Annotated in this window: 102 protein-coding genes, 1 tRNA gene and 1 pseudogene; 65 read left to right on the forward strand and 39 right to left on the reverse strand. The window is 71.4% G+C overall.

What is annotated here, in order from left to right; all coding sequences use genetic code 11:
• Positions 1-124: 124 nt before the first annotated feature.
• On the forward strand, positions 125-550 hold the full coding sequence (locus ACFYL6_RS14215) for a DUF6244 family protein (protein WP_387171200.1): 426 nt from the start codon (positions 125-127) through the stop codon (positions 548-550).
• Positions 551-704: 154 nt separating this feature from the next.
• Here the strand turns inward: ACFYL6_RS14215 and ACFYL6_RS14220 are convergent, their stop codons facing one another.
• The 5 genes from ACFYL6_RS14220 to ACFYL6_RS14240 all read right to left on the reverse strand — a co-directional run bounded on the left by ACFYL6_RS14220 (position 705) and on the right by ACFYL6_RS14240 (position 5,204).
• Entirely contained in the window at positions 705-1,115 is a 411-nt protein-coding gene (locus tag ACFYL6_RS14220) for a hypothetical protein (RefSeq protein ID WP_387171202.1), read from the reverse strand.
• Between the two features lie 68 nt (positions 1,116-1,183).
• Positions 1,184-1,627 (reverse strand): nitroreductase family deazaflavin-dependent oxidoreductase, encoded by a 444-nt coding sequence (locus ACFYL6_RS14225; RefSeq protein ID WP_387171204.1) that lies wholly within the window; start codon positions 1,625-1,627, stop codon positions 1,184-1,186.
• 81 nt (positions 1,628-1,708) lie between these two features.
• Complete coding sequence (locus tag ACFYL6_RS14230; protein WP_387171206.1) at positions 1,709-2,572, reverse strand: hypothetical protein; 864 nt, start codon at positions 2,570-2,572, stop codon at positions 1,709-1,711.
• Positions 2,573-2,644: 72 nt separating this feature from the next.
• Entirely contained in the window at positions 2,645-3,631 is a 987-nt protein-coding gene (locus ACFYL6_RS14235; RefSeq protein WP_387171208.1) for an SEC-C metal-binding domain-containing protein, read from the reverse strand.
• Positions 3,632-3,737: 106 nt separating this feature from the next.
• Complete coding sequence (locus tag ACFYL6_RS14240; protein ID WP_387171210.1) at positions 3,738-5,204, reverse strand: MFS transporter; 1,467 nt, start codon at positions 5,202-5,204, stop codon at positions 3,738-3,740.
• 221 nt (positions 5,205-5,425) lie between these two features.
• On the opposite strand from ACFYL6_RS14240, the gene ACFYL6_RS14245 reads away from it, so the two are divergent.
• Positions 5,426-6,007: a TetR/AcrR family transcriptional regulator gene (locus tag ACFYL6_RS14245; protein WP_387171212.1), complete on the forward strand. Its 582-nt coding sequence runs from the start codon at positions 5,426-5,428 to the stop codon at positions 6,005-6,007.
• A gap of 98 nt (positions 6,008-6,105) precedes the next feature.
• Here the strand turns inward: ACFYL6_RS14245 and ACFYL6_RS14250 are convergent, their stop codons facing one another.
• Positions 6,106-7,464: a pentapeptide repeat-containing protein gene (locus tag ACFYL6_RS14250; RefSeq protein WP_387171214.1), complete on the reverse strand. Its 1,359-nt coding sequence runs from the start codon at positions 7,462-7,464 to the stop codon at positions 6,106-6,108.
• Positions 7,465-7,668: 204 nt separating this feature from the next.
• Between ACFYL6_RS14250 and ACFYL6_RS14255 the strand changes: the two genes are divergently transcribed.
• The 3 genes from ACFYL6_RS14255 to ACFYL6_RS14265 all read left to right on the forward strand — a co-directional run bounded on the left by ACFYL6_RS14255 (position 7,669) and on the right by ACFYL6_RS14265 (position 11,286).
• Positions 7,669-8,463, forward strand: a complete 795-nt coding sequence (locus ACFYL6_RS14255; RefSeq protein ID WP_387171216.1) for an esterase/lipase family protein — start codon at positions 7,669-7,671, stop codon at positions 8,461-8,463.
• Between the two features lie 174 nt (positions 8,464-8,637).
• Positions 8,638-10,854 (forward strand): M48 family metalloprotease, encoded by a 2,217-nt coding sequence (locus tag ACFYL6_RS14260; RefSeq protein WP_387171218.1) that lies wholly within the window; start codon positions 8,638-8,640, stop codon positions 10,852-10,854.
• Positions 10,855-10,857: 3 nt separating this feature from the next.
• A complete protein-coding gene (locus tag ACFYL6_RS14265; RefSeq protein WP_387171220.1) occupies positions 10,858-11,286 on the forward strand; it encodes a hypothetical protein in 429 nt (142 codons plus the stop codon).
• 24 nt (positions 11,287-11,310) lie between these two features.
• Here ACFYL6_RS14265 and ACFYL6_RS14270 read toward each other — a convergent pair whose 3' ends face one another.
• Positions 11,311-12,183, reverse strand: coding sequence for an aldo/keto reductase (locus ACFYL6_RS14270; RefSeq protein WP_238657033.1), 873 nt, complete (start codon positions 12,181-12,183; stop codon positions 11,311-11,313).
• A gap of 242 nt (positions 12,184-12,425) precedes the next feature.
• Here ACFYL6_RS14270 and ACFYL6_RS14275 point away from each other — a divergent pair, with 242 nt between their 5' ends.
• The 4 genes from ACFYL6_RS14275 to ACFYL6_RS14290 all read left to right on the forward strand — a co-directional run bounded on the left by ACFYL6_RS14275 (position 12,426) and on the right by ACFYL6_RS14290 (position 16,901).
• A complete protein-coding gene (locus ACFYL6_RS14275) occupies positions 12,426-12,788 on the forward strand; it encodes a YciI family protein (RefSeq protein ID WP_091407872.1) in 363 nt (120 codons plus the stop codon).
• A 132-nt stretch (positions 12,789-12,920) separates the two neighbouring features.
• Complete coding sequence (locus ACFYL6_RS14280) at positions 12,921-14,303, forward strand: FAD-binding oxidoreductase (RefSeq protein ID WP_387171222.1); 1,383 nt, start codon at positions 12,921-12,923, stop codon at positions 14,301-14,303.
• Positions 14,304-14,571: 268 nt separating this feature from the next.
• Complete coding sequence (gene pyk / locus ACFYL6_RS14285; RefSeq protein WP_387171224.1) at positions 14,572-16,020, forward strand: pyruvate kinase; 1,449 nt, start codon at positions 14,572-14,574, stop codon at positions 16,018-16,020.
• The gene (locus ACFYL6_RS14290; RefSeq protein ID WP_387171226.1) at positions 16,017-16,901 is read left to right on the forward strand and encodes an acyl-CoA thioesterase; all 885 of its coding nucleotides are present in this window, start codon (positions 16,017-16,019) and stop codon (positions 16,899-16,901) included. The genes pyk and ACFYL6_RS14290 overlap by 4 nt, the downstream gene beginning before the upstream one ends.
• Positions 16,902-16,970: 69 nt before the next feature.
• On the opposite strand, the gene ACFYL6_RS14295 is transcribed toward ACFYL6_RS14290, so the two are convergent.
• On the reverse strand, positions 16,971-17,639 hold the full coding sequence (locus ACFYL6_RS14295; protein ID WP_387171228.1) for a YceI family protein: 669 nt from the start codon (positions 17,637-17,639) through the stop codon (positions 16,971-16,973).
• 289 nt (positions 17,640-17,928) lie between these two features.
• Between ACFYL6_RS14295 and ACFYL6_RS14300 the strand changes: the two genes are divergently transcribed.
• Positions 17,929-18,393, forward strand: a complete 465-nt coding sequence (locus tag ACFYL6_RS14300; protein WP_091407884.1) for an Rrf2 family transcriptional regulator — start codon at positions 17,929-17,931, stop codon at positions 18,391-18,393.
• A 269-nt stretch (positions 18,394-18,662) separates the two neighbouring features.
• Positions 18,663-19,649 (forward strand): sulfite exporter TauE/SafE family protein, encoded by a 987-nt coding sequence (locus ACFYL6_RS14305; protein ID WP_387171763.1) that lies wholly within the window; start codon positions 18,663-18,665, stop codon positions 19,647-19,649.
• 402 nt (positions 19,650-20,051) lie between these two features.
• Here the strand turns inward: ACFYL6_RS14305 and ACFYL6_RS14310 are convergent, their stop codons facing one another.
• Complete coding sequence (locus tag ACFYL6_RS14310; protein ID WP_387171230.1) at positions 20,052-21,491, reverse strand: pyridoxal-dependent decarboxylase; 1,440 nt, start codon at positions 21,489-21,491, stop codon at positions 20,052-20,054.
• Positions 21,492-21,730: 239 nt separating this feature from the next.
• On the opposite strand from ACFYL6_RS14310, the gene ACFYL6_RS14315 reads away from it, so the two are divergent.
• Positions 21,731-23,962: a cellulose binding domain-containing protein gene (locus ACFYL6_RS14315; RefSeq protein ID WP_387171232.1), complete on the forward strand. Its 2,232-nt coding sequence runs from the start codon at positions 21,731-21,733 to the stop codon at positions 23,960-23,962.
• A 200-nt stretch (positions 23,963-24,162) separates the two neighbouring features.
• Here ACFYL6_RS14315 and ACFYL6_RS14320 read toward each other — a convergent pair whose 3' ends face one another.
• Both ACFYL6_RS14320 and ACFYL6_RS14325 read right to left on the reverse strand, forming a co-directional pair.
• Positions 24,163-25,173, reverse strand: a complete 1,011-nt coding sequence (locus ACFYL6_RS14320) for an LLM class flavin-dependent oxidoreductase (protein WP_387171234.1) — start codon at positions 25,171-25,173, stop codon at positions 24,163-24,165.
• 72 nt (positions 25,174-25,245) lie between these two features.
• On the reverse strand, positions 25,246-25,725 hold the full coding sequence (locus tag ACFYL6_RS14325; protein ID WP_030334356.1) for an Lrp/AsnC family transcriptional regulator: 480 nt from the start codon (positions 25,723-25,725) through the stop codon (positions 25,246-25,248).
• Positions 25,726-25,808: 83 nt separating this feature from the next.
• On the opposite strand from ACFYL6_RS14325, the gene ACFYL6_RS14330 reads away from it, so the two are divergent.
• Positions 25,809-26,987, forward strand: coding sequence for a trans-sulfuration enzyme family protein (locus ACFYL6_RS14330; protein WP_387171236.1), 1,179 nt, complete (start codon positions 25,809-25,811; stop codon positions 26,985-26,987).
• Between the two features lie 4 nt (positions 26,988-26,991).
• Here ACFYL6_RS14330 and ACFYL6_RS14335 read toward each other — a convergent pair whose 3' ends face one another.
• Both ACFYL6_RS14335 and ACFYL6_RS14340 read right to left on the reverse strand, forming a co-directional pair.
• Positions 26,992-27,642, reverse strand: coding sequence for an NAD-dependent epimerase/dehydratase family protein (locus ACFYL6_RS14335; RefSeq protein WP_387171238.1), 651 nt, complete (start codon positions 27,640-27,642; stop codon positions 26,992-26,994).
• Positions 27,642-28,244 (reverse strand): TetR family transcriptional regulator, encoded by a 603-nt coding sequence (locus ACFYL6_RS14340; RefSeq protein ID WP_387171240.1) that lies wholly within the window; start codon positions 28,242-28,244, stop codon positions 27,642-27,644. The genes ACFYL6_RS14335 and ACFYL6_RS14340 overlap by 1 nt, the downstream gene beginning before the upstream one ends.
• 104 nt (positions 28,245-28,348) lie before the next feature.
• Here ACFYL6_RS14340 and ACFYL6_RS14345 point away from each other — a divergent pair, with 104 nt between their 5' ends.
• Entirely contained in the window at positions 28,349-29,296 is a 948-nt protein-coding gene (locus tag ACFYL6_RS14345) for an SDR family oxidoreductase (RefSeq protein ID WP_387171242.1), read from the forward strand.
• A gap of 49 nt (positions 29,297-29,345) precedes the next feature.
• On the opposite strand, the gene ACFYL6_RS14350 is transcribed toward ACFYL6_RS14345, so the two are convergent.
• Entirely contained in the window at positions 29,346-29,609 is a 264-nt protein-coding gene (locus ACFYL6_RS14350; protein ID WP_387171244.1) for a hypothetical protein, read from the reverse strand.
• A gap of 518 nt (positions 29,610-30,127) precedes the next feature.
• A tRNA-Leu gene (locus ACFYL6_RS14355) sits at positions 30,128-30,204 on the reverse strand.
• Between the two features lie 105 nt (positions 30,205-30,309).
• Here ACFYL6_RS14355 and ACFYL6_RS14360 point away from each other — a divergent pair.
• The 8 genes from ACFYL6_RS14360 to polA all read left to right on the forward strand — a co-directional run bounded on the left by ACFYL6_RS14360 (position 30,310) and on the right by polA (position 40,367).
• A complete protein-coding gene (locus ACFYL6_RS14360; protein WP_130402813.1) occupies positions 30,310-30,933 on the forward strand; it encodes an ANTAR domain-containing response regulator in 624 nt (207 codons plus the stop codon).
• A gap of 66 nt (positions 30,934-30,999) precedes the next feature.
• Positions 31,000-32,187, forward strand: a complete 1,188-nt coding sequence (locus ACFYL6_RS14365; RefSeq protein ID WP_387171246.1) for a hypothetical protein — start codon at positions 31,000-31,002, stop codon at positions 32,185-32,187.
• Between the two features lie 366 nt (positions 32,188-32,553).
• A complete protein-coding gene (locus ACFYL6_RS14370) occupies positions 32,554-33,705 on the forward strand; it encodes a branched-chain amino acid ABC transporter substrate-binding protein (RefSeq protein WP_387171247.1) in 1,152 nt (383 codons plus the stop codon).
• 66 nt (positions 33,706-33,771) lie between these two features.
• A complete protein-coding gene (locus tag ACFYL6_RS14375; protein WP_387171249.1) occupies positions 33,772-34,755 on the forward strand; it encodes a branched-chain amino acid ABC transporter permease in 984 nt (327 codons plus the stop codon).
• Entirely contained in the window at positions 34,752-35,909 is a 1,158-nt protein-coding gene (locus ACFYL6_RS14380) for a branched-chain amino acid ABC transporter permease (protein WP_387171251.1), read from the forward strand. Before ACFYL6_RS14375 ends, ACFYL6_RS14380 begins: the two co-directional genes overlap by 4 nt.
• The gene (locus ACFYL6_RS14385; RefSeq protein WP_387171253.1) at positions 35,902-36,843 is read left to right on the forward strand and encodes an ABC transporter ATP-binding protein; all 942 of its coding nucleotides are present in this window, start codon (positions 35,902-35,904) and stop codon (positions 36,841-36,843) included. The genes ACFYL6_RS14380 and ACFYL6_RS14385 overlap by 8 nt, the downstream gene beginning before the upstream one ends.
• Complete coding sequence (locus ACFYL6_RS14390; protein WP_196924460.1) at positions 36,830-37,543, forward strand: ABC transporter ATP-binding protein; 714 nt, start codon at positions 36,830-36,832, stop codon at positions 37,541-37,543. The genes ACFYL6_RS14385 and ACFYL6_RS14390 overlap by 14 nt, the downstream gene beginning before the upstream one ends.
• 124 nt (positions 37,544-37,667) lie before the next feature.
• The gene (polA, locus tag ACFYL6_RS14395; protein ID WP_387171255.1) at positions 37,668-40,367 is read left to right on the forward strand and encodes a DNA polymerase I; all 2,700 of its coding nucleotides are present in this window, start codon (positions 37,668-37,670) and stop codon (positions 40,365-40,367) included.
• 252 nt (positions 40,368-40,619) lie between these two features.
• Here the strand turns inward: polA and ACFYL6_RS14400 are convergent.
• The 4 genes and pseudogenes from ACFYL6_RS14400 to ACFYL6_RS14415 all read right to left on the reverse strand — a co-directional run.
• Positions 40,620-40,964, reverse strand: a pseudogene (locus tag ACFYL6_RS14400) (DUF3140 domain-containing protein); the annotation flags it as partial.
• Positions 40,951-41,169, reverse strand: coding sequence for a DUF2945 domain-containing protein (locus ACFYL6_RS14405; RefSeq protein WP_387171257.1), 219 nt, complete (start codon positions 41,167-41,169; stop codon positions 40,951-40,953). The pseudogene ACFYL6_RS14400 and the gene ACFYL6_RS14405, both read right to left, overlap by 14 nt.
• A 36-nt stretch (positions 41,170-41,205) precedes the next feature.
• Positions 41,206-41,811, reverse strand: coding sequence for a Uma2 family endonuclease (locus ACFYL6_RS14410; protein WP_387171258.1), 606 nt, complete (start codon positions 41,809-41,811; stop codon positions 41,206-41,208).
• A gap of 54 nt (positions 41,812-41,865) precedes the next feature.
• Positions 41,866-42,672, reverse strand: coding sequence for a class I SAM-dependent methyltransferase (locus ACFYL6_RS14415; protein WP_387171260.1), 807 nt, complete (start codon positions 42,670-42,672; stop codon positions 41,866-41,868).
• 382 nt (positions 42,673-43,054) lie between these two features.
• Between ACFYL6_RS14415 and rpsA the strand changes: the two genes are divergently transcribed.
• Positions 43,055-44,566 (forward strand): 30S ribosomal protein S1, encoded by a 1,512-nt coding sequence (gene rpsA / locus ACFYL6_RS14420; RefSeq protein ID WP_091407939.1) that lies wholly within the window; start codon positions 43,055-43,057, stop codon positions 44,564-44,566.
• 365 nt (positions 44,567-44,931) lie between these two features.
• On the forward strand, positions 44,932-46,113 hold the full coding sequence (coaE, locus tag ACFYL6_RS14425; protein ID WP_387171261.1) for a dephospho-CoA kinase: 1,182 nt from the start codon (positions 44,932-44,934) through the stop codon (positions 46,111-46,113).
• Positions 46,114-46,122: 9 nt separating this feature from the next.
• Here coaE and ACFYL6_RS14430 read toward each other — a convergent pair whose 3' ends face one another.
• On the reverse strand, positions 46,123-48,036 hold the full coding sequence (locus tag ACFYL6_RS14430) for a hypothetical protein (RefSeq protein WP_387171263.1): 1,914 nt from the start codon (positions 48,034-48,036) through the stop codon (positions 46,123-46,125).
• 298 nt (positions 48,037-48,334) lie between these two features.
• On the opposite strand from ACFYL6_RS14430, the gene uvrB reads away from it, so the two are divergent.
• The 4 genes from uvrB to ACFYL6_RS14450 all read left to right on the forward strand — a co-directional run bounded on the left by uvrB (position 48,335) and on the right by ACFYL6_RS14450 (position 52,875).
• The gene (uvrB, locus tag ACFYL6_RS14435) at positions 48,335-50,443 is read left to right on the forward strand and encodes an excinuclease ABC subunit UvrB (RefSeq protein ID WP_387171265.1); all 2,109 of its coding nucleotides are present in this window, start codon (positions 48,335-48,337) and stop codon (positions 50,441-50,443) included.
• 82 nt (positions 50,444-50,525) lie between these two features.
• Positions 50,526-51,335: a helix-turn-helix domain-containing protein gene (locus ACFYL6_RS14440; RefSeq protein ID WP_387171764.1), complete on the forward strand. Its 810-nt coding sequence runs from the start codon at positions 50,526-50,528 to the stop codon at positions 51,333-51,335.
• Positions 51,336-51,452: 117 nt separating this feature from the next.
• Entirely contained in the window at positions 51,453-51,821 is a 369-nt protein-coding gene (locus tag ACFYL6_RS14445) for a VOC family protein (RefSeq protein WP_387171267.1), read from the forward strand.
• A gap of 196 nt (positions 51,822-52,017) precedes the next feature.
• Entirely contained in the window at positions 52,018-52,875 is an 858-nt protein-coding gene (locus tag ACFYL6_RS14450) for a helix-turn-helix domain-containing protein (protein ID WP_387171269.1), read from the forward strand.
• Positions 52,876-52,996: 121 nt separating this feature from the next.
• Here ACFYL6_RS14450 and ACFYL6_RS14455 read toward each other — a convergent pair whose 3' ends face one another.
• Complete coding sequence (locus ACFYL6_RS14455; RefSeq protein ID WP_210785904.1) at positions 52,997-53,290, reverse strand: antibiotic biosynthesis monooxygenase; 294 nt, start codon at positions 53,288-53,290, stop codon at positions 52,997-52,999.
• Between the two features lie 83 nt (positions 53,291-53,373).
• Between ACFYL6_RS14455 and pnuC the strand changes: the two genes are divergently transcribed.
• The 3 genes from pnuC (at position 53,374) to ACFYL6_RS14470 (ending at position 56,465) form a co-directional block, all read left to right on the forward strand.
• Positions 53,374-54,030, forward strand: coding sequence for a nicotinamide riboside transporter PnuC (gene pnuC / locus ACFYL6_RS14460; protein WP_387171271.1), 657 nt, complete (start codon positions 53,374-53,376; stop codon positions 54,028-54,030).
• Positions 54,027-55,151 carry an AAA family ATPase gene (locus tag ACFYL6_RS14465; RefSeq protein ID WP_387171273.1) on the forward strand — a complete coding sequence of 375 codons (1,125 nt, stop codon included), beginning with the start codon at positions 54,027-54,029 and terminating at the stop codon, positions 55,149-55,151. The genes pnuC and ACFYL6_RS14465 overlap by 4 nt, the downstream gene beginning before the upstream one ends.
• A 315-nt stretch (positions 55,152-55,466) precedes the next feature.
• The gene (locus tag ACFYL6_RS14470) at positions 55,467-56,465 is read left to right on the forward strand and encodes a TerC family protein (RefSeq protein WP_387171275.1); all 999 of its coding nucleotides are present in this window, start codon (positions 55,467-55,469) and stop codon (positions 56,463-56,465) included.
• 62 nt (positions 56,466-56,527) lie between these two features.
• Here the strand turns inward: ACFYL6_RS14470 and ACFYL6_RS14475 are convergent, their stop codons facing one another.
• Positions 56,528-57,451, reverse strand: coding sequence for an NlpC/P60 family protein (locus tag ACFYL6_RS14475; protein ID WP_387171277.1), 924 nt, complete (start codon positions 57,449-57,451; stop codon positions 56,528-56,530).
• Positions 57,452-57,509: 58 nt separating this feature from the next.
• On the reverse strand, positions 57,510-58,607 hold the full coding sequence (locus tag ACFYL6_RS14480) for a mandelate racemase/muconate lactonizing enzyme family protein (RefSeq protein ID WP_387171279.1): 1,098 nt from the start codon (positions 58,605-58,607) through the stop codon (positions 57,510-57,512).
• Positions 58,608-58,651: 44 nt separating this feature from the next.
• Between ACFYL6_RS14480 and ACFYL6_RS14485 the strand changes: the two genes are divergently transcribed.
• Entirely contained in the window at positions 58,652-59,449 is a 798-nt protein-coding gene (locus ACFYL6_RS14485) for a tyrosine-protein phosphatase (protein WP_387171281.1), read from the forward strand.
• Here ACFYL6_RS14485 and ACFYL6_RS14490 read toward each other — a convergent pair.
• From ACFYL6_RS14490 to typA, 3 genes are all read right to left on the reverse strand, one after another.
• Positions 59,418-60,119, reverse strand: a complete 702-nt coding sequence (locus ACFYL6_RS14490; protein ID WP_387171283.1) for a lysoplasmalogenase — start codon at positions 60,117-60,119, stop codon at positions 59,418-59,420. The two genes, ACFYL6_RS14485 and ACFYL6_RS14490, sit on opposite strands and share 32 nt — an antisense overlap.
• Before the next feature lie 60 nt (positions 60,120-60,179).
• Positions 60,180-61,028: a serine hydrolase gene (locus ACFYL6_RS14495; RefSeq protein ID WP_387171285.1), complete on the reverse strand. Its 849-nt coding sequence runs from the start codon at positions 61,026-61,028 to the stop codon at positions 60,180-60,182.
• 113 nt (positions 61,029-61,141) lie between these two features.
• Positions 61,142-63,010 carry a translational GTPase TypA gene (gene typA / locus ACFYL6_RS14500; protein ID WP_387171287.1) on the reverse strand — a complete coding sequence of 623 codons (1,869 nt, stop codon included), beginning with the start codon at positions 63,008-63,010 and terminating at the stop codon, positions 61,142-61,144.
• A gap of 133 nt (positions 63,011-63,143) precedes the next feature.
• On the opposite strand from typA, the gene ACFYL6_RS14505 reads away from it, so the two are divergent.
• Positions 63,144-64,559, forward strand: a complete 1,416-nt coding sequence (locus tag ACFYL6_RS14505) for a DedA family protein (protein ID WP_387171289.1) — start codon at positions 63,144-63,146, stop codon at positions 64,557-64,559.
• Here the strand turns inward: ACFYL6_RS14505 and ACFYL6_RS14510 are convergent.
• Entirely contained in the window at positions 64,556-66,679 is a 2,124-nt protein-coding gene (locus ACFYL6_RS14510; protein WP_387171291.1) for an MMPL family transporter, read from the reverse strand. The genes ACFYL6_RS14505 and ACFYL6_RS14510 overlap by 4 nt on opposite strands.
• A 123-nt stretch (positions 66,680-66,802) precedes the next feature.
• Between ACFYL6_RS14510 and ACFYL6_RS14515 the strand changes: the two genes are divergently transcribed.
• The 5 genes from ACFYL6_RS14515 (at position 66,803) to ACFYL6_RS14535 (ending at position 71,996) form a co-directional block, all read left to right on the forward strand.
• A complete protein-coding gene (locus ACFYL6_RS14515; protein ID WP_387171293.1) occupies positions 66,803-67,318 on the forward strand; it encodes a MarR family winged helix-turn-helix transcriptional regulator in 516 nt (171 codons plus the stop codon).
• Between the two features lie 3 nt (positions 67,319-67,321).
• Positions 67,322-69,001, forward strand: a complete 1,680-nt coding sequence (locus tag ACFYL6_RS14520; protein ID WP_387171295.1) for a CocE/NonD family hydrolase — start codon at positions 67,322-67,324, stop codon at positions 68,999-69,001.
• Between the two features lie 158 nt (positions 69,002-69,159).
• Positions 69,160-70,035 carry a hypothetical protein gene (locus ACFYL6_RS14525; protein ID WP_387171297.1) on the forward strand — a complete coding sequence of 292 codons (876 nt, stop codon included), beginning with the start codon at positions 69,160-69,162 and terminating at the stop codon, positions 70,033-70,035.
• Positions 70,036-70,143: 108 nt separating this feature from the next.
• Complete coding sequence (locus ACFYL6_RS14530) at positions 70,144-70,719, forward strand: ArsR/SmtB family transcription factor (protein ID WP_387171298.1); 576 nt, start codon at positions 70,144-70,146, stop codon at positions 70,717-70,719.
• Complete coding sequence (locus tag ACFYL6_RS14535; protein ID WP_387171300.1) at positions 70,716-71,996, forward strand: MFS transporter; 1,281 nt, start codon at positions 70,716-70,718, stop codon at positions 71,994-71,996. The genes ACFYL6_RS14530 and ACFYL6_RS14535 overlap by 4 nt, the downstream gene beginning before the upstream one ends.
• 48 nt (positions 71,997-72,044) lie before the next feature.
• Here the strand turns inward: ACFYL6_RS14535 and ACFYL6_RS14540 are convergent, their stop codons facing one another.
• A complete protein-coding gene (locus tag ACFYL6_RS14540; RefSeq protein ID WP_007462771.1) occupies positions 72,045-72,248 on the reverse strand; it encodes a cold-shock protein in 204 nt (67 codons plus the stop codon).
• Positions 72,249-72,441: 193 nt separating this feature from the next.
• On the opposite strand from ACFYL6_RS14540, the gene ACFYL6_RS14545 reads away from it, so the two are divergent.
• Together ACFYL6_RS14545 and ACFYL6_RS14550 are read left to right on the forward strand one after the other, a co-directional pair.
• A complete protein-coding gene (locus ACFYL6_RS14545; RefSeq protein ID WP_387171302.1) occupies positions 72,442-73,125 on the forward strand; it encodes a class I SAM-dependent methyltransferase in 684 nt (227 codons plus the stop codon).
• Between the two features lie 101 nt (positions 73,126-73,226).
• A complete protein-coding gene (locus tag ACFYL6_RS14550; protein WP_387171303.1) occupies positions 73,227-73,835 on the forward strand; it encodes a DedA family protein in 609 nt (202 codons plus the stop codon).
• 259 nt (positions 73,836-74,094) lie between these two features.
• Here ACFYL6_RS14550 and ACFYL6_RS14555 read toward each other — a convergent pair whose 3' ends face one another.
• Positions 74,095-74,748 carry an MBL fold metallo-hydrolase gene (locus ACFYL6_RS14555; protein ID WP_387171305.1) on the reverse strand — a complete coding sequence of 218 codons (654 nt, stop codon included), beginning with the start codon at positions 74,746-74,748 and terminating at the stop codon, positions 74,095-74,097.
• 7 nt (positions 74,749-74,755) lie between these two features.
• Positions 74,756-75,472 carry a maleylpyruvate isomerase family mycothiol-dependent enzyme gene (locus ACFYL6_RS14560; protein ID WP_387171307.1) on the reverse strand — a complete coding sequence of 239 codons (717 nt, stop codon included), beginning with the start codon at positions 75,470-75,472 and terminating at the stop codon, positions 74,756-74,758.
• A gap of 178 nt (positions 75,473-75,650) precedes the next feature.
• Here ACFYL6_RS14560 and rsgA point away from each other — a divergent pair, with 178 nt between their 5' ends.
• From rsgA to ACFYL6_RS14585, 5 genes are all read left to right on the forward strand, one after another.
• Complete coding sequence (rsgA, locus tag ACFYL6_RS14565) at positions 75,651-76,721, forward strand: ribosome small subunit-dependent GTPase A (protein WP_387171309.1); 1,071 nt, start codon at positions 75,651-75,653, stop codon at positions 76,719-76,721.
• Between the two features lie 276 nt (positions 76,722-76,997).
• Positions 76,998-79,943: an excinuclease ABC subunit UvrA gene (uvrA, locus tag ACFYL6_RS14570; protein ID WP_387171311.1), complete on the forward strand. Its 2,946-nt coding sequence runs from the start codon at positions 76,998-77,000 to the stop codon at positions 79,941-79,943.
• Positions 79,944-80,106: 163 nt separating this feature from the next.
• Complete coding sequence (locus tag ACFYL6_RS14575; RefSeq protein ID WP_124816434.1) at positions 80,107-80,592, forward strand: Rieske (2Fe-2S) protein; 486 nt, start codon at positions 80,107-80,109, stop codon at positions 80,590-80,592.
• Positions 80,593-80,778: 186 nt separating this feature from the next.
• Positions 80,779-82,767 carry an excinuclease ABC subunit UvrC gene (gene uvrC / locus ACFYL6_RS14580; RefSeq protein WP_387171313.1) on the forward strand — a complete coding sequence of 663 codons (1,989 nt, stop codon included), beginning with the start codon at positions 80,779-80,781 and terminating at the stop codon, positions 82,765-82,767.
• Positions 82,768-83,649: 882 nt separating this feature from the next.
• Entirely contained in the window at positions 83,650-84,312 is a 663-nt protein-coding gene (locus ACFYL6_RS14585; protein ID WP_387171315.1) for a C39 family peptidase, read from the forward strand.
• Between the two features lie 60 nt (positions 84,313-84,372).
• Here the strand turns inward: ACFYL6_RS14585 and recQ are convergent, their stop codons facing one another.
• Both recQ and ACFYL6_RS14595 read right to left on the reverse strand, forming a co-directional pair.
• On the reverse strand, positions 84,373-86,217 hold the full coding sequence (gene recQ / locus ACFYL6_RS14590) for a DNA helicase RecQ (protein ID WP_387171317.1): 1,845 nt from the start codon (positions 86,215-86,217) through the stop codon (positions 84,373-84,375).
• A 76-nt stretch (positions 86,218-86,293) separates the two neighbouring features.
• Complete coding sequence (locus ACFYL6_RS14595; RefSeq protein ID WP_238661945.1) at positions 86,294-86,638, reverse strand: hypothetical protein; 345 nt, start codon at positions 86,636-86,638, stop codon at positions 86,294-86,296.
• 252 nt (positions 86,639-86,890) lie between these two features.
• On the opposite strand from ACFYL6_RS14595, the gene rapZ reads away from it, so the two are divergent.
• The 8 genes from rapZ (at position 86,891) to ACFYL6_RS14635 (ending at position 93,966) form a co-directional block, all read left to right on the forward strand.
• The gene (gene rapZ, locus ACFYL6_RS14600) at positions 86,891-87,793 is read left to right on the forward strand and encodes an RNase adapter RapZ (protein WP_387171766.1); all 903 of its coding nucleotides are present in this window, start codon (positions 86,891-86,893) and stop codon (positions 87,791-87,793) included.
• Positions 87,790-88,833: a 2-phospho-L-lactate transferase CofD family protein gene (locus ACFYL6_RS14605; protein WP_387171319.1), complete on the forward strand. Its 1,044-nt coding sequence runs from the start codon at positions 87,790-87,792 to the stop codon at positions 88,831-88,833. The genes rapZ and ACFYL6_RS14605 overlap by 4 nt, the downstream gene beginning before the upstream one ends.
• 54 nt (positions 88,834-88,887) lie before the next feature.
• A complete protein-coding gene (gene whiA, locus ACFYL6_RS14610) occupies positions 88,888-89,868 on the forward strand; it encodes a DNA-binding protein WhiA (protein WP_053656981.1) in 981 nt (326 codons plus the stop codon).
• Between the two features lie 266 nt (positions 89,869-90,134).
• Complete coding sequence (gene gap / locus ACFYL6_RS14615) at positions 90,135-91,139, forward strand: type I glyceraldehyde-3-phosphate dehydrogenase (protein ID WP_124853956.1); 1,005 nt, start codon at positions 90,135-90,137, stop codon at positions 91,137-91,139.
• Positions 91,136-92,335, forward strand: a complete 1,200-nt coding sequence (locus tag ACFYL6_RS14620) for a phosphoglycerate kinase (RefSeq protein ID WP_091403664.1) — start codon at positions 91,136-91,138, stop codon at positions 92,333-92,335. The genes gap and ACFYL6_RS14620 overlap by 4 nt, the downstream gene beginning before the upstream one ends.
• Positions 92,336-93,127, forward strand: coding sequence for a triose-phosphate isomerase (tpiA, locus tag ACFYL6_RS14625; protein WP_366637075.1), 792 nt, complete (start codon positions 92,336-92,338; stop codon positions 93,125-93,127).
• 96 nt (positions 93,128-93,223) lie between these two features.
• Positions 93,224-93,484 (forward strand): preprotein translocase subunit SecG, encoded by a 261-nt coding sequence (secG, locus tag ACFYL6_RS14630; RefSeq protein ID WP_238661170.1) that lies wholly within the window; start codon positions 93,224-93,226, stop codon positions 93,482-93,484.
• 140 nt (positions 93,485-93,624) lie between these two features.
• Positions 93,625-93,966, forward strand: coding sequence for an RNA polymerase-binding protein RbpA (locus tag ACFYL6_RS14635; RefSeq protein ID WP_091403668.1), 342 nt, complete (start codon positions 93,625-93,627; stop codon positions 93,964-93,966).
• Between the two features lie 17 nt (positions 93,967-93,983).
• Here the strand turns inward: ACFYL6_RS14635 and pgl are convergent, their stop codons facing one another.
• From pgl to tkt, 6 genes are all read right to left on the reverse strand, one after another.
• On the reverse strand, positions 93,984-94,754 hold the full coding sequence (gene pgl / locus ACFYL6_RS14640) for a 6-phosphogluconolactonase (RefSeq protein ID WP_387171321.1): 771 nt from the start codon (positions 94,752-94,754) through the stop codon (positions 93,984-93,986).
• A gap of 143 nt (positions 94,755-94,897) precedes the next feature.
• Complete coding sequence (locus ACFYL6_RS14645) at positions 94,898-95,914, reverse strand: glucose-6-phosphate dehydrogenase assembly protein OpcA (RefSeq protein ID WP_387171322.1); 1,017 nt, start codon at positions 95,912-95,914, stop codon at positions 94,898-94,900.
• Positions 95,911-97,464: a glucose-6-phosphate dehydrogenase gene (gene zwf / locus ACFYL6_RS14650; RefSeq protein WP_387171323.1), complete on the reverse strand. Its 1,554-nt coding sequence runs from the start codon at positions 97,462-97,464 to the stop codon at positions 95,911-95,913. Before zwf ends, ACFYL6_RS14645 begins: the two co-directional genes overlap by 4 nt.
• Positions 97,465-97,466: 2 nt before the next feature.
• On the reverse strand, positions 97,467-99,116 hold the full coding sequence (locus tag ACFYL6_RS14655; RefSeq protein WP_387171325.1) for a glucose-6-phosphate isomerase: 1,650 nt from the start codon (positions 99,114-99,116) through the stop codon (positions 97,467-97,469).
• A 76-nt stretch (positions 99,117-99,192) separates the two neighbouring features.
• Positions 99,193-100,368, reverse strand: a complete 1,176-nt coding sequence (gene tal / locus ACFYL6_RS14660; RefSeq protein ID WP_387171327.1) for a transaldolase — start codon at positions 100,366-100,368, stop codon at positions 99,193-99,195.
• A gap of 15 nt (positions 100,369-100,383) precedes the next feature.
• Positions 100,384-102,522 (reverse strand): transketolase, encoded by a 2,139-nt coding sequence (gene tkt, locus ACFYL6_RS14665; RefSeq protein WP_387171329.1) that lies wholly within the window; start codon positions 102,520-102,522, stop codon positions 100,384-100,386.
• Positions 102,523-102,788: 266 nt separating this feature from the next.
• On the opposite strand from tkt, the gene ACFYL6_RS14670 reads away from it, so the two are divergent.
• From ACFYL6_RS14670 to ACFYL6_RS14680, 3 genes are all read left to right on the forward strand, one after another.
• Complete coding sequence (locus ACFYL6_RS14670; protein ID WP_238659753.1) at positions 102,789-103,742, forward strand: heme o synthase; 954 nt, start codon at positions 102,789-102,791, stop codon at positions 103,740-103,742.
• A 472-nt stretch (positions 103,743-104,214) separates the two neighbouring features.
• Complete coding sequence (locus ACFYL6_RS14675) at positions 104,215-104,550, forward strand: hypothetical protein (protein ID WP_387171331.1); 336 nt, start codon at positions 104,215-104,217, stop codon at positions 104,548-104,550.
• A gap of 13 nt (positions 104,551-104,563) precedes the next feature.
• Complete coding sequence (locus ACFYL6_RS14680) at positions 104,564-105,484, forward strand: RimK family alpha-L-glutamate ligase (protein WP_387171333.1); 921 nt, start codon at positions 104,564-104,566, stop codon at positions 105,482-105,484.
• 691 nt (positions 105,485-106,175) lie between these two features.
• On the opposite strand, the gene ACFYL6_RS14685 is transcribed toward ACFYL6_RS14680, so the two are convergent.
• On the reverse strand, positions 106,176-107,141 hold the full coding sequence (locus ACFYL6_RS14685) for a heme A synthase (RefSeq protein WP_387171335.1): 966 nt from the start codon (positions 107,139-107,141) through the stop codon (positions 106,176-106,178).
• Between the two features lie 98 nt (positions 107,142-107,239).
• Between ACFYL6_RS14685 and ACFYL6_RS14690 the strand changes: the two genes are divergently transcribed.
• From ACFYL6_RS14690 to ACFYL6_RS14730, 9 genes are all read left to right on the forward strand, one after another.
• Positions 107,240-108,040: a helix-turn-helix transcriptional regulator gene (locus tag ACFYL6_RS14690; RefSeq protein ID WP_387171337.1), complete on the forward strand. Its 801-nt coding sequence runs from the start codon at positions 107,240-107,242 to the stop codon at positions 108,038-108,040.
• A complete protein-coding gene (gene sufB, locus ACFYL6_RS14695; RefSeq protein WP_091403689.1) occupies positions 108,037-109,467 on the forward strand; it encodes a Fe-S cluster assembly protein SufB in 1,431 nt (476 codons plus the stop codon). Before ACFYL6_RS14690 ends, sufB begins: the two co-directional genes overlap by 4 nt.
• A gap of 88 nt (positions 109,468-109,555) precedes the next feature.
• Positions 109,556-110,698 carry a Fe-S cluster assembly protein SufD gene (sufD, locus tag ACFYL6_RS14700; protein ID WP_387171339.1) on the forward strand — a complete coding sequence of 381 codons (1,143 nt, stop codon included), beginning with the start codon at positions 109,556-109,558 and terminating at the stop codon, positions 110,696-110,698.
• Positions 110,698-111,024, forward strand: coding sequence for a non-heme iron oxygenase ferredoxin subunit (locus ACFYL6_RS14705; protein WP_091403693.1), 327 nt, complete (start codon positions 110,698-110,700; stop codon positions 111,022-111,024). The genes sufD and ACFYL6_RS14705 overlap by 1 nt, the downstream gene beginning before the upstream one ends.
• Positions 111,024-111,797, forward strand: a complete 774-nt coding sequence (gene sufC / locus ACFYL6_RS14710) for a Fe-S cluster assembly ATPase SufC (RefSeq protein WP_112677399.1) — start codon at positions 111,024-111,026, stop codon at positions 111,795-111,797. Before ACFYL6_RS14705 ends, sufC begins: the two co-directional genes overlap by 1 nt.
• Before the next feature lie 20 nt (positions 111,798-111,817).
• On the forward strand, positions 111,818-113,122 hold the full coding sequence (locus ACFYL6_RS14715) for a cysteine desulfurase (protein WP_387171342.1): 1,305 nt from the start codon (positions 111,818-111,820) through the stop codon (positions 113,120-113,122).
• The gene (sufU, locus tag ACFYL6_RS14720) at positions 113,122-113,595 is read left to right on the forward strand and encodes a Fe-S cluster assembly sulfur transfer protein SufU (protein WP_387171343.1); all 474 of its coding nucleotides are present in this window, start codon (positions 113,122-113,124) and stop codon (positions 113,593-113,595) included. The genes ACFYL6_RS14715 and sufU overlap by 1 nt, the downstream gene beginning before the upstream one ends.
• Before the next feature lie 64 nt (positions 113,596-113,659).
• Complete coding sequence (locus ACFYL6_RS14725) at positions 113,660-114,106, forward strand: metal-sulfur cluster assembly factor (RefSeq protein WP_387171345.1); 447 nt, start codon at positions 113,660-113,662, stop codon at positions 114,104-114,106.
• Between the two features lie 203 nt (positions 114,107-114,309).
• Positions 114,310-114,909: a TIGR03086 family metal-binding protein gene (locus ACFYL6_RS14730; protein WP_387171347.1), complete on the forward strand. Its 600-nt coding sequence runs from the start codon at positions 114,310-114,312 to the stop codon at positions 114,907-114,909.
• Positions 114,910-115,042 lie beyond the last annotated feature (133 nt).

The raw sequence follows: 115,042 nt of genomic DNA on the forward strand, positions 1-115,042 counted from the left end.
ACCTCGACGCCATAACCACCCCAACGACAATCACCAAAGGGGGTGTTGCAACCACCAGTTGAGCCCGCCCACGTAACGGAAACTGTCCAAGATCTGGTCGCCGTCCGGGCTCGGTCGAGGTCCCGTGGGCAAACTCCGTCAGACCAGCTCGCTTGCCGCATCCACCACCCACGAGGTGACGCGGGAGCTAGCAGCCGGTCGCGCCGGGTGCGCGGATCTCGTACGCTCCCATGTGGTCTCTGCCGGTGCGGTGGTGGAGGCGATGGTCGATCACGGGGAGGTGCGCGTGAGCGCAGCACAGATCATCGCGAGGTTGGCGGCGGCGTCGCAGAAGCTGGACGAGGCGAAGGCCAAGACCGCAGCGGCAGCACAGGACGCGGCCGAGGCGCGAGCACTCGTGGCTGGTGCGCTGGAAGGCGTAGCCGCTGGTCCGCTGGTCGGCATGATCGATTCGTACCGTCAGGCGCTCGCGCAGGCGTCCCAGGGTGGCGACCCCGCCAAGCAGCACGTGCAGGAGACGATCGCCAAGGTCCGAGCGCTGGGAAACTGACCACGGGTGACTGGCGCGCTTGACCTGTTCACCCGGGGCGGCGCCAGTGATCAGGTGATGAGAAGTAGGTGTCGGGAACGGTTCTGACCTATTTCTCATCACTTGATCATCGGACGCGCCGTTGGTGGCGTGCGACGACGGCTCGGCCGCTCTTTCAGCGGCTGATGCGGAACGTCTGCTCGAAGTTCGGGTAGTCGCAGACGTCCTGGTTGCACAGCTCGAAGCCACCGCTGATCAGCGCGACCCCCTTGTGGAGGACCAGGCCACCACCCTCCACCCAGGCTCTCCCGGGCACGGCTTGCGGCTCGCCAGTGCAGCTGTTGAGGGGCGCCCAGCCGGACGCGTAGGCGACCCGGTCGCCCGACCGCTGGCGGACGATCAGCTCGGTCGCGCCGGACAGGCCGGCTGGGCAGGTCACGGTGAGGGTGATGTCCACGGCGACACCGCGCGCTACCAGGGTCGCGGACGTGACTTCGACGGTGCTTGCCGCGCTCGCCGGCGTCGGCGCCAGCATGACGGAGAGCGACAGCCCGAGCAGTGCGATGGTGGTGATGATGCGGCGCACGACGGTTCTCCTTGTCGGAGTGGGTGCTTACCTGCGGTCACCCTAGCCCTCACCGGCCATGAGGGATATCAATCACGCTCGATGACGACGACCGGGATCTCGCGGTCGGTTTCCTTCTCGTAGCGGGCGTACGTCGGGAAGACCTTCGTCATCACCGGCCACAGCCGGACGCGCTCCTCGCCGGTCGCGGTCCGCGCCCGACCCGTGATCCGCTCCGCACCGACCTGGATCTCCACAACAGGGTCGGCGCTGAGGTTCAGGTACCAGGCGGGGTGCTTGGCCGCGCCGCCGTTGGACGCCACCAGCAGGTAGTTGTCGCCGTCGCGCCCGTACATCAGGGCCGTGCGGCGTAGCTTGCCCGATCGGCGTCCGCGGGTGGTGAGCAGCAGCGAGGGTACGCCGTGGAAGGTGCCCCCGTCCGCGCCGTCGGTCCGCACGTAGCGCTCGATGTGGCTGGCGACCCAGCCGACCGGGCTGTCCTCGATCGTCTCGTGCTGCTCTGCCGCGGTCACGGGCCCACCTCCTCGCTGGAGCCTAGCGACGCTGAATGCCTCCGCGCGGCCCGGCCCACATTCTGGCGGCGCAAGCAGTCGTCACGAGGCCAGCAGGTCGAGCAGGCCACCGATGGCGAAGAGGACTGCCGCCACCCACCGGAGGAGATGCAGCGGGCGGGTCTGATTGAGGAGCCTGCCGTAGCGGGACAGCCCCCAACCCCAGGCGCGATAGCCCGCCGCTGCCATCACCAGACGCGATTCGGGTAGGAGAACGATGAGGCAGGCCAAGTAGATGAGAACGATGCTGCCGAACGCCCATGGCGCCCATGGCGCCTCCCGGACCCTCTCGATGCCCACGGCAGAGAAGCCGATCAGTGGGATTCCAAGGATGAAGATCATCGGGAATTCGCTGGTCCGAGTCGCCTCCATCTCCCGAATCAGATCTCTCTCGTCCTCGGGCAACTGTTCGGCGATCAGGCTGTTGATCCGGCTGATGGCGTAGTGGATCTGCTGCGGACAGACGGAGTGACCGTGCCAGTACCGGCAGGCATGCTCGGTGGGCAGAGCTGCGACCACCGCATTGCGGAAGTCGCGGTACTGAGCCAGTTCCAGTTGGAGTCCCGCAGGGACATACGCCGGAAGTCGGGTAACCAGGGTCAGCCCACGTCTGGGACCCGCGTATGCGATGTGGTTCAGTGCGGCCTCCTGTATTCCCAGGAGCCGGCGAACCTGACGCTTACGCCCCATCCGCCCGTACTTCCAGCGAGCACGTTCTGTGGCGGCTGCGCCGTGATTCTGGAGCTTCTTCGGGTCCGGTAGGTCCAGAACGACGGTGAGTCCGGCCAGGTAGAGCATCGACTTGCCGAGACGACCCCAAAGGACCATGGCCACACCGAAAAGCTCCAGGTTTTCGGTGGGCCTACCCGCGAACCACGCGTCGACGAGGTCGATCAAGCCACCCATGCCTGAACTCCGACCGATAGGGACAGCGGCAGACAGGTCGATGGTGGCAGGTGGGGTAAAGCGAGGGAGCGGTCAGGCGCGCGAGCGCGGGAGGCAGCACTTCTTGTACTTGGCGCCGGACCCGCACCAGCAGGTGTCGTTGCGGCCGGGTGGCCAGGCCGTCACGCCGGTCTCGTCGAGGCTGTCGGCGTACTCGTCGAGGGTTTCCTCGCTGGTGGGGTCGCTTCCGGTGCGTTCGGCGAAGGCTGCCAGGTCGGTGACCGTGCCGACGACCACGCCCAGGTCGGCGCCGCCCATTCCGGAGGCGTCGACGAGGGCGCGTTCGAGCTGGGCGCGGTGCTCGTCCCAGGTGGCGGGGTAGCTGTCGGCGAGGGTGGGCCAGCGCAGCAGCAGCGCGGTGAACTCCGCCTGTGGCCAGAACAGCAGCGTCGCCGGGCCGTCGTCGAGGGCGTCGAGCGCGTGGGTGCTCGCGGCGCGCAATCGGTCGGCGAGGTTGTCGTACTCGTCGTGGGGTAGGCCCTGCTCTTCGCGCAGGTCGTGCCGCCGCTGGGCCAGGCCGTAGATCATGGCGGCGGCCTCGTCCTGGGCGTCCTCGGAGTCGTGCTGCTGGGTGCGGGTCCGTTCCAGGATGGCGTCCAGTGCCCCGGTGAGCCATTCCAGCGCCGTGTCGCTGCGGCCGGACTCGGCCAGCTCGTCGACCAGATACGTGGCCGCCGGGTCGGTCTCCAGCAGCGGACGCAGGGCGGTCAGCTCGGCCATGCCCTCGTCCGAGCGGTCGAGGCGCAGCAGCAGACCGCCGCGCACCGCTCGGGCGTACGCGTTGTCGTCCGGCTGCTCGGCGATGGCGCGGGTGGCCAGGGCGAGCGCGTCGGCTAGGTCGCCGGCCTGCTCCAGGATGTCCGCGGCGACCAGCAGGGCGTACCCGGTGTCGTCGGGGTCCGCCACCCGCCCCTCGTCGACGGCGCCCACCAGTTCCGCGACGAGCGCGGCCGGGTCCGGGCTCTCGGAGCCCAGGGCGCCGATCTCTTCGATGCGGTCGGCGGTCAGCAACTCGGACATGGGCGCATCCTGAAAGACGACGGACGGTGGGTGGGGGGAGCGGCCAGCGTACTCCTGAACAGGGAGCAGCCCGGGCGGCGAACCGCCCGGGCTGCGATACGTTCCGTCAGCGGGTCGCCGGCATGGTGGCGAACTCGCCGGCTAGCTCCGACTCGACGATCGTCGCGGCGGACGGCCGGCGACCGGCCGACGCCCGCCGGGCGGACGGGACGGCGAGGGCCGCGACCGCGGCGGCCAGGGCGATCGCCGTGAGGACGAGAAACCCCATCGTGAAGCCGGCCTCCCGGGGCAGGCCGTTGGCCTGCGGGTGCGCGGTGATCACGCCGCTGACGACGGCGGCGCCGATCGCTCCGCCGATGGTGCGGATGTTGGCGTTCATGCCGGTCGCCACGCCGGTCTGGCTGGCCGGCACGCTGCCGACGATCAGGTTGGCCATCGACGCGAAGGCCAGGCCGATGCCGAGGCCGACCAGGCCACCGGCGATGGCGACCTCCCAGCGGGTGTCGTGCGCGGTGGCGAGCATCGCGGCGGCGGCCACGTTGAGGGTGGCACCGGTGGTGAGCTGCGCCTTGGCGCTGAAGACGGCCTGGAGCCGCCCGGCGACGATGCCGGCGACGAACATCGCGACGAGCATCGGCAGCATGAGCAGACCGGCCTGGCTGATGCTCGCCCCGAAGCCGTAGCCGGCGACGGTGGGGGTCTGCACGAACTGGGGAAGGAACGCGTACACGGAGAACATCGACGCGCCGTAGAGCAGGGCGACCAGGTTGGTGGTCCAGACGCCGGGCAGGCGCATCATCCGCATGTCGATCAGCGGGTTGGGCGAGCGCACCTCGGTGACCAGCCAGCCGACCAGCAGCACCACGGCGAGCGCCAGCAGCCCGAGCACCCGCGCGGAGGTCCAGCCCCACGCCGCGCCCTGGCTGATCGGCAGCAGCAACGCGACCAGCCAGCCAGAGAGCAGCACTGTGGCGCGCCAGTCGATGCGACCGGGGGTACGGACCGGCGACTTGGGCACGAACAGGTGCGCGGCCACAGCGGTCAGCCCGACCACGACCATCGGGATCCAGAACAGCCAGCGGTAGTCAAGCGTGCTGACGATCGGACCGGCCAGCACGATGCCCAGGCCACCGCCGACGGCGACGATCGCCGAGATGGAGGCCACGGCGGTGGAGACCCGCGCGGCCGGGAACTCGTCGCGGATGATGCCGAACGACAGCGGGAAGACCGCTCCGCCGATGCCCTGGACGACCCGGGCGACGATGAGGACGCCGATGTTCGGCGCGATGGCGGCGAGCAGGCAGCCGAGGGCGAGCGCGGCGAGCGAGACGACAAGCATCCGCTCCTTGCCGACCATGTCGCCGACACGTCCGAGGATCGGCGTGAAGATCGACGCGCTGAGCAGGTAGGCGGTCAGGACCCAGGTCACGGTGTTCTGGGAGGTGTGCAGGTCCTGCTGGATGGTCGGCAGCACCGGGGTGATCAGCGACTGGAGCATCGCGAAGAACCCGGCGCCGGCCGCGAGCACGGTGAAGGTGAGCCGACGCGAGCTGCGTCGGGAGGTCACTGCCACGAGAGAAAACTCCCTGATTACGTACGGGAATGAGGCTTGTCGCCCGTCGTCTGTGACGGGGTGGTCTGTCGGGGTCCGGGCGATCGAGGTGGCCAGGCGGCGATCGGGCGGGTCCCGAGGTAAGCTAACCGGAGGCAGGCCTCCGGGATTCCGGAGGGGTGCCTCCACTAAGCTAGCGGAGGGTTCCCTCCGGATGCAACCAGGGTGAGGTGACGCACGTCATGACCAGCGCAGGGCAGGCGCCCGAGGTCTTCGCCCAGCGGCCAAAGCGGGCCGACGCGCGGCGTAACTACGACGCCCTGATCGCGGCGGCGCGCGACGCGTTCGCCGAGCACGGGGCCGCCGCCTCGCTGGAGGACGTGGCCCGGCGAGCCGGGGTGGGCATCGGTACGCTCTACCGCAACTTCCCGAGCCGCCGGCACCTGTTCGAGGCCGTCTACGTCGAGGAGGTCCGGGCGCTGTGCCACTCCGCCGAGGGTCTGGCCGAGCTGCCACCCTGGGACGCGCTCGTCGCCTGGCTGCACCGCTTCGTCGCGTACGTCGCCACCAAGCGGGCGCTCGCCGAGCAGTTGCTGCACGACTCGGAGATCTTCGCCAGCTGCCGGACGGAGATCTTCTCCGCCGGTGAGCCGCTGATGCGTCGCGCCCAGGCCGCCGGTGTGGTCCGTGACGACATCGGCTTCGACGACGTGGTGCGGCTGATCAGTGGCCTCACCATGGCCCAGTTCCCGTCGCCCGAGCAGCGTGACCGGGTGCTCGGCGTCGCCCTGGACGGCCTGCGCCCACCGGCCGCGCCGCGCTGACGCCCCGTCCGGCCGCGCTGCGGCTTGACGCCCCGTCCGGCCGCGCTGCGCTGACGCCCCGGTCGGCCGCTCCGCGGCGGTGGCGCCCGGCTGGCCGGTCAGCGGTCGACCAGTAGCAGCCACTCGTCGTCGAGGCGTTCGACGGTCGTGCCCGCCGGCCACCGGTGCCCAGGATCGGCCACCGCCCGGGCCTGCTCGACCTGCGGTGGCCGGCTGAACTGTGTGTCGCGGAAGCTGGCCATGCCGTGGAACCGGGCCCGGCCGAAGTTCGCGGCGTCGACGAAGCGGGCCCTGTCGAACAGCGCCTCCGCGCCGAACACAGTCCAGCGGAACAGCGCCATGTTCGTGAAACGGACCGAGTGGAAGTTGGTCGACCCGCCGAACTCGGTGTGCTCCATCGACAGGGCGCCGTCGAAGACGGCCTCCCGGAACGAGGTGGCGTCCTCGAAGCGGGTGGCGTCGAAGCTCGTCGGCTGACCGAAGGTCACCCGGCGAAACGAGGTCGGGCCGGTGAAGCTGGCTCGCCGGCAGGACAGGCCGCCGGGAAAGGCGGCGCCGTCGAAGCTGGCCCCGCCGCCGACGCGAACGTCGTCGAGGATGACCTCGCCCTCGGCCACGAGCCCCTCGAAGACCACGTCGTCGAAGATCGCCGTGCCGAGCAGGAGCCGCCCCCGCGCCGCCGCGCCCGCGAAGGTGGTCGTACCGGTGAACACCGCCTCGGTGAAGTTCGCGTCGACGAGCGTGCAGCCGGCGGCGTCGAAGTCGACGAGCGCGGCGCCGACCAGGTCGAGCCGCAGCTCCGGCCAGTGGGCCGCGTCGTCCGCGCGCAGGTGCCGGGTGAGCACGCGCTGCGCGCTGCGCCGGACCTCCGTCTCGCGCGGCTCGCCGTCGGGCGCCGGCATCCGCAGGTACGCGCAGAGCACCGCCGCGATCGTCGGGCGCTGCCTCGGGTTGTCCTGACCGAGGCGCTCCAGCGCGTGCAGGCCGCCGAGGCGTACCGCAGCGCTGTCGTTGCCGAGCAGCTCGACCGCGCGGGTGTAGAGCTCGGTCAGTCGACGCTCCGCCGCGTCGTGCTCGGCGGCCCCGGACTGCCGGTCCTGGTGGCGCTGCGCGGCCTCGGCCACCGCCTCGGCGTGCGCCTGCACCCGGTCCCGGTGCACCTGGTCGCGGGCGGCGACGCTCTCCTGGTGCCGCTGCGCGCGTTCGGCGATCCACTGGCGGCGGGCGGCGAGCAGCAGCGCGAGCCCACCGCCGGTGCCGGCGACCACGGTCAGGCCGGTGCGGATCGCGTCGATGCGCAGCGTGGCGCGGGTGTCGGGTTGGCTGGCCCGGTCGGCCTCGGTGAGCAGCAGGTCCAGCACCAGCCAGCCCAGGGCGACGGCGACCAGTAGGCCGACCAGGACCAGCCACCACGGCATGACCCGTAGCTCGCGCTCGGTGGGTTCGTCGACAGCCACGGCCACAGCATGCCAGCCGTCGTCGGTGTCCGATATGGAGCGTGGCGGTATGACCGTTTACGCCCCCGCCGGAACAACGGGTTACCGGCGCGTAACAAGTCATTGACGTTTCTGAATTGTTGCGGGGATGATCGTCGCACGGTCGACCGGACACCCCCACCCACCTGCCCGGTTCGCCGGGTGCCTCCCCCCGGAGGTGCAGCCATGCTGCTCCGAAAGACCGCCCTCGTCCTGGCCCTCGCCACCGCCGCGGTGCTCGCGTCCACCGCCACGGCGACCGCCGCCCCCGCCGATCCCGCCCCGGCCACCGCCGCCCCGACCACACCCTTCGCCGCCGCGGCGGCCAACCCCGTCATCGTGGTCGGCGGGCTCAGCGGCGTCGCCGTCGCGTACGAGCCGATCGCCGCCCGCCTGCGCGCCGACGGCTACCGCGCCTTCATCTACCAGCTGCCCGGGCTGGGCCTCGGTGACATCCCCACCTCGGCCCGCGCGTTCGCCGGCTACGTCGACCAGGTCCGCGCCAGCACCGGCGCGGCGACGGTGGACGTCGTCGCCCACTCCGAAGGGGGCCTGGTCAGCCGGTACTACCTCAAGCGGCTCGGCGGCACCGCCACCGTCGGCCGGTACGTCAGCCTGGGCACCCCGCAGTACGGCACGTACGTCGCCAACATCGTGGCGTTCCTGGGTCTGGGCAGCTGCGCCGGCGTCGTGGCCTGCCAACAGATGACCATCGGCTCGGCGTTCCTCGCCGACCTCAACGCCGGCGACGACACCCCGGGTGCGGTGCGCTACACCACCATCCGCACGTTGCAGGACGAGTTGGTCCGGCCGACCGGGAACGCCGCCGTCAACGACGGTGCGACGAACGTGCTGATCCAGGCGTACTGCCCGCTGCGGGTGGTGGGGCACCTCGGTCTGGTGCTCGACGGCACGGCGTACACCATCGTGCGCGGCGCCCTGGTCGACGGCCCGGTGCGACCCAACTGCCTCGCGCTCTGACCCGCTCCGGTGCGGCGGTCCCGCAGGGGCCCGCCGCACCGGAGTCGCGACGCCGAGTGTCGGGTGCGCGACGATCCCGCGAAACGGTGTGGCAGACATCAGATGTGCTCGATAGCCTGCTCCGGCTGTCCATTCCCGACAGTGGACGCCATCCTTCCAGAGGGAGCAGCGCTCATGACCGAGCCGCCCACCGTGCCGCCGGAGAACACCCCGCCGACCGTGCCGCAGCTCGACGTCCGGGCCGCCCAACCGCCGTCGGCCGACACCCCACCGCCCACCGGTGGGTTCGCCGACCGCCCACCGGGCTACCCCAGCGCGCTGGTCTGGCTGCGCGCCGGGATCCTGCGGGACTGGCGCGGCGTGCTCGGCGCGTTCCTCGCCACCTGGTTCTACCTGCCGGTCGCGCTGCTCATGGCGTTCTGGGGCGGTCTCACGTTCGCCATCGCCGGGCTCTTCGCCCTCGGGTCGGGCGCCGACGACCAGGTGCCCCAGGCGCTGCGCGACGCCCCGCTGATCGGCTCCCTGATCGAGGCGTTCCTGACCCGCTCCGGCGGGGTGCTCGGCGGTGTGGCCGGCTTCGTCATCGGCTTCCTGGTCGGCTTCCTCGTCGTGCTGGCGCTGCCCTGGTTGGGTGTCGCCGACGAGCCCTTCGCGCTGCTCACCGGCCTGATCGGCACGGTCATCGCGGCGGCGCTGATCGGAGTCCTCTACACGCTCTACCGGGTGCTGCTCGAACCACGCCTGCTTGTCGTCTCGGGTGCCCGCCAGCCCAGCCGCCGGGAGTACGCGCGGCTGCGCCCCGTGCTCGACGAGTGCGCCCGACGGCTCGGCCTGCCCAGCGTGCCGCGGCTGCTGATGGAGGACGACCCGGTCCTGAGCAACGCCCGGACGTACGCCCGGCACGTGGTGGTCACCACCGCCGTGCTGGCCGAACCGGACGATGAGGTGGCGGCGCTGCTCAGCCACGAACTGGTGCACTGGCGCACCGGGGACGAGATCACCAGTGCCTTCGTCCGCGGCGTCGGCCTGCCGCTGACCCTCGCGCACGCCCTGCCGACCTGGCTGATGCGGACGTTCCCGCACCCGGCCACCAACTTCGTGGTCTTCGTGTTCTTCTGGCCGGTGCTGCTCACCATGCGTTACGTGGTGCTGCCGCTGCACGCCCGCGACGTGCGGGCGGCCGAGTACCGGGCCGACCTCGGCGCCGTGCTCACCGGGCAGGTCGACGGGCTGCGGCGCATCCTGGAACGGCGGCTGTCCTTCGAGACCGGCCGCAGCGGCTGGGACGAGGCGGTCTGCGCCACCCACCCACCACACGAGCTCCGGCTCGACGCACTGGAGCGGGCATCGCTGGCCGGTGCGCCCGCCGGGGCGGGCCAGCCCGTCACCGTCGACCGGCTGTTCAACCACTCCGGCCCGGTCGGCACCCGCCGCACCTGGCTGCTGGTCGGCACCCTCGCCCTGGTCGCCTGCTTCGGCACCAGCGGGCTCGGCGTGGTGCAGTGGGCGTTCTTCCGACCCCAGGCGGCGATCGACGGCTACTTCTCCGCGCTCGCCGACCGGGACAGCGAGGCCGCGCTCGGCTACCTGACCGACCAGGGCAACGGCACCGACAGTGACCTTCTCGGCAAACTGCTGCGCGGCAAGGGCTACCAACCACCCACCGACGTCGAGATCAGCTCGCTGGAGCGCGACGGCGAGACCGCCACCGCCACCGTGGCGTACCGGCTGGGTGACGCGCGGCAGACCGCCACCCTCGCCCTGCGCCGCGAGGACGACACCACCGCCGGGCTGTTCCACGGCTGGCGGTTGAGCGGTGGGCCCACCCCACTCAACGCCGCGATCGCCGACCCCGGGGTACGGCTCAACGGGGTCGAACTGCCGGTCGCCACCGAGGGCCCGCCGCTGGTGCTGCTGCCCGGCGCCTACACCGCGACCGGCCCCTCCAGCGCGCTCAGCGAGACGCCGAGCGCGACCGTGCTGGTCGGCCCGGGGGAGACCGCCGCCACCCTGCAACTGGCGCCGGTGCTCAAGCCGACGGCGATCGAAGCCGTCGAGGCCCGGGTACGCGCCTGGTTGGACGAGTGCGCCAAGCAGACGGTCGCCGCCCCGCCGGGCTGCCCGTTCCGCTACTACGGCGGCTCCACCCAGAAGGTCACCTGGAAGATCCTGGAGTACCCGAAGCTCGCCGTCGAACTCACCGGCCCGGCCAGCGCCCAGGTCTCCACCCCGTACGAGACCCAGGGCAGGGTGCAGGTCAGCGGCAGCACCACCTACTTCGGCACCAGCTCGCCGTTCAAGGACGAGGACGGGTTGATCGTCGCCGGCGTCGCCACCGCCGACGGGGACAGCGTGACCTTCCGACCCGCCGCCGAGTCAGCGGGAGACTGAACAGTGACCGACAGCGATTCCGCAGCCCGGCTGCCCGTTCGGCTGACCATCAACCCCCGGCAGCGCCAGCCGTCGTCCGTCGACCTGCTGACCTGGATCCACCGCCGGCCCGAGTACCGGCCGGTGGTCCGGGCGGCCGGTGGCGGCGGGGGACGGCCGGGCTTCAGCGACGCGGTGATCATCGCGGTGCTGGCCCAGGGCCTGCTTCCGGGGCTGTTCAACCTGTTGCAGTCCTGGGTGGACCAGCAGCGCACCGAGGCCAGCATCCGGATCCAGAGCGGGGACACCGAGGTGGAGCTGCAGGTGAGCGGACGGACCGACTCCGCTCGCCTGCTGGCCCAGGCGACCGATGCGCTGCGCGCCGCCCGAGAGCCCGGTCCGGACGCCGGTGCGGAGCCCGGTCCGGAGCCCGGTCCGGACGCCGCCGGCTGATCCGACGGCGCCCGGAGCGGCGGGTCAGCTCGCCTTGGCGAGCGCCTCGAACTCGTCGTCGGTGAGCCGCACGTCGGCCGCGCCCACGTTCTCCTCCAGGTGCGCCACCGAGGACGTGCCGGGGATCGGCAGCATCACCGGCGAGCGGCGCAGCAGCCAGGCCAGCGCGAGCTGCGCGGGCGACGCGCCGTGCGCGGTGGAGATGGCGTCCAGTGGGCCGCCCGGGCGGGCCAGCTCACCGGTCGCGATCGGGAACCACGGGATGAACGCGAGGTCGTTGCGCTCGCAGTACTCCAGCACGTCCTCGGCGCTGCGGTTGGCGAGGTTGTACAGGTTCTGCACGGACGCGATCGTGGTGATCGCCCGGGACTCCTCGATCTGCGCGACGCTCACCTCGGACAGCCCGATGTGCTGGATCTTGCCTTCCTCCCGCAGCAGGGCCAGCTCACCGAGCTGATCGGCGAGCGGCACCTTCGGGTCGATCCGGTGCAACTGGTACAGCGGGATGCTGTCCAGGCCGAGGTGACGCAGGCTGAGCTCGCACTGCTGGCGCAGGTACTCCGGCCGGCCCAGCGCCCGCCAGTCGCCGGGGCCGGAGCGGCTCAGCCCGGCCTTGGTCGCGATGACCAGGTCGTCGGCGTACGGGTGCAGGGCCTCCCGGATCAACAACTCCGAGACGAACGGCCCGTACGAGTCGGCGGTGTCGATGAACGTCACGCCCAGCTCGACCGCACGGCGCAGCACCCGAACCGCCTCGGCCGGGTCCTTCGGGTCACCCCAGATGCCCGGGCCGGTGATCTGCATGGCCCCGTAGCCGAGCCGGTTGACGGTGACGTCGCCACCGATCCGGTACGTGCCGGACGCCTTCGCGGGCTGCTCACTGATATTTGTCGCCATTGCCCGATCCCCAATCGTCTTGTCGTGGCGGGCGTGGACAGCGCGGGCGCGAATAGTCCACCCGCCACCGATGGATCATCCCCCGGAACCCCGCCGCCATGCCGTCGGTCGGCCGAGTGTGGGCGCGAACACGCCGCGGGCGCGCCGAGCCGAGTTGCCGGGAAGCGCCCGGTACGACCATGGTGTCCGTGCGACGCTGGCCGGAGCCGGTGCGTTCCGGAGCGACGGCGGAGGGAGCACCCATGGGAGTGCCGCAGGTCAACTTCGCGCTCGACACGTACGAGTGCATCGTGATCTATCCCGGCGCGGCCGGGCGGGCCCTGCCCGCCGAGACCGTGCAGCGGTTGCAGGCCGAGCACGCCGAGCACATGCAGGCGTTGCAGCGACGCGGCATCGTCCTGGTCGCCGGCTCAGTGGACGGGCCGGCGCGCGAGCCGGATCCGCCGATCGGCTTCGGGCTGGCCCGCACCGGCAGCGTCGACGACGTCCGCAGCGTGCTGGAGGCCGACCCGGCGGTGCAGGCCGGGCTCTACCGGGTGGAGGTGCTGACCTTCCTCTGCCCGGCCGGTTCCCTGGAGTTCCCGCTGGTCAAGGCGGGTAGCTGAGCCGCCGGCCCATCGGTGGCTGTCGTGATGGCGACGGCGCTCGCCCGCCTGCCGGTGCTACGGTCGCGCCCAGCGCGGGCCGCCGCCGGGGCGTACCCGGTGTCGTGGGTCGGCCCCGGTCGAGGAGTCGCCATGATCTCCGCCGCCACCCCCGATGCCGCGTCGGCCGCCGCCCGACTGCGTGCCCTGCTCGGCGACCGGCTGCACGAGCCGGGCGATCCCGGTTACGCCACCACCACCCGGCTCTGGAACGGCGCGGTGGCGGGCACGCCCGTGCTGGTCGCCCGGTGCCGGGACGCCGACGAGGTGGCCGAGGTGGTCCGCGTCGCCGCCCGGTGTCACCTGCCCCTCTCGGTCCGCTCCGGAGGGCACGACTGGGCCGGCCGCGCGCTGCGCGACGGCGGTCTGGTGCTCGACCTCACCGGGCTACGCGCGGTCCAGGTCGACCCGGACTCGGCCACGGTGACCATCGGCGGCGGCACCACGGCGGCCGAGCTGCTCGCCGCGGCCCGCCCGTACGATCTGGTGGTCCCCACCGGCGTGGTCGGCGCCGTGGGGATGGCCGGGCTCACCCTCGCCGGCGGGTACGGCCCACTGTGCGGCCGGTTCGGTCTCTCCCTGGACAGCCTGCTCGGCGCCGAGGTGGTCCTCGCCGACGGCCGCCGGGTCACCGCCGACCCCCGCCACGACGCCGAGTTGTACTGGGCGCTGCGCGGCGGCGGTGGCAACCTCGGCGTCGTCACCGAGCTGCGCTTCCGCGCGCACCGGCTGCCCGGCGTACTGGCCGGCATGATCATGTTCGCGCTGTCCGAGGCACCGGCCGTGCTGCGCGGTTACGGCGCGCTGGTCGCCGAGGCCCCTGACGAGCTGACCGTGATGGCCGGTTTCCTGCCCGGCCCGGCCGGCGAGCCGGTGATCTTCGTCTGCCCGTTCTACAGCGGCCCGGACCTGGCCGCCGGGGCACCGTGGATGGACCGGCTGCGCGCGCTGGGCACGCCACTTGTCGACCAGATCGGCCCGATGCCGTACGCGGACGCCCTGCGCATGTTCGACGGCGGGATGGTCGACGGCAACCACTACCTGCTGCGGACCCGGTGGTTGCCCGCGCTCACCGACGGCGTGGTGGACACGCTCGTCGACGCGGCCCGGCAGGTCACCTCGCCGTTCTCCGCGCTGGCCGTGCACCACTTCCACGGTGCGGCCACCCGGGTCCGACCCGCCGACACGGCGTTCGGGCTCCGCGCCGACCACCTGATGACCGAGGTCATCGCGGTCTGGGCGCCCGGCGACCAGGCCGGCCCGCACCGCGAGTGGGCCGACCGGACCTCGGCGGCCCTCGCCCCGCACGCCCTGCCCGGTGGTTACCCCAACCTGCTCGCCCCGGAGGAGACCGACCGGGTCCGGCTCGCCTACGGCGCGAACTGGGCGCGGCTACGCCACGCCAAGCGCCGCTACGACCCCCGCGACCTGCTCCACGCGGTGCCCACCCTGCCGCCCCCGGGACACCCGGAATGAGCCCCGCCTGCCGCCGTCGGGGCACCCGGAGTGAGCCCCCGCCTGCCGCCGTCGGGGCACTCGCAGTGAGCCGCCGCCGGGAGCACCCCGACACCGCACGGCACCAGAGGCGTACGATTCCCGGCGCGCGGTCGCTGATGCCCGTCGCCACAACGTTCCCGGTGCGGTTCCGCCCGCCGGTCCGACGCGCACCGCGCGTCGTTGGACAACTGTTCCACTGCCTGCAAGGGGTCGGCCCCGAGTCCGACCTGAAGGAGAGACTAGCCTGATGGGCGTGACACGCCGCGCGAAGATCGTCTGCACTCTTGGTCCCGCCACCTCGTCCCCGGAGCGCATCCGGGGTCTCGTCGAGGCCGGCATGAACGTGGCGAGGCTCAACTTCAGCCACGGCAGCCACGCCGACCACGAGGCGGTCTACCGACTGGTCCGGGAGGCGTCGGAGGCAGCAGGTAAGCCGGTCGCCGTCCTCGCCGACCTGCAAGGCCCCAAGATCCGGCTCGGTCGGTTCGCCGACGGCCCGCACGAGTGGCGTACCGGTGACTCGGTCGTCATCACCGGCGACGACGTCATCGGCACCAAGGAGCGGGTCTCCTGCACCTATACCAAGCTGCCCCACGAGGTGAAGCCCGGCGACCGGCTGCTGATCGACGACGGCCGGGTCGCCGTCGAGGTCACCGACGTCACCGGCAACGACATCCGCTGCCTCGTCACCGAGGGCGGCCCGGTCTCCAACAACAAGGGCGTGTCCCTGCCCAACGTGGCGGTCAGCGTGCCCGCCATGTCGGACAAGGACGCCGAGGACCTGCGCTTCTCCCTGGGTCTCGGTGTCGACCTGGTGGCGCTGTCCTTCGTCCGCTCGGCCGAGGACATCAAGCTCGTGCACAACATCATGGCCGAGGAGGGCGTGTTCCGGCCGGTGCTCGCCAAGGTCGAGAAGCCGGAGGCGGTGGAGCACCTGGAGGCCATCGTGCTGGCCTTCGACGGTGTCATGGTCGCCCGCGGTGACCTCGGTGTCGAGATGCCGCTGGACGAGGTCCCGCTGGTGCAGAAGCGCGCCGTGCAGCTGTGCCGGGAGAACGCCAAGCCCGTCATCGTGGCCACCCAGATGCTCGACTCCATGATCGAGAATTCCCGCCCCACCCGGGCGGAGGCCTCCGACGTCGCCAACGCGGTGCTCGACGGCGCGGACGCGGTGATGCTCTCCGGCGAGACCAGCGTCGGCAAGTACCCGGTGCTCACCGTCAGCACCATGGCCAAGATCGTGACGACCACCGAGGCCGGTTCGATCGGGGTGCCGCGGTTGCAGCACGACCCGCGTACGCACGGTGGCGCGCTCACCGTCGCCGCCTCGTCGATCGCCCGGGCCATCAACGCCAAGGCGCTCGTCGCCTTCTCGCAGACCGGTGACACCGTGCGACGGCTGTCCCGCCTGCACTGCGACCTGCCGCTGCTGGCCTTCACGCCGGTCCCCGAGGTGCGCGACCAGCTCGCCCTCACCTGGGGCGTGGAGACCTTCCTGATGCCGTTCGTGCAGCACACCGACGACATGTTCCGCCAGGTCGACCAGGCGCTGCTCGGCCTCGACCGGGCCAACCCCGGTGACTACGTGGTGATCGTGGCCGGTAGCCCGCCCGGCACCCCCGGCTCGACCAACACGCTGCGCGTACACCAGCTCGGCTCGCTGGTCGACGCCGCGTCGGCGCGGGCCCTGCAGTGAGCGACGGTCGGGTCGCGGTCGGCCAGGCGGCGGTGGACCAGCTGCTGGAAGTGCTGGACCTCGACCCGACCGGGGAGATGACCTTCCGGGGGATGAGCCCCCCGGTCGGCCCACAACGGGTGTACGGCGGCCAGGTCGCCGGTCAGGCCCTGGTCGCCGCCGGCCGCACCGTCGACCCGGAGCGGTTCGTGCACTCGTTGCACGGCTACTTCGTCCGCCCCGGCGACCCGGTCGAGCCGATCGCGTACGAGGTGGAGAACATCCGCGACGGCCGGTCCTTCTCGGTCCGCCGCGCGGTCGCCCTCCAGCACGGCAAGCCGATCTTCTTCATGTCGGCGTCGTTCCAGCGGGCCGAGGAGGGGCTGGACCACCAGGCCCCGGCCCCGCTGGACGTACCCCCGCCGCAGGACGTGCCGACGATGACCGACAGGCTCTCCCGTTACCCGGAGCGGCTGGGCATCTGGGGCCAGATCCCGCGACCGATCGACGTGCGCTACGTGGGCGAGCCCGGCTGGGTCCGCCCCGGCGACCGGCCCGCCGACCCGCACCAGCGCGTCTGGATGCGCATCGACGGCAAACTGCCCGACGACCCCCTGCTGCACGCCTGCGCGCTCACCTACGCCTCGGACCTCACCCTGCTGGACTCGGTGCTCTCCGCGCACGGCGAGGTGTGGGGGCCGGGCGGGTTGGTCGGCGCGAGCCTGGACCACGCGTTGTGGTTCCACAGGCCGTTCCGGGCCGACGAGTGGTTCCTCTACGACTGCCTGAGCCCGTCGGCGTCGGGGGCGCGGGGGCTGGCCACCGGCCGGATGTTCACCACGGACGGCCAGCAGATCGCCAGCGCCGTCCAGGAGGGTCTGCTGCGCCGCGTCGGCTCCTGACGCTCTGGCTCATCCCCGCCAGGTAGTTGTCGCTCATCCCCGCCAGGCCTCTGGCGGGGATGATGTGGTTCAGGCCTGGTAGATGGCTTCCCCGGCGATCTCGATCTGCACCGTCTTGCCGACCAGCACCCCGCCGCTCTCCAGGACGACATTCCAGAGCAGGCCGTAGTCCTCACGGTTCATCTCGGCCGTCGCGCTGAATCCGAAGATGTTCTGCCCGTACGGATCCTGACGAGCGCCACCAAAATTCACCTCCAGGTCGACGGCCCGGGTGATTCCCTTCACGGTCAACTCACCGGTGAGGACGAATCGTCCGGGAATGCCGTCGGACTGCGGCGGAACAATGTGACTCCGGCCTCGTCCGGCCAACCGATGGTTGCGCAGACGCGCCCACTGGAATATGGGGTCCTCGTTGCCCTGCCATTTGATGCCGGTGCTTCGATATTCGAGGGTGGGAAAACGTTCCACGTCGAGGAAGTCGGGACTCTTCAGATGCGTGTCCCGGTCGACGCTCCCGGTGGTGATACTGGCCGACATGATGGTGGCCGTCACCGAGGAGAGCAGTGGGTCCTCCGCCACGAAGATCTGTGCCGTGGCCTCGGCGAACTCACCACGCACCGGGCTCACCATCATGTGCCGGGACAGGAAACCGATCCGCTTGTGCGCCTGATCGAGAAGATAGGTGCCGGCGACCGGGATGGTCATGCCATCCCAGGTGCGTGTGGCGACATCGGTCATCGTGTTGCCTTCCCCCCGAGTACACCCGGGTGTTTATCAATATGTTGCTGGCGGCCGGGTAAACGGCCGGACATTCGTACTCCCGCCCAGCATAGGGACGCTCCGGATCGGCATTTCCGCCGCCACCGTGTGTGGATCATGGCGTACTTCACCAGTGCCGGCGGCGGCCGTTCACCGGTCCCGGACGGCGGCCCGCACGGGCGTCGGCGGCGCTACTTTCCATCGATGCGTGGCCGATCGGCCGAGGGTCGCCCGCCCGGCCGGTTGACCAGCGACTAACCTTGCCGACATGCGCCTCTCCGCCCGGGTCGACTATGCCCTCCGCGCGGCCGCCGAGCTTGCCGCGACGGCCAGCGGCCCCGGGCGCGGCCGGCCGGTCACGGCCGACCAGATCGCCCGCGCCCAGGAGATCCCCCCGAAGTTCCTGGAGAGCATCCTTCTCCAGCTACGCCGGGGCGGCATCGTGCACGCCCAGCGCGGCCCGGAGGGCGGCTACTGGCTGGCCCGCCCCGCCGAGGAGATCTCCCTCGCCGAGGTCATCCGGGTGATCGACGGGCCCCTCGCCCACGTACGCGGGCAACGCCCCGAGCAACTCGGCTACCACGGTCCGGCCCACGCCCTCCAGGAGGTCTGGATCGCGCTGCGGGCGAGCGAGCGGGAGATCCTGGAGTTGGTCAGCGTCGCCGACGTGGCCGCGGGCACCCTGCCCGCGCGCGTCACCGAACTGGCCGCCGACCCGCGCGCCTGGATCTGAGCGCAGGCTCCGCCTTACCTGGCTGCTGACCCGGGCTTGGGTCCGTTTGCCGGCTCGGTGTCACCTGGCCGCTGACCCGCGCCTGGGTCTGTGCGCCGCCCCGCGTCACCTGGCCGCTGACCTGCGCGCTTCGGTCTGTGCGCCGCTCGGTTCCCGGCCCGGCGCACCCCGCAAAGCGTCCCATCTATCGATCGGGGCTTGACCCTGGCTGCCCCATCCCGCATTGTCGACCAAGTCGATAGGAGATGCCGAAAAGTCTGGGGGCGCTCGTGCGCAAGCTGTTGGTCCTCGCTCTGGTCGGGCTCGTCGCGCAACTGATCGATGGTTCGCTCGGCATGGCGTACGGCTTGACCTCGTCCACTCTGCTGCTGGTCGCCGGGGTCGCCCCGGCCGCCGCCTCGGCCTCGGTGCACCTGGCCGAGATCGGCACCACGTTCGCCGCCGGGGTGGCGCACTGGCGGTTCGGCAACGTCGACTGGCGGGTGGTGACCCGCATCGCCCTACCCGGAGCGATCGGTGCCTTCGCCGGCGCCACACTGCTCAGCTCGATCTCCACCGAGGCCGCCGCACCGTGGATGGCCGGCATTCTCTTCACGCTCGGCGCGTACCTCCTGGTCCGCTTCGCCCGACCGCTGCGCACCGACCGGGCCGGCGGGCGGCTACGCGGCCGTTTCCTCGGCCCCCTGGGCCTGGTCGCCGGTTTCGTCGACGCGACCGGCGGCGGCGGGTGGGGCCCGGTGGCCACCCCGGCGCTGCTGGTCTCCGGCCGCATGGAACCCCGCAAGGTGATCGGCTCGGTGGACACCGCCGAGTTCGTCGTGGCCGGCGCGGCCAGCATCGGCTTCCTGATCGGGTTGGGCGCGGAGGGATTCCTGCTCCCCACCGTCGCCGCCCTGCTCATCGGCGGGCTCATCGCCGCCCCGCTGGCCGCCTGGCTGGTGCGAATCGTGCCCGCCCAACTGCTCGGCGCGGCAATCGGCGGCGTGATCGTGCTGACCAACGCCCGCACCCTGATCCGCTCCGCCGAACTGGACGGTCCGGCCCGCCCCGCCCTGTACGCCCTGCTGGCCGCCGGCTGGCTGGCCGCCCTGGTGCTGGCCGTGCGTGCCCTACGCCGTACCCGCCGCGCCCGCGCCGAAGCCGCGAGCACTACTCCCGTCGCCGCTGCCATCGCGCCCGCCGAGGCCCCCGACGCTGCATCCGCCGGCGAGGTCCCGGCCGATCTGGCCGCAACGGGTACGCCCACCCCACGCTGAACCCCGTTCCGCCCGCCCGCTGACGCCCCGTCAACGTCGTCATCACCGAGGTTGAATCGCCAAGATCGCGCTACATCCAGGATGTAGTGGCCTCCGGGCGTTTCGTGGCCACTACATCCTGGATCGAGCGTGACCTTGACGGCGGTGGGCGCCCGAAGGCCGCTCCCGGTCGGTTGGCGCGGTGTTTGTCGTCAAGATCCGCGCAATATCAGGGATGTTGCTGTCTCTCGCGCGCCGGAGGCAGCAACATCCGGGAACTTGCGCAGATCTTGGCGCAGGGCGCAGGGCGCAGGGCGCGGGGCGCGGGGCGAGGGGCGAGGGGCGAGGGCGCGAGGGCGCGGGCGTGGGGGCGTGGGGAACGTGAGGTGCGGGGGTGCGGGGAGCGGGCGGGGCTACGGGGGGTTAGGGAGTCAGCAGGGTGTCGGCTGCCTTGGAGAGCAGGGCCCAGGCTTCGTCGATGTGCGCTTCGGTGGTCTGCGGTGAGCCGACCGCCAGCCGCAGCGTGTAGCGGCCGACGACGCGGGTGTGTGTCAGGTGCACGCGTCCGGTGGCGTTCGCCGAGGCCAGCAACGAGGCATTGGTGTCGTCGTCGGCGCGCAGTCGGAAGCACACCAGGGAGAACGGGTGCGCCGCGGCCACCTCGAACCGGTCGTCGGCGCGGACCCGTTCGGCGAACCGCTCGGCCAGCGCCACCCCGGAGCGGATGTGTGCCCGCAGCCCTTCGGCGCCGTACCAGCGCAGCACGAACCACAGCTTCAGGGACCGGAACCGCCGTCCGAGTGGCACCTGCCAGTCCCGGTAGTCGATCACCGCGCCGGACTCGGAGGCCGCGTTGCGGAGGAACTCCGGCAGGACGGTCAGCGCCTCGATCAGTTCGGCGCGGTCGGCCACCCAGAACGCGTCGCAGTCGAAGCCGGTGAGCAGCCACTTGTGCGGGTCGAAGCAGTACGAATCGGCGTACTCCAGGCCGGCGTGCGACCACCGCAGTTCGGGGCAGACGGCGGCGGCGCCCGCGTACGCGGCGTCCACGTGTAGCCAGATCCCGTACTCGGCGCAGATGGCACCGATCTCGGGCAGCGGGTCGACGGCGGTGGTGGAGGTGGTGCCGATGGTCGCCACCACGATGGCCGGTACGTCACCGGTGGCCAGGTCGGCTTCGATCGCGGCCCGCAGCGCGCCCGGCAGCATCGCCTGGGTGTCCGGGTCCACGTCGATCGACCGGACTCCGTCGCTGCCCAGCCCGGCGATCCGTACCGCCTTCTCGATGGACGAGTGCCCGTGGATGGAGGTGTAGGCGCGGTAGCGCCGGTCGATGCCGGTGTGGCGCCAGCGGCCGCCGCTGGCCCGGTGCAGGGCGGCCAGGGTGGCCACCAGCGTCGCCGAGGAGGCCGAGTCCTGGATGACCCCGCCGCCGGTGCCGGTCGAGCGGAACCGTGGTGGCAGGTCCAGCAGGTGGGCCAGCCAGTCCATCATCACCGTCTCCAGCTCGGTGCAGGCCGGGCTGGAGGCCCAGAGCATTCCCTGTACGCCGAGCCCGGAGCTGACCAGGTCGCCGAGCACGCTCGGGCCGGAGGTGTTGCCCGGGAAGTAGCCGAAAAAGCCCGGGTGCTGCCAGTGGGTCAGCCCCGGTACGACGATCGAGTCCAGGTCGGCGAGGATCGCCTCGACCGGTTCGCCGCCGGTGGTGGGCGGCTCATTGGGTAGGGCGGCGGCCACCGTGCCCGGGGGGTCGGCCGGGGCGACCGGTCGTTGCTCCACTGTCGCCCAGTAGTCGGCGATCCAGTCGACGACGGCGTGGCCGGCGCGACGGAATTCGGCGGGGTCCATGTGGTGAGCGCTCACCCGGACGAGTTGATCAGGCATCGATCGCGGGGGCAAGACCCCGATCCAGCGATTGTCGTCGATGTTGTGTGGCGGAAAGCGCTTGCCTTAGGATGCGCGTGAGTCGGATCCGTGAGTTCCAGGGCGTTTCACCCGATCAGATCGCCGTCCGCCGCCGTCGCGGCAGGGTCGGTCCACTGTGCTTCCCGGGCAGGGCTGGTGGGCCGCAGCGATCACCACCGGATCCCCGGAGGCAGTGCATGCACCCGTCCAGACATCGGCTGATCCTGCTCGCCGCCACGACGGCGGCCACCGTCGTGGCCGGCACCCTCGGCACGGTCGTCGCCTCGGCCGCCGCCGTCGGCTGCCGGGTCGACTATCAGATCACCAACCAGTGGCAGGGCGGCTTCGGCGCCAACGTCACCGTCACCAACCTCGGCGACCCGGTCAATGGGTGGACCCTCACCTGGTCGTACGCCGCGGGCCAACAGGTCACCCAGGCGTGGAACGCCACCGTCACCCAGTCCGGCGCCCAGATCACCGCGCGCAACGTCGACCACAACGTCGCCATCGTCACGAACGGCAGTGCCGCGTTCGGTTTCAACGGTTCGTGGACCGGCAGCAACCCGGTGCCGAGCAGCTTCGCGCTCAACGGCACCACCTGCACCGGCGCCCCACCCACCGACGAACCGACCACCCCGCCACCCACCACGCCACCCCCGACCACGCCTCCGCCCGCGGCCGGAGTGGTGCAGATGGAGGACCTGGACCGGGGGCTGGTCAGCGTCCGCTCCGGCAGCGGCAACCTGGTCTCCTGGCGGCTGCTCGGCACCGAGACCTCCGGGGTGGCGTTCAACCTCTACCGCGGATCCACCAGGGTCAACGCCAGCCCGATCACCGGCGCCACCAACTACCTCGACAGCGGCGCGGCGGCCGGCTCGGCGTACACCGTGCGGGCCGTGGTGGGCGGCGCCGAGCAGGCGGCGTCGGCGCCGGCGTTGCAGTTCGGCGCGGGCTACCTGGACGTGCCGTTGCAGGTGCCGGCCGGGGGCAGCACCCCGAGCGGCGAGAGCTACTCGTACAGCGCCAGCGACGCCTCCGTCGGTGATCTCAACGGTGACGGCAGCTACGAGATCGTGCTCAAGTGGGAACCGTCGAACGCCAAGGACAACTCCCAGTCCGGCTACACCGGCAACGTCTACGTCGACGCGTACACCCTCACCGGCACCCGGTTGTGGCGGATCGACCTGGGCCGCAACATCCGGGCCGGCGCCCACTACACCCAGTTCCAGGTGTACGACTACGACGGCGACGGCCGCGCCGAGGTGGCCATGAAGACCGCCGACGGCACCCGCTCCGGCACCGGTCAGCTCATCGGCTCGTCGTCGGCGGACTACCGCAACTCCAGCGGCTACGTGTTGTCCGGCCCGGAGTACCTGACCATGTTCAACGGTCAGACCGGCGCGGTCGCTTCCACAGTCACCTACGACCCGCCGCGCGGCACCGTGTCGTCCTGGGGTGACTCGTACGGCAACCGGGTGGACCGGTTCCTGGCCGGCACCGCGTACCTGGACGGGCAGCGCCCCTCGCTGATCATGGCCCGGGGTTACTACACCCGCGCGGTGATCGCGGCCTGGGACTTCCGCGACGGCACGCTGCGCAAGCGCTGGACGTTCGACTCGAACTCCTCCGGCAACGGCGCCGCCGCCGGTCAGGGCAACCACCAGCTCTCCGTGGCCGACGTCGACGCCGACGGTCGCCAGGAGATCGTGTACGGGGCCGCGACCATCGACGACAACGGCCGGCTGCTCCACTCGACGGGCAACGGCCATGGCGACGCCCTGCACGTCGGGGACCTGGACCCGGGCCGCGCCGGCCTGGAGGTGTTCAAGGTCGACGAGGACGGCAGCAAGCCCAGCTCCTACTTCGCCGACGCCCGTACCGGTCAGGTCCTCTGGTCCACGCCGGCGTCCGGCGACAACGGCCGGGGTGTCTCCGCGGACATCTGGGCGGGCAGCCCCGGCGCGGAGTCGTGGTCGTCAGCGGTCGCCGGACTGGCCAACACCAGGGGGCAGAACGTGGGCCGCAAGCCGTCCTCGGCCAACTTCCTCGCCTGGTGGGACGGCGACCCGGTGCGGGAACTGCTCGACGGCACGAAGATCGACAAGTACGGCACCGGCGGCGAGACCCGGCTGCTCGACGGCAGTGGGGTGGCGTCCAACAACGGCACCAAGTCCACGCCGGCGCTCTCCGGCGACATCCTGGGCGACTGGCGCGAGGAGGTGGTCTGGCGGACCACCGACAGCCGGGCGTTGCGCATCTACAGCACACCCACCCCGACCAGCACCCGGATCTACACCCTGATGCACGACCCGCAGTACCGGGTGGCCATCGCGTGGCAGAACACCGCCTACAACCAACCGCCGCACCCGGGGTTCTTCATCGGCAACGGAATGGGCACCCCACCAACGCCGGACATCCACCTACGTTGATGCAAACCCTGGCGATCCCGAGCGGGGTCGCCTAGGGTGGCAGGCACCGGGCCGCAGCCGCGGAATCCGCTCAGCTCCGGCCCGGTGCGCCACACCGCGGCATTCCCAACCCGTCCCGACCGGGAATGCCGTACCACCACCGGCACCAACATTAGGCACCGTCCGGGTCGGCAGGGTGACGCTGACGTGAAGATCGTGTTTCACGCGCTCCGACGCAGACCGCCCGCCACCTGCTCGGCGATCAACTCGTACGACCGCACCCGGTCCTGCACGTCGTACACCAGCGTGGTCAGCATCAGCTCGTCCGCGCCGGTGCGCTCCACCAGCTCGGTCAGCTGTCGACGCACCGTCTCCGGCGAGCCCAACGCCTGACCGTCACGGCGTTGCAGGACGAACTCCCGCTCAATCTCCGAGTACGGGTACGCCGCCGCCTCGTCGGGCGTCGACAGCGGCTCCGGCCGCCCGGAGCGCAACTTCAGGAACGACAGGGCGCTCGGCCCGGCCAACCATTCGGCCCGCTCGTCGGTCTCCGCGCACACCGCGTTGACCGCCACCATCGCGTACGGCTTGTCCAGCCACTGCGACGGCCGGAAGTTCTGCCGGTACAGGGCCAACGCCGGCAGGGTGTTCTGCGAGCTGAAGTGGTGCGCGAAGGAGAACGGCAGACCGAGCAGGCCGGCGAGCTGGGCGCTGAAACCGCTGGAGCCCAACAGCCACACGGCCGGCTGCTCACCGCGGCCCGGAGTGGCGATGATCTGCCCAGGCTTCTCCCCGCTGAAGTAGTTCATCAGGTCCGTCAGCTCGCGCGGGAAACCCTCCGCCGACAGGCCCTCCATGGTGCGCCGCAACGCCAGCGCGGTCACCTGGTCGGTGCCCGGCGCCCGTCCGATGCCCAGGTCGATCCGACCGGGGTGCAGCGCCTCCAGGGTGCCGAACTGCTCGGCCACCACCAGCGGCGCGTGGTTGGGCAGCATCACCCCGCCCGAGCCCAGCCGGATCGTCGAGGTGTTCGCCGCCAGGTGCGCCAGCAGCACCGCGGGGGCCGAGCTGGCGATCGCCGGCATGTTGTGGTGCTCGGCCACCCAGAACCGGTGGTAGCCCAACTCCTCGGTGCGGCGCGCCAACTCCGTGGTGGCCTGCAACGCCGCGCCAGCGGTGGTGCCCTTGGCGACCGGGGCAAGATCAAGAACAGACAACGGTACGGTGATCACACGGTCAGCCAACCCGTCGCCGGCCGGAATTGTTCCGGCATACGGGTTTTCGTCGGCCACCTCACCCGCCGCTCAACCCATCCCGCGCGCCTGCTCGAAGATCAGACTCGTCTGGGTGTGCTGCACCACCGGGTCGACCGCCAGGTGGTCCAGCACGAAGTCCCGTAACGCGTCGCCGGACGCCGCCCGCACATGCAACACATAGTCCTCCGCACCGGCCACGTGGAACACCGACACCACCCCCGGCAGCCGCACCGACCGGGCCCGGAACGCGTCCACCGCCGCCCGCTCGTGCGCGGTCAACCGCACCGACACCAACGCCTGCAACGGCAGACCGAGCGCCGCCGGATCCACCTCGGCGTGGAAACCACGGATCGCACCGCGCTCACGCAGCGCCCGCGTCCGCGTCAGGCACGTCGACGGCGCCACACCCACCCGTTCGGCGAGGGCGTTGTTCGGCAGCCGGCCATCCGCGGCCAACTCGGTCAGGATCGCGCGGTCCACCTCGTCCAGGGCCGGGTACGGCCGCACATCATTCGGCTCAGGGGGCATTCCGCCATCCTCACCCGAACCCGCCACCGAAACAAATGCTATTCGCAGAATGATCTGCCGAAGTATTGCCCGCTGACAGGCAGATGTTCGACGCTACCGCCATGACAACGATGGACACCCGGGCCGTGCACGCCGGCCGCGACGACCTGCGCACCCTCGGCGTGCACGTACCACCCATCGACCTGTCCACCACCAACCCGCTGCCGTCCGTCGACGACGGCGGCGCCGCGTACGAACGACTCGCCACCGGCGGCACCCTCCCCGCCGACGGCAGCGCCGTCTACCAACGGCTCTGGAACCCGACCGTCGCCCGCTTCGAAACAGCCCTCGCCGAACTGGAAGGCACCGCCCAGGCCGTCGCCTTCGCCAGCGGAATGGCCGCCCTCACCGCCACCCTGCTCGCCGCCACCCGCGACGACCACCGGCACGTCGTCGCCGTCCGACCCCTCTACGGCGGCACCGACCACGTCCTCGCCACCGGCCTGCTCGGCACCACCGTCACCTGGACGCGCCCCCACGAGGTCGCCGCCGCCATCCGCCCCGACACCGCACTGGTCATCGTCGAGACACCCGCCAACCCCACAGTCGACCTGGTCGACATCGCCGCCCTCGCCGCCGAGGCCGGCGACATCCCGCTGCTTGTCGACAACACCGTCGCCACCCCCGTCCTGCAACAACCCGCCCGGCACGGCGCCACCCTCGTCCTGCACAGCGCCACCAAGAGCATCGGCGGGCACGGCGACGTCCTCGCCGGCGTCGTCGCCTGCGACAACACCTGGGCCGCACGGCTACGCCAGGTCCGCGCGGTCACCGGCGCGATCCTGCACCCCCTCGGCGGCTACCTGCTGCACCGCGGCCTGCAAACCCTGCCGCTGCGGGTCCGCGCCCAACAGGCCACCGCCGAGAAACTCGCCGGTTGGCTGGCCAGCCACCCCGCCGTACACCGGGTGCACCACCCCTCGGTGCACGACCCGGCGGCGCTGGTCGGGCGTCAGATGGCCGGACCCGGCAGCCTGCTCGCCTTCGAGGTACGCGGCGGCGCGCCCGCCGCGGCCGCCGTCGCCGGCGCCTGCCGCCTCATCACCCACGCGGTGTCCCTCGGCGGGGTGGACACCCTCATCCAGCACCCCGCCTCCCTCACCCACCGACCGGTCGAGGGCGACGCCAAACCCGCCGCCGCCCTGCTGCGCCTCTCCGTCGGCCTCGAAGACCCCGAGGACCTGCGCACCGACCTCGCCCAGGCCCTCGACACGATCACCTGACCGGTCAGCGCAACTCGCGGTTGCCCAACACCCGCACGGGCGAACCCTGCCGAGCCACCCGCACCATCGCCCGACCGATCCCGTCGGTCGTGGTGACCTGGTTCGGCAGCAACCGACGCAGCACCGGGAAGAGCGGACGCGTGACCGCGTACGCGAACCGGTACCACCGCGTCCTCGACACCGCCCCGTACGTCGGCTGGATGAACCCCGGCCGAGCCGCGTAACCGTTGGGCAGCAGATCCATGATCGCGTTCTCGGCGCGACCCTTGACCCGCGCCCACATCACCCGACCCTGACCCGACGAATCGGTCCCCTGACCCGAGACGTAGACGAACGTGACCTGCGGGCTCACCTCAGCGAACAACCGCGCCGCCGCCAACGGGTAGTCGTAGCTGACCCGCGTGTACGCGGCCTCGTCCAGACCCAACGAGGACACCCCCAGGCAGTAGAAACACGCGTCGACACCTGTCAACTCCGCCCGCACCGCGTCCAACTCGCCCACGTCCGCGACGGTCAACTCCCGCAGCTTCGGATCCTGCCGACCGGTCGGCCGCCGACCGACCGTCAGCACCTCCCGCACGTCGTCGGCGAGCAGGCACTCGCGCAACACGCCCTGACCGACCATCCCGGTCGCACCGAAGACCACCACCCGCATCAGATCCCACCCCTGTCGTCGATCTCGCCATCCGGCCCTTCCGGACCGGGTCGGACCAGTCTCGCCACCGCGTCGATCACTGTTCGCCGACGGCTGGCCAGCGCTTCCGCGTCCGGTGCCGGCGCCAACTCGGCCGAGCCGAGCATCGACAGACCAACAACCAGCAATAGCAGCTCCTCGGCCGGGTACCGGTCGCTGACCCGGCCGGCGTGCTGGGCGGCGGCGATGGCGGCTGTCTTGTCCGCGTTCGACGCCACCACCGCCGGCGGGAGCGCCGCCATTCCACCGCGCTCCAGCGAGTGCCAGAGCAGCAGGCGCAGCGCCTGCGGCTGGGCGTGGTTGACGTCGAACAGGCGGCCCGCGTACCCGGGCAGGTCGTCCGCGTCGATCGGCACGTCCGCCGCCGTGCGGACCACCAGCGCGTCGAAGACCGCGTCGAAGAGCTGATCCTTGTTGCCGAAGTAGGTGTAGATCAATGCCTTGTTCGCGCTGGCCGCCGCCGCGATCCGGTCGACCCGGGCGCCGGCGATGCCGCGCGTCGCGAACTCGTCGGCAGCGGCGGCCAACAGCCGCCGACGGGTGTCTTCCGCGTCCCTTGCCATACCGGACAGGCTAGCTGACCAACTGGTTAGTTGCTAATTCCTCGAAAGCGTGCTTCGCTGGATCGAGTAACCAACTAGTCAGTTACTCGATCAGGGGGATTCACATGTCCGACTTCACCGTTCCCGACCAGACCGGCCGGCTCGCCGTCGTCACCGGCGCCAACAGCGGCATCGGGCTGGAGGCCGCCCGCCAACTCGCCGCCGCGGGCGCCGAGGTCGTCCTCGCCGTCCGCAGCACCGCCAAGGGCGAAACCGCCGCCGCCGACATCCGGACCACCGCACCCGACGCCCGGCTGCGCGTCGAGGCACTCGACCTGTCCCGCCTCTCCTCGGTAACCGCCTTCGCCCAACGGCTCACCGAGCGGGAACGACCGCTCGACCTGCTGATCAACAACGCCGGCGTGATGGCCGTCCCGACCCGACAGATCACCGCCGACGGCTTCGAACTTCAGTTCGGCACCAACCACCTGGGTCACTTCGCGCTCACCGGACGGCTGTTGCCCCTGCTCGCGGCCGCACCGGCCCCGCGCGTGGTCAGCCTCAGCAGCGGTACCCACTTCGTCGGCCGGATCGACCTCACCGACCTTCAGAGCGAGCGGCGCTACGGCCCGAGTCGCGCGTACGCCCAGTCCAAGCTCGCGACACTGCTGTTCGCCGGTGAACTCCAGCGCCGTAGCGATCAGCACGGCTGGGGGCTGCTCAGCGCTGCCGCCCACCCCGGTGCCGCCCACACCAACCTCCAGGCCGTCGGCCCCAGCCTCGGCCGGGCCACCACCCGCGTCCCGCTGGCAACCCGGCTGACCATGCTCATCCCCGGCTTCTGGCAGCAGGCCGACCAGGGCGCACTGCCCACCCTCTACGCAGCGACCAGCCCGGACGCCGTCGCCGGTCAGTACTACGGACCGGGCGGAAGGCTGGGCCTCACCGGCCAGCCGGCGGTCGCCCGGAAGTCCTCCCGGGCCGGCGACACCGAGGTCGCCGACCGGTTGTGGCGGGAGTCCGAGCGGCTCACCGGCGTCCGGTACCCGCAGACCCGGACGGCGGTGCGCTGAACCGTCGGGGCGGACCGGCCGCCGGCCGTCGCCCAGAACGTCGCGGCGGTCAGGACTTCGGGCCGACGTGCCGGTCCAGCGTGGCGACCGCCTGGCGCCGTGCCACCGACAGTGAGTTGCGGCGGTTCATCCGCCAGGCGACACCGAGCAGGTCGAGGCTCCACTGGCAGAGCCCCATGATGTCGGCCGACTCGTTGACGAACATGTAGCGCGGGTAGACGTACGCCCTGCCGCGCACGGTCACCCGGTTGGCGAAGCGACAGCCGTCGGAGTGGAACAGTCCGCGCAGGAAGTCGCCCGGTTGTGCCGTCACGAGATCGCGCTGCCAGTCGGCCAAGATGATTGGGCGTTCGTGTTTCTTGCCAGGGCCATGCTGGGGGAGCAGGCACGGCCAGTGCTTGCCGGAACTTTGCACGCTGACGCAGCCAACCTGCTGGACGCGCTGCACCCTCGCGGCGAGCACCGCTCGCATAGCGGCGTCACAGGCCTCGATCAGGCCTGGCCAGCTGTCGCTGCAGGCGATGCGAAGCACCGGGACCCGGGCGGACGTGGCGAGATGACCGTCGCCCAGGTAGAGGCCGAGCAGGTAGAGGTATGAAGACGGATCTGTCTGAATGTTGACGTTGGGCCGGCAGCGGAAACAACGGGACTCGGTGCCCTGCTGTTGTGGCTCAGCCTGCCCCCTGCACCAGCCGCGGACGGTCGGATAGGGAAGTCTCAGTCGTCGGGCGACCTCAGCGACCGTGCTGCCGGCGAGGTGCTGCTGCCGTGCTCGTAGGCGCAGTTCAGGTGGGTGCACAGCACGATTTTGGAACAGCCGTACGACACTTTTGGTGCCCCCGGTGGGATTCGAACCCACACTGTCGGAGGTTTGAGCTCCGCTTCTCTGCCGGTTGGAATACGGGGACGCTTGGCCGAATGCTCTGGTGGCCTCTCATAGGTTACCTACTACGCTGAGGGCGGCGACACCCGGTCGGGTTGGTGTCGGCTTATGACTGGTGGGGGTAGGGCTGGTGGCTGAGATGCCGACGGATGCCGAGCGCAGGCGCGTACTGATCGCCGAGGACGAGGCGCTGATCCGGCTGGACCTCGCCGAGATGCTTGTCGAAGAGGGTTACGAGGTGGTGGGGGAGGCCGGTGACGGCGAGACAGCCGTGCGCCTCGCCGAGGAGTTGAAGCCCGATCTCGTCATCCTCGACATCAAGATGCCGATCATGGACGGGCTGGCCGCGGCCGAGCGCATCGCCGGCGCCCGGATCGCCCCGGTGATCATTCTGACCGCGTTCAGCCAGCGTGACCTTGTGGAGCGGGCCCGCGCGGCGGGCGCGATGGCGTACCTCGTGAAGCCTTTCCAGAAGAGCGACCTGGTCCCGGCGGTGGAGATCGCGCTGTCGCGTTACTCGGAGGTCGCGGCCCTGGAGGCGGAGGTCGCCAGCCTGACCGACCGCCTGGAGATCCGTAAGTCGGTGGAGCGCGCCAAGGGCGCGCTGATGACCACGTACGGGATGACCGAGCCGCAGGCGTTCAAGTGGATCCAGCGCACGGCGATGGACCACCGGATGACCATGAAAGAGGTCGCCGAGCGGATCCTCGCGGAGACCGCCGGTGGCGAGGTGTCGCAGCAGCCGACCGTCTGAGCACTCCGTGTGAGAACGGGCTGCGCAGGGCCACCGTGCGCGGGGTCTGGTGGTTAGCATCGACGGGTGTCCGTCCGACGGGTGATCGCGGTGTTCGGCCTCTTCGTGCTGCTGCTCGCCGGGTGCGACGGGCCGGCCGCGCCGAGCGGCGGGGGGTCGACGACGGCCGCCGCGCCGGTGCTGCGGCCGGGTTGGCAGCCGCTGACGCTGCCGGCTCCGCCGGGTGGCTCGGGCCGTCCGCTGGTGCGGGACGCGGCGTCGTGCGCGGGTCGGTGGTTCGTGGTCGGTGGCGTCGTGGACGCCGCCGGTGGCACGCGCCCGGCGGCCTGGACCAGCGTGGACGGTACGACGTGGACGGTGCTGACGGTGCGTCCGGATTCCTTCTACGGGCGGCAGAACGTGTTCCTGTCGGCGGCCTGCCGGGACGGGCAGGTGGCGTTGATCGGCGCGAAGGTCGGTGGTGCGCACGGCTATCCGCGGGTGAGTACGTGGCGGCAGGTGGCCGACGGGGCGTTGGTCGAGGTGCAGGCGTCGTTCGAGACGTACGGCGGGCCGACGGCGGTGAACGTTTCCCGGTTGGCGGCCGGTCCGCGGGGTTGGTTGATCGTCGGTAACCGGTCGGCGGGTGCCGCGTCCTGGGTGGGGTCGCCGGACGCGGCGGAGTTCGCACTGGTCGAGGGTGCACCGGAGCTGGCCAGTGACGCGGTGGGGGTGACCTGGGCGTTCGACGCGGTGGCGACGTCGTCGGGGTGGTTGGCGGTGGGTGGTTTGTTGCCGGCTGGCCGGATCGACCGTGACCCGGCGGTGTGGTCGTCGCCGGACGGGCGGTCGTGGCGGCGCACGGTGTTGCCGGGTGGGTCGGAGTACGAGGAGATGCAGCGGGTGGTGCTGGCCGACGGCGTGCCGGTGGCGGTCGGGCTGCGTGGGGGGACGTTCGGCGCGTGGCGGCAGGAGGCTGCGGGTTGGGTGGCCGCCGGGACGTTCGGGCGGCGGGCTGGGGCCGGGGTGCTGGGGGTGGGGTCGCTGGTGTCGTCCGGGGGCAGCCTGTTCGCCGCGGTGACGGATGGGGCGCGGCATTCGGTCTGGGTGTCGACCGATCGGGGTGGGTCGTGGCGGGAGGCGGCGACGCCACTCGATGTGCCGGCGGGCGTTGATCGGGACGTGACGCTGGTGGCGGTGGGTGACCGGTGGTGGTTGGCGGCGGACGACGGCACCCGCGCCGGGTTGTGGTGGGCGGCCGGCCCGGGCGCCTGAACGGCGACGGTGCGGTGACGCTTCACCCCGGTGCGCGACGCGCGCGGACGTTTCCGCAGGTCAGTCGGCTTATTGTCAGGTGCGAGCGGTCCGGGTTGGTGCGGGTGGACTTCGACCGCGCGTGGATTTAAGGACCGTCTGGCGGATTCACCTGTTACGGACATCGACATGATTGCCCACGTCTTCGTAACGGTTTCGCAGACCCAGCCTTCAGGCCTTCCGGGACGGTATGTCGTGTCGGTACGCTCCGCCATCACGAGCCGTAACGCAGGGGGAGTCCCTGCGGGGTGGGTGGAATTGCGGGTCAGCTGCTGTCGCCGTCGCTTCGGGTCAGCCGCGTCCGCATCTCGAGGAGGTCAGGAAGCCGTGAGGCGAAGCTATGTACGGGCGCTGGGCACCGTGGCGCTCGCCGCGACCCTGGTGGTTGCGGCTGGTTGCCAGGATTCCGGTGGCGGCGAAGGTGGGACCGCGTCGGGTGACTGCGGTGGCAAGATTGCGATCTTCGGTGCGTTCACGGGTGACAACGCGGGTCTGGTGATCCCGTCGCTGAACGGCGCGAAGCTGGCCGTGAAGCAGTTCAACGCGGCGAACCCGGACTGCAAGGTCACGATGCAGGAGTTCGACACCCAGGGTGACCCCGCGGTGGCGACCCCGTTCGCGAACCAGATCGCGGGGGACAACTCGTTCCTCGGTGTCATCGGTGGTCACTTCTCCGGTGAGTCGGACGCGACGATGCCGATCTACCAGGCTGCTGGCCTGGCGATGGTCAGCCCGTCGGCGACCCGCACGGACCTGACCCAGAAGGGCAACACGTCCTTCTACCGGGTTGTCGGTCACGACGGCACGCAGGCCGGTGCCGTGGCCAGCTACATGAAGACCCAGAACGCGAAGAAGGTCTTCATGATCGATGACGCCAGCGCCTACGGCGCGGGCATCACCGAGGAGCTGGGCAAGCAGCTCGGCCCGCTGGTGGTGAACAAGGACAAGATCCAGGAGCGGCAGGCGCAGTTCGACGCCACCATCTCCAAGATCAAGGCCGCGCAGGCCGACTTCGTCTTCTACGGCGGTTACACCCGTGAGGCCGCTCCGCTGGTGAAGCAGATGCGTGCCGCTGGTGTCCAGGCCAAGTTCGTCGGCCCGGACGGTCTCTACGACACCGCGTTCCCGAAGGGTGCCTCCGGCGGCGCCGAGGGCGCCATCATCACCTGCCCGTGCCTCCCGGCCGACAAGGCCGGCGGCACCTTCGCCGCCGACTTCCAGAAGGAGTACGGCATCCCGCCGGGCTCCTACGGCGCTGAGGGCTTCGACGGCGCGACGATCTACCTGGACGCCTTCAAGGCTGGCAAGAAGAGCCGGGCGGACATCCTGGCGTTCGTGAAGTCGTACGACAAGCAGGGTGTGTCGAAGTACATCAAGTTCGACTCCAAGGGCGACGTCGACCCGTCGAAGGTCGTCATCTGGGCCTACCAGATCAAGGGCGAGGCTATCGAGGCGCTGCAGGAGCTCAAGCTCAGCTGACGCCCACGAAATGGAGTGCGGCCGGGGTGTTTCACCCCGGCCGCACTCGATTCAAGGAGACCCCCGGTGCATTTCGATGAACTGATCGGTCATCTCGGCCAGCACACGGTCGATGGCCTTTCCAAGGGCGCCATCTACGCCCTGATCGCCCTTGGCTACACACTCGTCTATGGCGTCCTTCGTCTGATCAACTTCGCACACTCCGAGGTCTTCATGGTCGGCACCTTCTCGGTGCTGATCCTGTGGAACCAGCTCGGGGTGAAAAATAACCCCCCCATCGGCCAGGCGATCCTGTTCCTGGTGCTCGGCCTCATCGTCGCGGCGGTCGCCTCGGGCGGTACGGCGCTGGCGCTCGAGCGGGTCGCGTACCGGCCGCTGCGGCGCAAGAACGCGCCGCCGCTGATCTTCCTGATCACCGCGATCGGTCTGTCGCTGGTCTTCGTGGAGCTCTTCGGGCAGGTGCTGCCCAAGCTGCTCGGCGGCGCGCTGCCGGATGTCTTCGGTCGGCCCCGGCAGATCGTCGGCATGCCGACGATCATCCAGCAGGAGACCCTGTTCACCATCGGCAACACCGCGATCACGAACATCCAGCTGATCGTCTTCGTGGCGGCGGTGGCGATGATGGCGGTGCTGGACTGGTTCATCAACCGCACCCGGTACGGCCGGGGCGTGCGGGCCGTGGCCCAGAACCCGGAGACCGCCGCGCTGATGGGCGTCAACCAGGAGCGCGTGATCATGCTGATCTTCGTGCTCGGTGGCATCATGGCCGGCGCCGCCGCGCTGTTGTGGAGCATGCGGTTCGGCTTCACCCAGAACAGCATCGGCTTCGTGCTCGGCCTGAAGGCGTTCACCGCCGCCGTGCTCGGTGGCATCGGCAACCTGCGCGGCGCGCTGCTGGGTGGTCTCTTCCTCGGCATCGTCGAGGTCTACGGCGCCACGCTCTTCGCCTCCAACTGGGAGGACGTCATCGCCTTCGTGGTGCTGATCGTGGTGCTGATGTTCCGGCCCACCGGCCTGTTGGGTGAGTCGCTCGGGAGGGCCCGCGCATGATGGACAAGATTCGCACCGCAGACCGCCGCCGGGTCGGCATGCTGACCTCCATCGGCGACCGTTGGCGGGCGCTGACGAAGTGGCAGCAGGCCCTCGGGCTCGCCGCCTTCGTGGCGATCCTCTACTACCTGCCACTGCTCGGCATTCCGGGCCTGACCTGGTTGCGTACCGACTCGATCGAGGGCGGTAACAACTGGGCGGGTGTGCTCTTCGTCTGTGCCATCTACGTGCTTGTGGCCATCGGCCTGAACGTGGTGGTCGGTCTCGCCGGCCTGCTCGACCTGGGCTACATCGGCTTCTTCGCCATCGGGGCGTACAGCGTGGCGCTGTTCGGTTCGGTGAACTCGCCGGTGGTGAAGTGGATCCAGCAGGAGTTCAACCTGCCGCCGACCTGGGCGGTGACCTGGGCGATCTGCCTGTTCATCGCGATCGTGCTGACGATGATCTCCGGGGTGCTGCTGGGCTGGCCGACGCTGCGGCTGCGCGGTGACTACCTCGCCATCGTGACGCTGGGCTTCGGCGAGATCATCCGCATCGTGGCCCGTAACGCCACCGGGCTCACCAACGGCCCGGTCGGTATCTCGGCCATCCCCGGTCCCGAGGGCGCGCCGTCGCCGGACAACAAGGTCTTCGGTCTGATCGACGCGAAGCCCTGGTACTGGTTGGCGATCACGTTCGTACTGATCATGGTGTTCCTGGTCCGTCGGCTGGAGCACAGCCGGGTCGGCCGGGCGTGGTTGGCCGTGCGGGAGGACGAGGACGCCGCCGCGGTGATGGGCGTGTACCCGTTCAAGTTCAAGCTCTGGGCGTTCGCCATCGGTGCGGCGCTCGGTGGCCTGTCGGGCTTCCTCTTCGGCAGCCGGAACGCGTTCATCGACCCGACCCAGTTCAACGCGAACCTGTCCATCCTGTTCGTGGCCATGGTGGTGGTCGGTGGTTCCGGCAACATGATCGGCGTCTCGCTCGGCGCGGTGCTGCTGGCGTACCTGCCGGAGCGGTTCCGCGACTTCGCCGACTACCGGTGGTTGGTCTTCGGTCTGGCCATGGTGTTGGTGATGATCCTGCGTCCGCAGGGCCTGGTCCCGAGCCGGCGGCGTGCCCGCGAGTTGAAGGACCGCGCGGCAGAGGCAGAGGAGGCGCCCGCTCATGTCTGACCAGTCCACCAGCACCACCACGCCGAAGATCCCGACGCAGGCGGGGCCCCGGACGGTCCTGCTCGAAGTCGACGACGTCACGCTTCGCTTCGGCGGTGTGGTCGCCCTCGACAAGATCAATTTCCAGATCTACGAGGGCGAGATCCTCGGCCTCATCGGGCCGAACGGCGCCGGCAAGACCACCAGCTTCAACGTGATGACCGGGGTCTACAAGCCGACCTCCGGCGCGGTCCGGTTCCGCGGCCAGAAGGTGACCGGCCGCAAGCCGCACCAGATCAGCCAGCTGGGCATCTCCCGGACGTTCCAGAACATCCGGCTCTTCCCGGAGATGACGGCGCTGGAGAACGTCATGGTCGGGACCGACTCCCGGCACAAGACGAGCGTGCCCGGGGCGCTGTTCCGGCTCTACCGGGTGCGGCCCAAGCCAGAGGAGCTGCCGCAGGTCACCGCCGCGTCCGGGATCGTCCGGACCTGGCAGCAGGTGCGCCTGTCGGCCGCCAAGATCTTCGGCCTGTCCCGGCACATCCTGGAGGAGCGGGCGGCCGAGAACAAGGCGCTCGAGCTGCTCCGCTTCGTCGGGATCGCCGACCGGGCCAACGACGAGGCGCGCAACCTGCCGTACGGCTACCAGCGTCGGTTGGAGATCGCCCGCGCGTTGGCCACCGAGCCGAAGCTGATCTGCCTGGACGAGCCGGCCGCCGGCTTCAACCCGGCGGAGAAGGAGGAGCTCCTCACCCTGATCCGCAAGATCCGTGACATGGGCCTGACCGTCCTGCTCATCGAGCACGACATGCGGCTGGTCATGGGGGTCACCGACCGGATCGTGGTGCTGGAGTTCGGCCGCAAGATCGCCGAGGGTGCGCCCGCGGAGGTCAGCCGCGATCCGAAGGTGATCGCCGCGTACCTGGGGGAGCCCGCCGATGACGCTGCTTGAGCTGGAGAACGTCGCCGTCGCGTACGGCCGGATCGAGGCGCTGCACGGGATCAGCCTCACCGTCAACGAGGGTGAGGTGGTGGCCCTGATCGGCGCGAACGGCGCCGGTAAGACCACCACCATGCGGGCCATCTCCGGGACCCGGTCCCTGGCCGAGGGAAAGATCACGTTCAACGGCGAGGACATCAGCAAGCTCCGGGCCGACCTGCGGGTGGTCCGGGGGCTGTGTCAGTCGCCCGAGGGACGGCAGATCTTCCCGGGTATGACGGTCATGGAGAACCTGGACATGGGGGCGTACACCCGGCGGGACTCCGCCGGCATCGCCTCCGACCTGGAGCGGGTGCTGACCCTCTTCCCGCGGTTGGCCGAGCGGCGTAAGCAGGCCGGTGGCACCCTTTCCGGCGGCGAGCAGCAGATGCTCGCGGTCGGTCGGGCGCTGATGAGCCGACCGAAGCTGCTGCTGCTCGACGAGCCGTCGATGGGGCTGGCCCCGTTGGTGATCCGGCAGATCTTCGACATCATCACCGAGATCAACCAGCAGGGCACCACGATCCTGCTGGTGGAGCAGAACGCCCAGCAGGCGCTGTCGCGGGCACACCGCGGCTACGTGCTGGAGACCGGTCAGATCGTGAAGGAGGGGTCCGGTCAGGACCTGCTGCACGATCCGTCGGTCAAGGAGGCGTACCTCGGCGTGGCCTGAGCCACCCGCGTCGGCGGCCGGTCATCCCCTCGCGGGGGTGGCCGGCCGCCGCCGTTCGGCTCGGCGTCGCGGCACCCCGTGCCGAGGGCCAGGGATGTCGGTACGACGGACTAGAGTCGCTGCCGTGACAGCTACGACACCGCGCCTGCTTCTCGTCGACGGACATTCCATGGCATACCGGGCTTTCTTCGCCCTGCCCGTGGAAAACTTCTCCACCACGACGGGTCAGCCGACCAACGCGGTGTACGGCTTCACCTCGATGCTGATCAACGTGCTGCGCGACGAGCAGCCCACCCACATCGTCGTGGCCTTCGACGTCTCCCGCCGTTCCTTCCGCACCGACAAGTACGCGGAGTACAAGGCCGGCCGCAGCGAGACCCCGACCGACTTCAAGGGCCAGGTCAGCCTCGTCAAGGAGGTCCTGGCCGCGCTGCAGATCCCGGTGGTGGAGAAAGAGGGCTTCGAGGCCGACGACGTGATCGCCACGCTCGCCTGCCAGGCCCGCGACCAGGGCATGTCGGTGCTGATCAGCAGCGGTGACCGCGATGCGTTCCAGCTGGTCGACGACCAGATCACCGTCCTCTACCCGCGCAAGGGCGTCTCCGACCTGGCCCGGATGGACCCGGCGGCGATCGAGGCGAAGTACGGCGTTCCGCCCCAGCAGTACCGGGACCTCGCCGCGCTGGTCGGCGAGACCAGTGACAACCTGCCCGGCATCCCGGGCGTCGGCCCGAAGACCGCCGCCAAGTGGATCACCACGTACGGCGGGGTGGAGGGCGTGATCGCCCGCGCCGACGAGATCAAGGGCAAGGCCGGCGACAGCCTGCGGGAGCGGCTCGCCGACGTGATCCGCAACTACGAGATCAACTGCCTCGTCTCCGACCTGGAGCTGCCGCTGCGCCCGGAGGACACCCGCTGGACGGGTTGGGACCGGGAGGCCGTCCACCAGGTCTTCGACACCCTGGAGTTCCGCATCCTGCGCGACCGCCTCTACCAGTACCTGGAGTCGGTCGAGCCGGAGGCCGAGTCCGGCTTCGACCTCACCGGCGAGGTGCTCACAGAGCCCGGCGCACTGGCCGGCTGGCTGACCACACACGTCCCCACCGGCACCCAGGTCGGGTTGGCGGTCAAACTCGACACCGGCCCCAACCGCCGGCACACCGCCTCGATCACCGGTCTCGCGCTGGCCACCGCCGGCGGTGCGGCGGCCTGGGTCGACCCGGCGCAGCTCGACCCGACCGACGAGGCCGCCCTGGGCAGTTGGTTGGCCGACGAGCAGCGCCCCAAGGTGCTGCACGACAGCAAGCCGGCCGTGCTGGCCTGCGCCGCGCACGGCTGGCAACTCGCCGGCATCGTCCGCGACACCCAGATCGCCGCGTACCTGGCCCGCCCCGACCAGCGGTCCTACGACCTGACCGACCTGGCGCTGCGCTACCTGCACCGGGAGCTGCGGGTGGACGTCCCGGAGTCCGGCCAGCTCACCCTCGACGGCCTCGGCGACGAGGGGGTGGTGGAGCAGAACCTGATGCTCCAGGCCCGGGCCACCCTCGACCTGGCCGACGCGATCGACGCCGAGCTGTCCCGCGACGGCGAGCAGTCCGCCCGGCTGATGGCCGGCGTGGAGCTGCCGTTGATGCGGGTGCTGGCCACCATGGAGAGCACCGGCATCGCCGCCGACACCCACTACCTGTCCGAGCTGGAGGCCCACTTCGCCGCCGAGGTGAAGGCCGCCGCGCAGGGCGCGTACGAGGCGGTCGGCCGGGAGTTCAACCTCGGCTCGCCCAAGCAGCTGCAGGAGATCCTCTTCACCGAGCTGGGCCTGCCGAAGACCAAGAAGATCAAGACGGGTTACACCACCGACGCCGACGCCCTGCAGTGGCTCTACGTGCAGCAGCCGCACCCGGTGCTGGCCCACCTGCTACGTCACCGGGACGTGGCCAAGCTCAAGTCGACAGTCGACGGGCTGCTCAAGTCGGTCTCCGACGACGGCCGGATCCACACCACCTTCAACCAGACAGTGGCGGCCACCGGTCGGCTCTCCTCCACCGAGCCCAACCTGCAGAACATCCCGATCCGCACCGAGGAGGGCCGCCGGATCCGGCGGGCCTTCGTGGTGGGGGAGGGCTACGAGAGTCTGCTCACCGCCGACTACAGCCAGATCGAGATGCGCATCATGGCGCACCTCAGTTCGGACGACGCGCTGATCGACGCGTTCAACTCCGGCGCCGACTTCCACGCCGCCACCGCCTCGTCGGTCTTCGGGGTGCCGCTCGACGAGGTCACCCCCGACCAGCGCCGCAAGATCAAGGCCATGAACTACGGCCTGGCGTACGGGCTCAGCGCCTTCGGTCTGTCCCAGCAGCTCAACATCAGCACCGAAGAGGCGCGCGGGCTGATGGAGAACTACTTCGCCGGCTTCGGCGGGGTGCGCGACTACCTCCAGCAGGTGGTCGCCCGGGCCCGGCAGGACGGCTACACCTCGACCATCCTGGGTCGGCGCCGCTACCTGCCCGACCTGGTCAGCGACAACCGGCAGCGCCGCGACATCGCCGAGCGGATGGCGCTCAACGCGCCCATCCAGGGCTCCGCCGCCGACATCATCAAGGTGGCGATGCTGCACGTCGACACCGCGCTCCGCGACGCCGGGCTGCGCTCACGGATGCTGCTGCAGGTGCACGACGAGCTGGTCTTCGAGGTCGCCCCGGGTGAGCGGGAGGCGTTGGAGGCCCTGGTCCGGCAGGAGATGGGCGGGGCCTACCCGCTGTCGGTGCCGCTGGAGGTATCGGTCGGTCTGGGCCGCGACTGGAACAGCGCTGATCACTGATCTGTGGTTGCGGTGTGGGGGTTCCGGGCGGCCCGACCCACTCCGGGCGGTCAGGCTTGATCCCTGCGTGGGTCGGGCCGCCCGGAACCCCTGACCGGGTCGTCCGGGTCGCGGGCGTTGGTGTTGTCGATCAGGCCCCGCCGGGCGCGCACCGTTCCAAGATTCGCGCAACTTCGGGGAACTTGCTGGGTCCTGGCGTTGTGAGGGGCCAACTTCACCGACGTTGCGCGGATCTTGCGGGGTGACCGGCTACTTCAGGGGGTCGTGGCCCCAGTTCATGAGGGACCAGCGCCACTTGGTGTCGCGGACGTCGCCGGAGGGGCGCTGCGCCATGTGCCGGCGTACGTAGCCGACCACCTTGCGCATGTGCTTGTAGTCGCCCTCGGACAGGTCACCCCGTTTGCGACGGAGCAAGTTGATGATCTTCCGGCCGGACTCGTGTCCGACGGACTCGCCACCACCAGCGTGGCCGCCCTTGTGCCAGCCGACCTGCTTGGCCTCGTCGGTCTCCAGCCACGTGGACAGCTCACCGGGCTTCATGTTCACCGCTTCGGTGAACTCCCGGTAGGTGTCCCGGCCGTCGTCACTTCTGCTCATGACGCAGCGCCTCGGGGCGGTGGGCCACGTCGCGGCCCGTGCCGTCACTGCGGACCCGGTACTGCGGGTCGTCAGGGGCCGCGTTCACGGCGCGCCCGCGGATCCGCGTCCGCTCGGTGATCGTCCCCCGCACCACGCCGTACGCGCGGCTGCCGTGGGCCGACCAGGAGACATGGTCGCCCTCGTGGAATCTCTGTTCGGCCATGGTCGTCGGCTACCCGAGGCGGCCGGGGCGAAACGACTACGGGGTGATCTCGGCGACCGGCAGCGTGATGCCGAACGGCTCGGTCAGTTCGATCACGTCGGCGCCGTCGGCGACCAGCTCGTACTGTCGCTCACCGCCCGGCCCCACCCGGTCGCCGATCCGGTACGCGTACACGTGCACCGGGTCCTGCTCGATCCGCCAGTAGAAGGGGATGCCGGCGGCGGCGTACTCACCCGGTTTCGCGAACCGGTCGACGCGTCGTGTGCCGGACGAAACGATCTCCACGGCGAGCAGGACGTCCTCCGGTCGTAGCCAGGACCGGTCGGACGGCACGTCGGCGCGGCACAACAGGACATCCGGGCGTCGGCTGCTGTCGTAGCTGAGCTCGACCGCGACGGCCTGGGTGACTCGGAATTCCGCGGGTGCGTGGCAGCGCAGCCACGTCCAGAGCAGGCCGGCGATGTCCTGGTGGCCCAGGGTGGGGAAGGGCATCACCTGGAGTGCTCCGTCGACGAGTTCGACGCGCGGCGAGTCGTCGTCCGGCAGGTTCTGCAGGTCGACGACCTGATAGTCGGCGCGCTGTTGTCGTGCCGGGTCCGTACGCCAGCGGTCCGGTGGTGTCGGGTTCGGCCATGCGCTCACCGGCGGACCGTAGCGCCCGCGGCGTGCGGGTCCGTCGCACTCCGCGTGCGGCGCTCACCCGGTGGGCTTCTCGGTGACGAAGATGGCGGTACCGGGGAAGAGCCTGCCCCGCAGCGGGCTCCACTGCCCCCACACCCCCTCATGTCCCTCCGGCCACTCCGGCTCCACCAGGTCCAACAGTCGGAACCCGGCGCCGACCAACTCGCGGATCCGGTCGCCGAGGGTGCGGTGCTGCTCGACGTAGGTGGCCACGCCGGCCTCGTCCTGCTCCACATAGGGGGAGCGGTCGAAGTACGAGTGCACGGCCGTCAGGCCGCCCTCGCCGGGGTCGTCGAGGAAGATCCACCGCATCGGGTGGGTCACCGAGAACACCCACCGGCCGCCCGGGCGCAGCACCCGGTGCACCTCGGCGAGCAGCGCCGCCGAGTCGTCCACGAACGGGATCGCGCCGAACGCCGTGCAGGCGACGTCGAACGACCGGTCGGCGAACGGCAGGGCGAGCGCGTCGGCCTGCACCAGCGGTACGCGTACCCCGGTGCGGTCGGCGGCCTCGGCGGCGTGCCGCAACATGCCGGCGGACAGGTCGAAGGCGACCGGCCGGGCGCCCTGGGTGGCGAGCCAGCGGGCGGCGGCCGCGGCGCCGGCGCCCACCTCCAGCACCCGCCGCCCCGACACGTCGCCGAGCAGCCGGGCGTCGGCCTCGCGCAGGCCCTCGGGGCACCACACGAAGTCCACGTCGCCGAGGAACGCGCCGTGTTCGGCCTGGTAGTCGTCGGCGTCGGTGTCCCACCAGCCGCGGTTGGCCCGCCGGGCCTCGGCGTCACCCACCCGGCGCCGGGTAACCCGGCTGTCGTCATCCACGCGCTCACGCTAGGCCCCACCCACCCCATTGGGTACGACGGCGCGGCCACGATCTGCGGGACTCGGCCGGCGGGACGTGAGGGTCTGCTGTGACGCAGGAGACAGCAGGGGTGTTTTCCGGGCGATTGTTCGGCTTTCGCAGGTCATCGCACGAAGAGAACCCGGGAGGGCTTGCACGCTGTGGTAATGCGCACGGTAGGCTAGACGATGCGCTCGCGGATCGCGTTGCCTCGGCAGGGAGCAGGTGCGCGGTCGACGGAGCCACATCATGATCTCACTAGGCGATCGTTCGGTGTGCCCGGCGACGGATCCGCTGGCGCGAACAGGTCACTGCGACACACCAGCCTGCTGTGACAACCCACCGACCGGAGCAACCGCCCACATGACGAGCAGCATCGAGGCCCCCTCGAGCGCCACCCGGGTCACCCACGACGATCTCGGTTCCGAGGAGGCTTTCCTCGCCGCGATCGACGAGACCATCAAGTACTTCAACGACGGCGACATTGTCGAAGGCACCGTCGTCAAGGTCGATCGGGACGAGGTCCTGCTCGACATCGGCTACAAGACCGAGGGTGTCATCCCCTCTCGGGAGTTGTCGATCAAGCACGACGTGGACCCCGCCGAGGTTGTGACGGTTGGCGACCACATCGAGGCCCTGGTCCTCCAGAAGGAGGACAAGGAGGGTCGTCTGATCCTCTCCAAGAAGCGGGCACAGTACGAGCGGGCCTGGGGCACGATCGAGAAGATCAAGGACGAGGACGGCGTCGTCCGCGGTTCGGTCATCGAGGTGGTCAAGGGCGGCCTCATCCTCGACATCGGGCTGCGGGGCTTCCTGCCCGCGTCCCTGGTCGAGATGCGTCGTGTGCGCGACCTGCAGCCGTACGTCGGGCGGGAGCTCGAGGCCAAGATCATCGAGCTGGACAAGAACCGCAACAACGTGGTTCTGTCCCGCCGGGCCTGGCTCGAGCAGACGCAGTCCGAGGTGCGCACCGAGTTCCTCAACAAGCTGCAGAAGGGCCAGGTCCGCAAGGGCGTCGTGTCCTCGATCGTCAACTTCGGCGCCTTCGTGGACCTGGGCGGCGTCGACGGTCTGGTGCACGTCTCCGAGCTCTCCTGGAAGCACATCGACCACCCGTCCGAGGTCGTCGAGGTGGGCCAGGAGGTCGAGGTCGAGGTCCTGGACGTCGACCTGGACCGCGAGCGGGTCTCGCTGTCGCTGAAGGCGACCCAGGAAGACCCGTGGCGGCAGTTCGCCCGCACCCACGCGATCCAGCAGATCGTGCCGGGTAAGGTCACCAAGCTGGTGCCGTTCGGTGCGTTCGTCCGCGTGGACGACGGCATCGAGGGCCTGGTCCACATCTCCGAGCTGGCCGAGCGCCACGTGGAGATCCCGGAGCAGGTCGTCCAGGTCGGCTCCGAGGTCATGGTCAAGGTCATCGACATCGACCTCGAGCGCCGCCGGATCTCGCTGTCGCTCAAGCAGGCCAACGAGGGCTTCGTCGAGGGCGAGGAGCACTTCGACCCGACCCTCTACGGCATGGCCGCGACGTACGACACCGAGGGCAACTACATCTACCCGGAGGGCTTCGACCCGGAGACGGGCGAGTGGCTCGAGGGGTACGACAAGCAGCGCGAGACCTGGGAGAACCAGTACGCCGAGGCTCGTCTGCGCTGGGAGGCCCACACCAAGCAGGTGCAGACCTCTCGGGCCGCCGACGCCGAGGCTGCCGCCAACCCGACTCCGGCCGTCCCGGCCGCTGCCGGCGGCGGTGGCGGTGGCACCACCTCTTCGTCCAGCCCGGCCCCGAGCCGGCAGGCCGAGGAGCCGGCCGGCACCCTGGCCACCGACGAGGCGCTCGCCGCACTGCGGGAGAAGCTCGCCGGCGGTAAGTGACCCGCTGAACGACGACGGGCCCCGTCCCCGCGATCTCCGGATCGCTGGGGGCGGGGCCTCCGCCGTTCCCACCCACCCCGCGCCCGCCCGTGCCCGTGCCCGCGCCCGCGCCCGCGCCCGCGAGATCGTGCTCGATCCAGGATGTAGTGGTATGCGGCGTCCGCGAGGCCCCTACATCATGGATCGAGCGCGATCTTGGCGGTCCGCACCAGCCGCCGGGCGGACCGCGCCCGGGGCGGTCCGCCCGGGGCACACCCACCCCGCCGCCAACTCGCCCGGTCGGAGCCCGGGGTGGGATGGGTTGGGAGGTCGCCGGGCCGTGGGTGGGTTTGGCGGCGGGCTTGTTGATCCGGTTGACTGTTCGGGTGCTGAGGGTGGGGTTGACCGGCGGAATCGGGTCGGGCAAGAGCGCGGTGGCCGCGCGGCTCGTTGAGCGGGGCGCGGTGCTCATCGACGCCGACCGGGTGGCCCGGGAGGTGGTGGCGCCGGGTACGGACGGGCTGGCCGAGATCGTCGCCGCCTTCTCCGACGCGGTGCTGGACGTCGACGGCGCACTCGACCGTGCCGCGCTGGGAGCGGTGGTGTTCGCCGACGAGACCGCCCGGCGTCGGCTGGAGGCGATCACCCACCCCCGGGTCCGGGCCCGCACCGCGGAGCTGGCCGCCGCGGCGGCACCCGACGCGATCGTCGTCAACGACGTACCGCTGCTGGTCGAGGTGGGTCTCGCGCCGACGTACCACCTGGTGGTCGTGGTGCAGACGGCCGTGTCGACCCGACTGGAGCGGCTGGCGCGCGACCGGGGGATGGATCGCGCGGAGGCCGAGCGGCGGATCGCCGCCCAGGCCGACGACGCCCGCCGCCGGGCGGCGGCGGACGTGGTGCTGACCAACGACGGGAGTCTGACGGCGCTGCACGACGCCGTCGACGTGCTCTGGAAGCGGCGGCTGGTGCCCTACGAGGACAACCTGCGCCAGCGGCGGGTGGTCCCGCCGGACGCGGCCGAGATGGCCGAGGCCGACGCGAGTTGGCCCGAGCAGTACGCGCGGCTGGCCGCCCGGATCCAGCATGCGCTCGGCTCGGACGCCCTACGGATCGATCACATCGGTTCGACGGCGGTGCCCGGCCTGGCCGCCCAGAATGTCATCGACGTGCAGGTGGCGGTCTCCAGCCTCGCCGACGCCGACGGGCCGTTGGCCGATCGGCTGGCGGGCGCCGGGTTCCCGCGGGTGCCGGGGCAGTGGTGGGACGACCCGCGCCCGGCCGGCAGAGGCCGGTGGGAGAAGCGGCTGCACGGCAGCGCGGACCCGGCCCGCCCGGTTCGTCTGCACGTGCGGATGGCGGACTCGCCGGGTTGGCGGTACGCGCTGCTGATGCGCGACCACCTGCGTGCCGACCCGGATCAGCGGGCCGCGTACCTGCTGCTCAAGCGCGACCTCGTCGACGCGGCACCGGAGGCCGGCGATTCCGGCACGGCCCGCAACCCGTGGTTCGACGAGGAGTACCTGCGGGCCGAGCAGTGGGCCGCGCAGACCGGCTGGCGGCCCTGAGGGCATCCGTCAGCGGGCGCCGGGCCGAGGGGCCGAGGACCGAGGGGCTGATGAAGGTCGAGGGGCGGCGGGCCGAGGGTTCGCAGCCAGTCGGGGCACGACGGCGGGGTGGAGGTCCAATTGCGCCCACGTGCCGGCGTCGGTCTGCAACTCGAGCCGGCGCAGCGACCCGTCCCGGTCGATCCAGTAGCGCAGCCGCGCGCCGGTCGGACCCGACTCGATGACGTCCACGGTCCGTCCGGCGGTGACGTCCTCGCGTACCCGCACGGCCGCGCCGCGGTGCCCGACCGACCCGGCGGTCACCGCGGCGTCGACCAGCACGCTCAGGTCGTCCCGGCCGGGCCGGGAGACCCGCCAGGCCCCGCCCGGAGGCGGCAGCGGCGGCCGGGCCGGGACCTCCGCCGTGCCGCCGCCGGCCTCGACCGCCGGCAGGTCCGCCCGGGCCAGACCGGCGGCGTCGCGTCGCAGCAGGGTCCGACGATCGGGTACGCCCAGGTCGGCGACCGCGAGGTACGCGGTACGCGCGGTCCAGCTCAACCAGCCGGCGCCCCGCAGGTTCGTGTCCGTGCCCGTCGGTGCGGTCAGCGTCACGGTGGCACCACCCTGGGCGCGGAGCCGGGCCGGCAGCCGGTCGAGCCGACGTTGCTCGGCGTCGGTCAGCGCGCGGGGCAGGCCGGGTCGGCCGCCGAGCGCGTCCACCGGCCGTAGCGTCGGCCGGTCCGCCCGGTTGAAGATCATCGTGACCGGGCCGGCGCCGGGCAGCCGGGTCACCAGCTTGTGCAGCCGGGCGTCCTGGTCGAGCCAGTACCGGGTCGGCCCGTCCGGGGCGGGCGTCGGGGCGCCGGGGGCGCCGGTCGCCGTGCCGGCGGCGGCCGGTGCGCCGGTGGGCTGTGGTGCCTGGATGACGTCCAGTGGGCCGGCCGGCACGGTCTCCCGGGCGATCCAACGCCCCTCGCCGGGCGGTGCCGTCCGGGTGGTGGGGTCCGGGCGGTCGGCGGCGAGGTCGAGGAGCAGGTCGAGCACCGGTGCCAGGTGCGCCCCGGGTGCCAGTCGGTGCAGCCGCCACCGGTCCGCCGGGGGCATCAGTGGTGGTGCGGCGGGAGTGGGTACCGCCGCCGGGTCGGGCCGGATCACCAGCACCGGTCCGCTCTTCTGCAACAGCCCGCGTTCGGCACCCGCGCCCGGCCCGCCCACGTCGAGGTAGAGCAGCGACCGAGACCAGTCCACCCAGCCCACCAGTTCGATACGGGTCGCGCCGGTGCCCGCCGTGACCCGTACGCCGGCGCGCAGGTCCCGCAGGTTGGTGACCCGCACGGCGGCCAGTCGCTCGCTCTCCGCCACGGTCAGCGGCCGGGCCGGCTCGGGCGGGTCGGGCGCCCAGCTCAACAGCCCGAGCACCAGGGCCGTCGCGGACGTCACCGCCGTCAGACCGAGCAACAGCAGCACCGTACGCCGACGCCGGCCCGCCGAGGTCGGGCCGGCGGTGTCGGCGGCTCCGGCGGTGTCCTCGGCTCCGGTGGCGTCGGCGGTGTCCGGGGTGTCGTCGTGGCGGGTGGTGTCGCGGTTCTCCGCGAGGCTCCGCGCGGCGGCGGCCCGCTGCGTGTCGGTGGTCTTGCGGCCGGCGGTGGCCCGGCGCGCGCCGCCGGCGGACCGGCCGGCTGTGGACCTGCTCCCGGTGTCGTTGGTTCGGCTGGTCGTGGACCTGCCTCCGGAGTCGTTGGTCCGGCGGGCCTTGGACGTGTTCTTGGTGTCGTTGCTGCGGCCGGCCGCCGAGGCACCGCCGGCCGAGCCGGTGCGGTGCCGCCCGCTGCCGCTGGTCGGCCCGCTGGCACCGCTGGTCGGGCCGCTGCCGGTGCTCGGGTCGTCCGGCCGGGGTGTGGCGGTGCGGGCGGTGTCGGGCGCCGGGGTCGGAGAGGTGTCCACGGAGGTGAAACGGGCGGGGAGGCACCGGGGTGACGAGCAGGGGCGCTCGCGGCGGCCGGTCTGCGCCTCGAGCGCGACCACACGGGTGCGCACGCCGGACGAGCCGGGTGCTGCGACCGCAGTGCCGGGGGTGACCGGCCTGATGTTGGCCTGGCCACCGGCCCGGTCGGCCGCCGCGAGCGGCCTACATGAAGAGGGTAGTCCCGGTGACATGGGCCACACAATGGGAATATTGAAGCTGATCACGTACCTGGCGTGACGGCCGTTCCTGTCGGACCTCCGGCGTACCGTTGATGGCATGGCGCTCGACATTCCCCGGCTGGACAGCCGCTTCCAGGTCGTCAGTGACTTCCAGCCGGCCGGCGACCAACCGGCGGCCATTGACGATCTTGAGCGCCGGGTTCGGCGTGGCGACCGCAACACCGTGCTGCTGGGCGCGACCGGCACCGGCAAGAGCGCCACCACGGCGTGGCTGATCGAGCGGCTGCAACGCCCCACCCTGGTGCTCGCCCCGAACAAGACGCTCTGTGCGCAGTTGGCCAAGGAGTTCAGCGAGCTGCTGCCGCACAACGCGGTCGAATACTTCGTCTCGTACTACGACTACTACCAGCCCGAGGCCTACATCCCGCAGACCGACACCTACATCGAGAAGGATTCCTCGATCAACGAGGAGGTGGAGCGGCTGCGGCATTCGGCGACGATGTCGCTGCTCACCCGCCGCGACGTGATCGTGGTGGCGACCGTCTCGGCGATCTACGGTCTGGGCACCCCGGAGGAGTACCTCAACCGGGCGGTGAAGGTGCAGGTCGGGCACGAGCTCGACCGCGACCAGTTGCTGCGCCGGCTGGTCGACATCCAGTACACCCGCAACGACATGGCGTTCCAGCGGGGCACCTTCCGGGTCCGTGGTGACACCCTGGAGATCATCCCGGCGTACGAGGAGCTGGCGATCCGCATCGAGCTGTTCGGTGACGAGGTGGAGAAGCTCTACTACCTCAACCCGTTGACCGGCGACGTGGTCCGCGAGGTCGACCAGCTGGTGATCTTCCCGGCCACGCACTACGCCGCTGGTCCGGAGCGGATGGAGCGGGCGATCCGCGACATCGAGGTGGAGCTGGCCGAGCGCCTCGCCGAGCTGGAGCGGCAGGGCAAGCTGCTGGAGGCGCAGCGGCTGCGGATGCGCACCACCTACGACATCGAGATGATGCGGCAGGTGGGCTTCTGCTCCGGCATCGAGAACTACTCGATGCACATGGACGGGCGGCTGCCCGGCAGCCCGCCGCACGCCCTGCTCGACTACTTCCCCGACGACTTCCTCACCGTGGTCGACGAGTCGCACGTGACCATCCCGCAGATCGGCGGCATGTACGAGGGTGACGCGTCGCGCAAGCGGATGCTCATCGACCACGGCTTCCGGCTGCCCAGCGCGGCCGACAACCGGCCGCTGCGCTTCGACGAGTTCCTGGAGCGGGTCGGCCAGATGGTCTTCCTCTCCGCGACCCCCGGCACCTGGGAGATGGAGCAGGCCCAGGGCGAGTTCGTCGAGCAGGTGATTCGACCCACCGGTCTGGTCGACCCGGAGGTCGTGATCAAGCCGACCAAGGGCCAGATCGACGACCTGATGCACGAGATCAAGCTGCGCACCGACCGGGACGAGCGGGTGCTGGTCACCACGCTGACCAAGAAGATGGCCGAGGACCTGTCCGACTACCTCCTGGAGAACGGCATCCGGGTGCGCTACCTGCACTCGGAGGTCGACACGTTGCGCCGGGTGGAGTTGCTGCGCGAGCTGCGCAAGGGCGACTACGACGTGCTCGTCGGCATCAACCTGCTCCGCGAGGGTCTGGACCTGCCCGAGGTGTCGCTGGTGGCGATTCTCGACGCCGACAAGGAGGGCTTCCTGCGGAGCGGCCGGTCGCTGATCCAGACCATCGGGCGGGCCGCCCGTAACGTCTCCGGTCAGGTGCACATGTACGCCGACAAGATCACCCCGTCGATGGCGGCGGCGATCGACGAGACCGATCGGCGTCGGGCCAAGCAGATCGCGCACAACGAGGCGCACGGCATCAGCCCGGAGCCGCTGCGCAAGAAGATCCACGACATCCTGGACGACATCTACCGCGAGGCGGAGGACACCGAGAACTCCCGGGTCGGGGGCGCGGTGCGTCAGCTTTCCCGGGGCAAGGCGCCGGTCAAGGAGACCCGCAGCCGGAGCCGGTCCGCCGCCGCCACCACCTCGCGGGAGGGGATGGCCCGCGCCGACCTCGCCCAGCTCATCCAGGAGCTCAACGACCAGATGTTGGCCGCGGCACGCGAGCTGCAGTTCGAGCTGGCGGCCCGGATCCGCGACGAGGTCTCCGACCTGAAGAAGGAACTGCGCGGCATGGACGCCGCCGGCGTGAAGTGACGGCCACCCGGTCGGCCACGCCCAGCGCTCCGCTCGGGCCCGGCCGACCGGGGCACGCGAAGGGCGGGCACCGTTGACGGAGGTGGCGCCGATCGGCGAGATGGTCCTCGGGCTGCCCGACGCCAGCCTGCGTCCGTTCGTCGACCGGTACGTGGGCTACCGGGAACGGGCGGACGTGCCACTGGTCCGCCGGGAGTCGGCTGGCGTCTTCGTGGTGCTGATCCTGGGTTGGGGCGCTCCGCTGGACGTGACCGACCCGCGCAGCGCCGAGCGCGGTGTCACCGCTGTCGACTCGTTCGTGGCCGGCACCTTCGACAGTTGGTGCACCACGCGCACGGTGGGTGTGGGGGAGGGCATCGAGTTGCTGCTCGCCCCGCTGACCGCCCGCCGTCTCCTCGGCCTGCCGTTGAGCGAGCTGACCAATCGGGCCGTCGACGTCGGGCAGTTCCCGGGCCGTTGGCTCGATCGGCTGCGCGGCCGGCTCGCCGAGGCCCCCGGCTGGGCGGAGCGGTTCGCCCTGCTCGACAGGGTGCTCACCGCCCGGCTGGCGGCGTCCCCGCCGGTGGATCCGCGGCTCGACTGGGCGTGGCGGTGGCTCCTCGCCAGCGCGGGGCGGGGAAGCGTCGGGGTGCTCGCCGACGAGTTGGGCTGGAGCCGGCGGCACCTCGCGTCCCGGTTCCGGCAGGACGTCGGGCTGCCGCCCAAGATGGCCGCCCGGTTGCTGCGTTTCCAGCGGGCCCACGCGGCGTCGACCCAGGTCGACGCGACCGGGCGGGCCGTCGACTGGGCCGCGGTGGCGGCGGGCTGCGGCTACTACGACCAGTCCCACCTGATTCGGGACTTCCACCAGTTCGCGGGGACGACGCCGGCCGCGCTGCTCACCGCCCGGTGACGACGGCCGGCTGACCGTGGCCGCGCCGGCGACCCGCAATCGTGTTCTGCTACCCCGGGGCAGCGGAGGTCACATTCGTCCAATCCGGATCGGCACCGCCGGCCGCAGAATCGGGTCATGCGAACCATCTATCCGATCTTCCGTTATCCCGATCCCCGCGCCGCGATCGACTGGCTCGGCGCCGCCTTCGGTTTCCGGGTGCATGCCGTGCACGAGGCGCCGGACGGCACGGTGGCGCACGCCGAACTGGTCCTCGACACCGGCATGATCATGCTGGGTGGCCGGGCCGACGCCCCGTCTCGGCCGGCCGCCGACGACTGGTCGGTCTACGTGGCCGTGCCGGACGTCGACGCGCATTGCGCCCGGGCCCGCGCGGCCGGCGCCGAGATCACCCGCGAGCCGTTCGACACCGACTACGGCTCCCGTGACTACGCCGCCCGCGATCTGGCCGGCAACGTCTGGTCCTTCGGCACCTACCGACCCTGAGCCCGGCCGCACCGACCGGGACCTACGGCCCGTCGAGATCGGACCTCGCCGGCAGGAACCGCTGCTGACCTGCGGAAACGGTACGTGCGGGCCGGCCCGGCCGGTCGACGGGACCGAATGCCCTGATTGCGGTGCGCGAGCGAGCTATTGCACTGGGTGATCGTCCTGCGTAGTCTCCCTCGGTGGGGAGGCCGGGATGCCGCTGCCAACAAGTCCTGTCATTCGACGTGCACGTCTCGGCGCAGAGCTGCGCCAACTCCGTCGGCGCGAGTCGCTGACCCTGGAGCAGGTCTGCGACAGGTTGGGCTGGGCCTCGACGTCGAAGCTGTCCCGCATCGAGCTGGGCCAGAGTCGCCCGGACCTCGCCGACGTGCTCGACCTGCTGGACGTCTACAAGGTGCCCACGCCCGCCCGGGAGGCGCTGATCGTCATCGCCCGGGACGCGGCGACCAGTCGAGGCTGGTGGAAGACGCTGGGCGAGATGAGCGAACGGCAGCGCACCTACGCCGAGTTGGAGGCGGGTGCCGCCGACATCGTCGAGTACCAGCCGTCGGTGGTGCCGGGGCTGCTCCAGACGCCCGCGTACGCCCGGGTGCTGGTCACGGCCGGCGTCCAGCTCACGCCCGAGGTCGATGTGGAGGCCGAGGTGCGCGCCCGGGCGCTGCGGCAGGAGGTGCTGCGGCGGGCCTATCCGCCGCGCTACACGGCGGTGCTCGCCGAGGCGGTCTGCGACCAGGGTGACCTGCCGGTGGCGGTCTGGCGTGAACAGTTGCGGCATCTGGTCGCCGTGACCGGGTTGTCCCACGTCACGGTGCGGCTGTTGCCACGGGGGGCGGCCGGTGGCGGGCTGCACCCGCTCACACCGTATTCCTGTTATGCCTTTCCCGACCCGGCGGACCCGCGGACGGTGATGCTCGAGGCGTTGACCACCGACGTCCGGTTGACCACCGTGCTCGACGTCGACCGTTACGAGCGGATGACCGCTGCGCTGCTGGCCGCGGCGCTGTCACCGGAGGAGACGGTCACCGTGCTGGCCCGCCGCGTCGGCGAGTAACGGTTGCGGGTGTCGACGGTGCGGCGCCGCGCGGCCACCGGGCCCGGCGCCCCCGAGTCCGTCGGGACCGGCGGCCGGCGCGTGCGCACGGCACGATAACCGCGGGGTACGACAGCTCGGCTCAGGCCGGTACGTCGAGGAAGTGTTCCACCACTGGCGGTCCGGCGAAGTGGGGCCCGATCAGCGCCCGCCACTTGTCGAACCGTTCGGTGGCCCGGAAGTTCTTCTCGTGCGCCTCGACCGAGTCCCATTCGACGAGCAGCACGAAGCGGGTCGGTGACTCGATTCCTCGGGTCATCCGCACGGACCGGCAGCCGGTCGCCCCGGCGAGCACCGGGTGACCCTCGGCGTACGCGGCGGCGAACGCGTCCTCGTGTCCGGGTAGTACATCGATCAGCGCGACCTCAAGCACCATGTCGGACAGCCTCCCACGATGGTCGGGGCGGTCGGTGTCGCGGGGGTCTGTTCCGGCGTCGGCGCCGCCCCTAGGGTGGCTCAATGATCATCGACTGGCTCACCGGCACCGCGTTTCGGGTGGCCGGTACGGGTACCACCTGGGCGGAGCTGCTGGGGTTCGCGACAGGTGTGCTCAACGTGTGGCTGGTGGCCCGGCAGAAGATCGCCAACTGGCCGATCGGGATCGCCAACGTGCTGCTGCTCATGCTGCTGTTCTGGACCGCCGGGCTGTACGCCGACGCGGGGCTCCAGGTCGTGTACGTCGCGCTCGGCTGCTACGGCTGGTGGCACTGGCTCTTCGGTGGCGAGCGGCGCAGCCGGCTCACGGTGAGCCGGACGGGGCGACGGGAGTGGCTGGCGCTGACTGCCGCCGGGGTGCTGCTCACCGGCGCGCTCTGGGTGCTGCTGGACCGGGCCACCGACTCGACCGTGCCGCTGCCGGACGCGTTGACCACGGCGCTGTCCCTGCTGGCCACGTACGGGCAGACCCGCAAGCGGGTGGAGAGTTGGTGGCTCTGGATCGCCGCCGACCTGATCTACATCCCGTTGTACGCGTACAAGGGGCTGCACCTGACCGCAGGCCTCTATCTGGTCTTCCTCGCCCTGTGCGTACTCGGCTTGCGGGCCTGGCGGGCCGACAGGCGTCGGGCCGACCGGCCGAGCGCGGTTCCGCCCGGCCCGGCCCCGGTCACCGCGTGACCGCCGAGACGTCCGGACCCGCACCGGCACCACGCGTGCCGGCGCGCTCGGCCGGTGCGGAGTTCGGGCACGGGATGGTGGTGGGCAAGTTCTATCCACCGCACGCTGGGCACCACGCGCTGATCGGGGCCGCCGCCGCCCGCTGCGCCGAGGTGACAGTCGTCGTGGCGCCCTCACGTCGGGAGTCCATTCCACTCGCGCTGCGCCTCGACTGGTTGCGGGAGTCGCACGCGGACACGCCGTGGGTCCGTTTCGTCGGCAGGTACGACGACCACCCGGTGGACTACGCGGATCCGGCCGTCTGGGACGCGCACTGCGCGGTGTTCCGCGAGGCGGTCGGGTCGGTGCCGGTGGACGCGGTCTTCTCCTCCGAGGCGTACGGCGCCGAGTTGGCGCGCCGCTTCGACGCCGTACCCGTGTCGGTGGATCCGGATCGGCGGACGGTGCCGGTGTCCGGGACGGCGGTGCGCGCGGACCCGGCGGGCCACTGGCGGTGGCTGAGTCCGCCGGTGCGGGCGTGGTTCGTCCGGCGGGTGGTGGTGGTCGGGGCCGAGTCGACCGGGACCACGACGATGGCGGCGGCGCTCGCCGGGCACTACGGCACGTCCTGGGTGCCGGAGTACGGCCGGGAGCTGACCGCTCGCAAGCTGGCCCGGTTGCGCGAGCGAACGCCGGAGGCGACCGTCTTCGACGTCACCTGGGACCGGGACGACTTCCGCGCCGTGGTCCGCGAGCAGCAGGCGGCCGAGGACGCGGCGGCCCGGACGAGCGGGCCGCTGCTGGTCTGCGACACCGACGCGCGGGCGACGGCGGTGTGGGAGGAGCGCTACCTGGGCAGCGCGTCGGAGGAGGTGCGGGCGGCGGCCCGCCGGCCGGCGTTGTACCTGCTGACGGATCACCGGGGGGTGCCGTTCACCGATGACGGGCTGCGCGACGGTGAGCACCTGCGGGCCTGGATGACCGAGCGGTTCCGCAGCGAGCTGGCGGGGTGCGGGGTGCCGGTGGTGGAGCTGACCGGGTCGCACGCCGAGCGGTTGGCCCGGGCGGTGCGAGCCTGCGACGACCTGCTCGCGGCCGGCTGGTCGCTCGCCGACCCGATCGCCGCACCCGACCTGCACTAGCCTCCTAGGAAGCCCTAGGCGGTGTGCGAGGCCGCGCGGGGTGGTCAGCGCCACCGGGTGCCCGGGGTGTGATCACGGGGCGTGGTGGGCAACAATGGTCACCGAGGAGGGGAGTATTCCCCCGCAACGGAGTCGTCAGCACGGTCGATCGCCGGAACCACGGCGGCCCGACCCGGCCCCGTAGGTCGCCGCCCCTTTGCGGGGCGACGGCGGAAGAGACCTCCGACAGTCACCAGAGTGAGCGACAGCGGCACGCCGGCTCCCGCAGGGGCGTACGGTGTGCCCGACGCCGCGTGTCTGCCGGAGGAATGAACGTTGGACGTGTCCGGATTGGTGTGGGCGGGGACGCTGGTCGCACTGACTGCGGTCCTGCTCGTCGACCTGTTGATCATTGGTCGGCGCCCGCACGAGCCCAGTGTGCGGGAGTCGAGCCTCTGGGTCGCCTTCTACGTCGGTCTCGCCCTGCTCTTCGGCGCGGGTGTCTGGCTGACCTCCGGGGCCAGCGCGGCCGGGCAGTTCTACACCGGCTGGCTCACCGAGTACAGCCTCTCGGTGGACAACCTCTTCGTCTTCGTGATCATTATGGCCCGCTTCGGGGTGCCTCGGCAGTACCAGCAGAAGGTGCTGCTCGTCGGCATAGTGCTGGCGCTGGTGATGCGCGGCGGGTTCATCGCCGCTGGTGCGGCCCTGATCACGCAGTTCTCCTGGGTCTTCTACATCTTCGGCGCGTTCCTGATCTACACCGCGGTGAACCTGGCCCGGCAGGGTGAGCCGGACGAGGACGAGTTCTCCGAGAACGTGCTGATCCGGTGGAGCCGCAAGGCGCTGCCCATCTCGAAGGACTACGACGGCGCGAAGCTCACCACCCACGTGGCCGGCAGGCGGCTGTTCACCCCGATGCTGATCGTGATGATCGCGATCGGCACCACCGACCTGATCTTCGCACTGGACTCGATCCCGGCGATCTTCGGCATCACCCAGGAGCCGTACCTGGTCTTCACCGCGAACGTCTTCGCGCTGATGGGCCTCCGTCAGCTCTACTTCCTGCTCGGTGGCCTGCTCGACCGGCTGATCTACCTGAGCTACGGCCTGGCCGTCGTGCTCGGCTTCATCGGGGTCAAGCTGGTGCTGGAGGCGCTGGCCGACAACAACCTGCCGTTCATCAACGGTGGCGAGCACGTCGGCTGGGCGCCGCACATCCCGATCTGGTTGTCGCTGCTGGTCATCATCGGCACCCTGGGCATCGCCACCGCCGCCAGCCTGATCAAGTCCTCCCGGGACCGGCGTCGCGAGTTGGCCGACGCCCGACGCTGACCGGTCACCGGCCGGGTGCGGACACGCGCCCGGCCGGCAAAGGGCGGCTTCCGGAATACGCCCTAGACCCGGTGGGCGCCCACAAGCGTGGCGGTCCGGTCGGCCGGTAGCGGCTCCTCGATGACCCGCCGTCGCCGGTAGCAGGCGTGCAGCATCCGGCGCTGGCCGCCCTCGCCGGGTGGGGCGGTGACGATGCCGATGTGGTGGATCTTGCGGCCGGGTCGGGCGAAGAAGTAGAGATCGCCGGGGCGTTCCGCGCCCAACGGCAGTGGGGTGGTGGCCACGGCCTGGTCGTCGGCGTCGCGGGGCAGCAGCACCCCGAACCGCCGCCAGGCCAGGTGCACCAGCCCCGAGCAGTCGATGCCGTGCGCGGAGAGACCGCCCCAGATGTAGACCACGTCCAGCAGTCGCTGTGCCACCGCGAGCGCCTGCTCGGCGGTCGGCGACGTGGCCGGCGCCGGGACCAGGTGCCCATCGGGCAGCCAGAGCGGCGTGTCCCGGCCGGGGACGTGCACCGGCCGCCAGTCGTCGTACGCGGGGCCGGCCGGGACAAGGCGGGTGCCGACGACGACTCCGGGCAGCACCAGCGGCCCGTTCGGGGCGGCGTGCAGCCCGGTGACCGTGGCGTCCACCACCAGCGGGTGTTCGGTGCTGGTGTGGGCCGGGTCCGGAACGGCCAGTTGCCCGGCGGGGAGCCAGCCGGGGTAGCCGCGAGGATCCAGCTTGGCGGCTGGTTGTTCGACGGCGACGACGCGGGCCCAACCGTCCGGGCGCAGCTCGCTGACGAGGACCCGTTCGCCGAGCAGAAGTTGGCTCAGCACGCAGTCGCCGACCTGCTGGTCGGTGTCCAGTCCGGAGACCCAGGTGGGGATGTCGACACCGGCGGTCAGCGCCGGGCAGTCGACCGGGCGGACCGCCTCGGGGGAGGTCCACAGCGTCGCCACGGCGACCCGGACGACGGCCTCGCGGCCCGGTTGCAGCTCCACGTCAACCCCCAGCTCGGTCGGCTGTCCAGAGAAACCCTATGAAAGAAACCGACGGTCCTCAACCACGAGCCTGCACTTTTGCTTCAGCAAGGCCGGAGATGCCCAGGCCAGGGGCGTCCGGCAGCACCACTGTCGCCCCGTCGTAGCGGATGCCGCCCTGCACCGGCGACCAGGCCAGCCACCACGCGGCGTCCAGGTCGGCGACCGCAGTGGTGCCGTACGCGGCGACCAGGCTCGCCGCCGCCCCGATACCGACCTGGCTCTCCATCATCGAGCCGACCACAGTGCCGAGCCCGTGGGCGGTGGCCAGGTCGAGGAGGGTACGGGCCGGGTGCAGCCCACCGCACTTGGCCAGCTTGACGTTGACCAGGTCGGCGGCCCGGCGGCGGATCACCTCCACCAGGTCACGGACCCCGAAGACGGCCTCGTCGGCCAGGATCGGCACGGACACCCGGTCGCTGACCCAGGCCAGCCCGTCCAGGTCCCAGCGGATCACCGGCTGCTCGACCAGCTCGACGTCGAGCCCGGCGTCCTCGATGCCGCGGATCACCCGGACCGCCTCCCGGGGCGTCCAGCCCTGGTTGGCGTCCAGCCGGATCCGGGTGCCGGGGCCGACGGCCGCCCGTACCGCCCGCACCCGGTCCAGGTCACTCGCCGCGTCGGTGCCGACCTTCAACTTGAGCACGTCGAAGCCGTCGGCCTGCCGCTGCCGTGCCGCGGTCGCCAGGTCCACCGCGTCGCCCGCCGCCAGCGTGACGTCCGTCGGGACCCGCAGCGAGGTGCCCCCGAGCAACCGCACCAGGGGTACGCCCAGCCGCCGCGCGGCGAGGTCGTGCAGGGCGACGTCCACCGCCGCCTTCGCGGCCTCGTTGCCGACCACCGCGCGCTGCACCTCGGCGCACCGGGCCACCAGGTCGTCCGGGTCACGGCCGATCAGCTGTGGGCCGAGCAGTTCGCGGACGCACGCCTGGGCGCCGGCGACGGACGCGCCGGTGACCTGCCAGACCTGGGGCGCCTCGCCGAAGCCGGACCGGCCGTCGCTGTCGACGAGTTCGACGACCAGGGTGTCCACTGTGGTGGTACGTCGCAGCGCGGTGACGAACGGGGTGTGGAGGGGAGCGGAAACCCGGTGGGTGCGTACCGCCGAGATCGTCATGTGAGGCACCCTATACGGAGGTTCACGGTGGGAGGGGAGACCAGATGACCGGGCAGGGCTGGGAGCTGGTGGGTGCACCGAACGCGCGTGATCTGGGCGGGCTCGTCGGCGCGGACGGGCGACGGGTCCGGGTCGGACAGCTGATCCGCACACCGGCGCTGGGTCGGCTGACCGACGAGGACCTACCGGTGCTGGCGAAGCTCGGTCCGGCGTGCGTGGTCGACCTGCGCGACGGCACGGAGATCGCGGTCGCCCCGCAGGACCGGTTCGCCGGTGAGCCACGGGTGGTGCGCCTGCCGGTGCACGATCCGGAGCACCCGGTCTTCACCTACGTCTCGGCGGTGCTGCTCGGTCACGACCTGGACGCGTACGCGGAGCTGGCCCGGCAGGGCACGGCGGGGGCGATGGCGGCGATCTACCGCTGGTTCGTCACGGGTGAGTCGGCGCGGGTCGGTTTCGCCGAGGCGGTGCGGCTGGCGGCCCGGCCGGAGAACCTGCCGCTGCTCTACCACTGCTCCGCCGGCAAGGACCGCACCGGGTGGCTGACCGTCGTCCTGTTGACGGCGCTCGGGGTGGACGAGGCGGCGATCCGCGCCGACTACCTGCGCAACAACGAGCTGACCGACAGCCTGCGGGCGGTGATCGTCGAGGCGATGCGCCGGCGCAATCCCGAGCTGGACGTCGACGCGGTGCTGCCGGTGCTGGAGGTCCGCGCCGAGTACCTCGACGCCGGGTACGCCGAGGTGCGTCGGGTGCACGGCTCGTTCGACGCGTACCTGCGCGACGGGCTGGGGCTGACCGACTCCGACCTCAGCGCGCTGCGGGCGCAACTGCTGGAGTGACCGGCGCGTCGGTGGGTGTGCCGGCGCGGGCGGCGCGGCCGGTGACGATCAGTGCCTGGCCGGCGGCGTAGGTCGCCATCACCAGCACCGGTGCGCCGGGTGGTTGGGCCACCTCGGCGACCCCGGCGGCGATCAGCAGGTCGGAGCCGAGGAACAGCGCGGCGCCGAGGCCGACGCGCCAGCCCTGCGTGGTGGCGGTGCTGGCCATGGCGGCCAGCGCGAGCGCGTAGCCGGCCACCGGCACGGCCAGCCCGGCGTCGGTGAGCCCGGCCCACATCCAGGTCAGGGCGACGACGGTCAGCACCGCGTACCCCAGGGGGACGGCGACCAGCGGCGCCCGGCGCAGCGCGGTGGCGGCGCCGTGTCGGGTGAAGGCCGCGAGGTAGCAGAGGTGCGTGCCGAGGAAGCAGGCCATGCCGGCGAGGAACCAGCCGGTGCCGTCGATCATGAGGGCGATGTCGCCGCCGGTGGCGAAGGCCAGCCCGGCGAGCAGCAGCCGGTCCGGTCGGGCCGCGCGTTCGGCGCTGGCCCGCCAGAGGTACGCGGCCAGCAGCGGCATCAGCAGCGGCTTGGTGAGCAGGAAGGCCACGCCGCCGCCGGTGGCGTTGGCCAGCAGGTTCGCGGCCGTCACGACGAGGAAGGCGATCAGCACGGTGCGACTGCGGGGCATCGGCGGCTCCGGGGTGGGGTGCGAGCAGCCTAGCCCGCACGCACCGCCAAGGCTGTCGGGTCAGAGCTGGTGGCGGGTGGCCCAGACCTGCGCGGAGATGTGCGCGAGCAGCAGGCAGGCGTCGTCCTCCACGTCGTCGCCACCGGCCAGGTCGGTGGTGGTGCAGACGGCGATCAGGTACGGCGGGGCGTCGTCGGGCAGCACCAGGCCGGCGCCGTGGCGGACGCCGCGTACCCAACCGTTCTTGTGCGCGATGCGGGTGCCCTCGGGCAGGCCGGCGGCGAGGTCCTCGCGGTGTTCCTGGGCGAGTAGGACGTCCAGCATGGTGGTGCAGGCGGCCGGCGAGGCGAGGTGGCCGGGGGTGTCGGCGCCGGTGGCCAGGGTGCCGAGCAGGGCGGCCAGGTCGGCGGCGGTGACGGTGTTGGTGATGCCGGCCTCGCGGGCGGCGAAGTCCTCGATGCCGCGGCCGGTGACGCTGTTGCGGGCGCCGGCGAGCGCCCAGACCTCGGCGACCGCCGGCAGCCCGACGTGGCCGAGGACGAGGTTGGTGGCGAGGTTGCTGGAGCGCACGATCATCCGGTCGGCCAGCCAGCGCAGCGTCGCCGTGCCGCCGAGGCGGTCCCAGACCGCGTCGTCGTTGTCGTAGTGCTGCGCGTTGGCGAAGCGGGGTGCGCCGGGCTGGGCGGAGTCGAAGTCGTTGACGACCGGGACCGGGGCGTCCAGGTCCAGGGTGCCGGCCTCGGCGGCGCGGTGCAGCGCGGCGAGCACCGCCACCTTCATGGTGCTCGCGGCGTAGTGGGCGGCGTCCGGGTGGCGGGTCCAGGTGGGCGGCGCGTCGAGCCGCCCCACGTACGCGGAGACGGTGCCGGGCACCCGGTCCAGGTGGGCGTCGAGATCATCCCAGGTCATGCCGGTGACCGTAGCGGATCACGGGGCGGGCGGGTTCGCGTACCCGTCGGGGGAAAACGGACGGGCGCGCCGGCCGCAAGCGGTCGACGCGCCCGGTGTCGGGTGCTGGTGGGTCAGCCGGCGTGCTTGCGGCGGGCGGCGGCGCGGCCCCGCTGCTGCTGGTCGAGCACCACCTTGCGGATGCGCACCGAGGTCGGGGTGACCTCGACGCACTCGTCCTCGCGGCAGAACTCCAGAGCCTGCTCCAGCGAGAGCTTGCGCGGCGGGATCAGCTTCTCCGTCTCGTCGGAGGTCGATGCCCGCATGTTGGTGAGCTTCTTCTCCTTGGTGATGTTGACGTCCATGTCGTCGGAGCGGGAGTTCTCCCCGACGATCATGCCCTCGTACACCTCGGTGGTGGGGTCGACGAAGAGCTGGCCGCGCTCCTGGAGGTTGATCATCGCGAAGGCGGTGACCGCGCCGGCCCGGTCGGCGACCAGCGAGCCGTTGTTGCGGGTACGCAGCTCGCCGAACCACGGCTCGTACGACTCGAAGACGTGGTGCAGGATGCCGGTGCCCCGGGTGTCGGTGAGGAACTCGGTGCGGAAGCCGATCAGGCCGCGCGCCGGAACCAGCCACTCCATGCGGATCCAGCCGGTGCCGTGGTTGACCAGCTGCTCCATCCGGCCCTTGCGGGTGGCGAGGAGCTGGGTGATGGCGCCCAGGTACTCCTCCGGGGCGTCGATGGTCAGGCGCTCGACCGGCTCGCAGGTCTTGCCGTCGATCTCCTTGGTGACCACCTGCGGCTTGCCGACGGTCAGCTCGTAGCTCTCCCGGCGCATCTGCTCGACCAGGATGGCCAGCGCCAGCTCACCGCGGCCCTGCACCTCCCAGGCGTCCGGTCGCTCGGTGGGCAGGACCCGCAGCGACACGTTGCCGATCAGCTCCTTGTCGAGCCGGTCCTTCACCATGCGCGCGGTGACCTTGGAGCCCTTGACCCGGCCGACAAGCGGCGAGGTGTTGGTGCCGATGGTCATCGAGATGGCCGGCTCGTCGACGGTGATCAGCGGCAGCGCGACCGGGTTATCGACGTCGGCGAGGGTCTCACCGATCATGATCTCCGGGATGCCGGCGACGGCGATGATGTCGCCCGGGCCGGCGGTCTCGGCCGACGTGCGCTCCAGGCCCTCGGTCATCAGCATCTCGGAGATGCGGACCCGCTGGGTGCTGCCGTCGGTGCGGCACCAGGCCACCGTCTGACCCTTGTTGATGGTGCCCTGGCGGACCCGGCACAGCGCCAGCCGGCCGAGGAACGGCGAGGCGTCCAGGTTGGTGACGTGCGCCTGCAGCGGCGCGCCGTCCTCGTACGAGGGTGCCGGGATGGTGTCCAGCAGGGTGCGGAACAGCGGCTCCAGGGAGGTGCTGTCGTCGGGCACCGAGCCGTCGGCGGGCTGGGTCAGCGAGGCGATGCCGTCGCGGGCGCAGGCGTAGACGATCGGGAAGTCGATCTGCTCCTCGTCGGCGTCCAGGTCGAGGAAGAGCTCGTAGGTGTCGTCCACGACCTCCTTGATCCGGGCGTCCGGGCGGTCCACCTTGTTGATCACCAGGATGATCGGCATCCGGGCCCGCAGCGCCTTGCGCAGCACGAAGCGGGTCTGCGGCAGCGGGCCCTCGCTGGCGTCGACGAGCAGCACCACACCGTCGACCATGGTCAGGCCGCGTTCCACCTCGCCGCCGAAGTCGGCGTGGCCGGGGGTGTCGATGATGTTGATGGTGACCGGGTCGGAGCCGTCGGCCGGCAGGTAACGCACGCCGGTGTTCTTGGCCAGGATCGTGATGCCCTTTTCCCGCTCCAGGTCACCGGAGTCCATCACCCGCTCGGTGTTCTCGCCGCGTGCGCCGTACGCGCCGGCCTGCCGCAACATGGCGTCGACCAGGGTGGTCTTGCCGTGGTCGACGTGAGCGATGATGGCGACGTTGCGGAGGTCGGTGCGAAGCTGCATACCCTCTATCCTTCCGCCTGCGCTCGCGCAGGCTGCGTCGGGGTCACCCCCAGGTGCCCCTGATCTATGGTGAAACCGCTGTGCCGGTGGTTCCCCCGGCTGGCATGCTGGCACCCGTGTCCCGGGGGCCTGAGTGCACGACCTGCTGACCTGGGTGCAGGGTCTGCCCACCCTGTGGATCTACCTGGTCGCCGCGCTGATCGTGGCGGGCGAGACCGCGGTGATCTTCGGCCTGCTGGTGCCGGGTGAGGCTACCCTGCTGCTGGTCGGCTTCCTCACCTACAACGGTACCTTGCGGCTCGGGCCGGCGTTGCTCGCGATGATCGTCGCGGCGGTCCTCGGCGATGGGCTGGCGTTTCGCGCCGGACGGCGGTACGGCCCTCGGCTGCGCGCCGGGCTGGGTCACCGGGTCGGGCCGCAGCGGTGGGCCCGCGCCGACGCCATGCTGGCCCGCCTCGGTGGTCGGGGCGTGTTCGCGGCCCGGTGGGTGGCTTTCGCCCGCACCCTGGTGCCCCGGCTGGCCGGTGCGGCCGGCATGCCGTACCGGCGGTTCGCCGTGTGGAACCTGGCCGGGGTGGTGACCTGGGTGGGCGGCTCGGTGCTGCTCGGTCACCTCGCGGGTGAGTCGTACGACACGGTCTCCCGGCTGCTCGGCCGGGCCACCGGGGTGGCGTTCCTGCTGTTGGCCGGCCTGGTGGGCGTGGTGCTGGTCGGCCGGTGGCTGGGTCGCAACCCCGACCCGGTGCGCGCGCTGCTGTCCCGGGCGGGCGCGCTGCCCCCGGTGCGGTGGCTCACGGCCCGCTACGGGGTGCTGTTCTTCCTGGTGGCGATGCGGATCGGCCCGGCCTGGACGCTGCTGCTCAATCTGGCCGCCGGGCTGTTGCTGCTGTTCGCCGCCGGGCTCGCCATCGCCGGTCTGCTCGCGGTGGCGGTGCGCAACAGTGGGCTGGCCGCGCTGGACGGGGCCGTCGCGGGGTGGTTCGCCGCCCGGCGTACCCCGGACGCCGCCGACGTCACGATGGTCGTGGTGTCGGTGGTACGAGGGTGGGTGTTGATCCTGTTGGTGGCGCTGGTGGCGGCGGTGCTGGCGTGGCGCAACCGGCCGTGGCGGGCGGACCTGCTCAGTGTGGTCGGCACGGTGGGCGCGTTCGTGCCGCTGGTGGTGTTGGCCGTGGTGGCCGAGCTGACCGGCCCGAACGGGACCGCCCCGGGCGGCGGGGAGGTGGCTCCGCTCTCGACCCAGAACGCTGTGGTCGCGGCGAGCTTCTGCACCCTGGCCTGGCTGGTGTCGCGCAGCGCCCACTGGCCGGTGGCCGTGGCCGCCTGGACCGCCGCCGCGGCGGGGGTGCTCGGGATCGGCGGCGCGCGGCTCTACCTCGGGCTGGACACGGCGAGCGGGACGGCCGCGGCGGTGCTGCTCGGGGTGCTCTGGACGGTGGTGTTCATGATCGCCTGGGCGACCCGGGACCGGGCGGTGGGGGATCGTCAACCGCCGGTGGACCAGACCGGGCGGCCGTCGCAGGGGGACCGCCGCCCGGTCGAGCCCTAGGGCGCGGCGACCGGCTCGGGTGACCTCGGGGTGGCCTGCACCGGGTCCCGCGCGATGCGGCCGGGCCACCAGAAGCGGTCGCCGAGCAGGAAGGCCAGCGCCGGCACCAGGACGGTGCGGACCAGCAGGGTGTCGAGCAGGACACCGATGCAGACGATGATGCCGATCTGGGTCAGGGTGATCAGCGGCAGTACGCCGAGCACGGCGAAGACCGCGGCGAGCAGCACTCCGGCGCTGGTGATCACGCCGCCGGTGACCCGCAGGGCGGAGAGCATCCCGGCGCGGGTGCCGGCGCTGCGGGCGTCCTCCCGGGCCCGGGTGACCAGGAAGATGTTGTAGTCCACCCCGAGCGCCACCAGGAACACGAAGGCGAGCAGCAGCACGCCGCTGTCCAGGGCGGGGAAGCCCAGCACGTGGTCGAAGAGCAGCCAGGCCGCGCCGAGGCTGGCGAAGAACGACGCGATCACGGTGAGCACCAGCAGCAGCGGTGCGAGCAGGCCGCGCAGCAGGAGCACGAGCACGGCGCCGACCAGCAGCAGGATGATCGGCAGGATGAGTCGTAGGTCACGCTCGTTGGCCTCGTCGGAGTCGTAGGTGGCGGCCACGGAGCCACCGACGATCGCCCCGGACGGGGTGTCGGCGCCGGCGGCGGCCGGCGGCGCGGAGTCGGGAACGGCGGCGACCGCCGCGCGCAGCGCCTCGATCGCGCGGTCCGAGGCGGTGGTGCCGGGTTCGGCGTCGAGGACCACGTCGACCTGGGCGACGGCCGCGCCGGCGTCGCCGGGGCGGGCCGAGGCGACGCCGGGTACCGCGGTGGCGGCGTCGGTGACCGCCCGCACCGCCGCCGGGGTGGTGAGCACGGCGACGGGTTGGGTGCTGCCGGCCGGGAAGGCCCGCGCCAGGGTCTGCGCCCCGGTCACCGCCTCGGGCTCGGCCCGGAACTGTTCGGTCTCGGACAGGCCGGTACGGATGCCGAGCCCACCCGGCGCCAGGCCGCCGAGGAGCAGCGTGGCCAGCGTGGCGACCACCACCGGGCGGCGTTGCACGGCGGCGCCGAGTCGACCCCAGAGCCGACCCTCGCGGACCGGGCCGCCGACGCGGGGTACGAACGGCCAGAACAGGCCGCGACCGAAGAGCACCAGCACGGCGGGGAGCACGAACAGGGTCGAGAGCATGGCGAAGACCACACCGGTGGCGCAGGCCACCGCCAGCGCCCGGTTGGTCTCCTGCTCGCTGAGCAGCAGGGTGAGGACGCCGAGTACGACGGTGCCGCCGCTGGCCAGGATGGGCTCCGCGGTGCGGCGTAGCGCGGCGCGCATCGCCGCGAACCGGTCCTCCTCGCGGCGCAGCTCCTCCCGGTAGCGGGCGATGAGCAGCAGCGCGTAGTCGGTGGCGGCGCCGAAGACCAGCACGCTGGCGATGCCGGTGACCTGCCCCTGCTGGAGGTTGATGCCGACGCCGGGCACGATGACGTCCACCGCGCGCAGGGTGAGCTGCTCGGTCGCGGCGACCACGACCAGCGGCACGATCCACAGGAACGGGCTGCGGTAGGTGATCAGCAGGAGCAGCGCGACCACGGCGGCGGTCACCACGAGCAGGGTGACGTCGGCGCCGTCGAAGACCGAGGAGAGGTCGGCGGTGAAGGCCGGGGCGCCGGTCACCTCGGCGGTCAGCCCGTCGGGCAGGTCGGCCAGGGTGGCGCGTAGCTGGGTCACCGTGTCGGTGACGGCCTCCTGCCCGCCGGCGGTGTCCAGCGGTACGGCGACGAGGGCGACCGCGCCGTCGGGGGAGACCTGGGCGGGGCTGACCTGCCCGCCCACCGCGAAGCGGCGCAGGCCCTCGGCGCGAGCGCCGACGGTGGCCCGGTCGGCCTCGCTCAGCGTGCCACCGTCGCCCCGGCTGACCACCACGATGGCCGGTTGCACCTCGCTGGAGGGCAGCTGGTCCTGGAGACGTTGCACCTGGGTCGACTGCCACTGCGCGGACAGGCCGGTGGCGGAGACCGGCGCCGGGTTGTCCGGCTGGGGTGTCGCGAAGACGGCCGCGCCCACGACGGTCGCGGCGGCCACGGTGAGCCAGGCGGCCAGCCGGCCACGAGCGACTCTGGTGAACACAGACATCAGGTGACCTCAAGGTATTTCGAAAGCCGAGTATCTTGATAGCCGAGATTATCCGGGGCTGATCTATGCTGCAACCCGGGGGACCGACGACGGGAAGAGCGGCGCGAGGTGGCGACTCACGGCATGTACCGACGGCGCGACACGCGCCGCGAGCAGCTGGTCGCCGAGATCACCAACAACCTTCGGCGGTACGCGGTGGACGCCCAGCAGGTCGGCCACGCCTTCGCCAACCTGCACGGCCTCAACCCGACCGACCTGCAGGCGTTGATCGCCGTGATGGACGCCGAGCTGCTCGGTGACCCGATCACCCCCGGCCGCCTCGGTGAGCAGCTCAACCTCTCCTCCGGCTCGGTCACGGCCCTGATCGACCGGCTGGAGCGGGCCGGGCACATCCGCCGGGACCGGGACACCGTCGACCGACGCAAGGTGCTGCTGCACTACGCCGACCAGGGCGCCGCCCTGGCCATGCAGTTCTTCCAGCCGCTGGGCGCCCGCACCGACACGGTGATGGACCGCTTCGGCGAGGACGAGCTGGAGGTGGTGCACCGGTTCATGGCGGAGATGAGCGAGTCGCTGCGGGGGCACCGGGACGCGGTACGCGCCGCCCGGCCGGAGTCACCCCGCCGCCCGACGGGCTGACCGGTGCCGGACCGGCTCGTCACCCGCCTCGCCAGCGCCGCGCTGCGGCTGCCGCCGACCCGCCCCGGCCCGGTGCGGGTCACGCGTGACCTCCCGGTGCGGGCCCGCGACGGTGTGGTGCTGCGCACCGACCACTACGCCCCGGGCGTCGGCGGCGCGCCGACCGTGCTGATCCGCACCCCCTACGGGCGGGGTGGACCACTGCGGCTGCTCGGTCGGCTGCTCGCCGCCCGGGGTCGACACGCGGTGATCCAGTCGTGCCGCGGCACCGGCGGCTCCGGCGGGACCTTCGCCCCGCTGGTGCACGAGCGCGACGACGGCGCGGACACCCTGGACTGGCTGCGTCGCCAACCCTGGTGGTCCGGGCAACTGGGCATGTTCGGGGTCAGCTACCAGGGCTTCGCCCAGTGGGCGCTGGCCGCCGACGCCGGCGAGGAGCTGCGCGCGATGGTCGCCGTGGTGACCGCCTCGGCCACCCGCGACTCGACGTACGCGGGGGAGTCCTTCGCCCTGGACACCGTGCTCACCTGGGCAGAGCTGCTGCACGCGCAGACCGTGCCGTGGCTGGCCCGCCAGTGGGAACTCAAGCGGGGGCAGCCCCGGCTGGCCGCCGCGCTGGAGCACCTCCCCCTGGCCGACGCCGACCGGGTGGCCACCGGGGTGAGCATCCCGTTCTTCCAGGAGTGGCTGCGCCACCACACCCCCCAGGCCGCGTACTGGCGGACCCGGGTCTTCGCCGACCAGGTCGCCCAGGTGCGGGCGCCGGTGGTCATGGTCACCGGTTGGCACGACATCTTCCTTCCCGCCCAGCTCGACGACCACGCCGTTCTGCGCGCCGCCGGCACCCCGGCGCGCCTGGTGATCGGCCCGTGGACGCACGGCAGCCCCGGACTGTTCGTGGCCGCGCTGCGCGAGGGGCTGGCCTGGCTCGACGAGCACCTGCCGGCCGCGCCCCGACCGCCCGGACGGGCGCGGTCCGCCGCGCCGCCGGTCCGGCTGTATGTCAGCGGCGCCGGCGGCGGCTGGCGGGACCTGCCGGACTGGCCACCACCGGCCGTCGAGACCGCCTGGCACCTGCAACCCGGTGGAGCGCTGGCGGCGCGCCCACCGGTCGCGTCGACGCCGGACGAGTTCCGCTACGACCCCGCCGACCCCACCCCGTCGCTGGGCGGGCCGCTGCTCGTCGCCCAGCGGGCCGGCCCGGTGGACAACCGGCGCGTCGAGGCCCGCCCCGACGTGCTGACCTACACCAGCGACCCGCTGACCGAGCCGGTCGAGGTGATCGGCCCGATCCGCGCCGAGATCCACGTCCGCAGCGACCTGCCGTACCTGGACGTCTTCGTTCGTCTGTGCGACGTGGACCGCAAGGGTCGTTCGTGGAACGTGTGCGACGGTCTGGTGCGGGTCACCCCCGAGCGCTTCCGGGTCGATCCCTGCGGGACGCTGCGGGTCCCGGTGCCGCTCTGGCCGACCGCGTACCGATTCGCCGCCGGGCACCGACTACGGGTGCAGGTCTCCGGTGGCGCCCATCCGCGGTGGGCCCGCAACCCCGGCACCGGGGAACCCCTCGGCACGGCGGTGACGCTGCGTGCCGGCCGGCGGCAGGTTCTGCACGATCCGGCCCACCCCTCGGCGCTGCTCCTGCCGATCGTCCACTCAGCCCCACCGCAGCCTCCAATCTGAACAGACCCCATCTGAACTGGGCGTTTGTCCAAAACGCGGGCTATGGTTGAGCCAACGCCCGGCGCCGTGCACCAGTAGGCCGGGCTCGCCCCAAGCCCAGCACCGCGTACGCGGTGTGACGTCGTGCCCGGTCCCCACCTCTCGGAAAGGGGGACCCCATGACCCGGGCCCCGGCTAATCTCCTGGCCGTCCGAAGCCTGCTCCTCACTCACCTCGACAACGCCCCCGGCTCAGACGACCTGGACCCGGGCGAGGTCGGCATCGTCGGCGACTCGGACCACCGGGGCGGCTACCACTGCGGATCGGACCGGGTGGTCCCCAACGACTACTCGGTGGTCGAGTCGCCCCGCGACCGGGCCGGGCTGACCCTCGACGCGGCGGCGCTGGACGTCGGCCAGTTCAGCGTCCGCTCCGGTGGTCGTACGAACACCCTGCCGAGCTTCTCGGTCTGGTGCGTCGCGCAGTGCGCCGCGAACGCGGCCGACGCCCGGGACATCCGGGAGATCATCTACAGCCCCGACGGCACCACGGTGAAGCGGTGGGACCGCCTCGGCAAGCGCACCAGCGGCGACAGCTCACACCGCTGGCACACCCACTTCAGCTTCTTCCGCGACGCCATCAAGGCGGGCCGCGACCAGCGACCCCTGTTCCGCCGCTACCTCAGCTCCATCGGACTCCTGGAGGACGACGACATGACCCCCGAAGAACACAACTGGCTGGCCACCGTCCACAAGAACCTCACCGTGCTGGATGGCCGCAACCCGGTCGGGCAGATCTACACCCGCATGGCGATGGGTGAGGACGTCACCGTTCCGAACTACACCCCGGCGCACCCGACGCTCAAGTCGCTCGCCGCCCAGATAGGCACGCTGCAGACGGCGCTGACCGCGTTGTCCAACCAGGACTTCACCGACGAACCGGCGATCGTCCAGGGCGTGCTGGCCTCGCTGACGCCGGAGAAGATCGCGGCGGCCATCCCGCCCACCATGGCCAAGCAGGTCGCCGACGAGCTGGCCCGCCGGCTGGTCGCCTGAGCGAGGGGCGGCCCGAGGCCGCCGGGCCGCCCCTCTTGGCGCGGTTCCGCAACAGTTGTTGAGCAATAGATATTGCGCAAGAGCTGTTGCGGATGCCACGCTGTTGCCATGGACAGCTCCGACGTACGCCAGATCACCGACTCCCGGGTGCTGGCCGCCATGTCCCACCCGCTGCGTCGCCGGCTGATGGACGTCCTCAAGGTGCACGGCCCCTCCACCGTCGGCCTGCTCGCCGAGCGCACCGACCAGGCCCCCGCGAACGTCAGCCACCACCTCAAGGTCCTCGCCGGCGCGGACCTGGTCACCGAGGCGCCCGAGTTGGCCCGGGACCGGCGCGAGCGGTGGTGGCGCCTGGTCACCCGGGCGCTGCGCTGGTCCAACACCGACTTCGACGCCGACCCGGCCTCCCGGGCGGTCGCCGACGCCGCCACCTCACTCAACCTCGACCGGCACGTCGCCCTGGCCCGAGCCTGGCACGGCGCCGACGAGACCACCCAGGCCAGCTGGAACGACGCGCCGTTCTCCACCGACCACTGGCTGCGCCTCACGCCCGAGGAACTGGCCGAGCTGAGCCACGAGCTGATCGACGTTCTCGCGCGCTGGGCCAACCGGGACCTGCCCGACGACGACGCCGACCGCAGGCCGGTCTTCGTGTTCGTCCACGGCGTACCGGCCCGACCGTGACCACCGCCACCCGCGGCGACTCCACCGACGTCCGTCCGAGGGGTGGGCTGCTGCGGCACCGCGACTTCCGGCTGCTCTGGGCCGGCCAGGCGGTCAGCAGCGTCGGAAGCAACGTCACCACGGTCGCGCTGCCCCTGGTCGCGGTCGCCGTCCTCGACGCCGGCACCTTCCAGGTGGCGGTGCTCACCGCCGCGGCCTGGCTGCCCTGGTTGCTGATCGGCCTGCCGGCCGGCGCGTGGGTCGACCGGCTGCCCCGCCGGCCGGTGATGGTGATCTGCGACCTGCTCTGCGCGGTGGCTTTCCTCAGCGTGCCGCTGGCCGCCCTGCTGGACCGGCTCACCGTCGCGCAACTGCTGGTGGTCGCCCTCGGCGCGGGCGCGGCACGGGTCTTCTTCGAAACCGCCGACCAGGTCTACCTGCCGGTGCTGCTGCGACCCGGGCAACTGCCGGAAGGCAACGCCAAGCTCCAGGCCGCCCAGACCGTGAGCTACGTCGTGGGGCCCGGCCTCGCCGGTCTGATCGCCCAGCTCACCGGTGCCGTCGCCGCACTGCTGCTGGACGCGCTCACGTTCCTGCTCTCCGCGGTGTTCCTGCTGCGCATCCGCACCCGCGAACCACGGGTACGCCCCTCGGACCGAACCCGATCGCTGCGCCGGGACATCACCGAGGGGCTGCGCTTCGTCATCCGGGACCCGTACCTGCGGGTGCTCACGGTCTTCGGCGCGGCCAGCAACATCGGGCTGACCGGCTACCAGGCCGTCCTGGTGGTCTTCCTGGTGCGCGACCTGCGTCTCGAGCCGGGCCTGGTGGGCGGGCTCGTCGGAGTGATGAGCGCCGGCGGGATCATCGGAGCGCTGCTCGCCACCACCGTGGCGCGGCGCTACGGCACCGCGCGGGCCCTGCTGATCGCGGCGGCGCTCACCGGCCCACCCGCGCTGCTCATTCCCCTCGCCGCACCCGGCGTCGGGCTGGCCTGGCCGGCCCTCGGCGGTCTGCTGATCGGCCTGGGGGTGGCCATCGGCAACGTGGTCAAGGGCGCCTTCCGGCAGACGTACACGCCGCACCACCTGCTGGGCCGGGTGACGGTGAGCATGCACCTGCTCAACTACGGCACGATCCCGTTGGCAGCCGTGCTGGCCGGTGCGGTCGGCGCGCGTTACGGCGTCGGGACGGCAATCGTCGTGATGACCGCCTGGTTGGCGGTCACCCCGTTGATTCTGTTGGTGGGGCCGATCCGGAGGCGGCGGGACCTGCCCGCCGCCCCGGCGGCGTCTTGAGTGCGCTGCGACGGCGGCCGGAGACCGGCCGCCGTCACCGGCACGGAGCTACATCGGGCGGACGTTGTCCGCCTGCGGACCCTTCTGCCCCTGGGTCACCTCGAACTCGACCTTCTGGCCCTCGTTGAGCTCCCGGTAGCCGCTCGAAGCGATGGCGGAGTAGTGGACGAAGACGTCCGGCCCTCCACCGTCCTGCTCGATGAAGCCGAAGCCCTTTTCCGAGTTGAACCACTTAACCGTGCCGGTTGCCATGCATCTCTCCCTGTTCAAAGCGGCTGACCCTCGGCCTCTGGCCGATGATCGCCCGTACCTGTTCGACAGTAACGGGCAAAACCCCGATCCGCTGGCCGAAGTGCCGTAGGTCTTTGACTGAACTCGGGTGAACTCTGCGCGCCGGCATGCGAAACCCGCCCCGACCAACCGCCGCTGGGGCATGCTTGCGCCGATGAGGGGTGCCGCAGCCGACGCGCTGACCGAGCTGGAACGCGAGATCCACGCGCCCGGCACCGGTCTGGACCGGCTCCGGTTGATGCCCACTCCCTTCGTCCCCGAGGTGCGGCTGCACCTGGCCGAGGACGCGATCGTCTGGTGGGCCCGGATGGAGGCCGCCGCCGGGCACGCGCTGCCGGCGCCGTACTGGGCGTCCGCCTGGGCCGGGGGGCAGGCCCTGGCCCGCCACCTCCTGGACAACCCGGAGTTGGCCGCCGGCCGCCGGGTGCTCGACCTCGCCGCCGGGTCCGGGCTGGTGGCCATCGCCGCCGCGCTCGCCGGCGCCGCGGAGGTGATCGCCAACGACATCGACCCGTACGCCGTCGCCGCCGTCACCCTCAACGCGCGGGCCAACCACGTCGCCGTCGACGCCACCGGGGACGACCTGCTCGACAGCACCGATGCGAAGGTCGACCTGGTGGTCGCCGGGGATGTCTTCTACGACCGTACGATGGCCGACCGGATGCTGCCCTTCCTGCAGCGGGCCGCCGCCGCGGGCGCCGACGTGCTGGTCGGCGACCCCGGCCGCGGACACCTACCGACGGACCGCCTGACCGTGCTGGCCGACTACCCGGTGCCCACCACCGAACCGTCGGTCGACTCGTCGCTACGCCACGTGCAGGTGCTGCGCCCCGACTGAGGCCCGACCACGACTCAGGGGCGACCCCGAGGCGGATCCCAGGGGTCACTGGGGGCTACGACCCGATGTCCGAAGTGGCGCGACGGCCATAGCGTCGACGCATGACGCAATGGCTGGCCCAGATCGGAGAACTACCGGTTCTGCTGCTGATGGGCGCGCTCGGGCTCGTCATGCTCTTCGACGCCGTACCCCTGCTGGGTGTCCTCGTCCCCGGCGACGTCGCGATCCTCGCCGCCGTCGGCGTGGGCCGCCCGAGCACCGGGCTGGCCACCTTCACCGCGGTGCTGATCGGCTGCCTGGCCGGCTGGTCGCTGAGCTTCCTGATCGGCCGACGCTACTCCGACCGGCTGCGCCACAGCCGCGTCGGCGGCTGGATCGGCGAGACCCGCTGGACGGCGGCGGAAGGAATCCTGCGCCGCGGCGGCGGCCGGATGATGGTCGTCGCGCCGTTCCTGCCGGTCTTCAACGCGCTGTTGCCACTGGCCGCCGGCGGGCTGCGGATGTCGTACCGCCGATTTCTCGGCTGCGCGACGATCGGCGCGGCCGCCTGGGCCGGTCTCTACCTCGCCCTGGGCACCGCGTCACGGTCGGTGGCCGCGCTGCTGCCGGGCGACCCCAGCCCGCTGCTGGTCACGATGGGCGTCGGGTTGGTGCTGGCCTCCGTCGCGTTGCTGGGGGCGCGGCGGCGGTTGTTCTCCGTCGTTGGCTGAGCTGCTTCTCTGGGGGACGTGGGGGCGCTCGGGGTCGGGTGCGGTGGGGGATTGCCGTGCCCGGCCCCGGAGCCGGGTTGCGGTGGGCGGGGCGGGGGCCCGCCGTGCCCGGCTCCGGGCGGTCAGGCTTGATCCCTGCGCCGGGCACGGCGGGCCCCCGCCCCCGTCGTGGTTCCGGTTTGTGCGGGGGTGCCGCCTACGCCGGTGGGTTGTGATCTTGGTGGTTCTTGGTCGACGTTGGGTCTTCTGGGTGGTGGGGTTACCAGCCTCTTGCTTTCCACTGGGGGAGGGCGGGGCGTTCCGCGCCCAGGGTGCTGTCCTTGCCGTGGCCCGGGTAGAACCAGGTGTCGTCCGGTAGCTGGTCGAACAGCTTGTGCTCGACGTCGCCGATCAGGGCGGCGAAGCGCTCCGGGTCCTTGTCGGTGTTACCCACCCCACCGGGAAAGAGACTGTCGCCGGTGAACAGGTGCGGGGTGCCGGCCGGGTCGCGGTAGAGCAGCGCGATCGAACCGGGGGTGTGCCCCTTGATGTGGATGACCTCCAGCGCACAGTCGCCGACTGTCACTGTGTCGCCGTCGGCCAGCCGCTCCGCCTCGATCGGCAGCCCCGCCGCGTCATCGGCGTGCACCATCGCCCGGGCGCCGGTCTTGGCCACGACCTCCTCCAGCGCCACCCAGTGATCCATGTGCTGGTGGGTCGTCACCACGGCGGTGAGCCCGCCGTCACCGATCAGTTCGAGCAACCGGGGTGCCTCGTTGGCGGCGTCGATCAGCACCTGGTCACCGGTGCCCGTGCAGCGCAGCAGGTAGGCGTTGTTGTCCATCGGGCCCACCGACAGCTTGCTGATGGTCAGCCCGTCCAGCACCCGAACCGCCGGGGCGCCGCCGTGCGTGACGTCTCCGCTGTATGTCATGACGTTTCTAAATCCATTCCGGTGGAGTAGGCAGGGGACCGTCGGGGGTGACGGAGAGTGGGGCGCCGTCGGCACGGCCGATCAGCCAGGCGGCGAGGTCGGGGGCGGGACCGGTCACGATGGGGGCGCCGGCGCGCTCACCGATCACCACCTCGTGCTCGCTGCCGTCGAGGCGCAACACCATCGACGGCGGTGTCGGCCCCATGGCGTGGTGGCTGGCCGCCTCGCGCAACAGCCGGTGGGCGAACGTCTCCGACCAGTGCGCGGCCCGGTAGTCGGCGGCCAGATCCAGGTGGTGCACCTCGATCTCCCGCAGGCGGCCCCAGACCAGCAGCGCGGCCGGCCACGGGCCCTTACGCGCCTGCACCGTCGCCGCCCAGGCCTCGGCCGGCATCGCCGCGACCGCCTCGGAGAACAGGTCCGCGGTGCGTCGCAGGTCGTCCAGGTGCTCCGCCGGTGGCCGGCTCGAACCGGCTTCGATGTCCGCCGTGCGGGCCTCCAGCGAGGCGTACATCGGCAGCGCCTCCCCGGTGCGGGCCGCGGTGAGCAGGTTGACGAAGCCGTCGGCGTTGCGCGCCAGGTGCGCCAGCACGTGGCCGCGGGTCCAGCCCGGTAGCAGCGACGCGGCGGCCAGGTCCGCGGCGTCGAAAGACGCAGCGGTACGGAGTAGTCGGCTGGTGGCCGCGTCCACCTCGCCCATCAGCAGCAGCGGATCCGTGGTCACCCGTCGACCCTAGCGGTCCGCCGTCGCGCCGTCGCCGGGGAAATCGCTTTCGGCGCGTCGGCGCGCCACCTACCGTCAGCGGCAGACGCGGCACCGGGACATCGGACGGAGGTGGTGATCATGCCGGACGTGGCACGCGTGTTCCGCCATCACCAGCTTCGACACCGATGAGGATGCCATGACGATCGATCTGACCGCCCTCGGCTGGGACGCCGAGCGGACGGCGTACGCCGCGCGCCGCGGCGAGCACGAGCCGGGTCGGGTGGCCCGGGTGGACCGGGGGGTCTGCACCGTGCTGACCGCGGTCGGCCCGGTTCGGGCCAGCCTGGGTGGGGCGGTGCTGAGCACCGCCGCGCGGGACCCGTCCGCGCTGCCCTGCGCCGGGGACTGGGTGCTGCTCACCCACTGGCCGGACCGCCGCGTCACCGTGGAGGTGGTGCTGCCACGGCGAGGCGCGCTGATCCGGCGTACCGCCGGCAAGGACGCCAGCGGCCAGGTGTTGGCCGCCAACCTCGACGCCGCCGCCGTGGTGGAGCCGGTGCACCCCGAGCCGGACGTGGGCCGGATCGAACGGCTGCTCTCCCTGGCCCACGAGTCCGGCGCCCGGCCCCTGGTCGTACTGACCAAGGCGGACCTCGCGGCCGACCCGGCCGCGCTGGCCCGCCAGCTGGCCGCGGTCGCCCCCGGGGTGCCGGTGCTGCCGGTCAGCGCCGAACTCGGCCTCGGGCTGGACCCGCTGCGCGCCGAGGTGGCACCCGGCCGCACGCTCGGCCTGCTCGGCCCGTCCGGTGCGGGCAAGTCGAGCCTGGTCAACGCCCTCGTCGGGGCGGTGATGATGCCCACCCAGGCGATCCGGCGCGTCGACGGCAAGGGTCGGCACACCACCACCTGGCGGGCCCTCGTACCGATCCCCGGCGGCGGTGCGGTGATCGACACGCCCGGTGTGCGGGCGGTCGGCCTGCTGGACGGCGCGGCCGGGCTCGACCGGGCGTTCGCCGACATCGCCGGGCTGGCCGAGGGCTGCCGGTACGCCGACTGCGGCCACGACGGGGAGCCGGCCTGCGCGGTCCGGGAGGCGCTGCACACCGGCGAACTCTCCACCCGTCGGTGGGAGAGCTGGCGGCGGCTGCAGGGTGAGGTGGCCCACGAGAGCCGGCGGCGGGAGGCCCGGGTGGCGGCGGAGCGGCGCGGCGGGTGGCGTTCGGCCCGACGCCGGGCCGCGCGCCCGCCGACGCCCGGCGGCTACTGACCGGGCACCCGCCAACGCGCGGGCGCCCGGGCTTGCGGATGGCGCGCGCCGACGCGCGGGCGCCCTGGCTTTCGGGTGGTGTGCGTTGTCGGGTGGCGCGGGCTTTCGGGTGCCGCGGCCGACCGGGCTGAGCTGGGGGAATGTGCGGGCGGGGGAAACTGTCACACCTCGGGGCTAGAGTTGCCGAGGCGTCTTTTCCGCGCCCGCACGACCGCTCAAGACCGCCCAGAGCGGGACACATCCTTTGCTTCGTCTTCTCCCGGGAGTACACGCACCGTGGCCGACCGACTGATCATCCGTGGCGCGCGCGAGCACAACCTGCGTGACGTCAGTCTCGACCTGCCCCGGGACGCACTCATCGTGTTCACCGGGCTGTCCGGGTCGGGCAAGTCGAGCCTGGCCTTCGACACGATCTTCGCCGAGGGGCAGCGCCGCTACGTCGAGTCGCTCTCCTCGTACGCCCGGCAGTTCCTCGGCCAGATGGACAAGCCGGACGTCGACTTCATCGAGGGCCTGAGCCCCGCCGTCTCGATCGACCAGAAATCCACCTCGCGTAACCCGCGCTCGACCGTCGGCACCATCACCGAGGTCTACGACTACCTGCGTCTGCTCTACGCCCGCATCGGTGAGCCGCACTGCCCGGTCTGTGGCGAGCGCATCTCCCGGCAGAGTCCGCAGCAGATCGTCGACCGGGTCCTCGCCATGGCCGAGGGCACCAAGTTCATGGTCCTCGCCCCGGTGATCCGTGGCCGCAAGGGCGAATACGTCGATCTCTTCGCCGAGCTGCAGGCCAAGGGCTACGCCCGGGCCCGGGTCGACGGCGTGGTGCACCCGCTGACCGAGCCGCCGAAGCTCAAGAAGCAGGAGAAGCACACCATCGAGGTGGTGATCGACCGGCTCACCGTCAAGCCGAGCGCCAAGCAGCGGCTCACCGACTCGGTCGAGGCCGCCCTGGGCCTCTCCAGTGGCCTGGTCCTGCTCGACTTCGTCGACCTTCCCGAGGACGACCCGGACCGCGAACGCCGCTACTCCGAGCACCTGGCCTGCCCCAACGACCACCCGCTCGCCATCGAGGATCTCGAGCCCCGGGTCTTCTCCTTCAACGCGCCCTACGGCGCCTGCCCGGAGTGCACCGGCCTGGGCACCAAGAAGGAGGTAGACCCGGAGCTGCTGGTCCCCGACCCGGAGCGCAGCCTGCGTGAGGGCGCCATCCAGCCCTGGTCCACCGGGCACAACCTGGAATACTTCCTGCGCCTGCTGGAGGCGCTCGGCGAGGCCCAGCACTTCGACATCGACACCCCGTGGCGGGCGTTGCCGGCGCGGGCGCAGAAGACGATCCTGCACGGCTCCGACGACCAGGTGCACGTGCGCTACCGCAACAAGTACGGCCGTGAGCGCTCCTACTACACCGGCTTCGAGGGCGTGGTGCAGTGGATCGAGCGCCGGCACTCCGACACCGAGTCCGAGTGGTCCCGCGACAAGTACGAGGGCTACATGCGCGACGTGCCGTGCGCGGCGTGCGGCGGTGCCCGGCTCAAGCCCGAGGTGCTCGCGGTCACGTTGGCCGGCAAGAGCATCGCCGAGGTCTGCAACCTGTCCGTGGGGGAGTGCGCCGACCTGCTCGCCGGCATCGAGCTGACCGACCGGCAGAAGATGATCGCCGAGCGGGTCCTCAAGGAGATCAACGCGCGGCTGCGGTTCCTGCTCGACGTCGGCCTGGACTACCTCTCCCTGGACCGCCCGGCCGGCACGCTCTCCGGCGGTGAGGCGCAGCGCATCCGGCTGGCCACCCAGATCGGTTCCGGCCTCGTGGGCGTGCTCTACGTGCTCGACGAGCCGTCGATCGGGCTGCACCAGCGCGACAACCACCGGCTGATCGAGACCCTGATCCGGCTGCGTGGGCTGGGCAACACGCTCATCGTGGTGGAGCACGACGAGGACACCATCCGCACCGCCGACTGGATCGTCGACATCGGGCCCGGCGCGGGTGAGCACGGCGGCAAGATCGTGCACAGCGGTTCGGTGCCGGCGCTGCTGAAGAACAAGGAGTCGATCACCGGGGCGTACCTGTCCGGTCGCCGGTCGATCCCGACGCCGACGGGCCGCCGTCCGCAGGATCCGGCCCGGGAGCTGGTGGTGCACGGCGCGCGGGAGCACAACCTGCGCAACCTGACCGTCTCGTTCCCGCTGGGCCAGTTGATCGCGGTCACCGGGGTCAGCGGCTCGGGCAAGTCGACGCTTGTCAACGACATCCTGTACGCGGTGCTGGCCAACCAGATCAACGGCGCCCGGCTGGTGCCCGGCCGGCACACCCGGGTCTCCGGTCTCGAGCACGTGGACAAGGTCGTCGGCGTGGACCAGTCGCCGATCGGCCGGACGCCGCGCTCCAACCCGGCCACCTACACCGGAGTCTGGGACCACGTCCGCAAGCTCTTCGCCGAGACCACCGAGGCGAAGGTCCGTGGCTACGGCCCGGGTCGGTTCTCCTTCAACGTCAAGGGCGGGCGCTGCGAGGCGTGCTCGGGTGACGGCACCATCAAGATCGAGATGAACTTCCTCCCCGACGTGTACGTCCCCTGCGAGGTCTGCAAGGGCGCCCGGTACAACCGGGAGACCCTGGAGGTGCACTACAAGGGCAAGACCGTCTCGGACGTGCTGGAGATGCCGATCGAGGAGGCCGCCGAGTTCTTCTCCGCCATCCCGGCCATCCACCGGCACCTGAAGACGCTTGTCGACGTCGGCCTCGGCTACGTCCGCCTCGGCCAACCCGCGCCGACCCTCTCCGGCGGTGAGGCGCAGCGGGTCAAGCTCGCCTCCGAGCTGCAGAAGCGCTCCACCGGGCGGACGGTCTACGTGCTCGACGAGCCGACCACCGGTCTGCACTTCGAGGACATCCGCAAGTTGCTGATGGTGCTGGAAGGGCTTGTCGACAAGGGCAACACGGTGATCACCATCGAGCACAACCTCGACGTGATCAAGACCGCGGACTGGCTGATCGACATGGGTCCCGAGGGTGGCCACCGCGGCGGCAGCGTGCTCGCCACCGGCACCCCCGAGGAGGTAGCCGAGGTGGCCGAGAGCCACACCGGCGAGTTCCTGCGCCAGGTGCTCAAGCTCGACGGCGAGGCCAAGGGTGCCGCTGCCGCCACCACGCGGGCCGCCAAGGCCAACGGCGTGACCAAGGCGCGGGCCAGCCGTAAGGTGCCGGCCGGCGCGCGCTGACCTCTCGGTGCGTGTTCGCGGGGCGGGGCGGGTCGCTTGACGACCCGCCCCGCCCCATTTGCCGGGTCGGACGAATGCCGCGATGAACCATCCGGCACAGTTGCCCGTGTGGAGAAGTGTGGCCGGCTATCGACCGGCGCAGCGGGCTAGAGAGAGGCGAGGCATGAGTGACGATCAGGCGCTGACCGGTCCGGGTACGCAGACACGTCGTACCCTGCTCACCGGCGTCGGGGCGGTCGGCGCGGCCGTCGTCCTGGCTGCCTGCGGCAGCGACGACGGCGGCAGCGGCAGTGACGCACCCACCAGTGGTGGTCCCGCCGTGCCCAGCACCGGTGACGCCGGCGGCGGCGACCGGCAGAACGCCCAGTCGCTGGCCACCACCGCCGACATCCCGGTCGGCGGCGGCAAGGTCCTCGCCGCCGAAGGTGTGGTCATCACCCAGCCCGCGGCGGGCCAGTTCAAGGGCTTCAGCCCGATCTGTACGCACCAGAACTGCCCGGTGACGAACGTCGACGGCGGCACCATCAACTGCACCTGCCACGGCAGCAAGTTCTCGATCGAGGACGGCTCGGTGAAGGCCGGCCCGGCCACCAAGCCGCTGCCGCCCAAGAACATCAAGGTCACCGGCGACCAGATCTCGCTGGCCTGATCCGACGCCGGGCCGGCGGGCTGGCCCGGGCGCACGCGGACCGACCGGTCGGCCCGGCGTCGCAGGATCGACTCGCGTTTCGGGAAGTCGGGGTGTCCGGGGAGTGCCGACACCCCGACTTCCGGGACGCCGAGTGGATCACGCGCCTGCGGTGGGCTGTCGGTGCCGCGGACTAGGCTTGTTGGTGTGGCTGACCCCTCGACCTACCGCCCCGCACCCGGCACCATCCCGGAGCTACCGGGGGTCTACCGCTTTCGCGACGGCACCGGCCGGGTGATCTACGTCGGCAAGGCGCGAAATCTGCGCAGCCGGCTCAACTCCTACTTCGGCGACGTCTGGAACCTGCACGAGCGCACCCGGCAGATGGTCACCACCGCCGAGTCGGTGGACTGGATCACCGTCGGCACCGAGGTCGAGGCGCTCCAGCAGGAGTTCACCTGGATCAAGCAGTACGACCCGCGGTTCAACGTCCGCTACCGCGACGACAAGTCGTACCCCTATCTCGCCGTCACCCTCGACGAGGAGTACCCACGGCTGCAGGTGATGCGCGGCGCCAAGCGCAAGGGTGTGCGTTACTTCGGTCCCTACTCGCACGCCTGGGCCATCCGGGAGACCCTCGACCTGCTGCTGCGGGTGTTCCCCGCGCGGACGTGCTCGGCCGGGGTGTTCAAGCGGGCCGGCCAGGTCGGTCGCCCCTGCCTGTTGGGCTACATCGGCAAGTGCTCGGCACCGTGCGTCGGCACCGTCTCCGCCGACGAACACCGGGCCATCGTCGACGGGTTCTGCGACTTCATGGCCGGGCGCACCGACACCATGGTCCGCAAGATCGAACGCGAGATGACCGAGGCGAGCGAGCAACTGGAGTTCGAGCGGGCCGCCCGGCTGCGCGACGACGTGGCCGCGCTGCGCCGGGCCATGGAGAAGCAGACAGTGGTGCTCGGCGACGGCACCGACGCGGACGTCGTCGCGTTCGCCGACGACCCGCTCGAGGCGGCCGTGCAGGTCTTCCACGTCCGCGACGGCCGGGTCCGCGGCCAACGCGGCTGGGTCGTGGAAAAGACCGAGGAGCTGACCACCGGCGACCTGGTGCACCACTTCTGCACCCAGGTGTACGGCGGCGAGCACGGCGAGGCCGACGTGCCCCGCGAACTGCTGGTCCCCGAGCTGCCCGCGGACGCCGACGCCCTGGCCGAATGGCTCTCCAACCACCGGGGCAGTCGGGTGTCGCTGCGGGTGCCACAGCGTGGCGACAAGCGCTCACTGATGGAGACGGTGGAACGCAACGCCAAGGACGCGCTGGCCCGGCACAAGCTCAAGCGCTCCGGTGACCTGACCACCCGGGGCAAGGCACTGGACGAGATCAGCGAAGCGCTGGGCATGAGCACCTCGCCGCTGCGCATCGAGTGTTTCGACATCTCCCAGATCCAGGGCACCGACGTGGTGGCCAGCATGGTGGTCTTCGAGGACGGGTTGCCCCGCAAGAGCGAGTACCGGCGGTTCATCGTCCGGGGCGCCACCGACGACCTCTCCGCGATGTCCGAGGTGCTCCGGCGCCGCTTCGCCCGCTACCTGGACGCCAGGGCCGAGACCGGCGAGGTGGGCGTGGAGTCGGCCGACGATCCGGCCGCCCCCCAGGACGCGGTCGAGCCGCAGGTCGGTGTCCTGATCGATCCGACCACCGGCCGGCCCCGGAAATTCGCGTACCCGCCGCAGTTGGTGGTCGTCGACGGCGGCGCCCCGCAGGTCGCGGCCGCCGCGCAGGCCCTCGCCGACCTGGGCATCGACGACGTGGCCCTGTGCGGGCTGGCCAAGCGGCTGGAAGAGGTGTGGCTCCCGGACGACGAGTTCCCGGTCATCCTCCCGCGCACCTCGGAGGGTCTCTACCTGCTGCAACGGGTGCGTGACGAGGCCCACCGGTTCGCCATCACCTTCCACCGGCAGCGCCGCTCCAAGCGGATGACCGAGTCGGCACTGGACCACGTACCCGGCCTGGGCGAGGTGCGTCGCAAGGCGCTACTGCGGCACTTCGGGTCGCTCAAGCGACTCTCGTCCGCGACGGTCGACGAGATCACCGAAGTGCCAGGGGTGGGTCGGCGCACCGCCGAGGCGATCCTGGCCGCCCTGGACACTGACACGAAGGCCGGCGACGGCGCGGAGGCGAAGCCCACCACCTGAGTGCGGCTCTCGCCCCGCCCGGCTCGAGGCGCGGCCAACCAGCTTGCCCTCGCTCGGCCGGTGATAGTCGGTCGCGCCACGCCGCGCCATGCCGCGCCGCGCCATGCCGCGCCACGCCGCGCCGCGCCGCGCCATGCCGCGCCGCGCCGCGCCGCGCCGCGCCGCGCCGCGCCGCGCCGCGCCGCGCCGCGCATGATCGTGCTCGATCCTGGATGTAGTGGCCTCGTGGCGTGGGGAGGGGCCTCTTTCCTGGATCGAGCACGATCATGCGCGGGCTGGCGCGCGTCGCGGTGACGTTCTGGTCCCTGGGGCTGGGCCGGGCCGGTGCGGGGTGCGCGATCAGCGCAGACCGCCGTGATCCACTCGGTTTTCATGAAGTCGGCGGGTCTCCGACACCGGGACACCGCGTTTTCCGTGAACCCGAGTGGATCACGCCGTTACGTCCGCCGTGTCCGGTTGTCGGGTGGGCGGGTTGTCCGGTTTGGCTTGGGGTGTCGGGTGGTCGGGGCCACCCCGGCGGCGGAATCGGCGGCCGGCCGGGGTCGTTATACCTGGCATGCCACCGCGACTCTCGGGTGGCGGGGCGCGGCCCAGGCCGGGAACATCCGGCAGGCCGCCCCGGTTACATCCCCCGCACGGCCGAGCACCACAACGGCCGACCCTTTATGGCCGAGGACCACAACGGCCAACCCCGCACGGCCCAGCAGCACAGCCGGCCGGCGGGTAGGCGGAATGACCCGCCACCGCGAACCGTTACACCCTGTCCCGACGCCGACCCCGCTTCGCGGGTCGCCGGGCAGAACCCCTCGAACTTTCCCCGCACCACCACCCACCCCCCGAGGTTGTGTGCGGGGCACCCCCGATGCAGAGGAGCACGCCATCATGCGTACCGATCTGATCCGTAAGACCGCCCTGACCGCCGCCGGCCTCGCCTTCACCGGCGGCGCCATCGCCGGCCCCGTCACCACCGCGTTCGCCGCGCCGAGCACCGCCAAGCCCACCACCCAAACCCAGACCGACCGTAAGGGTCACGGTGAGCGGGAACTGGGTGTGCGCTACGAGGCGCAGCCGAACTTCTACTACTGCGGGCCCGCCGCCACCCGCAACGCCCTGAGTGTGCAGGGCAAGAACATCAACGTCGATGACATGGCCAAGGAGATGGGCACCACCGAGGCCGGCACCAACTCCATCAACGACATCACCCCCGTGCTGAACAAGGAAACCGGCAAGACCAACGCCTACCGGTCCGTCGAGATCAGCACCCCCGACGCTGACGGCAAGCAGACCGACACCCTGCGCGCCGACATCGTCAAGACCGTCGACGACGGCCGCGCCGTGGTCGCCAACATCGCCGGCACCAGCACCGACACCGACGGCACCACCCACTCCTACGAGGGCGGGCACTACATCAGCGTCGTCGGCTACCGCGACAACGGCAACACCGTCACCATCGCCGACTCCGCCGACCCCAACCAGGCCGCCTACCAGATCAGCGTCGAACACCTCGCCGACTGGATCGCCACCCGCGGCTACGCCACCAGCTGACACCACACATGACGCGAAGGGCCGGACCCCCACCACGGGGCCCGGCCCTTCGGCATGACCTCAGTCGGTGGCGAGTACGGCCAGGATCTGCTCGCCGTACTTGGCGAGTTTGTTTTCGCCGACCCCGCTGACCCGGGACAGGTCGGCCAGTGTGCTGGGCGCGTCGCTGGCGATCTGTCGCAGCGTGGCGTCGTGGAAGATCACGTACGCCGGGACGCCCTGCTCCTTGGCGGTGGTCGCGCGCCAGCCGCGTAGCCGTTCGAACAGTGACGCGGCGGCCGGGGTCAGCTCGGCCACGACTGTGGACGAGCCGCGCGGCTTCGATGAGCGGCTCGATGCCGGCTTCTCCGGGTCGCGGCGCAGGGTGACCGTACGGCGGCGACCGAGGACGTCGGCGCTCGCCTCGGTCAGCGCGAGCGTGCCGTAGTCACCCTCCACGGCGAGGAGCCCTTCGGCGAGCAGTTGCCGGACCACGCCCCGCCACTCGGCCTCACTGAGCTCGGAGCCGATGCCGAAGACGGTCAGCGAGTCGTGACCGTACTGGCTGATCTTGTCGGTCTGCTTGCCGAGCAGGATGTCGATGCAGTGCCCGGCGCCGAAGCGCTGGTTGCGTTCGCGGTCGAGACGGAAGACGGCGGAGAGCAGCTTCTGGGCGGCGACGGTGCCGTCCCAGGACTCCGGTGGGGTGAGGCAGGTGTCGCAGTTGCCACAGGCGGCCGTCGTCGTCTCGCCGAAGTATTCGAGCAGTTGGACCCGCCGGCAGCGCACCGTCTCGCAGAGGGCGAGCATCGCGTCGAGGTGCGCGGCCAGGTTGCGGCGGTGCGCGAGGTCGCCGTCGGACGTCTCGATCATCTTGCGTTGCTGCACGACGTCCTGCAGCCCGTACGCCAGCCACGCGGTGGACGGCAGGCCGTCGCGGCCGGCGCGGCCGGTCTCCTGGTAGTAGCCCTCGACGGACTTGGGCAGGTCGAGGTGGGCGACGAACCGGACGTCGGGTTTGTCGATGCCCATGCCGAAGGCGATGGTGGCCACCATGACCAGGCCGTCTTCCCGCAGGAAGCGCTGCTGGTTGCGAGCGCGGGTGCCGGCGTCCAGCCCGGCGTGGTACGGCAGCGCGGCGACCCCGTTGGCGGTGAGGAACTCCGCGGTCTTGTCGACCGAGGCGCGGGACAGGCAGTAGACGATGCCGGCGTCGCCGGGGTGCTCGTCGCGCAGCAGGGTCAGCAGCTGCTTGCGGGGCTCCCGCTTGGGCACGATCCGGTACTGGATGTTGGGCCGGTCGAAGCTGGCCACGAAGTGCCGGGCGTCGTCGAGCTTGAGTCGGGTGGCGATCTCGGTGCGGGTGGCGCTTGTCGCGGTGGCGGTCAGGGCGATGCGGGGCACCTGCGGCCAGCGTTCGTGCAGCATCGACAGCGCGAGGTAGTCGGGGCGGAAGTCGTGCCCCCACTGGGACACGCAGTGCGCCTCGTCGATCGCGAACAGGGAGATGCGCCCCCGGTCCAGCAGGGCGAGGGTGGAGCGGACGCCGAGCGCCTCCGGGGCCAGGTAGAGCAGGTCCAACTCGCCGGCGACGAAGGCGGCCTCCACCCGCCGCCGGGCGTCCAGGGTCTGGGTCGAGTTGAGGAACCCGGCGCGGACGCCGACCGCGGTGAGGGCGTCGACCTGGTCCTGCATGAGCGCGATCAGCGGGGACACGACGACGGCCACGCCGTCGCGGACCAGGGCCGGGATCTGGTAGCACAGGGACTTGCCGCCACCGGTGGGCATCAACACCAGCGCGTCGCCGCCAGCGACCACATGGTCGATCACGTCCTGCTGGAAACCACGGAACGCGTCGTAGCCGAAGACCCGGCCCAGCACGTCCAGGGCGTCGGAGGCGGCACGCAGGTCGGTGGGAGAGGCCATCCGGGGAGTCTACGAGCCCACCCCGACAGCGCCCGTCCGGCGCACCCGGGCCGGGTGGGCCGGACGGGCGACGCGGTCAGCCGGGCTGGCTGGACCGGTTGGCCAGGCCGCGCGGCGGGGCCTTCATCCCGACCACGATGTCGACGATCTCGATGTAGCGGGCCTTGTTGCCCATCCGGAAGGCGGTGGCCGCCGCGTTGATCTCCTCAAGGGTGTCGGCCTCGACCATGGTCACCTGGTCGTACCTGCCGTTCACCCCGGTGCAGACGACGTGGGTGAGCTGCTTGGCGAAGCGGCCCAGGTCGCGGGCGTGCTCGGCGGAGATCTCGTGGATGCCCTCGCGGCCGAGGGCGAAGTACTCGGGGCTGATCCGCATGAACAGGAAGCCGACGTATTTGTTCTTGTCCGCCAGGTCGTGCATCGCACCCTCCAGATGTCGGTCTGACCTGCGACGATCACGTTGAGCGTATTGACAACTACTGATCGTCATCAAGGGCGCCCGCTGTCGGGAGGGCGACCGTCGAAAGGGTCCGCGGGCGCCGCCCGGCCACGGGTGCCGGGCGGCGACCCGGTGGCGGGATAGAGTCGCTGATTGACCAATCGCGGCCGAGGGCGGCCGCGGCGCCACGGCTTGGGGGTACGGGTGAGCGAGGCGCGCACAACCGGTGACCGGATCGACGGCCCGGAGGCCGGTGACGAGCAGTTGGCGGCCGAGTCGGAGACCACCCTCGTGGTGGTCACCGGGCTCTCCGGGGGTGGCCGCAGCACGGTGGCCCGGGCGTTGGAGAACGTCGGCTACTACGTCGTGGACAACCTGCCGCAGGCCTTGATGCTGGACATGGCCGAGTTGGCCTTCAAGGCGGGCGGCGCGGCCCGGCGTACCGCCATGGTGCTGGACGTGCGGTCGCGGGCCTTCTCGACCGACCTGGCCGGGGCGATCCGGGAGCTCAAGGAGCGCGGTTTCTCACCCCGGGTGGTCTTCGTCGACGCCGACGACGAGGTGTTGATCCGGCGGTTCGAGAGCGTGCGGCGTTCGCACCCGTTGCAGGGGGACGGGCGGCTGGCCGACGGCATCGCCGTGGAGCGCGGTCTGTTGGAGGAGGCCCGCGACCAGGCCGACGTGATCATCGACACCAGCCACCTGAACGTCAACCAGCTTCGGCGGCGCATCGAGGAGCTGTTCGGCGGCGAGGACGCCCGCCGGCTGCGGGTCACCGTGCTGTCGTTCGGCTTCAAGTATGGCCTGCCGCCGGACGCCGACTTCGTGTTGGACGCCCGCTTCCTGCCGAATCCGTACTGGGTGCCGGAGTTGCGGGAGCACACCGGGCGGGAGGAGGCGGTCAGCGCGTACGTGCTGGGTCAGGAGGGCGCGGACGCCTTCGTCGCCTCGTACGCCGACCTGGTCAACGCCACCACGACCGGCTTTGAGCGGGAGGGCAAGCGGTACCTCACGGTCGCCGTGGGCTGCACCGGCGGCAAGCACCGCAGCGTGGCCATCGCCGAGGAGTTGGCCAGCCGACTGCGTCACTCCGGGCTGGCGGCGAACGCCCAGCACCGCGACCTGGGGCGGGAATGACGGCCCGGCGGGTGGTGGCGTTCGGCGGTGGGCACGGGCTGTCCGCCTCGTTGCGCGCGCTGCGCCACTGCGCTCCCGAACTCGACCTCGACATCACCGCGGTGGTCACGGTGGGTGACGACGGCGGCTCCAGTGGCCGGTTGCGGGCCGAGCGGGGTGGGCTGCCCCCGGGAGATCTGCGCCAGGCGCTTGTGGCGTTGGCCGGGGACCACCCGGCCACCCGACGAAGCGCGGGGCTGTTCCAGCACCGCTTCGCCGCCGTACCGGTGGGCGTACCCGAAACTGGAGCGACGGACCCGGACCGGGACGGCGCGGCCCCGCGTGGCACCGACGGGGCGTCGGCCGGCACCGACGGTCTGACCGGGCACGCGGTGGGCAACCTGGTGCTCTGCGGCCTCATGGAGCTGCTCGGCGACCCGGTGGCCGCGCTGGAGCACGCCGGGGCGATGCTCGGCGCGGTCGGCCGGGTGTTGCCGATGTCCCGCCAGCCGGTCGGCATCGAGGCGCGGGTACGCGGCGCCGACCCGGCCGCCCCGGACGAGGTGCGTACGGTGAGTGGCCAGCACCAGGTGGCCGTCACCACCGGGCGGGTCGAGTCGCTGCGGCTCACCCCGAGCGCCCCACCGGCCTGCGCCGAGGCCATCGAGGCGATCCGGGCGGCCGACTGGTTGATCTTCGGGCCGGGCAGCTGGTACACGAGTGTGCTTCCACACCTGCTGGTGCCGCAGTTGGCCGACGCGATCGTGTCCACCTCGGCCCGGCGGCTGGTCACGCTGAACCTCGCCGCGGAGAAGGAGACCCTCGGGCTCTCCGTCGCCGACCACCTCGCGGCGCTGCACTGGTACCTGCCCGAGCTCAAGGTGGATCTTGTGCTCGCCGATGCCAAGGCGGTGGGTGACCCCGAACCGGTCGAACGTGCGGCAGAATCGCTGGGTGCCCGCCTGGTCCTCGCCCCCGTCGCCGTTGTCGACGGGACTCCCCGCCATGATCCGGCTGCCCTGGGCGCCGCGCTGGTGCCTGTACTGGGCGCCGATCGTTAGACACGTACGTAATCTCCGGCGACACGCCGGAACAGGTCCGTGAGGGGACGCACAATGGCGATGACGGCCGCGGTCAAGGACGAGCTGAGTCGGGTCGACGTGCCCAAGCCCTGCTGCCGACGGGCGGAGATGGCCGCACTGCTGCGCTTCGCTGGCGGGCTGCACATCGTCTCCGGCCGCGTGGTGGTGGAGGCTGAACTGGACACCGGGGCGGTGGCCCGGCGGCTGCGCCGGGAGGTCGCCGAGGTCTACGGCTACCCCAGCGAGATCCACGTGCTGGCCTCGGGAGGGCTGCGCAAGGGCAGCCACTTCATCGTGCGGGTGGTCAAGGACGGCGAGGCCCTCGCGCGGCAGACCGGCCTGCTCGACGTGCGGGGTCGCCCGGTGCGCGGGCTGCCCCCGCACGTGGTGGCGGCCAACGTCTGCTGCGCGGTCTCCGCGTGGCGGGGCGCGTTCATGGCCCACGGTTCGCTCACCGAGCCGGGCCGCTCCAGCGCGCTGGAGATCACCTGCCCGGGGCCGGAGTCGGCGCTGGCGCTGGTCGGCGCGGCCCGCCGGATCGGCATCACCGCGAAGAACCGTGAGGTACGCGGGGTGGACCGGGTGGTCGTCAAGGACGGTGACGCGATCGCCGCGCTGCTCACCCGGATCGGCGCGCACTCCAGCGTGCTGGCCTGGGAGGAGCGCCGGGTACGCCGCGAGGTGCGGGCCACTGCCAACCGGCTCGCCAACTTCGACGACGCCAACCTGCGCCGTTCGGCCCGGGCGGCGGTCGCCGCCGCGGCCCGGGTCACCCGCGCGCTGGAAATCCTGGCCGACGAGGCGCCCAACCACCTGACCGACGCGGGTCGGCTGCGCCTGGAGCACCGGCAGGCGTCGCTGGAGGAGTTGGGGGCCCTGGCCGAACCCCCGCTGACCAAGGACGCCATCGCGGGGCGGATCCGCCGGCTCCTGGCGCTGGCCGACAAGCGGGCCCGCGACCTTGGCATCCCGGATACGGAAGCGGCCGTCACGCCCGACATGCTCGTGGTCTGATAGGACGGTGGGGCCGCACGGTGCGCCCGGGAGCACGACCCGGCGCAGCGTGGCCTCGCACGCTCGGATAGGGTCGCTGAGTACGGCAAGGGGGCCGACACCGGCACTCCTCGTCGTGCCCACCGCCTCGGGCGGTCAGGTCCTCAGACCGCGCGGCGGGGTGGCCGAGATGAACCGTCGACGGCCGGCTCCAACGGTCGGCGCACACCATTCCCGCCGGCCCGTTGTCTGAAGCCGGCGGACCAGAACGCGAGGAGATGGGACCTGTGACCATCCGGGTTGGCATCAACGGCTTTGGCCGAATCGGCCGTAACTTCTTCCGGGCAGTGCTGGCGTCTGACGCCGACATCGAGGTCGTGGCGGTGAACGACCTGACCGACAACGCCACGCTCGCCCACCTGCTCAAGTACGACAGCATCCTCGGTCGCCTGCCCTACGAGGTCAAGGCCACCGCCGACGAGATCACCGTCGGTGGCAAGACCATCAAGGCGTACGCCGAGAAGGACCCGTCGAAGCTGCCGTGGGGCGAGGTCGGCGCCGACGTCGTCATCGAGTCGACCGGCTTCTTCACCGACGCCACCAAGGCCAAGGCGCACGTCGACGGCGGGGCCAAGAAGGTCATCATCTCCGCCCCGGCGAAGAACGAGGACGTCACCGTCGTCATGGGTGTCAACCACGACACCTACGACCCGGCGAAGCACACCATCATCTCCAACGCCTCGTGCACCACCAACTGCCTCGCCCCGATGGCGAAGGTCCTGCACGACACGTTCGGCATCCAGCACGGTCTGATGACGACGATCCACGCGTACACCCAGGACCAGAACCTCCAGGACGCGCCGCACTCGGACCTGCGTCGGGCCCGGGCCGCCGCGCTGAACATCGTGCCGACCTCGACCGGCGCCGCCAAGGCGATCGGCCTGGTCCTGCCGGACCTCAAGGGCAAGCTCGACGGGTACGCCCTGCGGGTGCCGATCCCGACCGGCTCGGTCACCGACCTCACCGTCAACGTGGGCCGCGAGACCACCGTGGACGAGGTCAACGCCGCGCTGAAGGCCGCCGCGGACGGCCCGCTCAAGGGCATCCTGGTCTACAACGAGGACCCGATCGTCTCCACCGACATCGTGACCGACCCGGCGTCGTGCATCTTCGACGCGCCGCTGACCAAGGTCGTCGGCAACCAGGTCAAGGTCGTCGGCTGGTACGACAACGAGTGGGGCTACTCCAACCGGCTGGTCGACCTCGTCAAGCTGGTCGGTTCGTCGCTGTGAGCATCCGGACCCTCGACGACCTGCTCGCCGAGGGGGTGTCGGGTCGGCGCGTGCTGGTGCGCGCCGACCTGAACGTCCCGCTCGACAAGCAGACCGGTGCCATCACCGATGACGGCCGGATCCGCGCGGTGCTGCCGACCCTCGGCGCGCTGGTCGAGGCCGGCGCGAAGGTGGTCGTCTGCTCGCACCTGGGCCGCCCGAAGGGTGCTCCGGACCCGCAGTTCAGCCTGGGCCCGGTCGCCGGGCGACTCGGTGAGCTGCTCGGCGCGCCGGTGCACTTCGCTACCGACACCGTCGGTGACTCCGCCCGCTCGACCGTCGCCGACCTGGCCGACGGCCAGGTCGCCCTACTGGAGAACCTGCGTTTCAACGCCGGTGAGACCAGCAAGGACGAGGCCGAGCGGGGTGCCTTCGCCGACCAGCTTGCCGCGTTCGGCGACGCGTACGTGGACGACGCGTTCGGTGCCGTGCACCGCAAGCACGCCAGTGTCTTCGACGTACCGGCCCGGTTGCCGCACGTCGCGGGCCGGCTGGTGCTGCGTGAGGTCGAGGTCCTCTCGAAGCTCACCGGCGACCCGGAGCGCCCGTACGTGGTGGTGCTCGGCGGGTCGAAGGTGTCCGACAAGCTCGCCGTGATCGAGGCTCTGCTGCCCACGGTCGACCGGCTGCTCATCGGTGGTGGGATGTGCTTCACCTTCCTCAAGGCCCAGGGCCTGGAGGTGGGCACCTCGCTGCTGGAGAAGGACATGGTCGAGACCTGCCGCAACCTGCTGGAGCGGTCCGGCGGCAAGATCATGCTCCCGGTCGACGTGGTGGTCGCGGACGCGTTCGCCCCGGACGCCGCGCACGACACGGTCCGGGTCGACGGCATCCCGAGCCACCGGCTCGGCCTGGATGTCGGTCCGGAGACGGTGGCCGGCTTCAGCGCCGCGCTGTCCCAGGCGAAGACGATCTTCTGGAACGGCCCGATGGGCGTGTTCGAGATGCCGGCCTTCGCGGCTGGCACCCGGGGGATCGCCGAGGCGATCACCAAGGCCGACGCGTTCAGCGTCGTCGGCGGCGGCGACTCGGCGGCGGCGGTCCGTGCCCTGGGGCTGGACGAGTCGTCCTTCGGGCACATCTCCACCGGTGGTGGCGCCTCCCTGGAATACCTCGAGGGCAAGACCCTCCCCGGCATCGCGGCCCTGGAGAACTGAATGTCGAGCACCACCCGCCGGCCGCTGATGGCCGGCAACTGGAAGATGAACCTCAACCACCTCGAGGCCAACCTGCTCGTGCAGAAGCTGGCGGCGAGCCTCACCGAGAAGCAGCTCACGGCCGTCGAGACGGTCGTGCTGCCGCCCTTCACCGACCTGCGCACCGTGCAGACCGCGGTGGACGGGGACAAGCTGCTGATCGGCTACGGCGGGCAGGACCTCTCCCCGCACGCGTCCGGCGCGTACACCGGGGACATCTCCGGTCCGATGCTGGCCAAGCTCGGCTGCACGTACGTGGTGGTCGGGCACTCCGAGCGGCGGGCCTACCACAACGAGGACGACGCGCTGGTCAACGCCAAGGTCAAGGCGGCGCTGACGCACGGCCTGACGCCGATCCTCTGCGTGGGGGAGGGGCTGGACATCCGCGAGCAGGGCACCCACGTGGCGCACTGCTCCGACCAGCTCGACGGGGGCCTCGCCGGGCTCACCCCCGAGCAGGTGCGGCAGGTCGTGATCGCGTACGAGCCGGTCTGGGCGATCGGCACGGGCAAGACCGCGACGCCGGACGACGCCCAGGAGGTCTGTGGGGCGGTCCGTCAGCGGTTGGCGGAACGCTTCGACCAGGAGACCGCCGACCAGGTTCGGGTCCTCTACGGCGGCTCGGTCAAGGCGTCCAACGTCGCCTCGATCATGGCCCAACCGGACGTGGACGGGGGCCTCGTTGGGGGCGCCAGCCTGGACGCGGAGGAATTCGCTCAGATCTGCCGGTTCCCGGAGCACCTCGCCCGCTGATCGCTCGGTATCCTGGACACCGCCCGTCCGCCGGTCGGTGCCGCCGTGCCCGATCAGACCGGGCGAGGATCGCTACGAGAGGAACTGACCCCAGCCATGCCGATCTGGTTCGCATACACGTTGATCGTGTTGCTGGTCATCACGAGCATTCTGCTCACCATGCTGATCCTGCTGCACCGCGGCAAGGGCGGTGGTCTGTCGAGCATGTTCGGCGGTGGCGTCAGCTCCAGCCTTGCCGGCTCCTCGGTCGCGGAGAAAAACCTGGACCGCTACACCGTTCTGGTGAGCGTCGTCTGGTTCGCCGCGATCATCGGGCTCGGGCTCTGGCTGCGCCTCCAAATGAACAGCGGCGCCTGAGCAGGCTCAGTAAGTCGTACAATCTGCGCGCGGTTCGTCACTCGACGGGCCGCGCGCAGGCTTTTCTCCGCTGCACCGCGTCGCCCGCCGCTCCACCCCCGAAGACGGCGGGTCCCCTCCGACGACAGGAGCGAGCAGCCGTGCCGAATGGCAACGTTATCCGGGGAGCCCGGGTCGGGTCCGCACCGATGCGCCCGGACGAGCGGCACCAACCCGCCCCCCGACAGGACGTCAGCTACTGGTGCCGTAACGACCACCGGGTCGACATCCGCATCGCCGCGGACGTCGAGCCGCCACCCCTGTGGGACTGCCCCCGCTGCGGCCTACCCGCCGGTCGGGACGCCCAGAACCCGCCGGGCCGGGTCCGCGCCGAACCGTACAAGAGCCACCTGGCGTACGTGAAGGAGCGGCGCACCGCCGAGGAGGGGGAGGCCCTGCTCGCCGAGGCGCTCGCCGCACTACGCCGTAGACGCGGCGAGTAGCGGGCTCCTCCGCGCGCTCAGCGCAGGCTGCGCAGTCGGGCGGGTACGTCGGCTGCCGCCGCCCGGTCCAGCAACCAGCGGGTGCGGTCCACCCCGCGCACGCCGGCCGCCGGTAGCTGCACCGGCCCGGCGCCAGCCAACGCCATACCCACCGCGCGAGCCTTGTCGGCGCCGGCGGCCACCAGCCAGACCTCCTCGGCGGTGTTGATCGCCGGCAGGGTGAGGGTGGTCCGCGTCGGCGGCGGCTTGGGGCTACCCCGTACCGCGCTGACCGGCCGGGTCTCGTAGCCGACCGGGTGCCCGGGGAAGACCGAGGCCACGTGGCCGTCCTCGCCGACGCCCAGCATCAGCACGTCGAAGTGCGGCAGGGTGGCGTGCCCGGGCCGGGCGGCGCGGGCCAACTCCTCCGCGTACGCGGCAGCCGCCGCCTCGGGGTCGTTGCCGGCCGGGCCGTCCGAGGCCGGCATCGGGTGTACCCGGGCCGGGTCCAGCGGCACCACGTCCAGCAGGGCGGCGCGGGCCTGGGTCTCGTTGCGGTCCGGATCACCGGCGGGCAGGAACCGTTCGTCGCCCCACCACACGTCGACCCGGGACCAGTCCACCGCGTCGCGGGCCGGCAGCGTCGCCACCGCCCGGTACACGGCCGCGGCGACCCGACCCCCGGTCAGCACCACCGAGGCTTCGCCCCGGTCGGCCTGGGCGTCGAGCAGCTTCACCAGCAACCGGGCCGCCACGGCCTGCGCCAGCAGGTCGGCGTCGGCGTGCACGGCGACACTCGCCTCACTCATGGTTGCGCCTTCGTTTCCCGACCGCGGGGCGGTCGCTGTCGTGCCCGGGGCGGTGTGCCCGAGGTGGTGGGGCGGAGACCCCGGAAGTTACGGGGCAGGGCCGGTGCGTACCGGCCCTGCCCGACGTCGTGCCCCGGCTGGGCTCAGCCCTCGCCGCTCGTGCCGACGTGCGCGGTGACCCCGGCCTCGGCGCGCTGCGCGGTGGCCGGATCCTTCCAGACGTGGACCCGCTGCGCGGGGCGCTGCTCCAGCCCCCGCAGCCCGGCCGTCGCGCCCAGCGCCTCCGCGTACACCTGGTCGGCGTCCAGCCGGCGCAACTCCTCGGCCAGTTCGTCGCCGAGCGGGCGGCGGACCAGCGGCAGGGCCCGGTCCTCCTGGCCCGTCCGCCGGAAGACGGCCATGCTGTCCTCGCGGGTCAGCGTCAGTTGGTCGCCGTTGGCGCAGCTGAGCTGCACCTCCCGCATCCGGGGGAACTCGTTGCTGTCCACCCGGTGTGGGGTGATGCCGAGCCGGCTGGACAGCCAACCGGCCATCAGCGCGGCCGTCGGGTCGGTCCGCGGCGCGACGATGGTCGCCTCGGTGACCTGGGCGCTGGTGGTGTCGAACGCCCCGGCGACCAGGGTGCGCCACGGGGTGATCCGGGTCCACGCCAGGTCGGTGTCGCCCGGGGCGTAGTCCCGGGCACGCTGCCGCAGCGCCTCCACCGGGTCGGCGGCCTGCGCGGAGTCGGTGATCCGCCGGTCGGCCACCACCCCGAGGAAGTCGGTGGCGATCTCCGCCGGCGGCTCGCCGTGCCACCAGGTGACCACCGGCACGTCCGGAACGAGCAGCGGCATCACGACCGACTCGGCGTGCAGGGACAGCCGGCCGTACATCCGGGTGACCACCGCCTCGCACGGGCCGAGCCGGCCACCGACCACGATCTCCGCGTCCAGTCGGTTGCGGTCCCGCTCGATCTCCGAGCGCACCACCACCACGAGCCGGCACGGGTGGGCGGCCGCGGCGATCGTCGCCGCGGCCTCCGCCTCCCGGACCCGCTTCTCGTCCACGACCACGATGAGGGTGAGCGCCATGCCGCTGGCCACCCCGCCGGCGCTGCGCCGCTCGGCGGCGAGCGCCTTGACCACCTCGTTGCCGGTGGTGTCCCACAGCCCGATCATGCTCGTCTCCAGGCGCGGCCCTCGCGGGCCAGCATCTCGTCGGAGGCCCGTGGGCCCCACTCACCGGCCCGGTACGGCTCCGGGGTGGTGCCCTCCCAGGCGTGTTCCAGCGGGTCGATCACCTGCCAGCTCTGCTCGACCTCGGCCGCGTCCGGGAACAGGGTGCGATCGCCGATCAGCACGTCCAGCACCAGACGCTCGTACGCCTCGGGGCTGGACTCGGTGAACGCCTCGCCGTACTGGAAGTCCATCGCGATGTCGCGGACCTCCATGGTCGTGCCCGGCACCTTCGAGCCGAACTTGAGCACCACGCCCTCGTCCGGCTGCACCCGGATGACCAGCTGGTTGTTGCCCAGCGACTCCATGTCGGCGTCGTTGAACGGCAGGTGCGGCGCCTTCTTGAACATGATGGCGACCTCGGTGACCCGCCGGGGCAGCCGCTTGCCGGCCCGGATGTAGAACGGCACCTCCGCCCAGCGGCGGTTCTGGATGCCCAGCCGCACCGCCACGTACGTCTCCGTGGTGGAGTCGGCGGGCACGTCCCGCTCGTCCAGGTAACCGACCGCGCGTTCGCCGCCGACCCAGCCGGGCAGGTACTGGCCCCGGACGGTGTCCCGGGCGACGTCCTTGGGCAGGGTGATGGCCTTGAGCACCTTCAGCTTCTCGGCCCGGATCTCGTCGGCGTCGAAGCTTGTCGGCTCCTCCATCGCCACCAGGGCGAGGAGTTGGAGGAGGTGGTTCTGCAGCACGTCGCGAGCGGTGCCGACGGTGTCGTAGAAGCCGGCGCGGGTGCCGATGCCGACGTCCTCCGCCATGGTGATCTGCACCGAGTCGACGTACTTGGAGTTCCACAGCGGCTCGAACAGGTTGTTGGCGAACCGCAGGGCGAGGATGTTCTGAACCGTCTCCTTGCCCAGGTAGTGGTCGATCCGGAAGACGTCCTGCCGGGTGAACACGTCGTCGACGAGGTCGTTGAGCGCCTTCGCCGACGGCAGGTCGTTGCCGAACGGCTTCTCCACCACGACCCGGCGCCAACCGCCGGACTTGTCGTTGTCGGCCATCCCGGTGCGGGCCAGCTGCTTGAGCACGACGGGGAACGCGGCCGGCGGGATGGAGAAGTAGAACGCCGCGTTGCCGGCGATGCCGTGGCTCTGACGCAGATCGTCAAGCGTCGAGGCGAGGGTGTCGAAGGCGGCGTCGTCGTCGAACGACCCACCGACGAACTTGATGTTGCCGGCCAGCCGCGCCCACACCTCGTCCCGCCAGGGGGTGCGAGCGTGCTTGCGGGCAGCCTCGCAGGCCAACGTCTCGAAGTCGCCGTCACCCCAGTCGCGGCGCGCGAAACCGAGCACCACGAAGCCCGGCGGCAACAGCCCTCGGTTGGCCAGGTCGTAGACCGCGGGCAGCAGCTTCTTGCGGGCCAGGTCGCCGGTCACCCCGAAGATCACCAGAGCGCAGGGCTCGGGGATCCGGGGCAACCGGCGGTCCTGCGGGTCGCGCAGCGGGTTCACCGAACCGCCTCCTCGCTCCGCTTCAGTCACGTCGTCCATCCTCACGCCCGCAGATCACCGGCCGCGTCCAGTAGTTGGGCGACACCGGCGGCCCGGTCGGTCAGGTGCAACCGCAGCAGCGGCCGCTCCCGACCGGCGAGGGCCTGCCGGTCCCCGGCGGCCTGGGCCGCCTGCAGCTCACCGAAGGTGTACGGCTTGCCCGGCACCGCCAGGTCCTCGGCGACAGCCCCGGTCACCTGGAGGTAGCTGCCCACCTGCGGGCCGCCCTTGTGGTACTGGCCCGTCGAGTGCAGGAACCGCGGACCCCAGCCGAAGGTGACGGGCCGCCCGCCCGCCTGGGCCAGCAGCGGCCGCAGCCGGGCCGCGTCGGCGTCGGCGAACCGGTCGAGGTACGCCATCACCGCGAGGTAACCGTCGTCGCCCAGCCCGTCGAGCAGCCAGCGCAGCACCCCGGCCAGGTCCCCCGGGGCGCCCTGCGGGGCGTACACCTCGATCGCGCCCTCGGTGAACGACGGCGTCTCCGCCGGCAGGCCCGAGGCCAGGATCTTGTTGGTGTTCTCCTTGGACTCGGTGACGTTCGGCTGGTTGAACGGGTCGATGCCGAGCACCACACCGGCCACCGCGGTGGCGTACTCCCAGGCCAGGAACTGCGCGCCCAGCGGGCCGTTGACGGCCACGTCCGGGGCGGCGCCGCCGCCCGGCATGTCACCGGGGGCCAGCGCGCCGCCGTAGCTGACGGTCAGCACGTCCGCGCCGGTGGCACCGGGGCTCTGCGGGGACTCCACGACCACCGGGAGGATGCCCACCCCGGCCTTGCCGGTCGACTCGGCGATCAACTGCTCGGCCCAGTCGCCGAGCCCGTCGATGCCGGTGCCGTCGGAGACCAGGGCGACCTTGTCCCGGGCCAGCGTGGCCGCCGCGCCCAGGGCGGCGCCCAGCGCCAGCGCCGGGTTGTTCTGGTCCGCGCCGAGCGAGGTGGCCAGCGCGTCGGCCTGGTCGAGCAGTTCGGCGACCTCGACCCCGGCCAGTGCCGAGGGCACCAGACCGAAGGCGGTCAGCGCCGAGTACCGGCCACCGACGTTCGGGTCGGCGAGCACGGTGAACGCGCCCATCTCGGTCGCGGTGGTCTCCAGCGGCGAACCCGGGTCGGTGACGATGACGAAGTGCCGGCCGGCCTCCGCCTCGGTCATCCCGGCGTCCAGGAACGCCTGCCAGTACGCGCGCCGGTGGCTGTCGGTCTCCACCGTCGATCCGGACTTGCTGGCCACCACCACGACGGTGCGCTCCAGCCGGTCACCGAGCGCCGCCCGGACCTGGCCCGGGTCGGTGGTGTCCAGCACGGTCAGCGGTCGACCCAGCGTCCGGGTGATCACCTCGGGCGCGAGCGACGAGCCGCCCATGCCGGCGAGCACCACGTGATCCAGGTCGGCCAGCTCCGCGGTCAGCTCGGCCAACTGCACGAGCAGTTCGCGGCTGCGCCGGTGGGTGTCCACCCAGCCCAGCCGGATCTTCGCCTCGGCCTCGGCGTCCGGACCCCACAGGCTCGCGTCCTTGCCCGCCAGCTTGCCCGGGACACCGGCCTTGACCAGCGCGTCCCGCGTCGAGGCGGGCGCGGCCTTGTCGACCGCGTCCGCGCCGTACACGGCGAGCCCGGCGGCTGCCTCCACCGGCCCTGCAAGTAGATCGCTCATGCCGTCACTCCGCTTCGCTGCGTGCCGCCATGAGGCACCATCGCACTGAGCTTGCTGATTCGCTCGCTGCGCTCGCTCATGCGCCACCGGTCTTCTCGGCGGCCTTGGCGTTGCCCTTGGCCGCCTTGTTCGGAGCACCCTTGCCGTTCGCCGCCGCCTCCAGGGACTTGCGGACGCCGTCGAGCAGTTCCTGCCAGCTGGCCTCGAACTTCTCCACGCCCTCGCGTTCGAGGGTGACGATCACGTCGTCCATGTCCACCCCGACCGACTCCAGGTCCGCGAAGACCTTCCGCGCCGCGTCGTAGGCGCCGGTGATGGTGTCGCCGCGGGTCTCGCCGTGATCGGCGTACGCGTGGATGACCGACTCCGGCATGGTGTTGACCGTGCCGGGGGCGATCAGCTCCTCGACGTAGATGACGTCCCGGTAGTCCGGGTTCTTCGTCGAGGTGGACGCCCACAGCGGCCGCTGCGGGTGCGCTCCGGCGGCGGCGAGCGCCTTCCACCGGTCCGAGGAGAACACCTCGCTGTAGCGCTCGTACGCCAGCTGAGCGTTCGCGATGGCGGCCTTGCCCTTGAGGGCCTTCGCCTGGTCGGAGCCGATCTTCTCAAGCCTCTTGTCGACCTCGGAGTCGACCCGCGAGACGAAGAACGACGCCACCGAGCCGATCTTCGACAGGTCGTGGCCGTTGGCCTTGGCCTGCTTCAGACCGGCCAGGAACGCCTCCATGACCGCCGAGTAGCGGTCCAGACCGAAGATCAGCGTGACGTTGACGCTGATCCCCTCGGCCAGCGTGTCGGTGATCGCCGACAGGCCCTCCTCGGTGGCCGGGATCTTGATGTAGAGGTTGGGCCGGTCCACCAGCCACCACAGGGCCTTGGCCTCGGCCACCGTCCGGTCACTGTCGTGCGCCACCCGGGGGTCCACCTCGATGGAGACCCGGCCGTCGACACCGTCGCTGCCGTCGTACGACGGGCGCATCACGTCGCAGGCCCACCGCACGTCATACGTGGTGAGCATGCGCACCGACTCCTCGACCTCGATGCCACGGGTGGCGAGGTCGTGCAGCTGCCAGTTGTACTCGTCGGCGTCGCTCAGCGCCTTCGCGAAGATCGTCGGGTTGGTGGTGACACCGGCCACGTGCTTCTCGCGGCGCAGCTGGTCCAGCCCGCCGGAGCTCAAACGCACCCGGGAAAGATCATCGAGCCAGACCGCCACGCCCGCGGCGGTGAGCTCATTCAGCTTGTCCGTCATGCCATCCACGCTCCCTCAGTTGCCGGTCGTGAAACCGGTGATGTCGCCCACCCGGGCCAGCGAGGCGTGTGCTGCCGCCACGATCCGGTCGGGGGTGAACCCGAACTGCTCGAAGAGCACGGTGTGCGGGGCGCTCGCTCCGTAGTGCTCCAGGCTCACGCTCTCGCCCAGGTCACCGACGATGCCGCGCCAGGACATCGCGATGCCCGCCTCCACGCTCACCCGTGCCTTTACCCCGCGTGGGAGCACCGACTCCCGGTACGCCTCGTCCTGCTCGTAGAACCACTCCTGGCAGGGCATCGAGACGACCCGGGTGGGGGTGCCGTCGGCCTCCAACCGCTCCCGGGCGGTCAGGCAGAGCTGCACCTCGGAACCGGTGCCGACGATGATCACCTGAGGCTTGCCGTTGGACGCCTCGGCCAGCACGTAGCCGCCCTTGGCCACGCCCTCCGCGCTGCCCAGGACGTCGCGGTCCATGGTCGGCAGCGGCTGACGGCTCAGCGCCAGCGCGGTGGGCCGGTCGGTGTGCTCCAGCGCCTGCCGCCAGGCCCAGGCGGTCTCGTTGGCGTCCGCCGGACGGACCACGTCCAGGCCCGGGATGGCGCGCAGCGCCGTCAGGTGCTCCACCGGCTGGTGCGTCGGGCCGTCCTCGCCGAGGCCGATCGAGTCGTGCGTCCAGACGTAGGTCACCGGCAGCTTCATCAACGCGGCCAGCCGCACCGACGGACGCATGTAGTCGCTGAAGACCAGGAACGTGCCGCCGTACGGGCGGGTGCCGCCGTGCAGGGCGATGCCGTTGAGGATCGCGCCCATGGCGTGCTCACGGATGCCGAAGTGCAGCGTGCGCCCGTACTCGTGGCCGGGGAAGTCCTTGGTGGCGTGCGCGGCCGGGATGAACGACGGCTCGCCCTTCATGGTGGTGTTGTTGCTCTCGGCCAGGTCGGCCGAGCCGCCCCACAGCTCCGGGAGCACCGGCGCGAGCGCCTCCAGCACCTTGCCGGAGGCGGCCCGGGTGGCCACCCCCTTGGCGTCCGCGGGGAAGACCGGCAACGCGTCGGCCCAGCCGTCGGGGAGTACGCGACCAGCCAACCGCTCGTAGAGCGCGGTGCGCTCCGGGTTGGCCTTCTTCCAGGCGTCGAACGCGGTGGTCCACTCCTGCTCGGCGGCGGAGCCGCGGCCCATCACCGTGCGGGCGTGGCTGAGCACCTCCTCGTCGACCTGGAAGGTCTGCTCCGGGTCGAAGTCGAGGATCCGCTTGGTGGCCTTCACCTCGTCGGCGCCGAGCGCCGAACCGTGGATCTTGCCGGTGTTCTGCTTGTTGGGCGCGGGCCAGCCGATGATGGTGCGCAGCGCGATGAAGGAGGGGCGGGTGGTCTCCGCGCGGGCCGCCACCAGCGCGGCGTACAGCGCCTCGGCGTCCTCGTGGTAGTCGCCCTGGTCGGCGTCGCCGCTGCGCCAGTCGACGGTCTGCACGTGCCAGCCGTACGCCTCGTAGCGGGCGGCCACGTCCTCGCTCTTGGCGATCCGGGTGTCGTCCTCGATGGAGATCTCGTTGTCGTCGTAGACCACCGTGAGGTTGCCCAGCTGCTGGTGCCCGGCGAGGGCGCTGGCCTCGTGGCTGATGCCCTCCTCGATGTCACCGTCGGAGACGATGCACCAGATGTTGTGGTCGAAGACCGACGCGCCGAGCTCGGCCTCGGGGTCGAACAGGCCGCGTTCGCGGCGGGCCGCCATGGCCATGCCGACCGCGTTGCCCAGACCCTGCCCGAGCGGGCCGGTGGTGGTCTCCACGCCCGGGGTGTGCCCGTGCTCGGGGTGCCCCGGCGTCTGCGAGCCCCACTGCCGCAGCGACTTCAGGTCGCCGAGGCTCAACGGGTAACCGGAGAGGAACAGCTGGATGTAGAGCGTCAGGCTGGAGTGCCCGGCGGAGAGGACGAACCGGTCGCGGCCGGGCCAGTTCGGGTCGGCCGGGTTGTGCCGCATGACGCGGTTGAAGAGGAGGTACGCCGCGGGCGCGAGGCTCATCGCGGTGCCCGGGTGGCCGTTGCCGGATTTCTCTACGGCGTCCATGGCCAGCACGCGGACGGTGTCTACGGCCCGGCGATCGAGGTCGGACCAGTTCAGTGCGGAGTGCTCGGGTCGTTTAACAGCCACGATGGTTGTGCTCCTCGGCAGATGGGCGGAACCCTCACCGATGACCTTATCGAGCGTCCCTAAACGTGCGCCCAGGGATCTGTGCATGGTGTGCGCTACGTGACCATCCGGATGCTCGGTTCAACCCGGTGGTGTGACGGCCCGCACCGTTGTCGGGTCGGCCGGGCAGCCAAAACGACGACGCGTAGTGTGTGGGTCGGTATGCGGACCTTTGCGGTCCCGACCGATCCGATCTCCCCGTGCCCGATGCCGGAAGGTGGCAATCCGTGAGCATGATCACCGAGCGCCCCGCGAGCAACCCGGCCGGGCCACACCCGGCGCGGGCGGCCGAGGGCCCGGTGGCCCGGCGGGACGTACGCGCGGTCATTTCGGCGTACGTGGCGCTCACCAAGCCGCGGATCGTCGAGTTGCTGCTGGTCACCACCATCCCGGCGATGATGCTCGCCGAGGGCGGGCTGCCGTCGCTGTGGCTGATGGCCATCGTGCTGATCGGCGGCTCGCTCGCCGCCGGCGCGGCCAGCGTCCTCAACTGCTACATCGACCGTGACATCGACCAGCTGATGCGGCGTACCAAGCGTCGGCCGCTGCCGGCGCACACCGTGTCGCCGCGAAGCGCGCTGATCTTCGGTCTGGTGCTGGCGGTGGTGTCGGTGGCCCTGATGGCGGCGTTCACCAACCTGCTGGCCGCCGGGCTGACCCTCGCCGCGATCGCCTACTACGACCTCGTCTACACCCTGTGGCTCAAGCGCTCCACCCCGACGAACACCTTCTGGGGCGGCGCCTGCGGGGCGGCACCGGTGCTGATCGGGTGGGCGGCGGTGACCGGCTCGCTGGCGCCGGCCGCCTGGGGGCTCTTCGCGGTGGTCTTCTTCTGGCAGATGCCGCACTTCTACCCGCTCGCCATGAAGTACAAGGACGACTACGCCCGGGCCGGCATCCCGATGCTGCCGGTGGTGGCCTCGATCCGCCGGGTGAACGCCGAGATTCTGATCTTCGCGTGGCTCACCGTGCTCACCTCGCTGGCCGTCTGGCCGCTGGGGCTCAGCGCGATCTACGGGGTGCCGACCCTGGTGGTGGGGGCCATCTTCGTGGTCGAGGCACACCGGCTCTGCCGGCGCGCGACGCGCGGCGAGGCGGTCAAGCCGATGCGGCTGTTCCACTGGTCGACGACGTACCTGACGATCGTCTTCGTGGCCGTCGCGCTCGACGCGCTGATCTGACCCGTCCCGCGCCCGGCTCTGCTCTTTGAATTTGGCTCTGCCTTTGGGTTTGGCTCTGCCCTTCCGGTCTGGCTCTGCTTTCGGGTCTGGCTCTGCTCTTTGTGTCTGGCGCGACGCCATCGCCCGTCGGCTTTCTGCTGGCTTGTCGGCTTCCGCGCCGCGGCTCTGCTTGGCGGTCCCACCGCCGCCCGTCGGCTGGTGGCCGAGGGTTGGTGCCGATGATCTACTGACTAATCATGGACGTGGATGAGTTGTCCGGGTTTAATGTCACATCAGAGTAACTTTCGGCATGAGTCGGATCGGCTCAACTCGGGGTGGTTCGGGAGCGATTTGCCGACGCACTTTGAGCGTAAAAGTCCTGTTATAACCGGACAGTTAACCTGTGCTTGTCCTTAAACCCGTAGGTAATTGGCATCACAAAAGGTTCATGGTTCTCGCCCCACGGGGTGCAACTCTGCTTAGGCTTCGCGTCATGGCAGATGGTTCCGATACGACGCTGACGGCCGAGCAGACCGCCGGCGAGCAGGCGCCCCAAGGCCTGGTCGCGGGCCTCAAGGCGTTCGCGGCCGGACACGGCGGCGCGAAGGCGGTCATCGAGTACGTCGGCAAGCGTGGGGCGCGGATCGTCCTGGTGGGTTCCGACGGTGAGTGGGGCGACCAGTTCGCCGACGACACCGTCACCGCCCGGGAGGCGTGCGCCCAGGCGGGAGTCACCGTCGAGAACGCCTGGGAGCGTGAACTGATGGACCAGATGCGTCCGAGCAACGACCTCTGGCGGTCGATGGCTCGCCGCACGATGGCCCGCTGAATAGACAGCTGAATTGACCACACATCACCAGTCGACCCGGGGGGAACCCCGGGTCGCTCTCGTCACCTGCGCCGACCTGGCCGACCTCGACCCGGACGACCGGCTGGTCCTCGCCCCACTCGCCGCCCGTGGCGTCGCCGTGCAGACCGTGATCTGGGACGACCCCGACGTCGACTGGTCGTCCTACGACCTGGTCGTGCTCCGCTCACCCTGGGACTACGCGCTACGCCGCGACGAGTTCGTGTCCTGGGCGGCCACCGTTCCGGCGCTGCTCAACCCGGCCGAGGTGGTCCGCTGGAACACCGACAAGCGCTACCTCGCCGAGCTGACCGCCGCCGGGGTGCCGACCGTGCCGACGTCGTGGATCGAGCCGGGGGAGAGCTGGCAGCTGCCCGCCGAGACCGGCGAGTACGTGCTCAAGCCCGCGGTCAGCGCCGGCAGCCAGGACACCGGCCGGTACGACCTGGCCGACCCGGAGCACCGGGACCTGGCCACCGCACACGTTCGCCGGCTCTCCGAGGCCGGTCGGGTGACCATGGTCCAGCCGTACCTGCGTGCCGTCGACACCGAGGGCGAGACGGCCCTGCTCTTCCTGGCCGGCCCGGAGGGGCTCGCGTTCAGCCACGCGATCCGCAAGGGTCCGATGCTGTCCGGGCCGGACCTCGGCCCGGACGGGCTCTACAAGGCCGAAGAGATCACCGCCCGCACCGCCCGCCCGGAGCAGCTGGCGGTGGCCGAGCAGACCCTCGCGACGGTGCCCGGCGGCACCCGACAGTTGCTCTACGCCCGAGTCGACCTGATCCCCGGCCCGGACGGCGAGCCGGTCCTCGTCGAGCTGGAGCTGACCGAGCCGTCGCTCTTCATCGGGTACGCGGACGGCGCCCCCGACCGCCTCGCCACCGCCATCACCACCCACCTCGCCCGCAACGCCTGACCCCGATAGCGAGCGCCACCCCGAACGGCCGTCCGCCCCACCGTGCGCGACCCCGCGCCACCGCGCGCGACCGTGCGTGGCCCCGCGCGACCGTGCGTGGCCCCGCGCCACCGCGCCACCGCGCCACCGCGCCACCGCGCCACCGCGCCACCGCGCCACCGCGCCACCGCGCCACCGCGCCACCGCGCCACCGCGCCACCGCGCGCGGCCCCGCGCCGCCACCGTGCCACCGCGCGCGGCCCCGCGCGACCCCGCGTCCGTGTCGCCGTGCCGCCGGCAAGATCGCGCAACATCCTGGTTGTAGTGGTATCGGCGCCTCGACCATGCCACTACATCTTGGATCGAGCGTGATCTTGGTGGCCGTCGGCGCCCAAACCCGGGTCGCGGTCTCCCGGGGAGCGGATCCGTCGCCAAGATCCGCGCAGAATCGGGGATGTTGCTGCCTCTCGCGTGTCGGAGGCAGCAACATCGGGGAAGTTGCGGAGATCTTGGCGCGGGGCGCGGGGCGCGGGGCGCGGGGCGCGGGGCGCGGGGCGCCCAGGGCGGGCCGGGGCCCGCAGGGCGGGGCGGCCAGACGGTGACGCGGGGCTCGGGGCGGCCAGGCGGTGACGCTGGGCGGCCAGGCGGCCGGGCGGTCAGGCGGCCGGGCGGCCGGGCGGTCAGGCGGCCGGGCGGTCAGGCGGCCGGGCGGTCAGGCGGTGACTGGGACCGGGGCGGCGGCGTCGGTCGGGGTGGCCTGGGGGGCCGGCGCTACCGTGCGGCGTTCCCGGGTGGACCACTGCACCGACAGGGCGGCCAGCAGCACCAGGCAGGAGCCGAGCATGTGTGCGCCGACCAGGAGCGCCGGCACGTGGGTGAAGTACTGCACGAAGCCGATGAGGCCCTGACTCAACTCCACGGCGACCAGGATGATCGCGGCCCGAGTTGCCTGCCGCGCACCGACGGCGCGGAACGCGAAGATCAGCGCCACCGAGAGGCCGATCAGCAGGAAGACCCCGTCGGCGTGCACCTGGGAGATCGTCTCCGGGTCGAGGCCGTTGCGGGCGGCGCCGTGGTCGCCGGCGTGCGGGCCGCTGCCGGTGACCCAGGTGCCGACGACCAGCACGGCGACGGTGACGCCGGTGGTGACCCGGGCCAGCGCGCGCAGCGGTGTGGGCACCACGGCCACGGTCGGGCCGTCGGGGTCGCCGATGCGTCGCCAGAGGGCGTACGCGGCGGCGATCACGGCCATCGAGGCGAGGAAGTGCAGCCCGACCACCCACGGGTTGAGGTTGGTGAGGACGGTGATGCCACCGATCACCGCCTGGGCGGGGATGCCCAGGAAGACCGCGACGGCCAGCGCGAGGAGCCCGGGTCGGCGGGGCCGGTGCAGCAGGACGGCCAGCACGGTGGCCAGCGCGATGAGACCCACCGCGAAGGTCAGCATCCGGTTGCCGAACTCGATCACCCCGTACACGCCCATCTCGGGCGTGGTGACGTAGGAATCGTCGGTGCACCGGGGCCAGGTGGGGCAGCCGAGGCCCGAGGCGGTCAACCGGACGGCCCCGCCGGTCACGACGATGCCCACGTTCGCGATGATCGAGGCGAGCGCCAGGCGGCGCAGCAGGATGCCGGAGACCGGACGGACGATTCGGTTCACGGCGCAAATCCTACGCACCGTAGTGATCGAGGTTCGTCCGACTCTGCCGGCTCGGTGGTTCGGATCACCGGGGCCCGGGTTTGCGACCCTCCGGGTAATTACGTAACGTTGGCGTTGTGAAAAACGCGGCGGCGCTCTCCGGGCACCAACCGACGGCCGTACCGGCCCTCGGTGCGTCCGTTGCCGCGCCCGCCGTGACCACGTCGGCCGGCCTCGCCGGGCCGGCGGCGGCCGAGATCTCCACCCGGGATCGGGTCACCCAGTTGCTGCTGGAGCAGGGTGCCACCACCGCCGCGCAGCTCGGCGCGGCGCTCGGGCTCAGCCCGGCGGCGATCCGCCGGCACCTGGACGCGATGCTCGCGGACGGTGACGTGTACGCCCGCGAGCAGACCGTGCAGGGCAGTCGCGGTCGGGGTCGCCCGGCCAAGGTGTTCCTGTTGACCGAGGCCGCCCGGGTCCGCTGTGGCACACACCACTACGACAACATGGCCACCGCCGCGCTGCGCTGGATCGCCCGCAGCGGCGGTTCGGACGCGGTCGAGGCGTTCGCCACCGAGCAGGTGTCCGCTCTCGAGTCCCGCTGTCGGACGGCCATGGAGGACGCCGGCGACGACCCTCTCGCCCGAGCCGAGGCACTCGCCGCAGCGCTCACCGCCGAGGGTTACGCTGCCAATGCGACCACGATCGCCTCCGGCGGGCAGCTCTGTCAGCACCATTGCCCGGTGGCGCACGTGGCCGCCGAGTTTCCCCAGCTGTGCGAGGCCGAGACCGCGGTTATCTCCCGTCTGGTCGGCACCCACGTGCAGCGTCTGGCCACCATCGCGCACGGCGACGGGGTGTGCACCACGCACATCCCGACCCAGCCGGGCCGCGCTCAATCCGGTAATCCCGTCACCACTGTGAGGACAGATAGATGACCGAGCAGATCGTCCAGCCCCTGACCCAGGAAGAGCAGCTCGCCGCCCTGGGCCGGTACGAGTACGGCTGGTCCGACCCGGACGCCGCCGGGGCGGTCGCCCAGCGCGGCATCAACGAGGCGGTGGTTCGGGACATCTCGGCCAAGAAGAACGAGCCGGCGTGGATGCTCGACCTGCGGCTGAAGGGCCTGCGGCTGTTCGGCCGTAAGCCGATGCCGGCCTGGGGCGCGGACCTCACCGGGATCGACTTCGACAACATCAAGTACTTCGTGCGGTCGACCGAGAAGCAGGCCACCAGCTGGGAGGACCTGCCCGAGGACATCAAGAACACCTACGACCGGCTGGGCATCCCGGAGGCGGAGAAGCAGCGGCTGGTCGCCGGTGTCGCGGCGCAGTACGAGTCGGAGGTCGTCTACCACAAGATCCGTGAGGACCTTGAGGAGCAGGGCGTCCTCTTCCTGGACACCGACACGGCGCTGCGCGAGCACGAGGATGTCTTCAAGGAGTACTTCGGCACGGTGATCCCGGTCGGCGACAACAAGTTCGCCGCCCTGAACACCTCGGTGTGGTCCGGTGGCTCGTTCATCTACGTGCCGAAGGGCGTGCAGGTCGAGATCCCGCTGCAGGCCTACTTCCGGATCAACACGGAGAACATGGGCCAGTTCGAGCGGACGCTGATCATCGTCGACGAGGGTGCGTACGTGCACTACGTCGAGGGCTGCACCGCGCCGCTCTACTCCTCCGACTCGCTGCACAGCGCGGTCGTGGAGATCATCGTCAAGAAGAATGCGCGCTGCCGCTACACGACCATCCAGAACTGGTCGAACAACGTCTACAACCTGGTCACCAAGCGCGCCGTCTGCCACGAGGGCGCGACCATGGAGTGGGTCGACGGCAACATCGGCTCCAAGGTGACCATGAAGTACCCGGCGGTCTACATGACCGGCGAGCACGCCAAGGGCGAGGTGCTCTCGGTGGCGATGGCCGGCGAGGGTCAGCACCAGGACGCCGGCGCCAAGATGGTGCACGCCGCGCCGCACACCTCCTCGACCATCGTGTCGAAGTCGATCGCCCGTGGCGGCGGCCGCACCTCGTACCGGGGTCTGGTGCAGGTGCTGGAGGGTTCGCACCACAGCCGGAGCACGGTCAAGTGCGACGCGCTGCTGGTCGACACCATCTCCCGCTCGGACACCTACCCGTACGTCGACATCCGTGAGGACGACGTGTCGATGGGCCACGAGGCGACCGTCTCCAAGATCAGCGACGACCAGCTCTTCTACCTGATGAGCCGGGGCCTGAGCGAGGACGAGGCGATGGCCATGATCGTGCGCGGCTTCATCGAGCCGATCGCCAAGGAACTCCCGATGGAGTACGCGCTGGAGCTCAACCGCCTGATCGAGCTTCAGATGGAGGGCGCGGTCGGCTGACGCCGCCGCTCCCCGTGGCGGGCCGAAACCTCGGTCCGCCACACCCGGCCCCAACTCGTCGTCACGGAACAGACAGACCAAGGAAGACATGACTACCCAGGCTTCCGCGCCGCCCAGCACCAAGTCGCAGGCGCTGCGCTCGTACGACGTCGCCGACTTCCCGGCCCTCACCGGCCTGGAGGAGGAGTGGCGTTTCACCCCGCTCAAGCGCCTCCGCGGCCTGATAGGTGAGGCGCCGGCCGCGACCGGCGCGGTCCGACACGAGTACGGTGACCTGCCCGAGGGCGTCGCCATCACCCGGGTCGGCCGTGACGACGAGCGGATCGGCAGCGTGCTGACCCCGGTCGACCGGGTCAGTGCGCTGGCCTACGGTGCCGCCGCCGACGCCCTGCTGCTGCGAGTGGCCCCCGACGTGGTGCTCGGCGAGCCGGTGCGGCTGCGGGTGGTCGGCGAGGGCGTCGAGCAGCCGTCGTTCGGTCACACCTTCGTCGAGGTGGGCCGGTTCGCCGAGGCGACAGTGGTGCTGGAGCACGTCGGTTCGGCCACGCTGGCCGACAACGTCGAGGTCGCCGTGGCCGACGGCGCGAAGCTGACGCTGGTCACGATCGCCGACTGGGCCGACGACGCGGTCCAGGCCCAGCACCTGAAGATCAAGCTGGGTCGGGACGCCAGGGTCATCCACATCCAGGTATCCCTGGGTGGCGACCTGGTCCGGCAGTTCACCAGCGTGGAATACACGGGTCGGGGCGGCGAGGCCGAGCTGTACGGCGTCTACTTCGCCGACTCCGGCCAGCACCTGGAGCACCGGCAACTGGTCGACCACTCCGTTCCGGACTGCCGCAGCTACGTCGGCTACCGGGGCGCTCTGCAGGGCGAGAGCGCGCACACCGTCTGGGTGGGCGACGTCCTCATCCGGGCCGAGGCGACCGGCACCGACACGTACGAGATCAACCGGAACCTGCTGCTCACCGACGGCGCGCGGGCGGACTCCGTACCCAATCTGGAGATCGAGACCGGCGAGATCGCCGGCGCCGGCCACGCCAGCGCGACCGGCCGCTTCGACGACGAGCAGTTGTTCTACCTGATGGCCCGGGGCATTCCGGAGAGCGAGGCCCGCCGGCTGGTGGTCCGCGGCTTCTTCGCCGAGCTGATCAACAAGATCCCGGTGGAGCCGCTGCGCGAGAGCCTCGGCGACGCGATCGAGGCCCGGCTGACCAAGGCGGGCGCCTGATGATCCGCATCTGCTCCACCGAGGACGTGCCGAAGGGCACCGCGATCAGCGCGGACGTCGACGGCACGCCGATCGCCCTGGTGCACGGCGAGGACGGCGGCTTCTACGCCGCGTACGACGAGTGCTCGCACGCCTCGGTCGCGCTCTCTGAGGGTGAGGTCGACGGCTGCACGCTCGAATGTTGGCTGCACGGCTCGCGCTTCGACCTGCGCACCGGCGAGCCGACCGGCCTGCCCGCCACCGAACCCGTCCCCGTCTACCCCGTCGAAGTCCGCGACGGCGACATCTACCTCAGCCTGACGCCGAGTAATGGAGTGACCCGATAATGAGCACCCTGGAGATCCGCGACCTGAAGGTGTCGGTCAAGCTGCCCGAGGGTGAGCTCAAGCCGATCCTGGCCGGCGTCGACCTGACCGTGAAGTCGGGTGAGACCCACGCGATCATGGGCCCGAACGGTTCCGGCAAGTCCACCCTGGCGTACTCGATCGCCGGTCACCCCAAGTACGAGATCACCGGCGGCACGGTGACCCTCGACGGCGAGGACGTGCTGGCCATGACGGTCGACGAGCGCGCCCGCGCCGGCCTCTTCCTGGCCATGCAGTACCCGGTCGAGGTGCCCGGCGTCTCGGTGGCGAACTTCCTGCGGACCGCGAAGACCGCCATCGACGGCGAGGCGCCGAAGCTCCGCACCTGGGGTGGCGAGCTGCGCGGCGCGATGGAGCGCCTCCAGATGGACCCGGCCTTCGCCCAGCGCAACGTCAACGAGGGCTTCTCCGGTGGTGAGAAGAAGCGGCACGAGATCGTCCAGCTGGAGCTGCTCAAGCCGAAGATCGCGATCCTCGACGAGACCGACTCCGGTCTCGACGTGGACGCGCTGCGCGTGGTCAGCGAGGGCGTCAACCGCGTCCGCGACAACGGTGACACCGGCGTGCTGCTGATCACCCACTACACCCGGATCCTGCGCTACATCAAGCCGGACTTCGTGCACGTCTTTGTGGCCGGCCGGATCGTCGAGCAGGGTGGCCCGGAGCTGGCCGACAAGCTTGAGGCCGAGGGCTACGAGCGGTACGCCGCCGGGGCCGGCACGGCCAAGGCCTGAGCGGGAGAGGCGCTGCCGAGATGACCAGCATCGCGATCCCTTCGGGGATGCCGCAGTACGACGACGTGCCGCGTTTCGACGTGGCCCGGGTGCGCGCCGACTTCCCGATCCTTGGTCGGGAGATCAACGGGCACCCGCTGGTCTACCTCGACAGCGCCAACACCTCGCACAAACCGCGTCAGGTGCTCGACGTGCTCGACGAGCACTACGCGCGGCACAACGCAAACGTGTCGCGCTCGGTGCACACCCTGGGCACCGAGGCCACCGAGGCGTACGAGGGGGCGCGGGCGAAGGTCGCCGCGTTCATCAACGCGCCGAGCACCGACGAGGTGGTGTTCACGAAGAACTCCACCGAGGCGATCAACATCGTGGCGTACGCCTTCTCGAACGCCTCGCTGCGCCCGGACGCCGACAGTCGTTTCCGGCTCGGTCCGGGTGACGAGGTGGTGATCTCCGAGATGGAGCACCACTCGAACATCGTCCCGTGGCAGCTGCTCTGCGAGCGGACCGGCGCGACCCTGCGCTGGTTCCCGGTCACCGACCAGGGGCGGCTGGACGAGTCGGGCCTGGAGGATCTGGTCACCGAACGGACGAAGATCGTCTCGCTGGTGCACATGTCCAACATCCTCGGCACGGTCAACGCCACCTCCCGGATCACCGCGCGGGTCCGCGAGGTGGGCGCGCTGCTGCTGCTGGACTGCTCGCAGTCGGTGCCGCACCTGCCCATCGACGTGGTCGACCTGGACGCCGACTACATCGTCTTCACCGGCCACAAGATGTGCGGTCCGACCGGCATCGGCGTGCTCTGGGGTCGGGGCGAGTTGCTGGCGGCCATGCCGCCGGTCTTCGGCGGCGGCTCGATGATCGAGACGGTCACCATGGCCCGCTCGACGTTCGCGGCGCCACCGGCCCGCTTCGAGGCGGGCACCCCGCCGATCGCCGAGGCGGTCGCGCTCGGTGCGGCGGTCGACTACCTGACCGGCATCGGGATGCAGGCCATCCAGTGGCACGAGAAGGAGCTGACGGCGTACGCGCTGGACGCTCTCGGCTCGGTGCCGGACCTGCGGATCTTCGGCCCGACCGTGCCGGTGGGCCGGGGTGGCACCATCTCGTTCGCGCTGGGTGACGTGCACCCGCACGACGTGGGTCAGGTGCTCGACTCGCTCGGCGTGCAGGTGCGGGTGGGTCACCACTGTGCCAAGCCGGTGTGCAGCCGGTTCGGCGTCCCGGCCATGACCCGGGCCTCGTTCTACCTCTACACCACCACCGAGGAGATCGACGCTCTGGTGGCCGGTCTGGAGCAGGTGCGGAAGGTGTTCGACTGATGCAGCTCGACCAGCTCTACCAGGAGATCATCCTGGACCACTACAAGCGCCCGCACGGGCGTGGCCTCCGCGACGCCGACGACTCGGGTGACCGGGTCGCGGAGGCGCACCACGTCAACCCCACCTGCGGTGACGAGGTCACCGTCCGGGTGGCCACCGACGGCACGGTGCTGCACGACATCTCGTACGACGGGATGGGCTGCTCGATCAGCCAGGCCTCGGCGAGCGTGCTGCACGAGTTGCTGCGCGGTCGCGGCGCCGGGGAAGCATTCGAGGTGCACGAGGCGTTCGTGGAGTTGATGTCCGGACGTGGCCAGGTCACGCCGGACGAGGACGTGCTCGGTGACGGGGTTGCTTTCGCGGGCGTGGCCCGTTACCCCGCCCGGGTCAAGTGCGCGCTGCTGCCGTGGATGGCGTTCAAGGACGCCGCGGCACGCGCCGGTGTGGGCGTGAGCCCGGAGGTGAAGGCGTGAGCCAGCAGCGAGCGAAGGACACCGTGGTGCCCTGTGGCATCACGAAGCGATGCGGAGGGACGGCATGAGCGAGAACACCGCTACTGAGGCGACGCCGGAGGCCGGTGACACCGCCGTGGTGCCGCAGACCGACGCCGCGACGACCGACGGCACCGGTGACGCCGTCGCCCCTGCGGGCGGCGTCAGCAAGGCCATGATCGCCGACATCGAGGAGGCGATGAAGGACGTCGTCGACCCGGAGCTCGGCATCAACGTGGTCGACCTGGGTCTGGTGTACGGCGTCCACGTCGACGACGAGAACGTCGCCACCCTGGACATGACGCTCACCTCGGCGGCCTGCCCGCTGACCGACGTCATCGAGGACCAGACCCGGCAGGCGCTGACCACCGGCCCCGGCGGCGGCCTGGTCAACGACATCCGGATCAACTGGGTGTGGCTCCCGCCGTGGGGCCCGGACAAGATCACTGACGAGGGTCGGGACCAGCTCCGTTCCCTCGGCTTCAACGTCTGACCCGACTCCGTTCCACCCTTGTCGAGCGCGGTGCCCGTTTGGGCGCCGCGCTCGATCTGTTTGCCGTCGACGTGAATCAGTAGTGGAACGGATCGTTCCGGTCTGCTAGTCTGATTCCAGAACGGAGCGGAACATTCCGTTCTCAGGTGGGCGGAGTCGCTCACCTGACGGGGTCGGCGGAGAGGGTCGGGACAATGGGTGACTTGGCAGCTGGACAGTGGCGGATCGTGCTCGACGAGGCGCACAAGGCGCTCCGGACGACCGCCGAGGGAATCCCGGTCGACGCCTGGGACCTGCCCACCCCGTGCGAACGGTGGACGGTCACGCAGGTGCTCCAGCACGCGACCGGCGACCAGATCGCCTTCGCGGCGGCGATCGTCGGCGGGGAGGGGCCGACAGAGGACCCGTTCGCGCCCTCCGGTCGGATCGAGGGCGACAAGCTGACCGGGCTGCGCGCCGCCCTCGACGCGTCCGCCCGTGCCTGGGCGGGCGTCGCCGACGACGACCCGCAGGTACGGACGCCGCTGCCCCTGGGTGCGCTGCCGGCCCAGGTGGGTGCCGTCGCGTGCGCCCTCGACGCGGCGGTGCACGCCTGGGACATCGCAGTAGCCACGGGTCAGCCGTCCCCGCTCCACGACGACCTGGCCCGCCCCCTGCTGGAGGTCGCCCGGCAGATCGTCGAGCCGTTGCGGAACTATGGCGCGTACGCCCCGGCGCTCGACGCCGGTGCGGAGGCCGACGACGTCAGCGCCCTGCTCTCCTACCTCGGCCGCGACCCCCAGTGGCCCGGAGTGCGGCTCTGATCGGTCGGCCGACCCCCGCCCCGCGCAAGATCGCGCTCGATCATTGAAGTAGTGGGCGCGGGGGGGGGGGGGGGGCCCCACATACGGGGTGGGGCGGGGCCGTGGGGGGGGGTGGCCCCCCCCCCCCCCCCCC

It is taken from the genome of Micromonospora sp. NPDC007208 (assembly GCF_042869175.1).
GTDB classification, from domain to species: Bacteria; Actinomycetota; Actinomycetes; order Mycobacteriales; family Micromonosporaceae; genus Micromonospora; species Micromonospora foliorum.

Excerpts from the sequence above, each read along its gene's own strand:
- ACFYL6_RS14230 (WP_387171206.1), bottom strand. The coding sequence starts at position 2,572 with ATGGGTGGCTTGATCGACCTCGTCGACGCGTGGTTCGCGGGTAGGCCC.
- ACFYL6_RS14235 (WP_387171208.1), bottom strand. The coding sequence starts at position 3,631 with ATGTCCGAGTTGCTGACCGCCGACCGCATCGAAGAGATCGGCGCCCTG.
- ACFYL6_RS14245 (WP_387171212.1), top strand. The coding sequence starts at position 5,426 with ATGACCAGCGCAGGGCAGGCGCCCGAGGTCTTCGCCCAGCGGCCAAAG.
- ACFYL6_RS14255 (WP_387171216.1), top strand. The coding sequence starts at position 7,669 with ATGCTGCTCCGAAAGACCGCCCTCGTCCTGGCCCTCGCCACCGCCGCG.
- ACFYL6_RS14260 (WP_387171218.1), top strand. The coding sequence starts at position 8,638 with ATGACCGAGCCGCCCACCGTGCCGCCGGAGAACACCCCGCCGACCGTG.
- ACFYL6_RS14270 (WP_238657033.1), bottom strand. The coding sequence starts at position 12,183 with ATGGCGACAAATATCAGTGAGCAGCCCGCGAAGGCGTCCGGCACGTAC.
- ACFYL6_RS14275 (WP_091407872.1), top strand. The coding sequence starts at position 12,426 with ATGGGAGTGCCGCAGGTCAACTTCGCGCTCGACACGTACGAGTGCATC.
- ACFYL6_RS14280 (WP_387171222.1), top strand. The coding sequence starts at position 12,921 with ATGATCTCCGCCGCCACCCCCGATGCCGCGTCGGCCGCCGCCCGACTG.
- pyk (WP_387171224.1), top strand. The coding sequence starts at position 14,572 with ATGGGCGTGACACGCCGCGCGAAGATCGTCTGCACTCTTGGTCCCGCC.
- ACFYL6_RS14295 (WP_387171228.1), bottom strand. The coding sequence starts at position 17,639 with ATGACCGATGTCGCCACACGCACCTGGGATGGCATGACCATCCCGGTC.
- ACFYL6_RS14300 (WP_091407884.1), top strand. The coding sequence starts at position 17,929 with ATGCGCCTCTCCGCCCGGGTCGACTATGCCCTCCGCGCGGCCGCCGAG.
- ACFYL6_RS14315 (WP_387171232.1), top strand. The coding sequence starts at position 21,731 with ATGCACCCGTCCAGACATCGGCTGATCCTGCTCGCCGCCACGACGGCG.
- ACFYL6_RS14325 (WP_030334356.1), bottom strand. The coding sequence starts at position 25,725 with ATGCCCCCTGAGCCGAATGATGTGCGGCCGTACCCGGCCCTGGACGAG.
- ACFYL6_RS14330 (WP_387171236.1), top strand. The coding sequence starts at position 25,809 with ATGTTCGACGCTACCGCCATGACAACGATGGACACCCGGGCCGTGCAC.
- ACFYL6_RS14335 (WP_387171238.1), bottom strand. The coding sequence starts at position 27,642 with ATGCGGGTGGTGGTCTTCGGTGCGACCGGGATGGTCGGTCAGGGCGTG.
- ACFYL6_RS14340 (WP_387171240.1), bottom strand. The coding sequence starts at position 28,244 with ATGGCAAGGGACGCGGAAGACACCCGTCGGCGGCTGTTGGCCGCCGCT.
- ACFYL6_RS14345 (WP_387171242.1), top strand. The coding sequence starts at position 28,349 with ATGTCCGACTTCACCGTTCCCGACCAGACCGGCCGGCTCGCCGTCGTC.
- ACFYL6_RS14380 (WP_387171251.1), top strand. The coding sequence starts at position 34,752 with ATGATGGACAAGATTCGCACCGCAGACCGCCGCCGGGTCGGCATGCTG.
- ACFYL6_RS14385 (WP_387171253.1), top strand. The coding sequence starts at position 35,902 with ATGTCTGACCAGTCCACCAGCACCACCACGCCGAAGATCCCGACGCAG.
- ACFYL6_RS14390 (WP_196924460.1), top strand. The coding sequence starts at position 36,830 with ATGACGCTGCTTGAGCTGGAGAACGTCGCCGTCGCGTACGGCCGGATC.
- ACFYL6_RS14405 (WP_387171257.1), bottom strand. The coding sequence starts at position 41,169 with ATGGCCGAACAGAGATTCCACGAGGGCGACCATGTCTCCTGGTCGGCC.
- rpsA (WP_091407939.1), top strand. The coding sequence starts at position 43,055 with ATGACGAGCAGCATCGAGGCCCCCTCGAGCGCCACCCGGGTCACCCAC.
- uvrB (WP_387171265.1), top strand. The coding sequence starts at position 48,335 with ATGGCGCTCGACATTCCCCGGCTGGACAGCCGCTTCCAGGTCGTCAGT.
- ACFYL6_RS14445 (WP_387171267.1), top strand. The coding sequence starts at position 51,453 with ATGCGAACCATCTATCCGATCTTCCGTTATCCCGATCCCCGCGCCGCG.
- ACFYL6_RS14450 (WP_387171269.1), top strand. The coding sequence starts at position 52,018 with ATGCCGCTGCCAACAAGTCCTGTCATTCGACGTGCACGTCTCGGCGCA.
- ACFYL6_RS14455 (WP_210785904.1), bottom strand. The coding sequence starts at position 53,290 with ATGGTGCTTGAGGTCGCGCTGATCGATGTACTACCCGGACACGAGGAC.
- pnuC (WP_387171271.1), top strand. The coding sequence starts at position 53,374 with ATGATCATCGACTGGCTCACCGGCACCGCGTTTCGGGTGGCCGGTACG.
- ACFYL6_RS14480 (WP_387171279.1), bottom strand. The coding sequence starts at position 58,607 with ATGACGATCTCGGCGGTACGCACCCACCGGGTTTCCGCTCCCCTCCAC.
- ACFYL6_RS14485 (WP_387171281.1), top strand. The coding sequence starts at position 58,652 with ATGACCGGGCAGGGCTGGGAGCTGGTGGGTGCACCGAACGCGCGTGAT.
- ACFYL6_RS14490 (WP_387171283.1), bottom strand. The coding sequence starts at position 60,119 with ATGCCCCGCAGTCGCACCGTGCTGATCGCCTTCCTCGTCGTGACGGCC.
- ACFYL6_RS14495 (WP_387171285.1), bottom strand. The coding sequence starts at position 61,028 with ATGACCTGGGATGATCTCGACGCCCACCTGGACCGGGTGCCCGGCACC.
- typA (WP_387171287.1), bottom strand. The coding sequence starts at position 63,010 with ATGCAGCTTCGCACCGACCTCCGCAACGTCGCCATCATCGCTCACGTC.
- ACFYL6_RS14510 (WP_387171291.1), bottom strand. The coding sequence starts at position 66,679 with ATGTCTGTGTTCACCAGAGTCGCTCGTGGCCGGCTGGCCGCCTGGCTC.
- ACFYL6_RS14515 (WP_387171293.1), top strand. The coding sequence starts at position 66,803 with ATGTACCGACGGCGCGACACGCGCCGCGAGCAGCTGGTCGCCGAGATC.
- ACFYL6_RS14525 (WP_387171297.1), top strand. The coding sequence starts at position 69,160 with ATGACCCGGGCCCCGGCTAATCTCCTGGCCGTCCGAAGCCTGCTCCTC.
- ACFYL6_RS14530 (WP_387171298.1), top strand. The coding sequence starts at position 70,144 with ATGGACAGCTCCGACGTACGCCAGATCACCGACTCCCGGGTGCTGGCC.
- ACFYL6_RS14540 (WP_007462771.1), bottom strand. The coding sequence starts at position 72,248 with ATGGCAACCGGCACGGTTAAGTGGTTCAACTCGGAAAAGGGCTTCGGC.
- ACFYL6_RS14545 (WP_387171302.1), top strand. The coding sequence starts at position 72,442 with ATGAGGGGTGCCGCAGCCGACGCGCTGACCGAGCTGGAACGCGAGATC.
- ACFYL6_RS14550 (WP_387171303.1), top strand. The coding sequence starts at position 73,227 with ATGACGCAATGGCTGGCCCAGATCGGAGAACTACCGGTTCTGCTGCTG.
- ACFYL6_RS14555 (WP_387171305.1), bottom strand. The coding sequence starts at position 74,748 with ATGACATACAGCGGAGACGTCACGCACGGCGGCGCCCCGGCGGTTCGG.
- rsgA (WP_387171309.1), top strand. The coding sequence starts at position 75,651 with ATGACGATCGATCTGACCGCCCTCGGCTGGGACGCCGAGCGGACGGCG.
- ACFYL6_RS14575 (WP_124816434.1), top strand. The coding sequence starts at position 80,107 with ATGAGTGACGATCAGGCGCTGACCGGTCCGGGTACGCAGACACGTCGT.
- ACFYL6_RS14585 (WP_387171315.1), top strand. The coding sequence starts at position 83,650 with ATGCGTACCGATCTGATCCGTAAGACCGCCCTGACCGCCGCCGGCCTC.
- recQ (WP_387171317.1), bottom strand. The coding sequence starts at position 86,217 with ATGGCCTCTCCCACCGACCTGCGTGCCGCCTCCGACGCCCTGGACGTG.
- ACFYL6_RS14595 (WP_238661945.1), bottom strand. The coding sequence starts at position 86,638 with ATGCACGACCTGGCGGACAAGAACAAATACGTCGGCTTCCTGTTCATG.
- ACFYL6_RS14605 (WP_387171319.1), top strand. The coding sequence starts at position 87,790 with ATGACGGCCCGGCGGGTGGTGGCGTTCGGCGGTGGGCACGGGCTGTCC.
- whiA (WP_053656981.1), top strand. The coding sequence starts at position 88,888 with ATGGCGATGACGGCCGCGGTCAAGGACGAGCTGAGTCGGGTCGACGTG.
- tpiA (WP_366637075.1), top strand. The coding sequence starts at position 92,336 with ATGTCGAGCACCACCCGCCGGCCGCTGATGGCCGGCAACTGGAAGATG.
- secG (WP_238661170.1), top strand. The coding sequence starts at position 93,224 with ATGCCGATCTGGTTCGCATACACGTTGATCGTGTTGCTGGTCATCACG.
- pgl (WP_387171321.1), bottom strand. The coding sequence starts at position 94,754 with ATGAGTGAGGCGAGTGTCGCCGTGCACGCCGACGCCGACCTGCTGGCG.
- ACFYL6_RS14645 (WP_387171322.1), bottom strand. The coding sequence starts at position 95,914 with ATGATCGGGCTGTGGGACACCACCGGCAACGAGGTGGTCAAGGCGCTC.
- zwf (WP_387171323.1), bottom strand. The coding sequence starts at position 97,464 with ATGGACGACGTGACTGAAGCGGAGCGAGGAGGCGGTTCGGTGAACCCG.
- ACFYL6_RS14655 (WP_387171325.1), bottom strand. The coding sequence starts at position 99,116 with ATGAGCGATCTACTTGCAGGGCCGGTGGAGGCAGCCGCCGGGCTCGCC.
- tal (WP_387171327.1), bottom strand. The coding sequence starts at position 100,368 with ATGACGGACAAGCTGAATGAGCTCACCGCCGCGGGCGTGGCGGTCTGG.
- ACFYL6_RS14675 (WP_387171331.1), top strand. The coding sequence starts at position 104,215 with ATGGCAGATGGTTCCGATACGACGCTGACGGCCGAGCAGACCGCCGGC.
- sufB (WP_091403689.1), top strand. The coding sequence starts at position 108,037 with ATGACCGAGCAGATCGTCCAGCCCCTGACCCAGGAAGAGCAGCTCGCC.
- sufD (WP_387171339.1), top strand. The coding sequence starts at position 109,556 with ATGACTACCCAGGCTTCCGCGCCGCCCAGCACCAAGTCGCAGGCGCTG.
- ACFYL6_RS14705 (WP_091403693.1), top strand. The coding sequence starts at position 110,698 with ATGATCCGCATCTGCTCCACCGAGGACGTGCCGAAGGGCACCGCGATC.
- sufC (WP_112677399.1), top strand. The coding sequence starts at position 111,024 with ATGAGCACCCTGGAGATCCGCGACCTGAAGGTGTCGGTCAAGCTGCCC.
- ACFYL6_RS14715 (WP_387171342.1), top strand. The coding sequence starts at position 111,818 with ATGACCAGCATCGCGATCCCTTCGGGGATGCCGCAGTACGACGACGTG.
- sufU (WP_387171343.1), top strand. The coding sequence starts at position 113,122 with ATGCAGCTCGACCAGCTCTACCAGGAGATCATCCTGGACCACTACAAG.
- ACFYL6_RS14725 (WP_387171345.1), top strand. The coding sequence starts at position 113,660 with ATGAGCGAGAACACCGCTACTGAGGCGACGCCGGAGGCCGGTGACACC.